The sequence below is a fragment of the Propionispira raffinosivorans DSM 20765 genome (assembly GCF_000381065.1).
Classification (GTDB): domain Bacteria; phylum Bacillota; class Negativicutes; order Selenomonadales; family Selenomonadaceae; genus Propionispira; species Propionispira raffinosivorans.
The window spans coordinates 1-115,343 of the sequence record NZ_KB905842.1; the positions used below are offsets into that span (position 1 = coordinate 1).

Genomic DNA, 115,343 nt, shown 5'->3' on the forward strand with positions numbered 1-115,343 from the left:
TCTGGTAGGCTGTGATATCCAGCATAACCATCGGTATGCAAATATCCTTCGAACTCTTTTAAAAATTCAAGGGGTCGTTTTGCTTTTCGATCAGGCTGGTACTCAAAGAGGATGATAGGAAGCCCTGCAGTTCTACCGGTTCTATATAGCCACATATAGCTTTTGCTTTGCGCCGATTTACCCGGTTCTTTCAGTACTTGCAACACCGTTTCATCGGCGTGAAGCACAGGCTGTACGCAAAGTATCTCTCGTAAGGTATTGTAAATTGGCTCTAGCCAATCTTCTGCACAACGAATAAACCAATTGGACATAGTTTGCCGTGAAAGGCGTATGCCCATACGGTTAAAGTCCTGCTCTTGACGATACAGTGGCAGGCCGTTTGCAAATTTCTGTGTCATAATATGTGCAACAGCCTCAGGCGAGGCAAAACTTTTTTTTATTATAGGTTTACCCATTGGTGCCTTAATGATCGGCACATTATCCCCATTACGCTCGCAATCACGGCAGGCATAAACATAATCGATATGCTCTACAATAATCGCCTTCGCCGGAATAATCTTAAGCTCACGACGGATCTCTTTGCCCATGATGTGCATTTCCGTCCCGCATTCCGGACACTCCTGTTCATCTGCTGGTAAAAAATGTTCGATAATCTCTACAGGTAAGTCGTCAGGCAGTTTATCGTTGCTTTCCCGCATCTTTTTACGATGATAATTCTGTACTTCACTCAATTCAGGTTCGGCTATTCTTTGATCTGTAGTTGCCTCTGCTTCATTAAATAAATTTAATGTATCGTATTTACTCTTTTCACTGGAAGAACCGAACTGCTTCTGTTTTGAAAGACGCATCTGTTCCATCAACCATTGTACTTGTTGGGCCAGTTCCTTGTTTTGCGCCTTTAAAGCTTCATATTCATCACGCGGAATAGAAATCATTTCTTTAGTTGTTGTTGTTGTATTTGACTCCATAATATTTTCCATAAAATAGATTATACTCTATTTTTCAGGACGAGGACACTTTATTTTGCTAAATAATTTGAATTTCATTAACTTTTTTATGTGCTTTCGGTTGATCTATACTTAGACCTTCCATTAACCATCTAAGTTGTTGTTGCGTAATGTTCCTAACGTCATCTTCACTTTTTGGCCATTGGAAACTTCCTTTTTCTAGACGTTTATACAAAAGTACAAAGCCGTCGCCTTCCCAAAAGAGGGCTTTAATTCGGTCTCTTCGCCGTCCACAAAAAAGAAACAGTGTATTAGAAAATGGATTTAGGTGAAAGCTTTGTTGTACGCAAGCCGCAAGACCGTCGATAGATTTTCGCATATCTGTATGACCACAGGCCACATAGATATGCTCTGCACGCGAAATATCGCCGATCATAATTGTCTAAGCGCGGCAAATACAGTTTCTACGGTTGCAGCATCAGCACCAGAATACACATTGACCTGCATAGTATCCCGATGAATACTAACGGCTATATTGCCAGCATTATTTTTAGGTAGGTTGATTTCAGCGAATACGGGGGTTTCGTCACACGGGAACGTAGTATGTATTGATTTTTGAACGTTTTCCAATTCTCGACATGTTTGAAGATATACTTTTCGCTGCCAATAATAGTATCTTTTAATGTCGATGTCATTGTCAGCACACCATTTTTTTATGGTTTTGCCACTGCTGCGGCAAGTTTTTACAATATCGGTCCATTTTTGCAACCGAACTTCATGTGTCACGATTTGTACATCCATGATTAGACTCCCTTCGAGTTTTTTAGCCTCTAAAAGAATCTAAAAAGCTCTAATTTAGATATCCTGAATGTATTTTCTCATGATGCACACTGATTGTACAGGTGATGGTTTAGTTGACGCTTACTTTATAAGGTAGAGTTTGGTATTCTTTATTCTGAAAGAAAGAATTTTGTGGAGGTTGCCAAAATAATGGATTTGATTGTTTTAATTATATGAAGGCAGAAAATACATGAAGTATCAAAAGTGGATTTGATTAAGAAAAAAAGGTTGGTATATATGGAAACAATAAAGAACGAACGTTTGCAGGAATCATATATTGGGCAGAAGATGGCAGAAAATTTAGCGATTGATTATGATGAAAATCAACTTTTGGTAAAGAAGTTTTTTGCGAGTGGAAATCATCAAAGAAAGGAGGTTCTGCCAGATGTCAACTGAAAAAGTTTTTGAAAGCCGGGATGTCATAAATAAGATTATTGTTGATAATTTGCGAGAATATGGCGATATTGAACCACCGGCGCTATACGGCAGACATTATAATAATGGGACGCGAACGAAATATCAGTTTAGTGCGGCAAACTATTTGCGTATTGCTGCAGCACAACGTGAATATAGGTATCAGGATCTTCGATGGCTAAGTGAACAGGAAATTACAGATAAAAACTTTACTATAAAAGATAATGTAAAGCCTGTCGAAATTGAATATTGGGAAGGTATTGATGATGGGCAAAATTATGAAGGAAATCTTCGGAAGTTCTATAATGCAGCAGATATTGTGGAAATGGATGGAACGGAAAAAATTGTTCATGGAAATGAAGAGGCAGATGTGGAATATGCCTTGGATCTTTTGCATGCAAATGGAATAGATATGGATGGAAACGGCAATTCGAATGATCAGTTTTTTTCAACTGTCAAAGAGTATGCGTCAAAAAATGGTGCTGATGAATTTGCTGCGTCGTTAACATCTCAATTGTTTTTGAAAACAAGTTATCTTAGTTATGATTACGTACAACATCCACTTTATACAGAAGAGAAAATTAACAAGCTTGCAGAAAATCCGAAGATTTTATTTCATGCGATGAAAAAAGCGCAGGAATTAGTCAGAACTATGCAGATGGAGGAAGGTAAAGAACTAAAAAGCATGGCAGATAAAATTCGGAAGGAGTGGAATCAACCGTTTAGAGATTTATCGGTTGACTTCTTTTGGAGTGAACGTTGTCTAAAAGATTTGCAGGGTAAAGAGTATCAAGAAGGGCAACATCTTCAAGGGGAAACAGCCTATCAATTTTTGGTACAGCTCAATGCAGCGGATAAAGAGCAGTTCGATAACAAGTTGCAGGGATTTGGCAACTATGATAAAACGAAATTTGCTGTTCGGTATGGAACATATGATCATGGTGAGATGCGTATAGATCTTGGCGATTTAGAATTGTGTAACAAAACTTCAATAACGAATGCCCTGTTGGTGCGTTTCAATGAATATCGAAATTATTTAATGACGGATACGCAGGCGATGGATGCCCATATCGGTTTTCAAAAATCTAAGGGCATGGAAATTAGTAGAGAAAAAGTTCTTGCAGCGTGCGAACGGGAAAATGCACTTTGTGAGCGGGTGATGCAGCGGTTTGCCGAGGAAGAAAAGATATATTTGAGAAAACACCCAGAATTGAAGAAGATCAATGAACGGACAGCCGATGTTTTTTTGTATTATTGTACAGAAAATAATTTTAGTAAAGTGCCAAATGATATAGTATTGGAAGTTCATAAGGCTGATGAATATGATGACCTTGTCTTTGCTCATTGCGATTCTGTGCAGGCGGCAACTCCCGTAATAAGAAAATTTAATAAACCAGAGCAAAATGCTATTGTTTTTGAATCTGCAGTGCCAAATGATACGATAAAAGGGGAATTTCTTGTAAAAGTAGCATTTACTAAAGAGCACCAAGTAGCTATGAAGAATTTAGAGAAATTAACGATAAAATTTAAAAACTACGGTATGGTTATGGAGCCTCTTGAAACGCCTGTTGTTGAGGAATTTAAGGGAGCGCAGGCTATACAGCATTTTATTTATGAAAAAAACGATGAGGCTGATGCTGTGCGTAGTATGAATTATGAACAAAAGATCATACGCCAACCTCGTAAACAAATGATTTTTTCTTATGGCGATAAAGAATTTTATAAATTGAAGTACGAAATTGGTAGTGGAGTGCTCAATCAAAATATTCCCTCGGGATTGCCTTTATATAATGAAGAAAAAGATATAATAAATAAAGAATTGCAGCAGGCCGTTTATACGCAAATGAAATATCAAGGGATTTGTCAGGGAAATGGTATTCGTGATTTGAATCAAAGAAATACAGTAAAGCTGCCAGAAATTGAAGTTGTACGAGCTAAGGTAATGGAAAATAAGCCGGATGTAAGGGATAACAATAGTAAGCAATTTGCGTATTATGCTGAATTGGCTACTTTGGATTTTAAGACGGATACACCGGTTAAGGTTATGGAAGCTGTTCTGCAGGAAATGCAGCAGGATGACCTGAGTCGGCAAAAAATAAGTAATATTGTTAAGACGAGTAAAAACTTCGATTTATCGCTGTTGGAGAATAAAGAAAACGTGCCAATACCGAAAAAACGGAATTTGCAGGTGAAAATGAGAAAGCCGGATAGGCAGGAGCGTGGGATGAGTAGATAGGGATTCAGTGGGAGGCAGATGGTCCGTATGGAAGATGAAATAAAACGTGCAAAAGAATTAGAACGGTATGCAATACTTATCAGTATGCTAAATTTTCTCTATGATAAAGAATGTATGAGTAAAGATGAGCGAATTACCGAAATCGAGTACAATGAGATTCGTAAAAAAATGAAGAATGATTATCATATAATATCTGATGTATATCCTTGAAATTCAACAAAAAATAACATATAATAATAATCATAGTATTTCGTAGATATATTAATGAAGCGCATGTTATGCCAGATGTTAAAATCATAAAAGGAAAGCGTGTATACAACGCGAGTGAAAACAGTGCTTTTCAAGAAATAATTAGAGTTGCTGCTTACTGTAGAGTTACTACGGATGATGAAGAACCGTTAGATAGCTACAACTCTCAGGTGAGACATTATACAGATTTGATTAAAGCGAAGTCGGAATGGGATATTGTTGAGGTTTATGAACCTATTGGGTTTAGGCGATAGAAAAATCAGGGATAGTAAAACTTTTTATGAAGGTAGGCTGAGGTAATGGACAGAGATAATATCAAGCAGCGATGTACAACCTATATTGATGAATGGGAAACAAATCCTGATTATGCATTGATGTTGATAGGAAATTGGGGATGTGGCAAGACATTTTTGAGTAAGGAGATTATAAGGGAACGAAACGCGGCTGCCGAGATAAACCTTGCTTGGTATGTCAGTGCTTTTGGCATTAAGACAGCAGATGATCTAAATGATAAGCTTTTTGAGGCGGCTCATCCTTTGTTGGGAGACTCAAAGAATAAAAAATGGTTGTCTGTGGGGTATGGTATCCTAAAAAGTGCCGCTAAGTATAAGTTTAACGTCGATGTCAACAATGTTATTGATCCTATCAGTAAGATGCTTACTGATAAAGATGAAAACCCAAAGGGTTGTCAAGTTTTGTTTGTTGATGATATTGAGCGTACAGATATGGATATTAAAGAATTATTTGGTTATTTTTTCCCTATTATAGAAGGTGGAACAAGAGTTATCTTCATTGCGAATGAGAAAGAAATTAAAGATGTTGTTTATGATCAGATGAAAGAAAAAATGATTGGTGAGACTTATAGCGTAGAGCCGGAATATGAGAAGAGCATCGAAGTGTTTTGGAATGAGGAACGATTTAGAGAGCTAATTGACACGGGAGCAAGCAAGCAATATTTTACTCAGATTGTAAAGAAATTGGGCGTGGAAAACTTACGTATTCTTCGGCAGACTATTCACCAATGGAAGTTGTTTTTTTATCAGTTACCGGCAATATATGAGCAGGACAAGGAATACCTCCGGGAAATTTTCGAAGCATATGTTGTTCTCATGGTTAGTTGCAAGCTCGGTATCATTAAAACGAGAAAAAATCCTATTTTTGAAAATAACGGAGAAGATTCCAATGGAAAAGCGGCAGGAAATAATACGTTAAGAAAAAAAGAGGTGATAGATGATAACATTGTTAAGCAGTTTCAAGTAGTTTGGGATCAGTACAAGAGAGATAAAAAACCATTGCAGGAAACTATAAATCAGGTAGATAAAGCACAGAGTTTCCTTCAGAATCAGATTGTATATCGTTTACGTTGCGCTGAACTTTGGCCTCAGATTTTACTTGAAGGAAATAATGACAAGGAGTGGCTGATGCAGAATCTTCAAGTGGATTATCAGAACCATAAAGAGCGAGTAGAGCGGCTGAAACTGGCAGACAGAAACATTGAGAAACTGAAAGATTTAGTGTTCCAGAGAAATGATCAATCAGTGTTAAATATTGAGGATTTATTTACTTCCCTTGTGCAGGATTTTGAACAAGGGAAATATACAAGATTTGACGAGATTATGTTGTATATTCAGATATATTGTGCTTTGTTAGCTGAACAGATATTGCCACGGCAATATAGCTTTGATAAATTAGGGGAACAGTTGAAGTCTTTTTTGGAAAAATTCAAAGATAAATTTTCTGGACTACCAGATTTTGAACGCGTATCGGAAGAAAAACTCTTTCAGGTTGGTAACGAAAATGTACAGGACTTGATCCGTAAAATTTTCCAAGCTGCTAGGGAAGTGACTGTGGGACTCGAGGATAAGGTGTTCCATGATAAGAATACGTTTTTGGAGTATATTAACAATGTTGGAAATGGGCTTAATAGTTATCTGAATGTTCCTTTTTTGCAGCAACTGAATATTGATGAGATGTTCGATTGGCTTGGAGATGATATTGTGGCGCATGAACAGCTCTTGCGCTTTCTTGAGTATCGTTACCGGAAGGAGGTCTCTAACTCTACTTTGCAAAGAAATGATTATGATGACTTCGAGTCGGTAAAAAAATTGCATAAGAAATATGTCCAGCGTTGCGAAGAATTAAATCATAAATATCGCTTGGATTTTCGAAATTATCGTTTGTTGGAAGAAAAATATGAAAAGCTTCTTGGTTATATGAAACCTATTATAGATGAAAGTATTAATCCCACAATGTGATGGAGAAAAGCGAGTAAGCAGAAATATTGCAACGGAGTGAACTAAAAAACTCCTGTGAGTTAGCATGATAATGGTATTGCAAGTCAATATTAGAAAATATAGGAGGTTCAAATATATAATAAAATCATAGTGACTCGTAGGCAAGTTAATGGGGTGTATACTATGCCAGATGTTAAAATTATAAAAGGAAAGCGTGGATATAACGCGAGTGAAAACAGTGTTTTTCAAGAAAGAACTAGAGTTGCTGCTTATTGTAGAGTTAGTACGGATGATGAAGAACAGTTAGATAGTTATAACTCTCAGGTGAGATATTATACAGATTTGATTAAATCGAAGCCGGAATGGGATTTTGTTGAGGTTTATGCAGATGAAGCTATAACCGGTACGATGATAGATAAACGTGATAATTTTAAAAAGATGATCAATGATGCAATCAGTGGGAAATTGGATGTTATTCTTACAAAATCTATTTCACGTTTTGCGCGTAATACATTAGATGTTCTGAAATATGTTCGATTGCTAAGAGAACATAGGGTAGCTATTCGCTTTGAAGAAGAGAAAATTGATACTTCAACTATGGATGGAGAGCTGTTATTATCTGTGCTTAGTGCTGTATATCAGCAAGAAGTTGAGAATATATCGGCCAATGTAAAAAAAGGGTTGCGTATGAAAATGCAACGGGGAGAATTAGTTGGTTTCCAAGGGTGTTTAGGATATGATTATTATACTGACACAAAAGAAATCGCAGTTAATGAAGAAGAAGCAAAGATTGTTCGATTTATTTTTAAGCAATATTTGAAGGGCTATGGCTGTACTTCAATAGCTAGGCAATTGGAAGAAAAAGGAATAAAAACAAAGCAAGGTAGTAGTCGATGGACAAATGGGGGAATCATGGGGATTCTCAAAAATGAAAAATATAAGGGTGATCTATTATTAGGGAAAACTTATACCGTGAATCCTATTTCGAAAAAAAGATTGAGGAATTTTGGTGAAGAGGATCGTTTTTTTATTCATCAGCACCATGAACCTATTATTACTGCTATAGAATATGAAAAAGCTCAAGAAATTCGTACAAATCGCAATAGAGGAAAAATTGGTGGAGCATTTTCTCCGGGGGTTCATGTCAGAGTGAGTCAACGATTTACTTTTAGTTGTATGCTAGAATGTGGCTATTGTGGTAAAGTACTTGCTAGGCGTATTTGGCATAGTACTACTCAACATAAAAAAATCATGTGGCATTGTGTTTCTGCAACTAAAAATGGCAAGAAAGTTTGTCCACATAGTAAAGCAATTGCAGAAGAAGCTATAGGAAATGCATTTGTTCAAAGTTTTCAAATGACAATTCAACGAAATAAAGGAACAGTTGATGAACTACTTGATCGTTTGAAAGAAAGCATAGAAAAAAATGCTCAGGTTGATACGACTGGAGAGTTACAAAGAAAAATCAATCGGTTAAATAGTAAAATTAACAAGTTATTAGATTTAAGGCTAGACGGTGGGATTGAGAAAGAAATTTATGAAGAAAAATACAAATCGCTTTCTCGTGAATTAGAAAAGTTAAAAGCTGAAAATGAAAAAGTGGATTTGCAATCGAGTCGACAAAAAGATGTGCAAAAACGATTAGATATATTTCGAAGTGTATTGAAATCAAATGTCGGTATGAAAAAATTTGATCCGGATGTATTTAATAGCATTGTAGAAAAAGTTATCGTTGGTGGATTCGATGAAGATGGCGAATCAGATCCTGATAAATTGATCTTCATTTATAGAACGAATGTAACCGATGAACGAAGTGCTGATGATTTTAAACCACCACGTAGGTCAAGGAGGAAAACGAATAATAATTTAACTGAAAAAAATGGTTCTATAATATCGACGCCTGATACTGGCTATGTAGAAATGGAACCGCTTGCTACTTCTAAAGATTGTCTATCAAGTTCATCCGAGTTAACGGAAACCGCTTCTATTGAGGATGACCGGCACATGTGGAAAGTGTTACCCTGTTAGTCCGCAAATAATAAGGGATTGTTGATGTTGATTAGCTGGAAAATCATCCAGCTGCCAACATATTCCAACGGTAAATTAGTCTAAAATATATAAGCAGCTAATGCAGTACAGAAATGTATGGCATTGGCTGCTTTTTTCGGTTATTCTAACATTTTACAAAGGACTTTTAAAAAAGATAGTGAACGCAGTTGAAATAAAGGTTGAAGTTCTTTACCAAGAAAAACTTGACACATACTAGCGAGTGATATCCATTGATAATTTATCAAGATTTTGTTATAATATAAAAAGAGATAGTTGATGTGGGAAGCGTCGGCTCTCCTCGAATTTAGAATTCTTTGAAGAAGACCGCTCGCAACCGCTAGGCGGTTTTTTTCATGCCGTTATTTACGGGATGAAAGAATGGCTGCGATCAGTATACCGAAACTTATCATTAACGATAAGGCTTCAAAAACTGTCATAAAACCACCCCCTACTTCTAGGAAAAACCGACACCATCAACTATCTTAGACAATATTATAGCACAATGCAGGCAGCTTATGAACAGGCTGCTTTTTTCGGTTATCCTAAGATTTTACACAGACGGTTATGTTATTTAATTTGACAAATGACAAAACTATATATATAATATTTTGTAATTAGTAAAGAGGTGATAGATATGACTATACTGCAAAAATTAGAAGAATTAGGCTCACATCAGGGTGGGATTATTACTACAAAAGATGCAGCGCGCCTAGGAATTTCAAGGGCAATGTTGTCAAATCTATACCTTCATGGTCAATTAGAGAGAATAGCACGTGGCCAGTATATTCTTCCTAACGGTATGGAAGATGAATTGTTGTCTATAGCATTACGATCAAGCAAAATAATATTTTCTCATGAAACGGCGCTCTATTTACATGGCTTATCAGACAGAACACCTTTTGTACATTCTGTAACAGCGCCAAGTAATTGTGTTCCTAATAATAACATTCAGGATATATGTAAAGTATATTATATTAAACCGGATTTATTTGAAATGGGGCGGGTTGTAGAAAAATCTCCTGCTGGAAATTTAATTCCTGTATATGATATCGATCGGACTATTTGTGATGTCGTAAGATCTCGTAATAAACTCGGAACTGAAACATTTCTATTTGCGGTTAAAGCATATGCAAAGTCAAAGAATAAGAATCTCAATACCTTGGGCAATTATGCAAAGCAATTAAGAATTACAAACGTAATTCACAGATATTTGGAGGTCCTGTTGTGATGAACGATACAAGCTTGAAGGCTAAGATAAGAAATATAGCAAGGCAGAAAAAGCTGCCAGCACAGGTTGTGTTGCAGAATTATTTATTTGAACGATTTATGTTTCGGTTATCAAAAATAGAATATAAAGATAAATTCGTAGTAAAAGGCGGTACTCTTATCTCTTCTGTTTTGGGATTATCTAATCGTGCAACAATGGATTTGGATACTACATTAAAGAATTTGCCATTAACTAAAGAGAACATTAAAGAGGCAGTAATCAATATTTGTAGTATTCGTATAAATGATGGTATCGATTTCGAGTTTAAGGGAATAGAACCAATTCGGGATGATGATGTCTATGGAGGCTTCTGTGTTTCTTTTGTAGCTAATTTGGGGAAAATAAAAGCTCCGTTAAGCATGGATGTTTCAACTGGTGATATTATGACGCCAGATGCTGAACTTAGACGATTTTCTATGATGTTTGAAGATGATGGATTTTTCCTATGGAGTTATAATATAGAAACTATATTGGGTGAAAAAATTGAAACGATTTTAAGTAGAGGGATTTTTTCGACGCGTCCTCGTGACTTTTATGATGTTTATGCTATTGTGGCAGCCCTTCCTTATGACAAGAAGATATTAAAAACAGCATTAATTGCAACAGCTGGTCACCGTGGATCTTTGGATAAAATAAAGAATACGGAAGCAATTTTAAAAGATATTTCTGAAAGTCTAGAGTTGAAACGATTATGGAAGAACTATCAAAGTCAGTTTCCCTATGCTTCAACCATCAATTACGATGATGTAATTGAGTTGTTAAGAAAAATAGTTCCGTCGGTTTTAGTGTGAAATGGACACTGAGGGAGGTTTCTTTTCTGACATCTATAGTAATCCAAGAGTTTAGTACATCACCCAGAATCTAAAAAACCCCAACAAAAAAACATGATTTTCGTAATAAAAAAATCATGTTTCATCCTATTTTTACTTGCAATCGTTACGAAGTGTAATATAATTAGAGATAGGTGGAAATTAAAAAAGTCGCCGTGTCCTGAGAGTGTCTCACCACTCACAGGCACGAGCAGGTGAACCAGCACCTACACGTAACAGCTAGCTGTCTACGACGACAATTTATTATACCGTGATTTTCCTTGAGTGACAAGGGAGATGGTTTGTTCGGTATGATGTGATTGTAGTTTTGACAGAGGCTTGCGTCTGCATGCAATTAAGATATAGCAAAGCGCATGTGTAGGTTGAATAAACCCGCGTATGCGCTTTTTTGATTTCCCCTGAAACAAACTGTAGGGTGGGTTCCTTTATTGGATTACAATAGAGAAACCCCTTGCAGAATGAGGATGGGGGATATAAATGATGATGAAAAATGTATTTGATTCGTTGGCTGCCACGAAGGAACAGGAAATTTTGGTTGGCTTAGATTTAAGAAAATATTCTAGTGAATATTTTCATGCCAGCGAAAAAATCCTTACGTATCAGGACAAAATCAAAAATGTTTTGCCCTTGGATTTGCAGGAAACATTGGAACAACTTGATGATGAATATAATTGTATGATGCTGAGCGGAATGGACGTATATTATCGACAAGGTTTTTCCGATGCAGTCCGGTTAATTATGGAGACAATGAGCTGGTCACCAAGACGAAGTTAGAAGGAACGGCGCACCCTAGTGATTTGAAAAAATCGCTGGGGTGTTTCTTTTTGCTTATTTGCTAACCTCTTTGTTTTGGTTAAATTGGGAAACTGCATACAATTACAGGTGATGAGCAAGGGTGTATTCTGTATTTAACATAAATTATTGACTTTTAACTTTTTAAAATGTTATTGCTCTCCGGTTTTGTCTATGCCTTACTCATGATTCTTGCCGAAATCTGCTTGCTGGTTTCGCCACATAAATGATTAAAATTTGGTACCGATTAAAGTACCAAATTTTAATCATTTATGGAAGCTTACTTTCGATAACGAGATGAACCATATGATCGTCAATGAGCTTTTTATTGTGCTACGCGGCACTCAAAGCATGCATGCAAACCTTGTTGATTGCCCTGGCTGCTCCGGTTGAATAGGTATAAATTTCATCCATTGCTTTATCGGTGAAAATGTCGATTGCCCCTTTTGCATAAACCAAATTTCTTCCAATATTATAGAGTCATTTTATTCTGGCGGTTTAGTTATATCGGAAATAGGCTTGTCTAGTTTTTTTGTGATAAGTATTTTTCAAGCATATCAAGATTGAATAAAAAAGGTTTGATCATTTATGAGGGGGAAAAGAAAAAATTTTCCATCGTCAATGAAGTGAATTTCTCTTATTTAGTTACCATTGAGGCAACTAAATAAGAGGTGGTGGTTTTAAACCGCCATAAATAATTTAGGTTTAATATTCTTCCAGAAGCTTTTCTGCGCAAATAGAATCTATAACTAGTACGTTAATATATTCTCCTTTTAAAGCTGCGACTAGTGGCTTTAATTTTTTTTCTGAAGTTATACATGTCATTACAAATCTCTTTTTCTTAAGTTCTTCTAGTTTCACACCCATAGTTCTTCGATCTAAATTTTCATCGCATACATCGCCATTTGTGTTGATGTAATGACAACATATTCTGCCAGCAACTTGTTTATTCATAAGTTGTTCAAGCTTTTTATTATCAATATAACCACCTTTCAGAAGACAATCATTTTCATCTATTGCAGCTATATTAACAATTGCTTTATTGCAATTTTGAGCTTTATCAAAAACCTTCCGAATTCGATTATCATGCAACATTGTGTCTAATATAATTTCATTATCCACCATTGCTGGGCATGGAAACGTATATGCATTTTCAGCATGTAATTTCTGACTTAATATACCGAGAATTTCATCTGCACGGCTGGCTCTATTCACATTATCTAAATTTCCAGAAAGTTGTACCAGTTCTATATTAGGTAAAGTTAGAGTTGGGAAAGCTCGAGCAATTGTGTAAATCGTGTAGCCCCAAGAGACACCAACTATATCTCCTGCTTCCAAAAGATTGACCATAAATTTAGCAGCTTCTTGTGCAGTTATTTGTTGTGCCAAAGATTTATCATCATTAGGAATAGATACAACCCTTACGGCTTTTAAATGATATTTTTGCAAAAGTTGTTCTTGCAACTCTTCTTCGATATCAACCTCATCTGCTATAAAAATTTTTACAATACCAGTTTTTCGAGATTCGGTTAAAAGTCTAGAGACTTTTGGCCGTGATAAACCATAACGGGTTGCAATTTGAGATTGTGTAAAATTGTCTTTGTAATAAAGTTTTGCGATCGTACGTAAAACTTCTATTTCATCGTGTTTTTGTTTTTGCATAATACCTCATCATTTTTTCATTTTTGAAATTAATACAATAATTATATTATATATAAATTTTGAAGGTATAGCAATATAATAAAAGTCTGTATTTAATTAGAAAATTAATAAGAAAAATTAATTTGACATTATTGTTTTTTTATTTATAATAAAATATGAGAACAAAATATTAAAAATGAACATATGTTCAATTTTGATTATGAGGAGGGATTATTGTGAATATAAAAGATAATCTATTAAAGATTTGTTGTGCTAATGCTTGTTTTACCATTGATTTTCATTGTATTCAGTGTGATTTCGAGAAGTATATCGACTCAATAAAAGATTTAGTTGCGTATTCATTTGAAGAAATGGATGCATTGGAAAATGGTGCAATAGCAAATCCAGATGAACAACGGATGGTAGGGCATTATTGGTTAAGAGATACATCAGTTGCACCAACTGAATGGATAACTTGGCAAATAGATTCTTCCCTATTACAAATTACAGATTTTACTGAAAAGATACATACAGGAGAAATTCTTTCTTCAAGTGGGACAAAGTTTAGAAACTTGATTGTAGCTGGCATTGGTGGCTCACAATTAGGTTTCCAATTTATTGCGGATGCTATGAAAAATATGGAATATAAAATGACCCCATATACAATTGATAATAATGACCCCGATGGAATAGAATTGATTCTGCGCAAAATAAATGACCAATTATCGGAAACACTAGTGATTTTTATTTCAAAATCAGGTAGTACCATAGAAATCAGGAATATGATTTTAGAACTACAAGTTGCATTTAACGCGAAAAAAATACCTTTTGAAAAGCATTTTATTGCTGTAACTATGCAAGGTTCACCGATGGAAAAAGTAGCACGTGAAGAAAATTGGCTTAATGTTTTTCCTATATGGGATTGGGTTGGTGGAAGAGTATCTGTTTTTTCCTCAGTCGGCTTACTTCCATTAGCATTATTAGGTATTAGCATAAATGATTTGTTATTTGGTGCAAGAGAAATGGATAAAATAACGCGTAATAAAACAGTGATTAACAATCCCGCAATGTTATTATCTGTTGCATGGAAATATTTTAAAGAAGAAAGAAAAATTACAACTATGGTAACATTGCCATATAAAGATCGATTAAGTTTTTTTAGTAGATATTTACAACAGTTGGTAATGGAATCTTTAGGAAAAAACAAAACTCGACAAGGTGAAAAAACATGTACAGGGCTTACTGTTTATGGAAATAAAGGTTCCACTGACCAGCATGCTTATGTACAACAATTAAGGGAAGGTATCTGTGACTTTTTTACATTGTTTCTTCTTGTAAAGAAAGACCGAGATAATATTGCGCCAATTGTAAATCATTCTACGATAACAACAGGAGATTATTTGTGGGCTTTTTGTTTGGGAACACAAAAAGCTCTTTTTGAAAAAAATCGCGAATCTATATTACTGACTATGGATAAAATATCTCCTACTGTGATCGGTGCATTAATTGCTCTTTTTGAACGTGCTGTAGGATTTTATGCTTATATGCTAAATGTTAATGCATATAATCAACCGGGTGTTGAAGCTGGTAAGATTTGTGCAGAAGATATAATTTCCCTTCAAGAGAAAATAAACATTTTTTTAAGCCAAAAAAAATATATTGAACTTACTGTAGAAGAAATTGCTCAAAGTATTGGTTCAGATGATTTGCGACTAGTTTCTTATCTCGTGGAACATTATCGTGCTAATCATTAAATTCGCAGAAAAAAATTGATTACTAAAAAATGTATTAAAGTCAAAGAAGGTGTTGATTACAATATGCCTATAAGAGAATTAGTGATGGAAAAAGCAGAAAATTTGCATTACATGGTTAATTTAGGGTGCGGCAAAAATATATTGAAAAATTTTATCAATATTGATGTCGTAAAACTTCCTGGAGTAGACATTGTTACATCCCTTGAAAAGGTACATTTACCATTTTTAGACAATTCTGTTCAAATAGTTAAATGTGAGCATATTCTTGAACATATAGAAAATTTGGTTGGCTTAGATTTAAGGAAATATTCTAGTGAATATTATCATGCCAGCGAAAAAGTCCTTGCGTATCAGAACAAAATCAAAAATGCATTGCCCTTGGAGTTGCAGGAGGCCTTGGAACAACTTGATGATGAATATAATTGTATGATGATGAGCGGAATGGACGTATATTATCGACAAGGTTTTTCTGATGCAGTCCGGTTGATTATGGAGACAATGAGTTGGTCCCCAAGACGGAGTTAGAAAGAACGGCGCACCCTAGTGATTTGAAAAAATCACTGGGGTGTTTTTTTGCTTATTTGCTAAGGTCTCTGGTTTGACTGAATTTGGGGATTACAAATAATTACAGGTGATGAGCAAGACTGTATTCTATATTTAACATAAATTATTTCATTCTAACTTTTTAAAAGTTAAAATGAAATAAATAAAGTTAAATACAGGAATGGTGGTATTTATGAGTATTTTGAAAGATGGGTTGGATTTGAAAATTAAATGGTTCTATAATAAATGTTGGAATAAAATGAATAACTCGGTTACAATTAAAGTTACCAGACACTGACCGAAAGGCACTATCACTTAGCTGATACGAAATGTAGTAATATTTATTATGGTCTTATTCATAAAAGTCCAATTTAAGTCCGGCTAAAGAATCGGTATAGATTTCCATGAAATGATAGGAAAAGTGATAGGGCGTCAGAGGAACAGCTATGATGAAGCAAATGAAGCGGAGGTATTTTTATGAACGATTTGATTTTGATTATAGATATGCAAAACGATTTTATTGATGGGAGTTTGGGAACCAAAGAGGCACAGGCAATTGTACCGCGCGTTCAAAAGAAGCTTTTCACTACTGACAGTGTTATTATGTTTACGCAAGATACGCACGGACAGGATTACCTGGATTCGCAAGAAGGAAAGAATCTGCCGATCAAGCATTGTATCAAACCTGAAAAAGGCTGGGAGATTTGTGATACACTCAAGCCATATGTGACGGAAAGCAATGTTTTTGAAAAACCGACCTTTGGCTGTACGAAACTGATTCAGGCCGTAGAACCTTATGAATCTATTACGATTGTCGGACTCTGCACGGATATTTGCATTATTTCCAATGCGCTATTGATCAAGGCATTCTATCCAGAAAAGATGATCAGAGTTGATAGCAAGTGTTGTGCTGGGGTTACACCAGAAAGTCATGAAAATGCATTGAAGGCAATGCGCAGCTGCCAGATAACGATTATATGAGTGGAGGTTGTTTAACTTAATCGGATAACCTGAGTTGCCAAAATTTGTTGATGCTTATATACGTTTAAATTTTTAGAGTAATACTTACAGAGGTGCAAAAAATTGAAAATAGAACGATTAGTTGCGATTCTTTCTATTCTTGCGAATGTAGATCGAATTACAGCGCAAGAACTGGCCGATCGCTTTGACGTGTCAAAAAGGACAATTCTTCGGGATCTGGATACACTCAATGGTGCGGGGATTCCGATTATATCTTATTCTGGTATTGGTGGAGGGGTGCGCCCTTTGGCATAAGTGGGGATTTTTATTGATGTTTAATTCCGTTAGAGCGCATCACTTAACTTTTTTCTTGACATTACAACTCTTATTTTATAAAATAATACTGACCTCGGTCAATTAGCGAGGTTGATACTTTATTAATCAATAGACAATTTGTAGTAATATACATATATAGGAGGTAAAAATTATGATACAAGCTGACAAGGAAAATATAGTTACATTAGAGGTTGTAAATAGAGAAGAATTGACAAATTTTAAGAAAGATCTGCAAGAAGCATTTGCAGTTGCAGTGGTTGAGACATTTGGTTCTAAATTAGATAAGCCGATTCCTTCTGATGAAGATCTAGAAAAATCTTTCAATGCTGATGGAGCTGTTGTTTATCATATTTTCTCAAATGGAAAAAAGACAGGTGGCGTTGTACTTATTATCAATGAAATAACACAACATAACTCGTTAGACTTTTTCTTTATATCAGTAAATGCACACAGTCGTGGCATTGGCTTAAAAGCTTGGAAAGCTATTGAAGAAAAGTACATTGAAACTAAAGTTTGGGAAACTCATACACCGTACTTTGAAAAACGTAATATTCATTTTTATGTAAATAAATGTGGCTTTCAAATCGTAGAATATTTCAATAAACATCACTCTGATCCGCATGCATCAAGTGACGAGGACTTCCCAGGAGGCGAAGATTTCTTTAGATTTGAAAAGGTCATGAAACAATAAATTTTACTTATTTATTGACAGCGTGGTTTGTTAACCATATGATTGACTGAGCTAGTAATGAAGTGATATATGGAAGCAAGTCGTTTTATTTGCAGATTTTACCCAGTTAGGAGGTAATAGACATATGAGAGTTAGAAAAGATCCAAAAGTTCGTCAAGAAGAGCTGATTGATGCGGCTTTAGCATTGTTTAGTTCTGCTGGTTATAAAAAAACAATGATTGTTGATATAGTGAAGCGGGCTGGTGTAGCCAAGGGAACCTTCTTTTACTATTTTTCTACCAAGGAAGCCGTTTTAGAAGCCATATGTTTGCGCTGGGCGATTGATATAGCAGCTTCTTATCAGAGGAAAAGTAAAGCACACACGGCAATAAAAAAGCTACAGAGTTTCATTTCAGAATTAATGCTTCCTAGTCAAGTAGATGAGCTGATTGACAAGCTTTGGGATGAGAAGGAGTTTAATCTAGTTTATACCATTTGGCAGCAACAGGTAGAGAGCATTTTTAACCCGCTTTTGCGTGAAATTATCGAGCAGGGTAATCAAGAGGGCAGCATGCAGGCACCCCATATAAAAGAAACGATTGCTTTTTTCTGGAGTACAGTGGACTGCTTATTTGACGTTGCTTTTTTAAAGGAGCCAGAGGAGGTCTTTCTTATTAAAGTGAAAATTGCTGAATCTGTTTTGGAACGAATTTTGGGAATAGAGGAAGGAAAACTCGAATTTATCATTTCCAAAGTCTAAAATTTTAAGCTGTGTAGAAATGGACATCTTTTTCACCACACAACTGACCAAGGTCATTAATTCGCAGGAGAAATGTATTGTAGTTATGATGATTCGGGCTATTTTTTTGCCTTTTAACTGACCTTGGTCAGTTGTCGCAAAACGGCTTCTTGTTACGACAGTTTGAAAAGAGATTACAGGTTAGAACCTATTCATCATAAATTTTGCTTAAAATTTTGTAATAAAAAATATAGGTAGATAAGCCTCTTAGGTTGTCACTAAAGAGGAGGATACGTGATCGCGGGCAGGTTCGTTACCAGCCTGGTATCGCCACCAATCTGGATGTGATTGATGCACAGGGCGCATTGACCACAGCGAAATTTAACTATATTAATGCCCGCTATGATTACAATAAATATACGGTGCAGTTAACACAAGCTATGGGGACGATTACGGAGGATGATATACATGATAAAAAAGAAGCCGCGCGTTAGAACTTTAATGCTGATATTGATGTTGATACTGTTTATCGGTACGGCTGTTTGTCGGGTTTATAGTGCTCAGCAGCAAGCAGAGGTAGAGATTCAACCTCTTACGGTTACGATGGCAGCAGTAAGCTGGACACAAAAGCCCAATACTCTCAATTTGACTGGTACGGTAGAGGGCATAACCTCAGCTATTATCAGTAGCCGTTTTGCAGGGAAAATCGAAGAAATACGTGTCGAGGACGGTCAGGCAGTTTCAACTGGTACCGAGCTTTTGAGACTAGATACGGTTGAATTAGCGAATGCGGAGCGGATTGCCCAAAATAACATTCGTCAGGCGCAGGCAAACCTCAATACGGCGCAGACGGATTATCAGCGTTACTATAATCTCTATGCACAACAAGCTGTTACCAAACAGCAACTAGAAAGTGCGCAGGCTAAAATGATTACCAGCCAAGTGGAGGTTGATAATGCCTATGCCAATCTGAATAATGCCCAAAAGCAAATCGATGACGGTAGTCTTAGAAGTCCGGTAAATGGTGTAATTGCCAATAAAACAGTCACTGTCGGTCAAGTCGTCTCACCGGGTACTGCCCTTCTGACGGTAGAACAAATCGATCAAGTGTATGTCGTGGTCAACATTGAACAAAAGGATATTGTCACTGCAAAACTGGGAACTGCGGTAACCGTTAAAGTAGATGCATATCCCGAGGCATCTTTTGCTGGCATCATTGCGGTTATCAATCCCGTAGCAGGTAGTGAGAGCCGGATGTTTCGGGTTAAAATTAAGGTTGATAATGCTGGGCAGTTGTTAAAGCCAGGGATGTTTGCCCAAGCTGCCTTAATCTCGGGTCAAACGAAATCTGTTCTGGCGGTATCGCGTGCTGCGATGATGACGCAAAAGGGTTTGCATTATGTCTATGTTGCTGAAAATGGTCAAGCAAAAAAAACATTGGTAGAAACCGGTGATTTAATTGGTGATTTGCTTGAGATTAAAGCGGGCCTCAATGAAGAAATGGCAGTGGTGATTGATAATTTGGATAAAATTAAAGATGGCGATGCCTTAGCGGGTGAAGGAGGGGACCGTCGATGAGCTTACCGGAGATCAGCATCAAGCGTCCTGTCTTTGCTACAGTTACGTTGCTTGCCTTGATTCTATTGGGAATTGTCAGCTATTTCCGTATGAATGTGGATGAAATGCCGGATACAAGCTTCCCTTATGTATCGGTTAGTATTACTTATGAAGGTGCGCAGCCGGAACAAATTGACACGCAGGTTACTAAAAAAGTGGAGGAGGCAGTCGGCGAGGCCAAAGGGGTAAAACATATCCGGTCGGCATCACGTGAAGGTATAGCCGAAATTGGCGTTGAGTTTAATTTGGATATAGATCCAGCGATCGCAACGCAGGAGGTGCGGGACAAAATCAGCGCCATTCGCAGCGAATTGCCTGATAAGATTAAAGAACCCGTAATTGCACGTTTCGATATGAAAGCAGCGCCTGTTGTTGCGATTGCTTTCACCAGCGATAGTGTCAATCTACGGGAATTAAGTGTTTTAGTAGATGATGTGATTAAGCCGCGTCTGCAAAAAATTGCTGGTGTTGGACAGCTGAAAATAACGGGGCTGCAAGAACGCGAGATTCAGTTGCTGCTGGATCGAGATAAAATAAATGCGTTTAGCTTTTCTATACCCGAAATTACCCAGCGCCTGCAGCAGGAAAATCAAGATATTCCCGCAGGTAAACTTACGGAACTAAATCAAAACTTATCTGTACGCACAGCGGGTAACTTCAAAAATCCGCAGGATTTCCTTTCCGCTGTAATCGGCACAAGAAATGGCGTGCCAGTCTATTATCGTCAGATTGGTTCTGTTAAGGATACAATTAAGGAAATCGAAACACTTGCGCGTTATGATAACAAACCAGCCATCGGTCTTGAAATCGGTAAGCAATCCGGTGCCAATGCCGTGAACGTAGCCAAACAAGTAAAAGGTGAACTGGAAAAAATCCAGAAAAATCTACCCGCGGGAATTACCCTGCATATGGTTCGCGATGATGCAGAGCGTATCGAGGAATCTATTCATGAAGTTTGGTTTGACCTTATTATCGGTGGGTTCTTTGCCGTTGTTACAGTGCTATGGTTTTTGGGTGATTGGCGCAGTACCCTCATCAGTGCCTTGGCAATTCCAGCTTCGATTATTGCTACTTTCTTTTTTGTGAAATTAGCCAACTTCTCTATCAACAGTATGTCACTTTTAGGATTGTCGTTGTCAGTCGGACTCTTAATCGATGATGCCATTGTTGTCATTGAAAATATTATTCGTCACCGCCAAATGGGCAAGCTGGCTATTCAAGCGGCTGCTGACGGAACCAAAGAAATCGCCTTAGCGGTTATGGCGACGACCTTTACCGTAGTCGCAGTGTTTTTTTCCGTCGGTTTTATGTCTGGTGCCAGCGGCCAATTCTTCAAGGAATTTGGTTTGTCGATTGCGTTTGCCGTCTTGGTATCTCTTTTCATATCTTTTACCTTGACACCGATGATGGCAGCCTTGTATCTGCCCGTTGGCTTGCAGCATACTGCAGGGCGTCTGGGACAGTGGTGGTTAAAGTGGAATGAATGGTTTGAGCATTTTGCGGATGCTTATGCTGATTTGCTGAAAAAACTGCTCCAGCAATACCGAAAGAAAGTCTTGGCTGGCGCCTTCGCTTTGTTTATGCTCAGCATGATGCTGTTTCAATATCTAGGTTCTTCCTTTATTCCAAACACCGACAATTCACAGTTTAGTGTAAAAATCAAAATGCAGGCGGGTTCAACTGTAGGAGCGCTGGATGAGCATGCGCAAAAGATGCTGGAAGCACTTCGCCCGCTTTCTGAGATTCAGCATATTTATAGTACATCGTCTGGTCAAGAACAGACTTTCTTTATCACCTTAGTGCCCAAAAAAGAACGACAGCGCAGCCAAACTGAGGTTATTGGCGAAGTACGTCAAATCTTAAACAATATTCCAGGAGTTCGGGTGGATATAGAGCAAGGTGACGGTAAGCCTGTTACTGTTTCAATCACAGGTGATTCCGTAGAAAAACTGGAGGAAATCTCCAATGAACTGCAAAAAAGAATGGAAACTGTACCGGGGGTAAAAGATCTTGTGACGAGTCATCGGACTGGTACTCCAAATCTAAATATTGCAATCAAGACAGAACGGGCAAATGATTTAGGCGTTTCCACAGAAGCCATCGGCAGCAGCCTGCAAACGATGCTGGCAGGAACGGTCATCGGTAAATATAGTGACAGCGATGAGCGTGTGGATGTCCGTGTCAGGCTGGCAGAGGTGGATCGCAGCCGCCCCGAAAGCTTGAATACGATTTATGTACCAAGCGAAAAAGCAACAACTGACGGACGAAAAATGCTTATTCCTCTATCGCAAACAGCCGACTGGCAATATGAGACCAGTCCGGCAGAGATTAATCGCTATGACCGGCAAAAAGAAATCCGCCTAACCGCCAATTTAGAGAAAACGACCATTGGTGATTTTAATGATCAATTTTACCCTAGTGTGCAGGATATTCTTTTACCAACAGGCTATCAGATCAATGCTGCAGGGGTATCAGATGACATGGATGAATCCTTCTCTAGTATGGGTATTGCCTTAGCGCTTGCGGTATCTTTCATCTTTATGATATTAGCAGCGCAGTTTGAAAATTATAGTGAACCATTTGCTATTATGCTTTCTCTGCCTTTAGCCATCATTGGTGCGTTGCTCGGACTGTTCTTGGCAGGCAGTGATTTAAGTTTGATTTCAACAATCGGCATTATGATGCTTATGGGGCTGGTTACCAAAAATGCGATTCTTTTAATCGATTTTGCTAAACAGCGAATGCGAGAGCATGTCTCTTGTAATCAAGCCTTAATTGAGGCAGCCCGCATCCGCCTGCGTCCGATACTTATGACTAGTGTTGCCATGATTTTTGGCATGATTCCCATTGCATTAGGTTTTGGACCGGGATCAGAAGCCCGTGCTCCTATGGCACATGCCATTATCGGTGGTCTGATTACCTCAACGCTGCTTAGTTTGGTAGTTGTCCCAGTCTTTTATTCTTTGATTCATGACTGGAAAAATCGTTAAATAAAGCATGTATAAAAAATAAGATGGAATAATTGTAAATTTATCTACTTAATGGGGTAATGGATTGACATAGTTAGATTTAATTTATTATTGCATTATTAGGATAGAAAGTGATCTCAAAAAGCAAAGCAAAACACCGATTGCCATATCGAGAATGCAATCGGTGTTTTATAATTTCATTATTTTATCTCATAACAAAAAAATGCCTGTATATCCAGAACGGCGCACCCTGGTGATTTGAAAAATCACCAAGGTGTTTCTTTTTGCGTATTATATAGATTTTAATAATAAGTCCAAAAACAATTGTTCTTGAACAGAAAAATGTTTGTTTTTAAAAAATCCTAAGGTTAATGTAACAAATGTGTTTGGTTGGCAGGGTAATTCAATTAGTTGGCCAGAATTTAGATAATCTTTAATAAGTAAATTAGGCAAAAAACTAAGACCAATATTATTTAAGACAGCATCTCTTACAGCTTCGGAATTACTACATTCCATTATTATATTAGGAAGTTTAGGGAGTAGGTGTTCATATTTTTTTCGGTAAGTACAGCCTTCTTTAAATGAAATCAATGGATAATCAAATATATTTAAAGATTGATTATGTTGGAGATACAGTGCTTTGCCTACAGTCCAAATCATTTTTTCTTTACTTAATTCAATTTTTGTTATTTTTTCGCTTTTTATATCCGTATGACAAATTATAAAGTCAAATTTATTTTGTACTAATCCATTTAAGGCGCTATCGGTATTTGAGCAAATTTCTAAAGAGATATTTTTGAACTCATTTTGTGGTGATAAAATTGGAGTAACTAGATATGATGCGCAAAGCGTAGAGACACCTATATTAATCAATGAGAAATTTTTTTTGCTTGATAAATATATGTCTTTTTTTAATGAATTATATTCAAGTAGTATATTATTTGCATGTCGCATAAATATTTTTCCGTTTGGTGTCAAATATATTTTGCCTCCAATTCGTTCAAATAAGGCGGCGTGCATTTCTTTTTCTATTAGTTTTATTTGAGCGGTAATAGCTGGTTGCGTGAAGTTTAAAATTTCTGCAGCGTGAGTTATATTTTTACAATTTGCAACAGTAAGAAAAGTTTTAAATAAATTTATATCCATAAGCGACCTTCTTTAAAAATAATAAATCACGAAACATGATATTCATATCGAACGGATATATTATACCATAATTCATAAAAATTTTTTTTTAAAATCAAAAAAAATGGTGATTTTTAAAATGGCGTGATTTGCAATATAATAAACGATGTAGGTAGTAAGATATAGAATAATAAATAGGGGAATTGCTTAATAAAAGCTGGCTTTGTAGAGTGGATTGCTTAAAAAAATATATTTATTATGTAGGAGAAAATTATATGAATGTTTTCTTTTTAGGATTTTTAAATGGAATTAAAATGATGATAAGTTTATCAAAAATTTTGGTTCCAGCAATTTTAATTGTTAAGATATTAGAATATACTTCTGCTTATAATTATGTATCAAAATTATTTGTCCCGCTTTGTGATGTAGTAGGGTTGCCAGGAACTGCAGCAATTCCTTTTTTTATGGGAATAGTGAGTAATATTTATGGCGGCTTAGGTGGAATGTTAGCATTAAATTTAGATTACAAAGAGATGACAATTTTAGGTACTATGATAGCTATTTCTCATGGAGGAATAATAGAAAATAGTATTGCATTAAAAGCAGATATTAGTATGGGATTGATTTTTTTTGTTAGACTACTAGTAGCAATCCTTTCTGGAATGATATTGAAATTGGTTTTATGAAAGGATGGTGAGGGTATATAGAAAATATATATTTTTTTATTTGTTCAGCTATAAAAGACTGTATTTTGCAAGTACTACAATTAGCAATTGTTATTATTCCAATATCAATATTGGTTGAAATATTTAATAGATTTGGAATAATAGATAAAATATCTTTAAAAACAGAGAAAATAACAAAATTATTGAGTTTACCAAAAGAAGCAGCAATAACATGTTTTGCAGGTATCTTTTTGGGGATATTGTCAGGTAGCGGTATTATTTTAGCTACAATAAAAGAAAAAGGGTTGGAAAAACATGAAGTAGAAACAATTTTTATCTTAGTAGGTATCTGCCATTCAATAATCGAAGAAAATATTATTTTTATAGGCTCTGGTGCTAATGTCCTGATTATAGCTCTTGTCAGGTTTTTTGCAGGCGTATTAAGTGCATATGTATGGCAACTTATTTTTATAAAAAAACATAGCCTTTTATTGGTGAAAAAATAATTTAAAAACCATGATTTTCGTTGCAATTCGCGGCGAGAAAAAAATTATACAATATTATAATCGTTATATTAATTGCTTGGTATCAGCCTGTTAAAAAAAGCATAAGTATAAAAAAATGAACTGCCTTTGGTTTTTTATACCAGAGGCAGTTCATTTAAATAATTCAAGTAATATAGTATTGATAGAAAAAGTTTTAGGCCAGATTTAAACGATGACTTAGAATATAATTTGTGATGATGAAAAAAATGCCACAGAGGAGTAATGAGGTGACATAGTAGTTTGCACCAAGTATAAAAGAAAATATCTGCCCGAAAATGAAAAGCCCGAAAAAAGCAGCGAAAGCACAGAAGATACTATGCTCACGGGAGAGGTGACCGATGGACACCGAAGCGTAGATGATAAGTATCGCTGTGGCATCATACATAAGTGTTCCGTAGATAAAAGCAGCAAAGTGTGTCGTGAGGTTAAGCATATCATCCGGTGTGATGGTACTGAAAGGAAACTGGACTCCCGCAAGAATATCCGGGTTTATGGTGACAAATAGGAAAAAAACGGTAGCGAATGTTAGCAGCATACCAGTGAAAGCAAAGAGAAGTGCTGCGATGAGCTTACTTATAATGAGCTCCCAAGTCTTTACGGGCAACGTGAAGGTCAGATAGCCTTCATTGGAAAAAAAGTTACTGTAAAAGCGGCGCGTGATGACAACCAGCGTAAAAACCATGACCGCGGCAATGATGAGAACATGGAAAAGAGCCGTAAAGGACATGATTGTCGGCATCTGCATTATATAGAAAACTTTTTCAAGCAAAGCAAATAGAATAAGCGCAGCATAGAACGGAAGTAGTTGACGAAATATAGATTTTATTTCATATTTAAAAAGATGGATTAACATTTAAATTCCTCCCTAAATAGTGCATCAAGTGATACACCTTTCTTTTCACGGATTTCATCGACAGAGTCATGGAGAATCAAATTGCCCTGTTTGATCAGAATGGCTTCATCAAGTATGGATTCAATTTCAGAGATAAGATGTGTCGAGAGGATGATGGAGGCCTTCTCTTGATAGTTCGTAAGGATGGTTTTTATTATATAGTCACGAGCGGCCGGATCAACACCACCGATTGGTTCATCGAGCAGATAAAGGTCAGCTTCGCGGCTCATGACAAGGATGAGCTGGACTTTTTCTTTTGTACCCTTTGACATGTTTTTAAGTTTATCGTCAAGGCCAATCTGCAGATTTTGCAGCATATCGCGTGCCTTATCTATATTGAAGTCTTTATAGAAGTCACTGAAGAATTCAAGTATTTCTTTAACGTGCATCCAGTTGTTGATGTAAGTGTGTTCCGGTAGATAGGAGACGATTTTTTTTGTTTCTGTGCCGATCGGGTGACCGCCGATCGTCAGTGTGCCGCTTGTCGGAACAAGCAGGCCCGTGCAAAGTTTGATGAAGGTCGTTTTACCGCTGCCGTTCGGGCCTAGTAGTCCGATAATGCGTCCACGGGGAATATCAAGCGTGAGATCGTTCAGGCCGCAGGTGCTGCCGTAGTGTTTCGTGAGGTTTTGACATTGTAAGATAGAATCCATATTATTCACCGTCTTTCGTAAGTGTTGTTAATAATTGAAGAGTTGCTTTTCGATCGTAACCAATCGCAGCCATTTTCTCAAGAAAATCGTTCATTTGCAAGCGTGCGGTTTCTTTTTTTTGTTTATCCAGCATCGTTTTATCCTCCGTAATGAAACGCCCGTTTGTGCGTTCTGCATAAATAATCTCTTCCTGCTCGAGTTGTGCGAGGGCACGCTGCATCGTGTTTGGATTGACGCCGGCCTCCATAGCAAGATCACGTACGGGTGGTAGTCTGTCACCAAGATTTCGTTTGCCGACAAATATTTGATTCTTGATTTGTTCGGCGATCTGGGTGTAGATCGGTCGATCTTTTGTAAAATCCCAAGCCATAGTGAATGCTCCTTTACACTGTATTATTGTATTAATTACATAATACAATAATACAGTGAGAATGTCAAGCAGTATTTATAAATTCGGTAGTAAAAGGCATTATCTTTGAAATTACTAATGAGAATAGATCATGACGTGATTGGAAAATAAGACAGTCGAGCTGTTTTTTTTCGCTACATTGTTTGAAGAAATTTTTTTAACTTTGTATTAATTTGGCAGGAACTTTGATTTTGCGTGAGGAATAAAATTAGTAAATCGTATTTTATCCAAGTTAGTCATGTCCTATTTGTTTGTTATGAAGAGAATAGGCAGTACGGTCACACGCTATAGGTTTGACAGTATAAAAAACTCAACTAAGGGGATGTCAATATTTTGCGTAGATTAATTGGTTTAGTATTTGCTATGACTGTTTTATTTGTTTTCATACCGGGAAAATCATATTGCCATACGGCTCCAGCTAAGGTAGAAATAGATTCGGACTACTTGACGCATGTAAGTTTCAAAAATCGCTATATTAATACGGTATCAATACATATACTCGAAAATATTTCAGAAAAACATAATAGATCTTTATATAGGGGCATTACAATTACTCGACCATATGGGCACATAATAAATGATAATGACCAGACTAAAGATAGTTCGGCAGTTGGTATCGGACCTGTATACATGATTCGTAATGAAAAAAAACTTTCAAGAAAGTTATATGAAGCGTTAGATATGAGCGGTGGATTTATTCTATATGATAAAGCATTTCCGACAGACGGAAGATATTATAATTTTATGTGGCGGATTGGCCCCCGATTGGTTTATAAAACGGGTGAAAACTCTTCGATAAATATTGGGTATACGTTCATGCATGTTTCTAATGGTTTTAGGACTCATAATCCTGGATATAATGGGCAAGGTCTTTCAGTTAGTTTCGAACAAAAATTTTGAATTAGCAAATTGAACGTGAGCGTACCATAAAATAGTAGGTATTAAATTCTTGTTTGTGATTATGATGAGAGTGCAGTGCGTTTTATTAAATACAGGATCAAAATATCTTGAAAATCATAAAAGCAAACTATAAAAATGAAGTCTATAGCCTAGAATGATTACCAATTTCTAGATTATAGGCTTCATTTTATTCAGGGCAAATATTAAGCTAAGGTATTTCACTTTTATAAAAAACAGAATACTTCTATCGGTGTGTTGGATAGCAGTATTCATGGGGAGAAGTTCTTTTATGAATGGCAATTTACTTATAGTTTTTTTCTGAATTGATTTTTATGGGGATTAATACAAATTTTGATCAGTTATTGTTTTTTTCACAATTTTATATAAATAGCCTATTGAAATTAAGAAGTAAAGAAAGTAAAATATAGTTGAGCTAGTCATATATTTACCGTATCATCTAAATGAAGACAATAAGGAGAAATTTATGTTAGACAACTGTATTTATGTTTCGGGAGCAAGAGAACGAAACCTTAAAAATATTCATATAAAAATACCTAAAAAAAGAATTACTGTTTTTACTGGCGTATCTGGTTCGGGAAAATCGTCATTAGTGTTTGATACAATAGCTGCGGAATCTCAAAGACAGTTAAATGAAACATACAATAGTTTTATTCGTCATCGTATGCCTCATTATGGTAAACCTGATGTAGATCGTATCGAAAATTTATCTGTCGCCTTTGTTATGAATCAAAAACGGTTAGGGGGCAATGCAAGGTCAACAGTAGGGACAGTAACGGATATATATTCTTTATTGCGTCTTTTGTTTTCACGAATTGGAAAACCATTTGTTGGATATTCTGATGTATTTTCATTCAATAATCCGGTAGGGATGTGTAATACATGTCAAGGATTAGGTAAAATCGAAACAATCGATATCGAACGTCTCTTAGATAAAAACAGGTCATTGAGCGAAGGGGCTATCCGTTTTCCAACTTTTGAACCGGGTGGTTGGAGGCTGACTCGTTATATTTATTCCGGATTCTTCGATAATGATAAAAAAATTCAGGATTACTCCAATGAAGCATTGGAATTACTGCTTTACGCTGATAAAATTAAAGTAAAAAATCCCACTACTGAATGGCATAAAACTTCATTGTATGAAGGGCTGATTCCGCGTATTCAAAGAAGTTTCTTGAAAAAAGAAGATGGAGAAAAAGTCAAATACAGTAAAGATATTAAGAACTTTGTTATAAAACAAAGTTGTCCCCTTTGTCATGGGGCACGTCTAAATGATAAAGTACTGTCTTGCAAAGTACATGAGAAAAATATAGTTGAATGTACCGACATGCAGGTGGTCAATCTTTTAGAATTTGTTCAAACAATTCATGTTCCTGTAGCCGCTACAATTATTTCCGAGCTTATTAATCGATTACAACATATGGTTACGATTGGATTAGGTTATTTAAGTTTAAACCGAGAAACCGATACTCTTTCAGGTGGAGAATCACAAAGAATTAAAATGGTAAGACAACTGGGAAACAGCTTAACCGACCTTACTTATATTTTTGATGAGCCGAGTATAGGGCTACATCCATACGATATTAGTAAAATAAATACTTTGATGAAACTTTTGCGGGACAAAGGCAATACGGTGCTTATTGTAGAACATGATCCAGATATAATAAAAATTGCTGATCATATAGTCGACATGGGGCCAGGCGCAGGAACGCAAGGCGGACAAATCTTATATGAGGGCGATCTGAAAGGTTTAGAAGAAGCGAATACATTGACTGGACGTTATTTGTCATATCAACCGAAATTAAAACAAAGTGTGCGCATGCCAAAGGGCTGGCTTTCCATTCAAAATGCAAAATTACATAATTTGAAAAATATTTCAGTAGAAATACCAAAAGGAGTAATGACGGTAGTAACTGGAGTAGCTGGTTCAGGTAAGAGTACATTGATCAATCAAGTGTTGCCACAATTTTACCCTGAAATTATTTTCATTGATCAAAATGGAGTACCAGCATCAAAGCGTTCTAATATTGCAACATATACAGGTATTTTTGATATAATTAGAAAGCTATTTGCAACGCAAAATGGTGTTAATGCATCTTTATTTAGTTTTAATTCAAAAGGGGCTTGTCCTGCTTGTAAAGGATTGGGTGTTACCTATACGGATTTAGCTTTTATGGATACAATCGTTACAATGTGCGAGGAATGCAATGGAAATCGTTTTAATGACGAAGTTCTTCAATATAAATTAAGAGGGAAAAATATAAGTGAAGTTCTAAAAATGACTGTAGGTGAGGCTTTGAACTTTTTTTATGAAAAAGCCATTAGCAAGGTTATAAAACGACTCTCGGATATTGGAATTGATTATATTTCTTTGGGGCAGCCGTTGAACACTCTTTCAGGAGGAGAACTACAAAGAATAAAACTCGCATCCGAACTTGAAAATGACGGACAGATTTATGTATTGGATGAACCATCAACGGGGATGCACATGGCTGATATAAAACAGTTGATAGGCGTACTAGACCATCTTGTTGAACAAAATTCTACTCTTATTGTAATTGAACACAATTTAACTGTTATTTGTCAAGCCGACTGGATTATTGATTTAGGGCCTAATGCTGGGGGAAATGGTGGCAGAATTATGTTTAGCGGCCTGCCAAAAGATTTAATTGAAAATCAAGAATCACTTACAGGTCGTTGTTTGGCACAATATGTTAAGGAGGAGTGCAAATGTCCAAAAAAGAATTAGAAAAAAATTATTTGCCTTTTCAATGTTTGATTATTGCTTGTTCTAATCGCTTTAATGTCGAGGGTGTATCAACAGCACAATACTATATACTTGATGTTTTAGACAAGCAAGGATCAAAGACCACAAAAGAAATGGCTGAACTAAAGGGAATATCACAATCGGGCATTTCAAAATTAACAAAACGATTGTTGGAAAAAAAATATATAGATCAAGAACGACAAGAAAAGGATCGGCGTTCTTATAAAATTGTAATTACACAAGAAGGAAAAGATTTTTTAAATCGTGTAGAGGATTTTGGCAAGGAAATAATGGACTTGATTGAAAAAGCCTTAACGTCAGAAGAAGTAAAGGGATTTTCTGAAATGTGCAAAAAAATTACGAATTTACATGCTGAAAAAGAAAGAAAAGGTATAAAATTATGGAGGGATGAAGATGTATAAACTCATAGCCATAGATATGGATGGAACGCTTTTAACAGAAGACAAGAAAATTACGACGAAAACGAAAGATGCGATAAAAATGGCCAGTAATTTAGGTGTAAAAATCGTTTTGACAACAGGGCGGCCGATTCAAGGGATAAAACAATATTTAGAGGAATTAAACCTTACAAATAAAGATGACTATGTGATTGCTTTGAATGGGGCATTCATATGCAGAAACGATGATTATTCCATACTAAGCAGTAATGAGACATTAACAGGGAAAGACTTAAAATATATTTATAATAAAGTAAAAGCACTTAAAACATATTTTCATGCATTTACCAAAGACGAGGATTTGGTGGATAAAAAAAGCAAGTTTTCCGTAGCGGAAGAAAAGCGGATTAATCTTAAAGTACGGGTAGTCAATTTTCTTGGAGAAATTAAGGATGATGATGAAATACTGAAGGTGGTGCTGGAGGAAGAAAAAAATGTGCTCGATGAGATTACTGACAAAATACCCAAAGAACTGTTTGAAAAATATACTGTGATTAGAAGCGTAGACTTCATGCTGGAATTCATGAAGAAAGGGTGCAATAAGGCTTCTGGAATAGAAAAATTGGCTCAGTATTTGGGTATCCGTCGAGAAGAAATTATTGCTATTGGTGATGCGGGCAATGACAAAGAAATGATCCAATATGCGGGGCTTGGCGTGGCAATGGAAAATGCTGAAGATGAGATCAAGAACATGGCAGATTTTATAACAAAAAGCAATGAGGAAGATGGCGTTTCTTACGTAATTGACAAATTTATATTAGCAAAGAGAAGTAATGAAGCAAAATTGAAGGTGAAAAGTTAGTGAATGAGAATGATTTAAGAAGATTATGTGCTGAAAAAGCAATGGAATATGTAAAAAATAATACAGTGATTGGTTTAGGCGCAGGACGCAATATCGCTTGTTTAATTGAACTGATTCATAAAGCTGCAGAACAGGATGGTTTGAAAATTAAGGCTGTAACTCCATCGGCGGCAACAAGAAAGCTTTGTTTTAAATATGGAATCGAAGTGATACCGACGTGTTTTGTAGAAGAGGTAGCAGTTGCTTTTGATGGTTGCGGCGAAGCGGATGAAAATTTATATGCGTCAAAAGGTGGGGGCGGCGTATTTACAAAGGAAAAAATAATTGGAGCGCTAGCCAAGTTGTATATATTACTAATTGATGAACGAAAACTACATATTCAATTGAATCCGCAACATGTTGTATCAATAGAAATCGTGAAAGCTTCTTTGGGATATGTAAGTAAAATGGTTAGAAATTTGGGTGGCGATCCCGCTGTTAGAACTACCAACAGCAAGGATGGTAATTTGATTACGGATGATGGGAATTTTATATTGGATATAAAATTTGCGAATATACAGGATTTTAAGCAATTAAATGATGACATAAATGATATTGCTGGCGTGATAGGTACGTCTTTGTTTATAAAAGAGGTCAACAAATTGATTGTTGCAGGAGACCAGTGTGTAAGGGTTATATCAAGGGGATAGGACTTTTAATGCAGGTGTTTCGTTTTGATCGATGAAAAGAGAGTAGGGATTTATATGAAATTAGGTATTATTGGTTCCGGTATGATCGTGAAGGAACTTTTGTCAATTACAGAACTTTTAAAGAATGTAGAATTGGAAGCTATTTGCGGTACAGTAAGAAGCAAAGAGAAAGTTGATGGACTGAAAAATGAGTATGTATGATTGCAAATAATCAGTTGGGAAAATGCTATGAAAGGTTAGAACATAGTTTGACTGGTTCTGAAGTACAAACCATTGCAAGAAAAAAAGCAAATATTGTATTTCCATCAGATTTTGATAGAATGTAAGGATATGTTAAACAGAATAGGGGGCAGGAGTTCTATCATAAGGGAGAACTCCATGGTAAACAGCAATAGATGAGAGAGGATAAAAAGATGGAAAATAAAACGTTGATGACGGATTTTTATGAATTGACCATGGCGCAGACCTATTTTGACCAGGGGGAAAAAGATAAGAAAGCATATTTTGATGTTTTTTTTAGGGAAAGTCCTTTTCATGGAGGTTATGCCATAGCCGGAGGCCTGGATGGGCTGGTTGAATATATTAAAAATTTTTATATTTCTGAGGAAGATATAGGCTATTTAAGGAGTCTGGGGAATTTTACAGAAGATTTTCTTTCCTACTTAAAAGAATTAAAATTTCGAGGGGATATCTATTCCGTCGAAGATGGAACACCGGTATTTCCGAATGAGCCGGTTATTACAGTGCGGGCAAATGTGATAGAAGCACAACTCATTGAGACGGCTTTACTTGCTAATTTTAATCATGCAACTTTAGTTACAACAGCAGCGAAAAGAATTACCACGGCAGCAAATGAAATCCCAGTTATGGAATTTGGTGCCAGAAGAGCACGGGGAATTGATTCAGCCATTGAAGCTAGCAAATATTCTTATGTTGGGGGATGCATTGGAACAAGCAATGTGCTTGCAGCAAAAATGTATGATATCCCAGTCTTGGGAACCATGGCACACAGCATGATTTGCGATGCTGACAATGAGTATGAAGCATTTCTTGCTTATGCAAAAAGTAATCCCAATAACTGTGTGTTTCTCGTAGATACATTTGACACTTTAAAAAGTGGAATTCCCAATGCTATAAAAGTGGCAAATGACTATCTGATTCCGAATAAATATCCGTTTAAGGGGATACGGATTGACAGCGGAGACTTAGCCTATCTGTCAAAGCAAGCAAGAAAATTATTGGACGATGCAGGCTATAAAGATGCAGGTATCTGTTTATCCAACGGTCTTAATGAAAATACGATTAAATCTCTCATTGATCAAGGAGCCTATATCAATTCTATTGGTTGTGGGGATAATATTGCAGCTTCACTGGAACGAATTGGTGGTGTATATAAATTGGTAGCAGTAGAAAAAGAAGCTAAGCTGATTCCGAAGATTAAGGTCACGAACGATATCATGAAAACAATTAATCCAGGATATAAAAAAGTATATCGGTTTTATGATAAAAAAACAGGCTATGCCTTGGGAGATATATTGGCACTGGCAGATGAAGTGATTCCAGAAGATGGATATACATTAATAAGCCCAACGGAAGAATGGAAAAAAACTTATATATCCGATTATGAAGTCAAAAATCTTCAAGTTCTTGTTTTCAAAAATGGCAAGCAGGTTTATGAAGTACCGAGTATTCAAGAAAGAAAAGCTTACTGTGAAGAACAGTTTAGAACAATTTATCCAGAAATTAAGAGAAGTGTAAATCCCCATGAATATTATGTGGATTTAACCGAAAAATTGCTGGACTTAAAAAAGAAGTTAATTAGAAATTCAATGAATGTCCATTCATGAATTTGAATATTTATAGTGCCGTCTTTTCTAAAGACCACTCTAATCGTTTGTCGCCTACAACTATATAGCGTTTCACTATAAAAAAGAATAGCCCCGCAAAATATGCGAGGCTATTCTTTATGTTTAAATTCTATATGTTTTATTTTTGTTTTTAGGTCAATCTTTTTTATTCCAAATTTTGTTTGTAATCTGTGCCCCATGCTTCCAGCGATTTGATAATAGGACGCATTGTTTCGCCTACCTCACTTAAAGAATATTCTACACGAGGCGGAACTTCTGGATGAATGGTACGGGTAATAATACCGTCAGACTCCATTGAGCGTAAACTATCCGTCAATACTTTTTGACTAATACCAGAGAGTGTTTTTCGTAATTCATTGAATCTCCATGGGCGCTCAAGTAAATTCTGTATAATCAAAAGTTTCCATTTACTTCCAATCAGTTGGACGGTAGTTGCTACCGGACATTCAGGCAATTCTGCTTTTGTCAGCATGTGGATACCTCTTTTCATAAGTTTATAATCGAATATTGTATTCAAATTATAATATAGGATACTTCTTTTTACAAGTAGTTATAAAAAAGTAACTAAGCAACAGCTTTGTGCGTATTTTTTTGTGTGTAGTCACTGAATTAAAATCTAAACAGGAAACGGAAAGTTTCAAATACCACCAATTTTCAAATGAAATATGACGAGAATAGAAAATTATCTTTAATATCATTAAAAGAGAAAATACATAGTATAATGTATAGTATAAAAATATTATACTATGTATTTTCGTCGTTAAGTACAGTTTGTTTATTTGCTATATACATTATGTTAATGCAATCGAAAGAAAAAATTATTATTATGGATGGGAGATTACGATGAATTATAATCGTCTTGGGAAAACAGTTTTGAATTATCGGAAAAAAGGAATGACAATTTGTGAGTTTTTAGATTTTGCAGGAATAAGTACATTTCTCATAAGCCAGATTGAGAGGGGGCAGTAAAGTGGAAAAAAATATAATCAGACTTGTACAAGAAGCAGATACCGAAGAAATTTTGAACATATATGAGCCTTATGTAAAAGAAACAGCGATAACTTTTGAATGTGAAACTCCTTCGATTGATGAATTCAGAAATCGTATTAAGGAAATATCAGAGGACTATCCTTATATAGTTTACTTGTCAAACGGAAAAATTATTGGATATGCATATGCACATAAACAAATGGAACGAGCAGCATACCAGTGGAATGCTGAGTTGTCGGTTTATATTGATCAATCTCACCTGCGTTGTGGAATTGGCAAAACACTGTACAGTGTCCTTATCGAAATATTGAAGTTACAAAATGTCAGAAATATTTATGGTGGAGTTACATTTCCGAATGAAAACAGTGAAAGATTGCATCAATATTTCGGGTTTAGCAAATTAGGCGTATATCATAATACGGGATACAAATGTGAAGAATGGCATGATGTTATGTGGTTTGAAAAGACGATTGGAGATTATAATCTCGAACCTGGGCCGTTCATGTCAATTAAAGAAATTGACACGAACATAATTACGAAAATTTTACGGTTATAATAACATGTTTCAATATATTTAACTGCCAAAATAAACCACCGGCTTAGCCGGCGGAATCGACGGTTTTAATCAGACATTCGTTTTTACATAGGATAATGGTTTGCAATTTTGAATGAAGTGGGAGTAATGTCCGTAAGATGTATCGTTGGTAATGGCATCCGTCTTTTTATTAGAAAAAACAAAATATATATTCTGCTTTTATATAGATTTGATGATAAATTGTGATATACTGAATGACAGTTGTATAGAATCGTATTATATTTTTTGCTGTAACGCATTTTTTTACGTTACGGCTTTTATTTTTAGGTGATATTAATTTTAAGGGGATTTTTATGAGTAAACGAGGAATTTTTATAGTAACAATGGGACTCTTATTATCAAATGCTATGGCAGGTTTGGATGGAACAATAATCAATACAGCTTTGCCATCAATTATAAGTGATTTACATGGTATTCAATATATCGGTTGGATTATAGCTGCTTTTTTGTTAGGAATGGCAGTGGCAACTCCTCTTTGGAGTAAACTTGGTGAACGAATTGGGAATAAAAAAGCCTATCAGATAGCCACCTTATTATTTGTTCTTGGGTCAATATTTCAAGCATTGTCCAATGACATTACTTTTTTTGTAATTGCAAGGGCCATTATGGGAATCGGTGCAGGTGGAATGAATGCGCTACCATTTATTATTTATGCAGATTTATACACAAACTTAAGAAAACGAAGTGAAGTCATTGGGTATGCTACGGCAAGCTTTAGTGCAGCGTCAATCATTGGCCCATTGCTAGGAGGCTGGATCGTAGATTCTTTTAGCTGGCACTGGGTGTTTTATATTAATATTCCTATCGCATTGTTTTCAATTTTGAGTATTCAAATTTTTTTCAAAGAACCCGTACGCATTGCTACAGGTAAAAAAATAGATTCTTTAGGCGCTTTTTTGATGATATCCGCGTTGGTTTCACTTTTAACTGGAATTCAAATGATTGGGACAGGTTCACCTGTGCTTGTTGTTGCATTGATGCTTACTGGTCTGCTTTTGTTGGTCGTGTTATTAAAAGTTGAAAAGGAAGCTGCAGATCCTATAATTCCTAACAGACTTTTTAAAAATGTCCCATTAGTAATTGATTTTTTAATGTTTGCTCTTCTATGGGGGGCCTTTATTGCTTTTAACATCTATATACCAATGTGGGCACAAGGGCTATTGGGACTTAGTGCTTTAATAGGGGGAGTAACTCAAATTCCCGGTGCTATTACAAATTTTATAGGTTCTGTGATCGGGGCCAGAATACAAGGGCAGTTAGGTAAATACCGTATGGTTACTTCTGGAACCTTAGCTTTTTTAATTTCTTTTTTTTGCATGGTATTCGCTGGGGCTGATATACCATTTTGGTTTCTATTGATAGTTGGCGCATTTGAAGGTCTTGGATTAGGTTTATGTTTTAATATTTTGCAAATTAGTGTGCAGCAAGATGCTGAAAAAAGAGATATTCCTATTGCAACGTCATTTGCATTTTTATTACGGATTTTAAGTCAAACGTTTATGTCCGCTATCTATGGAGTGGTTTTAAATCATGCCTTAATGAGAGGTGTTGCAGAATCTAATGGAGAAATTTCTATTGCTATGTTGAATAAGTTGAGCAATTCGCAGAATATGACAGAATTGCCTGCAGCTTTGTTACCTGAAATGAGACAAATTATGTATGGCGGGTTGCATCATATTATGTTGATTGCACTGATTTTATTGATTATAGCCTTTATCTTTAACCTTGGAATGCAATCTAAAATGAAGCAAAGGAGAACAATTTAATGACTTTATACATCGCGTATTTTTTATGCGAGTAAAAAATAGTGGATAACATGGACAGCTTGAAACAGAATCTTTTGAGCTAAAGTAAAATTAAAATTTTATAGTAAATATATTTCTTGACCTGAAGTGTACTCCGTAGAGTAGGATAAAGTATTAGAAAAATCTTATTTTGATGGGGAGTTGGGTTATCATCTATAGGTCTTGGCTGTACGGGATTGAACAAACCACGCCCATTGCTGTTCATTGCTGGCAAAGAAGCTCATTCATTGGAATTTAGCGAAGATGCATATGCAAAAGCAGCTGAACCGAAAGAGCTGTACAGTATTCCGAATGCAGGACACGCAGATCTCTATGATCGTACGGATCTCATTCCGTTTGCTAAACTCACAGATTTTTTCAGTAAATACTTGAAATAAAAGCAGCATGAGGTTATTGTAGTACCTTGTTATTTTTGTGACACTATAACTTAATCGTCATTCTTCTGTATTGTAAATACGGTAGAGTGACGATTTTTTTATGTAGAAAATTTTTGTGCCAGCAAAAGACCTTCTATCATTTTGTGGTAGGAGGTCTTTTTGTGTTTAAATTTAAAAAAATTCAAGTGGTTGATTTTTTTTGTAAATTTTGTAATTTTTCGATAATAGTTGTTGTGTTTTTATTTGTTTTAACAATGACGAAAATAGTGTTGTTGCCAGCTAGTGTTCCAATGATTTCGGGCCATTCGACATAGTCAATCAAACAAGCAACTGCTTCTGCTGCACCGGGAATTGTGTGGATAACGATGATGTTTTCGCTAAAGTTCATGGATAAAATGGAATCTTGAAATATACGCAGTCTTCCTTTGACATAGGCATTATGGGCTGGATCTGGTTTGCTTACATAACGATATCGTCCATCGCCGAGAGGGACTTTCATAATCATCAAACGATTGATATCACGAGAAATAGTAGCTTGGGTTACATCGAATCCTTCTTGATGCAGTGCATCTAACAGTTCATCTTGCGTATTGATTTCTTGCGTGGCAATAATTTGTTTAATTTTTTCAAGCCGTACATTTTTCATAAAATCACGCTCTTTCTGTTCTGCAAAAGTTGATATAAATTAAACGGAATTTCTTCTAATCATATATCCAATATTATATATTCGTCAATAAAATTATATACCATCTAAGGTATATAATACTATAGTAGTTTATCTGAATATTAAAAATAAATAAAATGAATATTTAGAAATTATATTTTAGATAAATACTAATAATTAATATAACCATTGGTTTTAAAGTGAATATTATGCAATGATACATTGATTTTTATTCTTTTGTATTATTTTACTGCTCAAAAATATTGATTTTTTATTTGACAAAACCCTTTCTGTTTAATATACTTCAATTGTAGTCACTACCTTGGTGGTTACCTATTACGGTGAACCATTAATAGCAAAGTGGCAGGAGTAAAAAATTTTATGAAAGGGAGTGTTTTTGGTGGTTTAAATAAACATTATCGATTTTTATTAGAGATCCTAAGTTGTTTGGGACGATAGCTTGCCACTGGTTCATAGTTTAGCGTTTCTTTTTTGGCTGGCTGTAAAGAAAATTCAAAATGTTCCAAACTGCTAGGCATTAGAGGAGGGGCAAACTATGGAAAATGCACTTTTGAAAAAAACTTTAAATGAATCACCAGCAGCATATGCAGTACATAACGTATTGAATGTTACATCTGAAATCGGGCAATTAAAGACGGTTTTGCTGCATAGACCGGGTCAGGAAATTGAAAATTTAACACCGGAACTTTTAGAAAGATTATTGTTTGACGATATTCCTTATCTAAAAGTGGCACGTGAAGAACATGATTATTTTGCAAATGTTTTAAGAGAAAATGGAGTGAAGGTTCTTTATCTTGAAACACTTGCGGCAGAAGCTATTAAAGATCAAGGCGTAAAGACACAATTTATTAGCCAGTTTATTGATGAGGCTTCAGTTGAGAGTGAAAGTTTAAAAGAAGCATTGACAGAATATTTTAACAGCTTTTCCAATCAAGATTTAATTAATAAGATGATGGCGGGCATTCGGCGTGAAGAGTTGAGAGATTTTCATCGCATATCGCTTTATGACCAAGTTAATAATTTATATCCGTTTATTTGTGATCCAATGCCAAACTTGTATTTTACGCGGGATCCATTCGCTACTGTTGGAAATGGTATTACGATGAATCATATGCGAACACAAACAAGGAATCGTGAGACTATTTTTGCCAAATATATCTTTAAAAATCATTTGCAATTCAAAGATGCTCAAATTCCATTTTGGTTTGACCGTGAGGAAGATACTTCATTAGAAGGCGGCGATGTCTTAGTTTTAAGTGATACGACCCTGGCAATTGGAATTTCGCAGCGAACCGATGCGGCTTCGGTAGAGAAGGTTTGCCGAAGGTTGTTTCAAAATAATTCTAAGTTTGAAACAGTACTTGCTTTCCATATTCCATCGTCTAGAGCTTTTATGCATTTGGATACAGTGTTTACGATGGTTGATTACGATAAATTTACAATACACTCTGAAATTGAAGGACCGTTAACAGTTTATGAAATGACAAAACATAATGGTAAAAATGGACTAAAAATTAAGATAGAAAAACAAGATATGAAATTAGAAGATATTCTTAAAAAACATTTAGGCAGAGATATTACTCTTATTCGCTGTGGTAATGGCGATAAAATTGCTGGAGCAAGAGAACAGTGGAATGATGGGGCCAATACACTTGCAATTGCCCCTGGTGAAGTGGTTGTTTATTCGAGAAATCATGTTACGAATAAAGTACTTTCCGAAGAATATGGTGTCAAACTTCACATTATTCCTTCATCTGAATTATCTAGAGGCAGAGGCGGTCCAAGATGCATGAGCATGCCGCTTTATCGTGAAAATTTGTAAATTATTTTAATAAAAGGAGATCCTAAAAATGAGCTTTAATTTAAGAAATCGCAGCTTTTTAACACTAATGGACTTTACACCAAAAGAAATTCAATACATGCTTGATTTGGCAAGAGACTTAAAGAGAGCAAAATATGCGGGAATAGAACAACAAAAATTACAAGGTAAAAAAATTGTTATTCTCTTTGAAAAAGATTCAACGCGTACAAGATGTTCTTTTGAAGTAGGGGCTTATGATCAAGGTGCATTACTTACGTACCTAGGGCCGACCGGCAGTCAAATTGGCAAAAAAGAATCCATTGCAGATACAGCTCGTGTTTTAGGACGTATGTATGATGGTATTGAATATCGAGGCTTTGATCAATCAATTGTTGAAGATCTAGCTAAATATTCAGGTGTACCAGTATGGAATGGTTTAACTGATGCAGATCATCCAACACAAGTTTTAGCAGATTTCTTAACGGCTCAGGAACATCTAAATAAACCATATGAAAAAATGGTATTTGCTTTTCTTGGAGATGGCAGAAATAATGTTGCGAATGCGTTGATGATTGGTTCCGCTAAAATGGGATTGGATTTCCGTATTGTTGCACCGAAAGAATTATGGCCAGATGAAGCTTTGCTTACAAAATGCAATGAAGTAGCTGCCGAAACAGGCGCTAAAATTACAGTGACTTCTGATATTGCTGCCGGTGTTAAAAATGCAGATGTTTTATATACGGATGTTTGGGTATCCATGGGGGAACCTGATGAGGTATGGGGGGCGCGAATTAAGCTTCTTGAACCATATAGAATTACAGCACAAATGATCAAAATGACAAAAAATGACAAAGTTATATTTGAACATTGTCTGCCAGCTTTCCATAATACAAAAACAAAAGTTGGTAAACAGATTTTTGAAAAATTCGGCTTAACTGAAATGGAAGTTACGGATGAAGTATTTGAAGGTAAACATTCGGTTGTGTTTGATGAAGCGGAAAATAGAATGCATACGATTAAGGCAATTATGGTTGCTACATTAGGCGCATAAGATTCCGTACTTTATTTAAAACTCAGTCATGCAACTACGGCATGACTGAGTAAATCATATATGAATCTCACAGTGGTATTCGCTAGGCTAAGAGCAATTTATGATCCATTATGAATTACATCAACAGTTTTTTAGAGACATTCCGTTGATTTTGTTGTTTATTATGGTAGATAAATTCATAAGACAAATGAAACAGTAGAGCTGTTTTCACTTTGGCAATTAATTTCTTGTGAGGTTCATCTCATCATAAATATAACAAAATAAAATGATAAGGGAGATGCTCTCTTTGGCAAAAGATAATAAATTAGGTATATTCGCGTTAGGTGCAATGGTTGTAGGTTCAATGATCGGTGGCGGTGCGTTTGCGCTGCCAGCGGATATGGCAAAAGGTGCCGATGCAGGTGCAATTCTGATCGGTTGGTTAATTACAGGTATTGGAATGATTGCGTTAGCACTTGTGTATCAGACGCTTTCGTTAAGAAAACCTGAATTGAGCGGTGGAATTTATAGTTATGCCAAAGCAGGTTTTGGTGATTATGTAGGTTTTATTTCAGCATGGGGTTATTGGTTCAGTGGATTGCTTGGTAACGTATCCTACGCAGTTATGTTATTTGGTGCTCTCGGCTATTTCTTTCCGATTTTTGGTTCAGGAAATAATATCGTTTCGATTATTTGTGCATCCGCTCTTATTTGGGGATTGCAGATTTTAATTTTGCGAGGGGTTAAAGAAGCAGCATTTATTAATGTGCTTACAACTATTGCGAAATTAGTACCGATTTTTCTATTTATTATTGTTTGCATTGTATTTTTTAAAGTCGACACGTTTTCTTTTGATATTTGGGGTGCAGCGACTCCGACTTTGGGCGGTGTTGTTGATCAGGTCAAAAGTACAATGCTTGTCACCTTATGGGTGTTCATTGGTATAGAAGGTGCCGTTGTTTTTTCGGGACGGGCGCGGAATAAACAAGATGTTGGCAAAGCAACGGTCATCGGTTTGATTGGAACGTTATTGATATATGTTTTAATCTCAGTTCTTTCATTGGGGGTTATGACACAAGGGGAACTCGCACAGCAGGCGACACCATCGATGGCATATGTCCTTGAAGCTCTTGTTGGTGAAGTGGGCGCGGCTATCATCAATGCAGGTCTTGTAGTTTCTCTATTTGGGGCACTTTTAGGCTGGTCCCTATTATCAGCCGAAGTACCGTTTGTTGCTGCTAAAGACGGCGTGTTTCCCAAAATGTTTGCTAAAGAAAATAAAAATGGAGCCCCAATTGTTTCTTTAACGATCACGAATATTTTAGTGCAGATCTCACTGCTCTTAACTTTGTTTGCCAGTAGTACGTATCAGGCCCTTTATTCTATTGCTAGTTCAGCTATTTTGGTACCTTATTTATTAAGTGCTTTATATGGTCTTAAACTGGCAATTACGAAAGAGACATATGATGTGAATCCTCAAGGACATACAAAAGATTTGTTTTTAGGTACATTATCTACTATTTATGCAACTTGGCTGGTATATGCGGCAGGCTTACAATATCTTTTACTCATTACGATCCTTTACGCAGTCGGGGTTATTGTTTTTGTAAAAGCAAAAAAAGAAAAAGAACAGAAAATTTTCAAGGAATATGAAGCGGTACTGGCACTGCTATTTGTGGTTTTTGGTGTTGTTGCACTAGGGTTAATGTCTACTGGTTCATTGGGATAGTAGAAAAAGTGTTTATATTCAGGAAATTAATATACCGAAAAAGGAGGCAGATAATTATGCGAGCAATTATAGCACTGGGGGGAAATGCTTTGCAAGCGAAAGGATTTCCGGCTACAGCAGAATGTCAATTACAAACTATCAAAGATACAGCAATTTATTTAGCTAATATGATTGAAAGTGATGTCCAGATTGTGATTGTACATGGGAATGGTCCACAAGTAGGTCGACTGGTTGTGCAAAATGAATGTGCAAAAAATTTAACGCCGGCTATGCCCTTCGATGTTTGCGGTGCAATGAGTCAGGGCATGATAGGATATCATATTCAACAGGCATTAGGTGAAGAATTGCATAAGCGCCATATTGATAAATCGGTAATTACACTTATTACACAAACTATTGTTGATAAAAATGATGAAGGTTTTCAAAATCCAACCAAACCAATCGGTCCATATTATAATGAAACGGAAGCGAATACCTTACGGGAAGAAAAAGGGTATTCGATGATGGAAGATTCTGGACGTGGCTATCGACGTGTAGTGGCTTCGCCAAATCCTTTGAAAATTGTTGAAATTGATACAATTAAAAAATTGGTGAATGATGGTGCAATCGTAATTTCCACTGGTGGGGGTGGAATTCCTGTTATTGAATTAGCAGATGAAACTTTAGAAGGTGTGACGGCAGTTATTGATAAAGACTTGGCTTCAGCAAAGCTGGCTGACGAACTGCAAGCCGATCAACTTGTTATATTAACAGCTGTTGATAATGTTGCCATTAATTTTGGTAAATCAAATCAAAAAAACTTGGATAGTTTGACAGTAAAAGAAGCACAACAATATATGAAAGAAGGCCAGTTCGGAACAGGCAGTATGCTTCCAAAAATACAGGCAGCAATCAATTTTGTTACAGCTAATCCAGGGAAAAAAGCAGTAGTTGCATCATTGAAAAATGCAAAAGATGCATTACGTGGCTGCTCTGGTACGGTTATTGTAGCTTGAGTAAAAAGTCGAAGTTTGAATGACTATACTGTTTAAAACCAAATATATATTATATAATGAAGTAACTCGGTATTTTATCTGATACCGAGTTACTTTTTTTGTTGTGCACCGACATGCGTGAAAATCAGTTGTTTATACGTAATTCACGTTAGGTTGTCTCACGAATTCAGATGTTTCTAGATTTTTTTATGTAGGCATTATTTTTGATTATGATCATCTTTTGCAATTACTAATATTTATACATTATGGCGCACGTTTTACTGTACCTGATCAAAACAGATATCATCATTGCTATGCTGAATTTACGGATTTGTATAATGTCAGGTATTATATCGTATAGTGAGGTATATGTAAAAGCATTTCGCTTTTTAATATATGTAATATTTATACGCTTTTAATTGCATTTTTTTTCAGAAAATCATATAATTATATAATATATAACACGTGTGTTGATTATCCCCCAATAATGACACACTAGGTACTATTTATATAAAGTCGTAAATTTACGGATTACGAAAGCAAGAACATTCACATAATTACGTAGTATATGCAATCTTTTTGTTAAGAATCTACAGCTATAATGAATGTATTCTTTTGAAGCAGCTATAAATACTTTGATGGTAAAATATAGTTACTCAACAAGCGTGAATATATATGTTATATTTTGGTGTTGTATTTATAAAATCAAAATAGAACGGTTAATGAGCTTGTTAATTTTAATACAGAGAGAAGTTTTAGGATGAATGATAAACAAATAAATGTGGTTAACGAATTAATGAAAGTTGGTCTTACAAAGTATGAGGCTACGGTATATGTGACATTGTTAGAAAATCCAAGCATTACTGCATATGAAATTAGTAAAAGATCTAATGTTCCACAGTCGAAAATTTATTCTACAGTAAAGGCGCTTATGGGCAAAAATTTCATTAATTTAATTGATCAAATGTCACCAAAAAAGTATGTTGCTATTCCGTTAGAGGATCTTTTGGAAAATTATAAAAAAGAAACAGATTCGCGAATTAAATATATCAAAGAAAATGCAAAAAATATGAATACGGGCAGAGAGTATGATTATTTTTTACATTTTTATGGTACGGATAAGATTTTTGCTAAACTTCGCGAAATGATTCAAAATGCTGAGAAAAGCATCTATTTAGATATTTGGGCAGAAGATTATGAACTGCTTTATAGTGATCTGGAAGCTGCTGAGAAACGTGGCGTTACTATTGTTTGTGTTGCTTATGGTCCAGTGCATAAAGAATTGGGGAAAATGTATTATCATGAGATGCCAGGAATGGAAGAAGATGCCTCGAAAAATGGGCGCTGGCTATCACTGGTGGTAGACTATTCACAGTGTTTGTTCGCTATTTTAAAGAGTTTGGATAGTTGTGGAGTCTGGACACAGAACAAGGCATTTATGCTTGTTACAGAATGTTTTATTACACATGATATTTTAATTGCAGAAATTTACGGGAAATTTAGACCAATGCTAAATGAAGCCTTTGGACCTAATCTTGAAAAAATAAGAGAAAACCTGCATATTGGATGATATTTGTATTTTTAATGCCGTCCCGACTGACTTGTGTCAAGGTGACGGCATTTTTGATGTGATTTTTAGGTGCTATTTAATTTTTTTATGTTGACTTTGACACAGGAGTTTAGGATTGTCAATAGAATAACAAGGCTATGGTGTCAAATTACACTATAAAAAAAGGGAGTGAAACTATAATGGATTTGGGATTGAGTGACAAACCGGTTTTAGTCATGGGTTCAAGTGCTGGTTTAGGTAAGGCGGCTGCCTTGGAATTTTGTAAAGAAGGCGCAAAGGTTATGTTGTTTAGTACCAGTGAAGAAAAACTAAAAGCTGCTCAACTAGACATAAAAAAAGTAACCGGTTGCGAGCCAGCTTATACTGTAGGTGATATAACGGTTGCAGCGGATATTAAAAGAGTGGTTAAAAATACAGTTGAACAATTTGGACCTATTTATGCACTCGTGAATAACGCGGGCGGGCCACCTGCTGGTACGTTTGACAATTTTACAGACGACATGTGGCAGAAGGCGTATGAGTTGAATCTCTTATCGTATATTCGTACAATCCGTGAAGTCTTGCCGATTATGCGTAAAGCAGGGCGTGGACGCATAATCAATTATACGTCCTCATCAGTAAAGCAGGTTTTGGATAATTTAATTCTTTCGAATACCTTTCGTATGGGCGTTTTGGGGCTTACGAAAACTTTGTCACAAGAGCTTGGTGGTGAAAATATTTTGATTAATGTTATGGGACCAGGAAGAATTAAAACGGAACGGATTGAAAAGCTTGATACTATTCAGGCGCAAAAAGCAAAGATTACACTGGAAGAAGTTTATAATAAATCTATTAAAACGATTCCATTGAGACGCTACGGTCAGCCGGAAGAATATGCAAAAATGACAGTATTCCTGTGTTCAGCGGCAAATACTTACATTACAGGTCAAACAGTTCTCGTGGATGGCGGATTAACCAAAACATATTAATCTAGTAAATAAATGAACAGATCAAATGAAGACTTTAAAGTCTGGAAACGTAGGGAAGGTAGTGATTAAATCGGCAGAATTATTGAAGAATGTGTATAATGAAAATTTTTTATTGGACTTTGGTAGTAAGATTCAATCGGTTTATAGTAGTTTTGACACTAGGAGATTTATTGCGTCTGTGATGGACGAAAGCTGGGCGGAGCTTTCACTAAAAGCCCGAATGCGACGGATTTCTCAAACTTTGGGGGAGTATTTGCCTAGTCGATATGAAACTGCATTGGATATTTTGTTTGCAATTAACGATACCTGCACAGGTCTTCCCTATTTAATTTTTCCAGACTTTATAAAAATATATGGTCAGGCAGAAAATCATTGGACCCTTTCAATGAAAGCACTCGAGAACTTTACCCAGCAATCATCATCCGAATTTGCTATACGGTCTTTTATCTCGGCTGATCCGGAACGAGCAATGCAGCAAATGACAATATGGGCGCAGCATCCCAATGAGCATGTGCGGCGATTAGCCAGTGAAGGCTGTCGCCCGCGGCTTCCTTGGGGAGAAGCTCTAACTATATTTAAGAAAAAACCGCAACCAGTATTATCTGTTTTAGAACTTTTAAAGGCAGATCCAGTGCTTTATGTACGCAAAAGTGTAGCGAATAATCTCAACGATATTGTCAAAGACAATCCTGAACTTGTACTCGAAACCGTAAGGCGTTGGCAGGGGAAAAATACCGATACGGACTGGATTATACGACAGGGATGTCGTACCTTAATTAAACAAGCCAATGCCGAGGCTATGGAGTTATTTGGTTACACGAAGTTCACAAATGAAAGTGGATTTATCACAGATGCATCTTTGTCGATAGCAAGATCTGTAATAGCAGTAGGTGAAAGTTGCGAACTTCAATATAGACTGAACATAAGGGCAGGGGCGGTTGTGCATATTCGTCTTGGGTATGGGATTGATTTCGTTAAGGCAAAGGGACAAACATCTCGCAAAATATTTTTTTTGTCTGATAAAATAGTACTTGGTGGTACGCATATTACGGGAAAACGGAAACATAACTGGTCTGATCTGACGACTCGCCGACACTATACAGGAGACCATCGGATTGTCCTTTTGGTGAATGGGCAAGAAGTTGCTCATTCTGTAATTAAACTTGTAATGTGACAAACTAAAATTAAAAAAGGGTTGACGTTCTGATAAAGAATTGTTAACATGTTAGTTAGCAATAACTAACATGGCTGGGGGTTACTATACAAATGGAAAACGTGTCCACTAGGGAAAAAATTCTTGCCGCTGCAACGGCATTGATTGCAGATAAAGGTTTCAAAGAAACAACAACCAGGGATATTGCAGCGGCAAGCAGTGTGAGTGAGATGTCTGTTTTTCGGCACTTTGGTTCTAAAAAAGCGATTCTTCTGGCGATTATCCAGCATTATTCTTTTGAATATCCTATCGAAAATGGACTTAAAGAGCAGCTGACCTGGGAAGTGGAGCATGATATACTATTGCTCGCAAAAATGCAGTATGAATTCAATCTGAAAAATGAAAAAGCAATTTTAATTCGTTTCAAGGAAAGTCGCAAGCTGGTTGAGTATGGCATTGACGTAAAGGAAAATCCGACTCGGCTTAAGAATTTTTTAATAGAGTATTTCGACGAAATGTGTCGACGTGGTAAAATCATCAAAGAGGATAACGAAAAGCTTGCTATTCATTTCATGAGCTTCAATTTTGGACTGTTCTGTAATAAAATGATGGATGTATATGGCCCCATTACTTCGGTGTCGAAGGAAGAAGAAATCTACTTTGGCGCCCAGTGTTTTGCACGTGGGATTGCACTATTGTCTTGATCTTTGTGTGCAGTCCATGTTTGTTATTGTTAAATCATATTTTAGGGGGATATCATTTTTATGACAGTTAAAGATAGAAAAAGTCAGTTAGTACTGACGGTTTTCTTAGGGGTTTTGGCAGCACTTGCGCCGCTTTCAATAGATATGTATCTACCAAGTCTGCCGCTTATGCCGGAAGAATTTGGAGTTACTACATCCGTTATTCAGCTTACACTTACGATGACCATGGCTGGTATGGCGATTGGACAGATTTTTGCTGGTCCTATAAGCGATATGAAGGGACGCCGGATACCTTTGGTTTTCGGTATGATTATATTTGTACTTTCAACGGTTGTCTGTGTATTTGCAACGACCATTGATATCTTTCTTGTATTTCGCTTCATACAAGGGCTGTCTGGTGCCGTAGGCATCGTTATAGCTCGCGCGATTGCACGAGACCTGTACGAGGGACCACAGTTAACAAAGCTTTTTTCCATGCTTATGCTGGTAAATGGTCTGGCACCCATTCTCGCACCCGTGATTGGCGGGGAAATTCTTGTATTCGCCTCTTGGCGTGGCATTTTCGTGCTGCTCATGCTCATCGGTCTTGTGCTTACTGGGGCGGCACTGCTTTTCAAAGAGAGTCTGCGTTCAGAAGACCGTGTTAGAGGATGGGGCTCGACTTTCAAAAGCTTCCGTGCTCTGCTTACAAATAAATATTTTTTTGGTCACTGTCTTATGCAGTGCTTTTCTTTTGCTGCATTTTTTGCCTATATATCTGGGTCTTCTTTTATATTCCAGAATATCTATGGCGTTTCTGCACAAGAATATAGCTTGATTTTTGGTGGTATTGGACTTGCGATTGCTATAACCGGTGTGATTCCGATGCGCTTGGCGGGCCGTGTCGCGGACGAAAAACTTTTGCGCTGGTCGCTTGTACAGTCTTTTGTAGGGAGTTTGCTGATTTTTACCGCTTGTTGGTTTAATGCACCGCTCGCATTGCTCATATTGTCGTTGCTCGTCGTGATTCCGATGATTGCTATCATGGGGGCTACGAGCTTTTCACTTGCGATGCGTGCCCATGGCAAAAATGCAGGCAGTGCCTCAGCGCTTATCGGCTTTTTTTCGATGATTTCAGGAAGCATCATGGCTCCGCTTGTCGGCATTGCGGGCAGTGCGAACGCCATGCCGATGGCTGTTATAATGCTTATTGGTGAGGCAGGAGCGCTTTTGTTTTTTTATGTGATGATTATGCCGTCACATAGGAAGGTGACGGCATGAAATAGTAGGGAATATTAAAGTATATATAATATAGGGGACATTAGAATTTCAAATGATAACAGGAAGCATAAAATATTAATGGAGTTAAAATATTATGGAAAACATGTTTTTTATCAAAGGCGTAATCCTTGGATTTTCTATTGCAGCACCTGTTGGTCCTATCGGTGTACTTTGCATTCGACGCACATTGTCTAATGGTTTATTAAATGGATTTATTTCAGGACTTGGTACGGCAACCGCCGATGCCTTATATGGTTGTATCGCCGTTTTTGGGTTAACCGTTGTATCCACTTTTTTAATAAATAGTCAATTTTATTTACATTTAACAGGAGGATTATTCTTACTTTATCTCGGATATAAAACTTTTCAATCCGTTCCAGCCGAAATTGCGGCAAAAGCAAATGGAAAGGGGCTTTTTGGATCGTATACGTCGGCGTTTTTTCTAACATTGACCAATCCTCTGACGATCATGTCATTTGCTGCTGTTTTTGCTGGACTGGGAATAGGAACGGCGGGTGGAGAATTTGCATCTGGTTTACTTGTTTTAGGTGTTTTTATCGGTTCGATGCTTTGGTGGTTATTTTTGAGCGGAACGGTTAATTTACTTCGGAAACGCTTTGACCAAAAAAGACTTCATTGGGTTAATCAGATTTCCGGAGTTGTGATAACTGTCTTTGGAATTTTAAGCCTGTCAACTATTTAAATTAAAATTCATTATTTTATCAAACCTCAATATAGGAAAACAAATAGTAGCTGCCAATGTATATTCATTAAATGAAGTACATATTGGCAGCTACTATTTTTCTATGTTGGGCTATTTTGTAAGTTTACAATATACGTAAGTTTAGTGGCATCATAAGATGTTTCATCATAATATTATAGGCAGCATCTCCATTACCATCGTTTAGATAAGCTACGTATTGTTTATGTTCATCCAAGGTGCTGTCAATACGACCTGGGATGCCGAGGGCATTAGATGTAGTTAGATGGACGAGATACATTAATTGCTGAAAAGCCTTGTTGAATTCGGTATTATTTACATAGGAAACAATCGCAATGTGAAATTTGTGGTCGGCATCTATAAAAGTGTCATTCGCAGTTTTTGTATTTCTTGATTTTGTCATGGTTTCGATTAAGATATCGAGATCTTTTAGTAACTTTATGGCCTTTTTGCTATGTATTTCATTGGCAACGATGTGTGTGCAAAAACCTTCAATGGCACAGCGCATCTGTATGGTTTCTAACATGTCTTTTTCTGTGAGTTGGCGTAATATAAAACCCTTGCTGGGCATAATCGTAATATAGCCTTCCTGTGACAAGCGGCGTAGAGATTCGCGCATAGGAGTTCTTGAAATGCCAAGCTCAGCAGCTAATTTTGTTTCAGAATATAAAACATCAGCAGCTAATTTTTTATTTAGTATCTGCTCTTTTATGGTGTCATAAGCATGAATCTGCAATGAGCTTTTGTCGGTAATAGGTGACATTGGGGCACACAACCTTCCTCTTTTATTTATCATATAATAAAAAACAATTCCAGTCAATAAAAAACACTTGACAGTATACCGGGATACCGGTATAGTAATAATCAAACAATACTAAAGATACTAAATTTTTAGATTATTAAGGAGGAAGTTATGAAAATTGTCGTAATTGGTGCTGGGGCAATGGGATCAATCTATGGGAGTCATTTATCAAAACATAATGAAGTATATTTGATTGATATGAATCCTGATATTGTTAAAACAATCAATACAAAGGGACTAAAACTTCAGGAAAATGGGGAGGATGTCCTTTATCGCCCCAATGCAGTTTGTTCTTCAAAAGAGATAGGAAAAGCAGATTTGGTTATTCTTTTTGTAAAAGCGTTATATTCAGCTGCAGCTCTCGAAAACAATAAAAATATTATTGGAAAAGATACGTATCTGATGACTTTACAGAACGGGTCAGGTCATGAAGACATTATGGTAAAAGCAGCCTCACTAGATCATATTATTATTGGAACAACAGAAGATAATGGTGCGATTCTTGAAGCTGGATATGTCCGACACGGCGGTACAGGTAGAACGAACATTGGTATGTTAGCAGAAGATAAAACAGGAATGCTGGCAAAAGTGAAAACAATATTTGATGCTTGTGGTTTTGATACGGTGATACGCAGTAATATACAACAATTGATTTGGGATAAGTTGCTGACGAATGTTTCATTAAGTGTTGTGACAGGCGTATTACAGGTGAAGATGGGTTTTATTGCCGAAGATCCTAGTGCCTGGGATTTAACAAAAGCATTATTAACAGAAGCATTGTCTGTAGCAACGGCAATGGGACTTAATTTTAATGAAGAAGAGGTCACGGAACGTCTTAGAAAAACATCGAAAAATAATCCGGAGGGATGTACTTCTATTTATATGGATTTAATGAATGGTAGACGAACAGAGGTAGATACAATCAGTGGATCTGTTGTGCGGTCAGCAGAAAAATATGGTGTAAAAGTACCAACACATAAAGCTATGGTAAATATCGTTCATGCCATGGAAAAAAGAAATAAATAAAATTTAAAGTAAAACATAAAATCAGAGAAATGGAAGGAAGATTATTATGATATTTTCATCAATTTATGCAAAAGACGATTGCAATATATATCCGAAAGCAATTCAAACAGCAATTAACTATTTGAAAGAAAATGATTTTGTGGCTATGAAGCCGGGAGTGTATGAGATTCAGGGGAAGGATATTTATGCACAGGTATTTGATGCACAGACTGGGGTGATAACAGAAAAAAAACCAGAAGTACATGAAAAATATATCGATGTTCAGTTTCTTGCGACAGGAAAAGAACGGTTGGGCTTTACACCAGATACAGGAAGTTATAAAGTTACGGAAAAATTTGTTGAAAGAGATTTGATTTTTTATGAAAAGGTTGAAAATGAAGGGGTTATTGAAGCCAGGCCAGGTTGTTATTCAATATTTTTCCCGAGTGATGTACATCGTCCGGCATTACAGTCAGGCGAAGCAATGAATGTAAGAAAAGTCGTTGTTAAAGTTAAAGTGGATTTACTATAGTCGTATTCTCGTAAAATATGAAATGAGGTGCTGAAGATGGATAAAAGAGTTAATGAAATACCAAAAGGTAGGTGGCTACATATTTTGCCACCGATTATGATTATCTGCATTATTTCTTATATGGATCGTGTGAATATTGGTTTTGCTATGGCTGGTGGCATGAGTGATACTCTGGGGATGACGGCAAGCGTAGCAGGTTTGGCAGCAGGCATTTTCTTTATAGGGTATTTATTTTTGCAGGTTCCAGGTGGACAATTTGCGGCAAAGCATAGTGGGAAAAAGTTCATTACATACTCTATTTTAGTCTGGGCGGTTATTTCTGTTTTAACAGGTTTAGCAGAGACCATTAATCAGTTGTTGATTCTACGTTTTGCCTTAGGTGTTGCAGAAGGTGGTATGTTGCCGGTAGCTTTGACGATGGTGAGTAACTGGTTTCCAAATGAAGAACGTGGTAGGGCAAATGCATTTGTTATTTTGTTTGTGCCAGTTGCAGCAATTATCACAGGGCCTTTATCGGGTTATATTCTTGCAGTTTCAGATTGGCATTGGTTATTTATCATTGAAGGAATTGGTTCACTAGCAGTCTTGATTCCGTGGCTTCTAATGGTAAGTGATCGTCCGGAAGGTGCAAGCTGGATTAGTAAAGAGGAAAAAGAGTATATCATCGGAAAAATTCGGGACGAGGAAGAAGAGCTCCGTAATACAAGTGTAAAACAAGCATCTTTGAAGGATATTTTACCCAATGTGACGATGTGGAAGCTCATAGCCCTTAATTTTTGTTACCAATCCGGCATTTATGGATTTGGTCTGTGGTTGCCGACTTTACTAAAAAATCTAACGCATTCAGGAATGACGGAGATTGGCTGGTTATCAGCACTTCCTTATGTTGGTTGTGCAATTGGAATGCTGACGATTTCGAATATTTCTGATCGAACTGGTCGCCGAAAAGAATTCGTTGTTATTCCGCTTGTTGGTTTTGCACTTTGCTTGTTGTTTTCCGTCAAGACAGAAGAATACATCTGGGTATCGTATGCTTTTCTTGTTGGTTGTGGATTTTTTTTACAAGCAGCAGCCGGTGTGTTTTGGACGATTCCACCACGTTTATTTAGTCCGGCGGTGGCTGGCGGCGCAAGAGGAATTATAAACGCAATCGGTAATCTTGGTGGATTTGTTGGTCCTTATGCTGTTGGTGTTTTAATTCAAATGTATAGTTATGATATGGGGGTTTATAGTCTAGTAGCTTTGCTGTTTATTGGTGCAGCGATTACATTGACATTACCTGCTTCTGTGGAAGATAAGAAAAAACCGCAAGAATCCATAGAATCTTTGAAAGTATAGATCACTATCTTAAATATTAAAAGGGGCGTTCAAAATGAGAAGAATTTTGCCATCAATGCATTTTTTAGAAAATTTCATGCCGATTATGTCAAATGAAAAATTTGCGGTAGACGTTTTAGGTCAAGCGGCCGATATAGAATTTTACGAAGCCGTAGAGTTGGGATTTATCAAAGATACTGCCTGTCGTCATGCCATACGTAATATTGTCGAAAATCGTGGCTGGCAATTAACACAGTGGTGTTCACCAGTCATTGCGGACAAAGGGTTGTCTCTTTCAAGTCTTGATCCCAAAGAACGGAAAAAAGCTATTGCTTGTGCGAAAGAACTTTTGGCGGGAATTGCTGAAACCGGCGCAAAACGTTGTGGCTTGCAATCTGGTCCTGATCCAAAAACGGATGAGCTTAGGGTAGAAGCAAAAAAAGCACTGTTTGAATCTTGTATAGAACTTTCAGAAACGGCAAAACAGTATGATGGTATGTATCTTCTGTTTGAACCATTGGATCGGTTTGTGCATAAAAAACAATTATTGGGACCCATCAAAGAAGTTACGGAATGGTTTGCCAACTTGAAAAAAGAATGTAGTAATTTTTATATTCATTGGGATAGTGCACATGAAGTATTGGGCGGAGCTGATTTAAAGGAATCTGTTACATTAGCCGCACCTTATCTAGCACAACTTCATATCTGTAATTGTATAAATGATCCCCAACATCCGTATTATGGTGATCATCATATGGATATCGGACAGGCTCCGGATTATAAAACATGGGGTTATCTTACACCAAAAGTTGGTTCTGAAATCCTGAAAACAGTTGCGGCGTTTGAACCTTGTGACGGGGTAGAGATTACCTATTGTGCATTGGAAGTACGGGCACATTTAGCGGATGATCTTTGGGCAAAAGAACGCCTAATTCGTACGTTTCTCACAGAAGCATTTGATCTCGCTGGTATTGCACATAAATAAAGAATATTGTTAAAAGGAATATGAAGACGATGAAATATTTATTGGGAATTGATAATGGTGGGACATTTTCCAAGGCAGCGCTGTTTACGGAAGATGGTAAGCAGATTGCTGTGGCTAGTGAGGCAACACAGTCGATTATGCCGTTGCCAGGTTATATGGAAAGAGATATGGAGGAGTTATGGGAAGTCAATGCACGCGTGATTCGTAAGGTTATCGAGCTAAGCGGTATTGCGTCGTCTCTTATTGTGGGAGTATCTTTTTCTGGTCATGGCAAGGGTTTGTATCTTGTTGATAAAGCAGGAAAACCAGCCTATAAAGGGATATTGTCAACTGATACACGTGCATGGGAATATGTGAAAAAATGGAATATGAATGGAACGCTGGCAAAAACGTATGAGAAAACCTGCCAAAAAATTCTTGCCTGTCAGCCGGTAAGTCTTTTGGCCTGGCTTAAAGACAACAAACCAGAGGTGTTTCAGAAAAGCAGATATATTTTTGCTGTGAAGGATTATATACGCTTTATGCTTACGGGCGAAGCGTATGCTGAATATACAGATTTTACTGGAGCGAATCTTGTGAATTTTATGACAAAACAATATGATCAAGAACTTCTGACACTGTTCGGAATTAAAGAAGTATATGACAAATTGCCGCCGTTGCGTCATGCAGCAGATATTTGTGGTTTTATTACCAAGGCTGCCAGTGAAAAAACTGGTTTGTTACAAGGGACACCTGTTGCTGCGGGAATGTTTGATGTGGATGCCTGTGGAATAGCAACGGGGCTCTCGGATACGGAAAAACTTTGTATGATTGCAGGAACTTGGAGTATTAATGAATTTATTGCAAAAAAACCAGTTTTGAATAGTAGTGTGGATTTAAATTCAATGTTCTGCATACCGGGATATTATCTTATTGAAGAAAGCAGCCCAACATCTGCAGGCAATTTGGAATGGTTTATCCATAATTTTATGGATAAAGAAAAAGAACAGGTAAAAGCGGAGGGGGGCTCAATATATAATTTGACGAATCAGTGGGTAGCTGAGATTGAGCCAGCAGATACAGAGATTGTTTTCTTGCCGTTTTTGCATGGATCCAATGAAAATCCTTTAGCTAGAGGCACTTTTATTGGTCTTACTGCCTATCATACTAAAAAGCATATGTTACGTGCTGTTTATGAAGGAATAGTTTTTTCACATCTAACACATGTGAAAAAACTATTGAAAAATCGCGAAAAACCTACGTGCATACAGCTTTCGGGTGGAGCGGCGAACTCACTGATCTGGGTACAGATTTTTGCGGATGCATTGCAAATTCCGATTGAGACGGTTGCTGGTAAAGAGCTAGGAGCACAAGGTGCTGCTATGGCAGCTGGTATTGCAGCGGGCGTTTATGAGGATTTCCCCGATGCCATAAAAAAAACGGTTAAGATTAACGGGGTAACGCAACCACGGCTAGCGTATAAAAAAATCTATGAGATAAAATATGCACGTTATTGCCGTGTAATTGAAGCATTGCATGGTATTTGGGAAGATCTTTAAACAATGATTTGAAATGTGATCTCGTTAGCATTGGAGTTGATAAAAATGAAAATAGAAAAAAAAACCTTAACAGAACTTTATCGTTGCTATGCAGCGAGCAGTACGACAATTGATGGCGAAAAAAAAGTTATTTTTGCAACAGAAGATCATGGAGCGGCATATTTATATTCTTTGCCTGAACTGAAAAAAACAAAGCTTTGGGATGGACCCGGCGGGACAATGTCGATTGTTTCGATTCCTAGTGAAAATGGAGATTTTTTGGCAGTACAAAATTTTTTTCCTGGATTTTATTCAGAAAAGGCGGAGATTGTTTGGGCACAGCCGCAGCCGGATGGTAAATGGAAGATAAAAACGGTTTTACAGCTGCCCTATGTTCATCGGTTTGACATTCTTACGGCGAATGGGGTGAATTATTTTATTGGTTGTACGCTTTGTACGAGTAAAAAAGATACAGATGACTGGTCAGATCCGGGGAAAATTTATGTCGGGGAATTGCCAAAAGACCTCATGCTGCCGATAAAAATTTCTGCTATAAAGGAAGAACTGCTTAAAAATCATGGCTATAGCCGCACTGTATGGAAAGGCAAAATGACAGGTATGGTTACGTGTGAAAGCGGAGTGCTTGCGGTTACGCCACCACAGGTACGCGGAGAGGCATGGACAATTGAAACAATACTGGAGCGTCCTGTAAGTGATGTTGCCGTAAGTGATATTGACGGTGATGGTCAGGACGAGCTCATCACAATCGAGCCGTTTCACGGCAATCAATTTGTTATTAACCATAAGACAACAAATGGCTACGAAAAGGTCTATGAATATCCGGATGCCATGGAATTTGGTCATGTTGTTTGGGCTGGAAAACTTCGAGGTATTTCAACCATTATTGGTGGACAGCGCGGGGCGGCGCAAGAACTCTTTTATATCCAATATAAAGAAGGAAAATATGTAAAGACAACGATTGAAGCTCATATCGGTCCAAGCAATATCTCTGTAATTAATGATAAGGAACAGGATATTATTATTTCTGCGAATCGTGAAATAGGAGAAGCAGTACTTTATATTGTGACCGACTAAAAAGGAGGCTCTTGTTATGTTAGAAGAATTAAAGCAGCAGGTGTATGAGGCCAATATGCTGTTGCCACAGTATAGTCTTGTTACATTTACATGGGGAAATGTATCTGGTATAGATCGAAAAAAAGGATTGTTCGTCATAAAACCATCCGGTGTGGATTATGACAAAATGCAGCCGGAAAATATGGTTGTTCTTGATCTTAACGGCAACAAAATCGAAGGTGATTTAAATCCGTCGTCGGATACGGAAACTCATCGCAAGCTGTATCTTGATTTTGAAAATATTGGCGGCATTGTTCATACCCATTCGCGCTGGGCAACGACTTTTGCACAGGCCGGTCAGGGGATTCGTGCATACGGTACGACGCAGGCGGACTATTTCTATGGTGAAATTCCTTGTACGAGGGATATGACGGTAGAAGAAATTGAAATGAATTATGAATATAATACAGGTGCTGTAATTGTTGAGCGGTTTGAGTCACTTCAGCCAGATACTATACCAGGAGTTCTTGTTAAAAATCATGGACCGTTTACATGGGGGATGAATGCTTTTGATGCGGTACACAATGCTGTGGTTTTGGAAGAAGTTGCTATGATGGATTTTCATACGCAGCTTTTGATGGGGCATCGTAAGTCTATGCCACACATTCTATTGGATAAGCATTTTATGCGCAAGCATGGTTCCAAGGCTTATTATGGACAGAAAAAATAAATGGACATACAAGCCGTACCATAAATGATTTGGTATGGCTTGTTTTTATGAAAGTGGTGTCAAAATGAAAAATTATGTATTGGGAGTATATGAAAAATCAATGCCATCAACGCTTTGCTGGGTAGAAAAACTTCGTGCAGCGAAAAAAAGTGGTTTTGATTTCATTGAAATGAGTATTGATGAAACCGATGAGAAACTTGTCCGGTTGGATATGGGTAAAGAAGAACGCATAGAGATTCGGGCAGCAATGATTGATGCGGATCTGCCGATTCGTTCGATTTGCTTGAGTGGTCATCGCAAATATTCGCTCGGTCATCCAGATATAGCCATTCGTAAACGCAGTCTTGAAATCATGCAGAAGGCAGTTTGGCTTGCAGCCGATCTTGGTATACGGATAATCCAATTGGCAGGATATGATGTCTACTATGAACAAGGTACAGCAGAAACGAAAGCTTTTTTTATAAAAAATCTTCTCATTTGTACTGAAATGGCAGCAAAAGAAGGTATCTTCTTGGGATTTGAGACGATGGAAACCCCGTTTATAGATACTGTAACAAAGGCGATGGAATACGTTGAATTAGTAAATTCACCGTATCTGGGGGTTTATCCGGATTCTGGAAATCTAACAAATGCATCATTATTGTATAGGAAGGACGTTGTACAGGATATTAAAAATGGTGCAGGTCATATTATTGCCTTTCATTTAAAAGAAACAATACCAGGGAAATATCGGGAGATACCTTTTGGAACGGGGCATGTAGATTTTAGTAAAATTATACAGACTGCTTGGCGTATGGGGGTAAGGCGTTACGTAGCTGAATTTTGGTATATCGGACAGAAAAACTGGCAGGAAGATCTTGTCTATGCAAATCAGTTCCAACGTAAATTTTTTTCTAAAATCGAAACATCTTAAATATAATAATCAAAATGTGCCCGATAGATGATACTTTTTAGTACTTATTTACTAGGGGGTAGTTTATTATTCGTTGTGGAAGATTATTTTGAAATTCTTTTCAGTTTCTCTTGACACAATTTACCTCCACAGCTATTATATGTGTATACATATAATAGCTGTGGAGGTGTTTATAATGATGAAGTTGCCAGATATGCAATGTTGTGTTTGCGGTAATTTAAGAAAAACGACACGTGTGATTACGCAATTTTACGATCAGCACTTACAATCAACGGGTCTCCGCACCACACAATGTGCATTGCTTCGTAGTATTTCATTGCATAAAAACATTGCGGTTGGTGAACTGGCTGCTATACTGCTGATGGACCAAAGTACGGTTACGAGAAATATTGAAATATTGAATAAGCATGGATACATTCAGATTGTGCCTGAACATCAGGATGCTCGGAAAAAATTAATTTCAATTACGCCAGATGGTGAAAAAAAACTCGAAGAAGCTATACCCTTATGGGAAGAGGCACAAAGAAAAATCGAACAAGTACTGGGAAAACAATTTAATGGCTTTTTAGAAACACTGGAATCTATTAATAAAATTGGTAAATAAAAATTTTAACAAAATACATGTATATACATATATTGAAATAGTTTATGAACATGAAATAAAACGGCAAAATAATTGAGTATGTAAAATGGGGGTTCAAGACGGATGAGACTAACATTATTTAACGGAAGCCCAAGGAAAAATTGGAATACTGAAATTCTCTTGCAACATGTAATGAAAGGTGCAGCATCAAATGGCGCAGAAACGGAACTCATCCATCTTTATGATTTAAATTATAAAGGCTGTAGAAGCTGCTACGCCTGTAAACGAGTGGGCGGAAAAAGTTATGGTCATTGTGCGATTCAGGATGATTTAACCGCGATATTTAAAAAAGTCGAAGAATCGGATGCCTTGATTTTTGGTTCGCCTATCTATTACGGAAATGTTACCGGTGAGATGCGATCTTTTTGGGAAAGACTCCTGTTTCCATACTCCGTATTCGATATGGAACGGTCATCTCTGTTTAAAAAGAAAATACGAACAGGAATCATTTATACCATGGCAGCAAATGAGATTCAGATGAAGACAATGGGGTATGAGCAAAATCTTCATCTCATGGAAACGTTTATAGAGAAAATTTTTGGAGAAACAGAATCACTATTTGCTATTGATACCTGCCATTTTGAGGACTATACGCAATATGTTTCAACTTTTTTTAATGCCGAGGCAAAGCAAAAATGGCGGCAGGAAGAATTCCCCAAGGATTGTCAGAAAGCTTGGGAAATGGGGAAAAGAATTATTCAGCCAATTTATATTTAAAGGAGAGTGGTGTAAGTATGGGGAAAATATTATGTTTTATTTACGAAGAAATGGTTGATTTTGAAATGACATTAGCATGCCATTTGCTTAACCGAGAAATTGTTTGTATTGCCTATGAAAAGCAAGTGATAAAAAGTAAATCTGGGATAGGGTATTATCCTATGGCTACAGTAAAAGATGCACTGGATTTTACCGATGTGGAGGCTTTAATTATACCAGGAGGTTTTAATGATGAGCAGCGACCGGAATTAATGGAACTTATTCAAAATTTAAATAACAAAGGCATCTTATTAGCTGCAATTTGTGCTGGTACGCAGTATTTAGCGAAGGCTGGAGTTTTACAAGGGAAAATGTATACAACGGTATTAACCAAAGAGAAGCTTAGAGAGTTTTTTCCAATGACATTAGATGACCCGTTTCCTCGGGAAAGTTATGTTAATAAAAATGTGGTAAAAGATCAAAATATAATCACGGCTTTGGGAAATGCATTTGTGGATTTTGCAGTGGAAATACTTGATTATTTTAAACTGTTTAAAGAAGAAAAGGACAAGCAGGCTATGAGTAATCATTATAAGTGCATAATTAGTTTTTCTCCATCAGTAAATGCTCTTAAGGATAATTCCTCAGATATTGCAAAATTAGAATCATGAGTTCCACAGCAATGAATACTATCCGTTAAATCCCAACCATAAAGTGCAAATACATTATTAATAAAATTAATATCATCTGCACCTATTTTAGGATCTGCACCCCCTTGAGCAAATATCGTTATTACCTTTTTACCTGGATGTCTTGGTACAAAATCTCCAAGCCCTCCAATCATTGGAAATGTACGGTCTAACCAAACTTTTGCTTGACCTGTAATTTGGTGATAATAGATTGGCGAACCAAATATAATAGCATCTGCTTCATTAATAGCCTCATACATTGGTTGTAGATAATCTTGAATAGCACAACCATCATGTGCACGGCAATAATAACATCCTTGACAACCACGAATTCCAGAATCATTCAAATCAAATTCAATAATTTCGGCACCTTTTGATTTGGCTCCATTGACCACTTGTTCTAACAATTTTGCAGTATATCCATTTTTTCGTGGACTACCATTAAAAATAACAACCTTTGACATTTAATATCGCTCCCTTTTAGTAGTTTTATTTTAGATGTTGCTTGTGCATTGATTATAATATGAATGTTGTTATAATTGAAGTACGCACTTTATGGTTAGATACTCAATAAAAGGAGAGTGATTTTATGAAAGATGGACCTATTGATCCTTTGGTCTGTCCCATTTCATATACAGTATCTATTGTCAGTGGTAAATGGCAATGGGTAATATTATGGCTGTTATACAACGAAAAAGTACAAAGGTATGGAGAACTAAAGAAAAGACTGGCAACTATTTCTCATAAAATGTTAAGTCAACAATTAGATTCACTTGAATTTGAGCAATTAATCCATCGTGAAGAATATCCACAAATACCTCCTAAAGTGGAATATTCTTTAACTGAGAAGGGCGAGACATTAATCCCTATATTGAAGCTTATGGCGGTATGGGGAGTAAAGAACGGATTACAAGCACATATGGAGTAAATTGTATATATTATTTCTATTCATAAGCATACAATTTTAGGTGAATACTAGAACCTATCGACATAAATTTAATTCAAGTAATGGAGCATTGGAATTAAATAGTAGATATCGAAATGCATCAAATGACAAATAATAATATTTGTCATTTGATGCATTTCGTGTTATTATAACTTTAAGGAGATGAAACATATTTTATGGGGGATTTTTTAGGAGCACTAACGAAAGAGCAGATACTTGTGGCAACAGAAGAAGCGCTCCGACGTTTTGGAGTAGCAAAAACTTCTGTTATAGATGTGGCTCGCATCTTGAATGTAAGTCATGGAACGATTTATCGACACTTCAAAAGCAAGAATGAGCTTCTTGAAGGCGTTACAGAGAAGTGGCTTGACGAAAAAATCATTAAACCGTTAACCGATGTTTGTAACGACACTTCAATGGAAGGGCCTCAATATTTACAGTCATATCTTCGGACACTCATTGAATTAAAACACCACTATGCTCGTGAAGATGAAGAGATGTTTAAAATGTATGCGAAAGTAACCGATGAAGCTGCTGACTTAATTTATAAACACGTTAATCATATTACAGATCAAATGGGTGAAATCATTACCCGTAGTCACATAAAATCTGAGGAACCTTCTCGATTAGCCCGAACTATTTTCTATGCTACGATACGATTCCATCACCCAGCCCATGCATATGAATGGAAAAGTCCAACGATTTATAAGGAGTTTTTAGATGTGTGGACTTTACTGGAAAAAGGTTTTATATCTGAAACGTGAAATACGGGGAAGCGGATGAATTTCACAATTTTAGTAACAGGTGCAAAAATAAAGTAGAAGGAAGGTTGAATGAAAATGAAAATTTTAGAAGGAAAAGTAGCAATCATAACAGGGTCTTCGAGAGGCATTGGACGTGTTGTTGCTGAACAACTGGCTGATTTAGGTGCTAACGTGGTGATTAATTATTCCAGCAATCGCCAAAAAGCAGATGATGTGGTGGAAGGTATTCTTAAAAAAGGAAGCAAAGCGGTAGCACTTCATGCTGATCTAAGTAAGTTAAGTGATGTTAAAGAATTGTTTACAAAAACAATTGAAGCGTTCGGTAAAGTGGATATTCTGATTAATAATGCAGGGCTGATGATAACCAAACCTCTTTCGGATGTAACGGAAGACGATTTTGATAAACAATTTGCTGTAAATGTAAAAGGTACTTTCTTTGCTTGTCAGCAAGCCTTGAAACATATGGAAAACAACGGAAGGATCGTGAACTTCTCGACGTCTGTAGCCGGGCAAATGTTTCCGACGTACAGTGTATATGCTGGTACAAAAGGTGCAGTTGAACAATTCACTCGTCAACTTGCAAAAGAATTTGGTTCTAAGCAAATTACAATTAATGCAGTGGCTCCTGGACCTGTAAACACTGAGCTTTTTAAATTGGGAAAAACAGAGCAGCAAATTGACGCTATGAAAAAGATGAATGCTTTTGGCCGAATTGGTGAACCAGAAGATATTGCAAATGTTATTGAATTTTTAGTAAGTGATAAATCACAATGGGTAACAGGTCAAACCCTGCGCGTAAATGGTGGGTTTATTTAAACAAGTTACTCGTAAAAAGACTTAATTCTATGCACTTTATTGATTATAGGGGGCACTGCTAGTGAAGGATTTTCCAGAATTTATGAAAAATGAGAAAAATCATATTGATAGCAATCAACAAAATACAAAAGATATTGATGGATACTTTTTTACAGGTAATGACGGTAGTCAGATGGCTTTTTGGACATGTTATGCTGATAGAATCTCTAAAGAACATAAGCATCCATTCGATGAATATATGGTATGTATTTCTGGGAAATATATTGTTAACATGAATGGACAAAAAATCATTTTAAATCCCGGCGATGAACTTTTTATTCCAAAAGGAACGGCACAAGGTGGGAGTTGTATTGCGGGGACAAGGACAATCCACGTTTTTGGTGGAAAGAGAATCATATAATAAAAGAGAATTTGCGAACAATTCAAAGGATAAGTAGTGCAATTGGTTTATTTAGATTGTGGTAATGCCAAATATATCTTGACCAATAGGCAAATATATTGACTTTGATTTTTCTGGTATATATAATGATTATATAAATTGCAACATATCATTTTATACATGTTTCAATTTTGTCAATTTACAGAGGTGAATTAAAGGGAGTGGGGTTTTATATGAATTTAAAAAAAGCCATAACAATGATGACCTTGAGCGGAGTACTGTTGAGTTTAGGGGGCGTGGTTACGGCTTCGGCCGAAACCGTTCATGCTGATGACAGCAAAGTACTTAATGTACAGGTAAAAAAAACGCCGGTTGACTTGATCTCCGATGTTGTTTATGAGCAAGTGTCAACTATGGGGTATGAAAATGTCGCTATGAAGATGGATGTGCTCAAGCCCGAGAAAAAAGAAAAAATGCCGGCAGTTATCTTTGTTACGGGGGGCGGGTTTATCCATGCCAATAAAGATAAATATATACAACAGCGCCTGCAAATTGCTGATGCTGGCTACGTTGTTGCCAGCATTCAATATCGTGTGGCACCGACAGGAAAGTTTCCAGAACCAGTTGAAGATGTAAAGGCAGCGATCCGTTATATAAAAGCCAATGCAGAAAAATTTAACATTGATCCGAATAATGTCGCTGTTATGGGAGATTCGGCCGGTGGATATTTGTCTGCTATGGTCGGCACGAGTAACGGCACGAAGAAATTCGATAAAGGCGAAAATCTCGATCAAAGCAGCGATGTAAAAGCGGCTGTCGATATCTATGGTCTGTCTGATTTGACGCGTGTTGGCTCTGATTTTTCCGAAACTGTACAGAAAAAACATAAATCTGCCGGAGCATCCGAAGCTCTTTGGGTAAATGGCTGTCCGACTTTCGGCGGTGAAGATGGCGGGATTCTGGCAGATCCGGCTAGTGCGGCAGCGGCAAATCCGATTCATTATATTTCCGATAAAACGGCACCATTTCTTCTGATGCATGGAACGGCTGATCAACTCGTATCACCGAGTCAGACGGAAATACTGCACCAAGCGCTGCAATCTCATGGAATAAAATCCACACGTTATGAAGTTACCGGTGCTGCTCATGGTGGTGTGTACTGGGTACAGCCAGAAGTTATGCAAGTCGTTATCGATTTCTTAAATCAATACTTAAAAACAAAATAAATTATTTCATCATAAAATATTGAAACACAAATAGAGGGTGCACCATTTTGGTACACCCTCTATTTTGCTGTATAGTTTTACACTTCATAGGGCTTATTTATTTCTCCCCAACTTGACATAAGCTGCAGTATGGGAATGAGGGTTGCCCCTTTTTCTGTTAAGGAATATTCAACTTTAGGTGGAACTTGATGATATTCGTTTCGATAGATCAAATTTTCGGATTCTAGTTCTTTAAGCTGCTGGCTTAACATCTTATGTGTAATTAATGGTATCGTTCGTTTCAACTCGCCGTAGCGTTGTACTCCATTTTCAAATAATTTATAAAGTATAAGCCATTTCCATTTACCTCCGACAACGGACAGTGTATATGTAATAGAACATTTACATTCATTCGGTGACCATTTTTGCATTATTACTCTCCTTTTCGATAGTATCTATCATAAAAGTGCATACTTTTCTTTTTGATAATATCATATACAATTAGAAGCAAGAAAGCAATTGATAAAAGAAAGGTGACTTTACATTATGAAAAAAGTAATAGCTATTAATGGCAGTCCAAGGAAAAAATGGAATACGGCTACTTTATTGAATAAAGCACTCGAAGGAGCGGCTTCACAGGGAGCAGAGACAGAGCTCATCCATCTTTATGATTTAAAATATAAAGGCTGTATAAGTTGTTTTGCCTGCAAACTAAAAGATGGGAAAAGTTATGGAAAATGTGCCTGTAACGATGATTTGACACCAATTTTAAAAAAAATTGAACAAGCGGATGCGCTAATTTTAGGATCTCCTATTTATTTAGGCGTAGCTACTGGCGAAATGAGATCCTTTATCGAACGTTTAATTTTCCCTTATTTTGTGTATGATGAGAACTATTCCTCGCTTTTTGATAAAAAGATACCCACTGGTTTTGTTTATACGATGAATGTAAATGAGCAGCAGATGAAAGATAGTGGATATAATTCCAATCTACAAATAACGGAATGGGCTTTGAAGAATGTTTTTGGTGCATCAGAATCGTTGATTGTCACCGATACCTATCAGTTTCAAGATTATTCCAAATATGTTGCACCGAAATTCAATGTCGAGGAAAAAGCCAAACGACGCGAAGAAGAATTTCCTAAGGATTGTGAAAAAGCCTTTGCAATGGGGGCTAAATTTGCGGCAGGAGTGAATATAGATGGAATTAATTGAAATAAATCAAGAAAAATGTATTAAATGTGGAATTTGCATCGATGAATGCCCAACCAGAGTTTTAGTTATGGGAGCAGATGGTCCGGTGGCAGGGCAGCCGCAGAACTGTAATGAGTGCGGGCATTGTGTTGCCATATGTCCACGGGAGGCAATTGATAATCAAAAAGCCCCTTTCGTGAATCAACCTACTTTAAAAGAATTTCCGGTTTTAAATGAAAAAACTGCGCAACAATTTCTTAGGTCTCGCCGATCAATACGCTGTTATAAAAATACTGCTGTTCCAAGAGACACATTATTAAAATTAGTTGAAATTGCTCGCTTTGCACCTACTGCTAGTAATCGGCAGGGTGTGTCTTATCTTATTATCGAAGATAAGGAAATTCTTAAAAAGGTTACTGAGACAACAATAGAGTGGATGGAAGCAGAAGTTTTAAAGGATGCACCATCGCATTGGAGTTTTCCTATTCACATTCGTGCTTATCGAAAAAATGGGTTGGATAATATTTTGCATGATGCACCTCATTTGATTTTAGCCATGGCATCAAATGATTTATCAAATGGAAGAGAAAACACGATTTTTTCGCTTGCTTACCTTGAACTTTTTGCAACGTCACTTGGATTGGGTTCTTGCTGGGCAGGACTTATTGAAATGTGTGTATTTGCCAAGTATGGTCCATTGCTGGAATTATTCAAAATTCCCAATGGTAAAGTGATAACCGGAGCAGTTATGCTTGGTTATCCTAAATATAAGTTTAAAAGACTGGTTGATCGTAATCCATTAGATGTGACTTGGTTATAATAGCTTCATTGTTTACAAAGAGCAACGGCGATTTATAAGTGATGACGAAAAAAGCAGTATAGTTGAGCTAATCAAAGGAATTTATTTAATTTAGTACTTTTACACTAAATGATGGCTTTAAATGTTGATTTATAAGAAAATTCTTACATTGCAAAACAATACGTTTATAGTAAACTTATTGTAGACATGGATGCGAAAGGAAGCGGGATGCAATGGTTGTTTCTGGAAAAATTAACACTCGTGGGAAAATTTCTACTCTTACCCCAGCACATCAAGATACTAAATTTATAAATACCGGGAAAACAACGAAAGGTTCTGGAGTTGCGGCAGTTTTTCGAAAGAGTACTTTAGCGGATTATAACGATAAAGAATTAAGTCAGCTGCAAAAAAGTATGCTGAATTTACAAGACCAAATAGGGAAAATTCAAGATAATGACGATATTGACAGTAAGACCAAAAAAGAATTATTAGAAAACCTGAACAGTCAATTGGAAGAAGTAAAGGCTGAATTGGAGAAGGCCTCAGCTGCTACAACAAGTAAAACGAATGACGACAACAATAAACAGTCGACTGCGAAAGATTCGAAGCCGACGGAACAATCATCGCAAGATGATATAATATCAATGGGATCAGATTTTAAGCAAGTCAAGGCAGCCAGCACTACCTCTGTGAAACTTAAAACGGAAGCTAAATTGGAGAAAAATGAACTTAAGCGTGCTATTAATGATCCAAATGAACATTTACGGCTCGAAGCTGCTGATATAATTGATAAGCGTCAAGGCGAAATAAATCGTAAAAATGATTCTGTGGAAACGTTAAATTCGCTTATTCAAGATGTAGAAAAAAACTCGAAAACAAAAGTTAATAATACTAAAAAAGATCCTAAAATAGGGGGTAGTAATACGGAAATAGTTTCTGCGTCTGATAATGGGAATTCAGATGAAAACGCTAAAAAAATGTTGCTGTAGTGCGTAAAGTAACAGATCTGATTCTATGAAATAAAAAATAGCCGTTGATTTATATTCATATTATGGATGTAAAGCAACGGCTATTCTTTTATATATAGACTTTGTTATTGTGAGAGGGATTCAGGTCAGTGTTGGCGAAGTGGTATGTAAAGATTTTGTGTTTGAAATGATATATATTAAATGAATAGGTAAAGCTTTGCAATACAATATTTTGGGAGGGTATGAAATGACGAATAAATCAGGGTCATTATTTTTAGCTCCAGGAATCAAAGTAATGCAGCGTTTAGAGTTTTTGCATAAAATACTAGTTTTGCTTGTAATTTTATTGATCCCTATTCTTTTGTTATCATATGCATTTCATGGGGAAATTCGCAAAGTAACGGATTTTGCAGCCAATGAACGGCACGGACTAAAATATGTTTTGCCGTTATCAGAACTGTTGATAGAGGTAAGTCAGGATACAGCGGACACTTTCAATTTGAATAATAGTGTGGAACTAATTAGTCGCATCGATCAAAATGATGCAGAATTTGGCAAACAATTAAAAACAACAGATCGTTGGCTTGAACTTAAAGCGATGCTCGAACACAAAAGTGTTACAACACGGCAGCAAGTTATGGATAAAACTACAGATTTGATTGCGATCGTTGGTGATTCATCGGGGTTAGTCCTTGATCCAGATATTGATAGTTATTATATAATGGATACAGCTATCGTGAAATATCCAGAGTTATTAAAAAAGACCAATCAAGCAGCAACGGCAGCGATAAAAGATTTATCAAAAACAAATAAAACAATGGATGAGCAAATAGAAATACCAATGCTTGCCGGATCTATTCAATCGACAATTGAAGGTGCGGAAATAGGTGTTAACAATGCTGTCAAAGCAAACACATCCTTAACAAGCGGGTTAGAAGCTTTTGCTGCATCGAAGCGTGCAACAATGAGTTTATTGGAAGAAGTAAATCATACATTATTGAAAAGTAGTGAAGCAAAAGGTACGTATGCAAATCGACAATTGATACAAAGTCAGTTAAAACAAGTAAATGGTCAAAGCGCAGCAGCGTATCGTTTATATTTAAATCAGCTTGATACATTGCTTTTAAAGCGTATCGATACGATTACAACCCATGAAAAATCAATTTTATGGGGGATCCTTTTTGTTTTTATTATTGCGTTTTATTTGTTATTGGCATTGTATTATTCCTTAAAACAGTCCATTATGTCAATTTTCGATGGGACACACAATTTTTCGCAGGGAGATTGGCGTAATTCGATTCAAATTGTATCAAATGATGAGTTTGCAGAAATTACGGATTCATTAAATAAAGTTCGTGAAGGCATACGACCGATGATTCAGAGCATTTTGAATTCAACACAGCAATTAACATCCTTGGCTGGTGAGCTTACGACGATATCGACACATTTAGAACATGTAGCAGATATCATGGTACAATCTGTTTCTTTGGTTGATGGGGGCGGAAAACAGCAGATGGGGGCAGTTCATAAAAGTTTACAGGCCATCGAAAAGATGTCGACTAATATTGAACAAATTACGAATAATACAGTCGTTGCCAAGACTTCTTCGGAACAGACGGCGGATGCTGCTCAAAAAGGAACTGTTTCTATTGAACTGGTAGTGGAACAGATGTCACATATTGAGAGAACTGTTCTTGATTCAGCAAATATTGTAAAAACTTTAGGTGAGCATTCACAAAAAGTTGGACAAATTATTGATACGATTTCAGCAATTGCCGATCAGACGAATTTATTAGCTCTGAATGCTGCCATTGAAGCGGCTAGAGCCGGGGAGAATGGTCGAGGTTTTGCCGTTGTTGCCGAAGAAGTTCGGAAATTAGCGGAACAATCGCAAGATGCGACAAAAGAAATTTCTCAAATCATACAAGAAATTCAACAAGAAACTTGGAAAGCAGTGGATGCTATGCAAGCAGGCACTGGCGTTGTAAAAAATGGGTCCGAGGTAGTGAACACTGCCGGAAAATCTTTTACAGAAATAGCAGATTTGGTCTATCATGTTTCAGGAACCATTCATCAGATTGCTGATACGGTTCAAATTATATCTCAGGCAAATCAAGAAATTATAGTGACTGTTGATGAAATAAAAGATATTAGCAATGAATCGGTTCTTCAAACTAAGAATGTTTCGGAAGCTACGGGAGAACAAACACTTTCGATGAAAGAGATTATCGTATCAAGTCAGACTCTATCAAAAATAGCGGATGAATTGCAGGGAACGGTGAAGTTTTTCAAAATATGATTATTGTCATTTGTCACACAAGCGATAATTTCTTTAATCTCTGGAACTGCATTTCCCATTCTGGCGGAAAGATCGAGAAATATTGAAACTTCAATAGTGGAACTGGAATGAGAAAAATATATTTAAAAATTTTGCTGAATTGGATTTGGTGAATGATATCTATTGTAGGACTACATTATCAAATTACTGTCGATGGTGCGTGGACAATCATTAAAGATTATGGTATGATAAAAAACATGTAAAAGCCATAAAAACTGGCAATGAAACCGGATGCTCATGTTTTCAATGAAAAAATTTGTAAATATGTGTCATCCGGTTTTTTTTTGCTGAAAATTCATTTAATTCAGGAGGAAAAAAATCTATGTTAGAAGAAAAGAAAAAAAAATCAGGCGATATGCTTAGTAAGCTTGGTAACTGGATCATTGTTGCCACAGTTCTAGGGGCAGTTGTTGGGCTTGTCATGGGCAAACCAGCACATATGTTTGCACCTATAGGCGATCTTTTTATGCAGCTCATCAAAATGGTCATTATCCCCATGGTTTTTTTCTCACTTGTCAGTGGCGCAGCAGCGCTGGGAAAATCGAGCAGTGCCGGCAAAATTGGTCTTGTAACTTTTATTTATTATGGGCTGACGACTGTAGTATCCGTGGTGCTGGGAATCGTTTTTGCTGAAGTCTTCAAACCGGGTGTTGGTATCAACATGCATGCTCTTTCAAGTGCAGCTGTCGATGTTGGTAATCTTGCTGAGAAGGCTGCAATGCCAGGATTTTGGGATACAATCATTGGTTTCATTCCAGCAAATCCGTTTAAGGCTCTGGTTGACGGTAATATTTTGCAGATTATTACATTTGCATTATTTGTAGGCTTTGCACTTGCAATGATGTCAAAGGAAAAGAAAGAGTTCATGCTGAAGATTTTTGATTATTTCACGGAAATATTCATTAAAATTATGCTCGCTATCATGTATATTGCGCCAATCGGCGTATTTTGTCTTATGGCAGATGCCACTGGAACCTTTGGTTATGATGTGCTCGTTAAAATTGTGTATCTCATCGTTCTTTATGTCATCGTACTTGCTATTGTCACTTATGTTATGGTCGGCGGTACGGTCGCGGCTTTTTCGAAATGCACAACCTACAAAAACTTTTTCAAGAGTATGTGGAAAGTACAGATTTTTGCATTTTCGACCGCTTCATCAATGGCCACACTGCCGCTCAATATGCGGACAACGATCGATGAATTGCATGTTTCTCGAGAAACTACATCATTTGCCCTGCCACTCGGGGCTACGATCAACATGAATGGGAATGCGGCCTACTATGCAATGGCGGCTTGTTTTCTTGCCCAAATGTATGGCATAGACCTTTCATTGTCGCAGTACATTGCGATCGTTGTTACAGCCTCTCTTGGTGCTGTTGGACAGGCGGGTGTTCCGGGACCAACACTGCTTGTTGTTGCAGTGCTTGCTGCAGCGAATATTCCAATGGATGCTTTACCTATCCTGTTTGGCGTTGACCGTATCTTTGATATGCTGCGTACTGCAGTAAATATCACAGGCGATGCAGCCTGTGCAACAATTGTTGATCAGTTTCGCAAAGAAGACTGAAAAATTTAAAAATTAATAAATTTTATATTTGAAGCATCCTTCGGGGTGCTTTTTTTTGTCGGGAAATATGTAAAGCTGATGGGTGTGTATGTATGTTTACTTTACATTTTCATAACACAGACGTAACAACCAGTAGCGTTCCTTTTGTTAAAATGAAAATAAAATATGAAAATGAGGAGGAACTGCTCTGAAACAAATTTATTTTTCGTCAACTCTAATGTGGAATGCATCTGTTCAAGAAATATTTTCCCTGGCGCAAGCCTATGAAGTTGGTGGTATTGAGTTTTGGGCAGAGCAGGCGGAGCTTTTTCATTACAATACGCGTGATATTCGAGTTTTGGCACAAAAATATGACATGAAAGTTGTTGTTCATAGTAAAAGCTGGGATCTCAATTTTGCTTCTATAAATAAGAGTATCCAAAATGCATCGCTACGCTCGATAAAAAAATCAATTTATTTTGCAAAATTGATTGGTGCCACTGAAGTGACGATTCATCCACCACGCCGGACGCTGCCAATTGAAGGCTCTTTTTATATAAAGAAAACACAAACTGGATTGGAAAAACTTCTCAACTATAGTGTGAAACAGGGGGTGCACCTTTCCTTAGAAATCATGGAAAAATTACCAAACGAAATTATTACTACTCCTGAAACATTAAAAACGATTTTAGGTACATTGTATGAATCTTTTTTTTACACGATAGATACGGCACATTGTATCGATAAGAAAGAGCTTTTTGCGATTTTGGCGAGTATAGCTCCTGTATCGAAAATTCATATTAGCAATAAAAAAGGTAAGCAGCTCCATACGCCTCTGGAGGATGGGGATTTTGATTTTCGGCAGATATTGCCTCACTTGAAAGAATATAATGTCCCATTTGTGATCGAAGGGTTAGAAGTGGAGGCTACCCATCAAGTGCTAAAAAAAAATATTGAGTATGTACAAAATATTTTAAAAGAAGCAGTATTGCAATCATAAAAGGAGATAAAATAGCATGGGATTTTTTCAAAATTGAAAAACCATAAGAACAGCCCTCTAATTTGATGTCTTTATTTCACACCAAATTAGAGGGCTGTATATAGTTTATGATTGTATTAATTAGGCAAGATCAAAGCGATCTGCATTCATTACTTTATCCCAAGCTGATATGAAATCCCGTAAAAACTTCTCCTGAGAATCAACAGATGCGTATACTTCTGCAATAGCTCGAAGTTGTGAATTTGAACCGAAGATAAGATCTACACGAGTGCCTGTCCACTTAAGTTCACCCGTAATCCGATCACGACCCTCAAATACATTTTCATCTTCAGCTGTCGGATTCCATACCGTACCCATATCGAGCAGATTTACAAAAAAGTCATTGGTAAGAGTTTCAGGCCTATTTGTGAAAACGCCGTGTTTTAATTGACCAAAGTTGGTATTCAAAACGCGCATTCCACCAATGAGAATCGTCATTTCTGGAGCAGTCAATGTCATCAGCTGTGCACGATCCACCAGCAGAGCTTCTGCTGGTATGGAATATTTGCTTTTAAGATAGTTGCGGAATCCATCCGCTTTCGGTTCCAACACTGCGAAAGACGGAATGTCGGTTTGTTCCTGAATTGCATCCATACGGCCTGGAATGAATGGAACAGATATATTATTATAGCCTGCATCCTTTGCTGCTTTTTCAATTCCTGCGTTTCCACCTAAGATGATTAGGTCGGCAAGTGAAACCTTTTTTGTACCCTTCTGTGCGGCATTAAAGTTTGCCTGGATTTTTCCAAGGGTATCAAGAATTACATTCAGTTGAGCCGGTTGGTTCACTTCCCAATCTTTTTGTGGGGCCAAACGGATACGCGCCCCATTTGCTCCTCCACGCTTATCTGATCCCCGAAAAGTTGATGCAGAGGCCCATGCTGTTGAGACTAGTTGAGAGACAGTTAATCCAGAGGATAAGATAATTCCCTTGATATATAATATATCTTGCTCGTCAATTAAGTCACAATTGATTTTAGGAATAGGATCCTGCCAAATTAGTTCCTCTTCAGGAACCTCTGGTCCAAGATAACGGGATCGTGGACCCATATCGCGGTGTGTTAGCTTAAACCAGCCTCGTGCAAAAGCATCCTGAAAATCTTCAGGATTTTGCAAGTACCTCCTCGCAATAGGTTCATAGATGGGATCAAAGCGAAGAGAAAGATCTGCCGTAGTCATCATTGGGCGGTGCTTTTTCGATGAATCATGCGCATCAACCACCATATCTTCTTCATCCACGTCCTTGGCCAGCCACTGATTAGCTCCGGCTGGGCTTTTGACTAATTCCCATTCGTATTTGAATAACACTTTCAAATAACCCATATCCCATTTAGTCGGATTCGGTTTCCAAGCGCCCTCAATACCGCTGCCAATCGCATCGCCGCCTTTACCACTACCGAAACTGCTCTTCCAACCAAGCCCCTGTTCCTCAATACCAGCAGACTCGGGTTCAGGACCCACAGAAGTTGCCGGCCCTGCGCCGTGACATTTGCCAAAGGTATGACCACCTGCGACAAGCGCAACGGTCTCTTCGTCATTCATAGCCATACGGGCAAAAGTTTCGCGAACGTCTTGGCCGGATGCGATTGGATCTGGATTGCCATTAGGACCTTCGGGGTTTACATAAATTAAGCCCATCTGCACAGCAGCGAGCGGGTTTTCCAAATCTCGATCACCAGAATAACGTTTGTCACCAAGCCATTTGTCTTCAGAACCCCAATAAATATCCTCTTCAGGTTCCCAAACATCCTCACGTCCACCTGCAAAGCCAAATGTCTTAACTCCCATTGATTCCAACGCACAAGTTCCAGCAAGAATCATTAGATCGGCCCAAGAAATTTTTAGTCCGTATTTTTGCTTCACTGGCCATAGTAGTCTGCGAGCCTTGTCTAGGTTAACATTGTCAGGCCAACTGTTGAGTGGAGCCAATCTTTGCGATCCAGACCCTGCACCGCCACGCCCATCATTGATGCGATAGGTACCAGCACTGTGCCATGCCATCCGAATGAATAATGATCCGTAATGACCATAATCAGCAGGCCACCATTCTTGTGAAGTTGTCATTAGTGTATAAAGATCTTTTTTCAAGGCTTTTAAATCCAGACTTTTAAATTCTTTCGCATAAGTAAAAGAATGATCCATCGGGTTGGAAAGAGATGAATGTTGATGCAATATTTTCAAGTTCAGTTGATTCGGCCACCAATCTCGATTTGAGGTTCCTCCTCCGGCAATCGCTTTTTGAGACATACCTGTTACGGGACATTTGTCATATTCACTCATAAAATATTCTCCTTTCATCAACTACGTATAATAGTTGTTTAAATGGAATAATTATTATATGTTTAAATATTCTTTCTATATCTACAAAACCCTTTTTTGCATAGAGAAAAGGATTTTTCTTGCAAATATTTTCATAAACTTATCTTTGGCAGGACGTTTATAAGGCAGTTGAAGGCTAACTGGTATGTCTTTTTATTATATTTTCTCCATTATGCAGAGAAGTACCCTATAGAGGTTTGACTCTTTTTTCATTGTCTACTCTATAGGGTACATTTTAGAATTTCATGGGGGTAGTTTATATGGTCAACGCTTTTTTGATTGCGGTACTTACACCTGAATTATTATTATCATTTGTCACAAAAGAGGCAATTGCTTTAATTTCCGGAACGGCATTTCCCATTCCGGCGGAGTGGTCGGGGAATTCTTCAAACATTGTAATATCATTTAAACCATCACCAATGACCATAACCTCATCTCTTTCAATCCCAGCATCTTTTGCAATACGTTTAAGTATCGCTCCTTTGGTTGCTGCTGCATCATTGATTTCAATATTTGTTGCAAAACTTGCCGATACGGCTATACCATTAATCGTTTCCATTTGTTTTCGAAAAGCCGACATTTCCGAGGCGTTATCACCAAAACTAACAAATTTAGCGATTTTAATATCACTAGCCAGAAAAGCATCTATATCTTTAATATACTGCATACGACGAAAATGAGAGTTGTGGAGAAGGTATAGAAAAATCTGCAGCATAGTAAAATTTGCATGATAGATACGTGCCCGTTTAATCATACTACAGAATAGTTGGAACTTTGTACCAGATGTATAACAACCCTTATTTGTATAAATTTCAATGGCGGACTTTTTCGTTTGCTGCATCATAGAAAATATTTTACGAGCTTTTTCCTTTTCAATATAAATACCAGCAATGCAATCTCCGGCAGTATTGAAGTATTCAGCACCATTCATTGTAATACATTCACATTCTAATCCATATTTATCAAGAAGCAGCTTCACATCATCGTAAAGACGTCCCGTGGCAATGGCAAAGCGTATATTTTGTTGCTGTGCTTTTTTTATCATATGGCAATTTTCCGCGGAAATTTCATGACGGCTGTTTATTAATGTTCCATCCATATCGGCTGCAATAAATTTAATCATTATTCAAATCCTCCTGACAAAATAATAGTAAATAATATAATAAGCGTATACCAAATTGCAACAATTGTAAATTTAATCCTAAAAAAGCTCACCGGTATGCACGTATGCTTACTTTACATTTTCATAACACAGACGTAACAACCAGTAGCATTCCTTTTGTTAGAATGAAAATAAAGTATGGAAATGAGGAGGAACTGCTCTGAAACAAATTTATTTTTCGTCAAATCTAATGTGGCATTCATCTGTTCAAAATATTTTAAAAGAAGCAGTATTGCAATCATAAAAGGAGCTAAAATGGTATGGGATTTTTGAAAAAACGAGTTTTGACAGGTCTGCTTGCTTTCTTTACGGCAGCTGTACTTTTAACAGGCTGCGGCAGTCAGAACGTAAGTGAAACTTCACCCGGTAAACTAAGTGGCAGTATTACAGTTTATACGTCACAACCAGAAGAAGATATTCAAAAACTGATTGAAAAGTTTAATGAAAAGCAGCCAGATATTAAGGTAACTGTTTTCCGGAGTGGGACTGAGGAAGTTGTCAGTAAAGTGTTGGCGGAAAAAGAAACTGGAAATGTACAGGCCGATGTTCTTTTGGTAGCGGATGCAGCGACTTTTGAAGAACTCAAAGGAAAAGATTTGTTGATGCGTTACCAATCACCTGAACTTAAAGGCATTAGTAAAGAATACTATGATGCTGATTATACTTATACGGGTACCAAAATTATATCGACAGGGATTATTTATAATAAAAACATGATTAAAATAGCACCAACTTCATATAAAGATTTAACAAAAGCAGAGTTTAAAAATAATGTTATTATGCCAAGTCCGCTGTATTCCGGTGCAGCTGCTTATAATTTGAGTGTGCTTACACGTACAAATGGTATCGGATGGGAATATTATCAAGCCTTAAAAGACAAGGGAGCTAAAGTTGATAAAGGTAATGGCACAGTACAAAAAGCGGTGATTGATGGTCGTGTCGGCAGTGGTATTATTGTTGACTATATGGCATTGAGAAGTAAGCAAAAAGGTGCACCCGTTGAATTTGTTTACCCAAGTGAGGGATCTTTAACTGTTACAGAACCTGTTGGAATTTTAAAAGCTACAACACATGCAGAACTTGCTAAAGCTTTTGTTGATTTTATCTTATCGGAAGCAGGACAAAAGGTAACTGCTGAAATTGGCTATACCCCGATTAAATCTGGAGTAAAGGCACCGGAAGGATTCAAATCTGTTGATGAAATTAAAAATATTACCTACGATTTAGCGACCCTTGTCAAAGCACGGCAGGATGATAAGGAAAAATTCAGCAGAATTTTCAATTAAAATATAGGAATCACTTTAAGACTGTGGCCTATCCACAGTCTTTTTTATAGGAGATTATTATGCGTAAAATTGTAAAAGACCGTCTTACAAAATCATTCCTTTATTTTGCAATATTTTTTGTGTTTCTTATGCCGCTTCTCAAATTATTTTTCATGAGTCTTATTGGGATGGATGGTATTGGCATAGAAAATTATGCCTTGTTACTTCATGATAATCGGACCCATGAGGCAATATATAATACCATGTTTATTGCTGTTTTTTCTACAGTGTTATCCCTTTTTTTAGGGGGAATATTTGCTTTTTTTATTGCCTATACTAATATACGAAAAAAACGGTTGATTGAACTTATGGTATTGGCTCCATTTATCATTCCGTCGTATATTATTGCCCTTTCTTGGAGTGGCTTACTAGATACTGGAGGTGTACTCCAGCTGAGTTTTACTAATTTACATATGCCAGTCCCTAATATGTATAGTGTAGGTGGTATCGTTTTCGTCATGGGCCTTTGTCATATGCCGATTGTTTATTTGTCTGTGCTTAGTACCCTGCGTAAAATTCCGAAAGATTTGGAGTGGGCAGCTAGAACGTCTGGTTACACTACGTCACAGACGCTTATGAAAATTAATCTTCCGCTTGCAATGCCAGCATTTATGAGTGGTGGCATTTTGGCATTTCTAGCAGCAATTGATAATTTTGCGATTCCAGCTTTTTTAGGAATTTCGGCTAATATACCAGTCCTTAGCACTTCTATTTATGAAAAAGTCATTAGCTTTGGACCAAGTTCTTTTAATATGGCTGCCGCACTGTCTGTAATATTATCCATTATCGCAATCGGTGGTATTACATTGCAAAATCTTTTGATTAGAGGAAGTTCTAATCAAGACAGTATGCAGGAAGATTTTTCGGCACGAATTTTTCTAAGTGAGTCACGAAGGCGAAATCTGCAGTGGGGATGTATTATTTTTTTAGGTAGTATCGATATGGTTCCCTTGCTTCATATGTTATTGACAGCTTTTCAAAAAAACTATGGAATACCGCTTGCGATAGACAATCTTTCTTTGTATAATTTTTCCTTTTTAGCAAACAATCATGGTGTGTATCAGGCAATCTACAACAGTGCAATATTATCAATACTTACTTGTGCTATTTGCATTATTATAGGGACAGCCTGTGCCTATGCTAAGGTACGTTACCAAAATCGTGCGGCTATGGTCTTAGAATCTGCAGCATCATTGACTTATGCGATTCCGGGAATTGTAATTGCTTTGGCCATGATTTTTCACTGGGGCAAGATTCCACATGTTTATGGATCGATCGGAATTCTTATTTTGGCGTATAGTACAAGATATTTAATTTTACAAATAAAAAACAGTACAACAGCGATTCTAGCAATTCATCCTGCCCTCGAAGAAGCAGGGAAAATATTTGGTGCCAATGAGTTGCGAATTTGGAAAACAATAGTCAGTCCTTTACTTTTACGACCAATTTTAACAGGGGCTTTTCTGATTTTTATTTCTGCACTAACCGAATTGAGCCTTTCCTCGATGCTCGCTTCTGCTGGAACAAAAACGGTAGGACTTTTTATTTTTAATCTTCAACAAGGGGGCGACTATAATTTATCCGCCGCTTTGTCAGTACTGATTGTCCTTATTGTTTTGCTAGCTTATGGTATAGGTGAACATTTAAATCGTCAAAAAACTTGTTAAGTAATAGAAGGAACTTTATGATTATCAATTTAATAGGAGGTGAATTTAATAATTATGAGTTTAAGAATAGAACATATTACCAAAAAATTTGATGCGGCCACGGTTCTTTCAGATATTGATCTAGAAATTCGAGATGGAGAATTTATCTCTATTTTAGGTCCTTCTGGTTGTGGCAAAACGACATTATTACGTATTATTGCTGGATTTTTAACACCGACAAGCGGTGAAATTAAGTTTCACGACAGGTTGTATGCAAGCAACAGATATTCTGTTCCTGTTGAAAAACGCAATCTGGGGATGGTTTTTCAATCGTTTGCACTTTGGCCGCATATGACGGTGAAAGAACATTTGGCATTTCCCTTACAAAGCCAAAAAGTGCAGCAGAGTAAAGACGTAGAAAATAGGATTATTGAAAAAATTCTTGCGGTAACTGGGCTAGAAAAATTATCTGGCAGCCTTCCTGGAGAATTATCCGGTGGGCAGCAGCAAAGAGTTGCTCTTGCCAGGGCTATGATAAATAAGCCGAAGCTTTTGCTTATGGATGAACCACTTAGTGCATTAGATGCGGACTTGAAACTCAGTATGCGACAAGAAATACAGAATATACATAAAATCACGGGTGCAACTATCCTTTATGTTACCCATGACCAAAGTGAAGCACTGGCTATGTCAAATCGCATTGTCGTCATGAAAGATGGGAATGTTGAACAATTTGGTACGCCAGAAGAAATCTACGGAAAACCACAAACTCTTTTTGTAGCAGCTTTTGTTGGTAGACATAATATGATTTCAGGAAAATGGGAGGGCGAGCAGTTTATTTGTAAAAACGGTACTGTTTTTCCGGCGGTGCCGCCAGCAGCATGCTTCATAGAGCAAGGAATTTGTCCGCTTCGCCCCGAAGAACTTGAAGTCAATCAAGATGATATTGGAATTTGTGTTGAAATTGTCAGCAAACAATACAATGGGCGGGAGTTTCTCTATACTGCAGTTGATGTCGATAAAAAAACTTATCATTTCTATGCAACCGTCACAACGCTTTTTTCCGCTGGACAAAAAATACATTTAACAAAGAAATTTATTTAATGTTAGCTTTGGCAATTTTAGATTCACTGCGAAGAATCAAAATTTGAAAATCGTAAGAAAAACCCTCTAATTTGATGAATCTATTTCACAGCAAATTAGAGGGTTATATATAATTTTGGATCATATCAGCAGGAAAGATCAAAGAACCCTGCATTCATCCGGACTAAAAATTCATTCTGTAATACTTGTGTAAGCCTCCAATGTTAGGTAAAATAAAACTAATATTTAGAGGTCTTTGCTATGACAAATAAAAAATAGAGTGGACTGTATGAGTCAAATGCTTTTAAAAGAATTGAATCTGAATTGACGAAACGTTGCTGTGGATTTTACTCAAAGAGGTGGACAGAATGATTGGACCGAATAAAAACATGCTGTATCCTAATGAAAATATCAAGACAATTTGTTATATTAGCAATTTGCCGAAACGAGTTAATGTTGAGATTGGAGATTATACTTACTATAGCGATAATAAAAAGTCACCAGAGAATTTCTACGATAATATAGAACATCATTATGAATTTTTAGGCGATAAATTGATTATTGGAAAGTTCTGTGCGATTGCGGAAGGCATCACATTTATCATGAATGGTGCGAATCATAGAATGGACGGTTTTACTACATATCCATTTTATATTTTTAGTGATGGCTGGGAAAAGGTTACACCTCAACTTGAACAGCTGCCTTTTCGTGGTAATACGGTCATTGGCAATGATGTATGGATTGGTCAATATGTGACGATTATGCCGGGAGTAAAAGTGGGGGATGGTACAATTATCGCAGCAAATTCAACCGTTGTAAAAGATGTGGAACCTTATTCAATTGTTGGCGGCAATCCGGCTGTAACTATCAAAAAACGTTTTTCTGATGAGATCATCGAACTACTGCTGAAACTTCAATGGTGGAACTGGGATGAGAAAAAGATATTTAAAAACCTTGATGCATTAGTTTCGGCACATGACATTGCTACTCTTAAAAATTTAGTTACATAAAAAGAAGCTCCTATCTCAGACATTACTTGAGATAGGAGCTTTTTGTATTATGATTGAATCAATTTTTATAGAACATAAAGGCAGTCAATTATTTTAACTGGGCTGATTATATGTATTTTATACTTTAAAGAATGCAATCGCATCGTGCAAGGTTCTTGCCGTAGCTGCCAATTCCTGACTGGCTGCTAATATTTCTTCGATGGAAGCGGAATGTTCTTCTGTTGCAGCTGATACAGTCTGTGTTTTTCCAGCGGCTTGTTTCCCAGCGGTTTCTATTTCTTTAACGGCTGAGGAAATTTGTTGACTACCGGTTCTCATTTCTTCAATGGCGGATGTTATTTCATTGCTCTGTAATGAAACATTATTAACCAGTAGAGAAATGTCTTTGAAATTCTGCCCGGCATCTTCAACGACTTGTGCACCACGTTTTACTTCTTGGCTGCCTTGATTCATTGCTGACACGGCTTTTTCTGTTTCCGTTTGGATATCACGAATCATATTACCAATTTGATCAGCAGCTTCTTTGGACTGTTCTGCTAGTTTACGGACTTCTTCTGCTACCACGGCGAATCCTTTTCCGTTTTCTCCAGCTCGGGCAGCTTCAATTGCTGCATTGAGTGCTAATAAATTTGTTTGTCCGGCTATGCCTGAGATTGTATCGATGATTTGACCAATTTCGCTTGAACGTGCACCTAATTTTTCAACTGCTTGTGCTGATGATGCAACGGTCGATTCTATGCTATTCATTTGTTGGTGAACCGACTCGGCTGATTGTGATCCGGTGGTAGCGGCAGTGACCGTTTTGGCAACAGAATCCGTGACCGTGGCAGAGCTTGCGGCAATTTGCGTTATAGAGACTGCTAACTGTTCCACGTTCCGTGACGTTTTATCAATAACGGCGGATTGGTTTTCTGCATTTTGTGCTACTTCCTCAACGGCTGTAGCAATTTGTCCAGTGACGTTGGTGGCATCTTCAGCACCTCGTGTTAAATCCTTTGAAGAAGAGGCGACTTGTGCCGAGGCTGCGGCAATATTTTTAACCAATGATTGCAGCTGATTTGCCATAAGGTCAAATTCTTTTGTTAGTTGACCAACCTCATCTTTATAATATACTTCATGAACCTTGCGGCTTTTAAGATCTCCCTGTGCTAATCTATGTACTTCTTCTAATAAGCCTGCCAATGGTGTGGAAATAAATCGGCTGATTATCCAGCCAAAGCCGGCGGAAAGCAAGACTGCTAAGAGTGTTATTGTCATGCTGATTCGATCATTGTATATGGCTATTTCTTCACTTGCTTTCTCGTCTTCTTCTGCTTTTTGTTGATTATATTCGACAAGGTCATCAAGCAGTTTATTGATTGTTTCTAAATGATTGAAAGCATTTTTGAGAAAATAAGCATGGCCGGCTTCATTGTTTCCAGCTATAGCCATATCTAAAGATTTTTGCCATTCGTTGCGATAAATTTGTGTTTCATCTAAAAGTTGAGCAAATGTTTGCTGCTCGGTTGAATCAAGCTTTCCTTGCTGATATTGATTCAGCAGGGAAATGTATTGTTTTTTATGTGTATCAAGTGTTTGTAAAAGAGTCTGCTGCTGTGATTTGTCTTTGCTTAAAAATATGGATAGCGTTAGAGCTTCATTTCTACGACTTTCTGTTCGGCTTGCATTGAGCCATTCAATTGGCTGCAGTCGGTTTTGATACATATTGGTCATTTTTTCTGCTAAAGTTCCAGCTGCATAATGTCCAACATAGCCAACAATAGCTAAGAAAAAAGACATGAACAAAATTAGCAATATAATTTTCCCCATGGTTTTGATATTACGTAAATGCATCATAGTTTATATCTCCTTACAGGATACTTGGGTAGAATTAAAATAGTATAAATTCAATGCGATAGCAAAGAAAACTAAAAAAAATAGCACCCCAAAGTCCTGTTTTTACTTACTGCTATTTATTATAATACAAACATAGTCAGTGTACAATAATGATTTTGAAAATCATTATCTTGTTTATGATGAAAAAACTATAATATTTGCGGTAATGTAGTTTCAGTGGCAAATATTTTGATTTAAAAGAGATGGAAAAAAATTCCACTGTTTTTTCTCATGAACACACGTTATTATCAAGAATAATGGAGAATTTGCAATGTAAAGGTGCGTGTTAGCAATGGCGGAGAATATAACCTACTGACTTTATAACAAGATAAATCAAGTATACAGATTTAAAAATGTTGCGAACGAAATAACGGCTGCTAATACACAGTTGGGGGTTGAGCTTATGATAAAAAAATATTGTCTATAATATTTTTTGAAAAGCGAATTACTGAAACGCATTGTTTTCATTTTTTGCCTGTGCGCCGATGCAAGGATTGATGGTTTTTTATTTAATAGGTATAAGTTATAATAATTTTAAAGACAAAGCAGTCTGTTTATGCGAATTTACAGATGGCTTTGTCTTTTTTGTAGCTATAATTGTTGTATCTTTATCAGAAAAGACTTTATTTGCCTGTTTTTTGAGGCAAACAATGCGTGTTTTAAATTTATTGTTTTACTACTATAATAAGTATAGAAAATTACAATAATTGTGATAATTTACATAGAGAGGAGAATGGAAAATGCTTACGGTTCGTTGCTGTAAAATAATGAATGATTTATTGACTGCATCCTATCCGATCAGCAAGAAGGCACTAATGGAAAAATATCATGTAAGTGATCGCAGTATTAAATATGATATTAATAACTTGCGTGGTTGGTTAGAAGATGAAGCATCAAATATTTTGGTGCAATATATACAAAAATGTGGTTTCAAACTTTCTGGCAGTGCAAAGGATATTTGTGAGTTGCAGCAATTGTTTAGCAAAGAAAAAGAAAAGACCAGAATTTTTTCTACTGAACGTACTCGATATATTATACTGATGCTTTTGACAAGTAGTGAATTTATTACAATACAGGATTTTTCATCAAAGTTAAACGTGAGTAAAAATACAGTAACGAGAGATATCGATACAATCTCAGATATGCTGGCGATCTGGGATCTTTATCTGGACAGAAAAGCCCATTGGGGGTTTAAGATAAATACTACAGAAACTAAAAGACGGCAGGCTATCGAGTATTTTATTTTATCTATGTTTGATGTAAGATCGATTGAAGAAATTTTACAGGGGTTACGGCAATGCTTTTTGCCAGAATTTTTTCAAAAAGTCATGTGCCAGTATCTAATAGAAGAACAGGATGTGGAAAATTTATGTAAATTATGTAAACAGCTTTTAGAGGATATTTACAAGATGACAGATGTACTCGACGATAAAGGGAGTATTGAAGTGTTCATTCGGATTTGTGTTGCATTACATCAAATTCGGCATAAATCTGGCATTGGATATTTAGTAAAATTTTCTGCAATATCAAATGACACAGATCACTTTTTCCGTATTGAGTTAAAAAAAATGTTTGGACATTTTAATATAGATATAGAGGAAGCTGAACTCAATTGGTTGTTGTTGCCTTTTACAAAAGATAATTCCATTAAAACGACAATTGATATTGAAAAAATAACTTTACAGATTATACAAAAGACAAGTCATAGTACCAAAATACCTTTTTCAGCAGATTGCGAATTGTATGAAAATCTTCTTATGCATATAAAAAGAGCTTTTGTAAAAAAGCAGTATCATATGGTTAATGTTAATCCGTTACTGGATGATATACTGCATCATTTCGGTCAATTATTTAATGTTGTAAAGCAGATTTGCTATGATGTTTTTGGCAGATACAATATATATCTTCGTGATGAAGAGATTTCTTATATAGTCTTATATTTTCAATTGAGTTATGAAACATTGTTTGGTAAAGAAAGAATACGAACGATTGTTGTTTGCAGCACGGGAATATCTTCGGCCAAACTTTTAATGGTCCAGCTTAAAAACAAATTTGATGTATTGCAGATCGTTGGCTGTTGTTCTATTTTGCATGCGGAAACATTTATTGCCCATAATCCAATTGATCTCATCATAAGCGTATTGCCAATGCAGACAGAAACGCCTTGCATTGTAGTCAATGCTTTCTTGCAAAAGGATGATATAAAAAAGATACAAAGTGTATTAGACAATTTCAAATTAATACCGTCGGTTACGAGAAATTTAAAAAAAGCAGAGCCTAAAATTGCTAGCAACTGGCATGGTGCTGATTTTAGTGATATGGCAAAGATTGAAAAGTTTACACAGGAAGTGATTAGCAAAGGGTTTAACTTGACGATGGCACTAAAGGAAAGTTTTGGAAAGTATTTAACAAGACAAAGTGAAACTGGGTTGATGTTTCATTGTTTATTGATGGCAAATCGCTTTGCCTGTGGAGCACCTTATGCCAATATCGTGGATGCAGGCAATGATACGGTCAATATCGTAAAAGTTAAAGAAAAAATAAGAGAGGCTGTCAGTAACTACTACGAAGATGTACCAGCGAGTGAGATAATTGCTATTTTGAATTATTTCACACTAAATCAAAAATTTCATAAAAAGGAGTAATGGCTTTAAATGAATATGAAATCGCTAGATTTGCTTATCGTAAATGGTCTTCTTATGGACCCTTTTACCGGAGCTGAAGGAAGATATTCTATTGGTGTTCAAAATGGAAAAATTGCAGGTGTTTACCCTGAGCAAGCAATACTTCCACGTTATAATCATTTACTTGATTTGGCGGGGGCTTATATAACGCCAGGCTGGATTGATTTGCACACGCATGTAGCTTATAAAGAAGCAGTGATCGGCATTGAAGCCGATTGTATTGGTATTCAGCAGGGTGTAACAACGGTGGTTGATGCTGGCAGCAGTGGAAGTAAAAACTTTTTACAATTTGAAAAAAACATTATAAAAAAAGCAAAAACAAGAGTTCTTTCTTGGCTGAATATTTCTGCAGCAGGCTTATATGAAGGCAGGTCTGAACTAGAAGATCTTGCATCGATTGATGTGGAAGCTACAAAAAAACTTATTAGCAGTAAAACGGAAATTCGCGGTATAAAAGTAAGGATGAGTCATTCTGTAGTAAAAGAAACCAATACCGGGGGGTTGAAAATAGCAAAAAAACTGGCGTCTCAATTGCATGTGCCTTTATTTGTTCATGTTGGGAACTGTCCGCCAGTTCTCGGGGATATACTCAACCTTTTGGAGCAGGGAGATATTGTTACCCATATATTTCACGGGAAAGCAGGTGGTTGTCTTGATGCAGAAGGGGACATTCTTCCCGAATTAAAAGCGGCAATAGACCGTGGCGTTTATCTTGACCTGGGGCATGGAACGGAAAGTTGTTCTTTTTTCCGCTTTAAGAATGCCAGAGAAAAAGGCATTTGCATTGATAGTATAAGTACGGATTTATATAGTCAAAATTATTCCGGACCGGTATATAGTTTAAAACATACAATGGAGAAATGTATGGCACTGGGCATGTCTTTTCGCGAGGTTATTACTGCAGTAACGCTTAAACCGGCAATTATGCTCAATATGCCCGAACTTGGGCGGATTAAGGCAGGAGCATTGGCTGATATGACTTTTTTTGAGAAAGTTGAAGGTGAGCAAACCTATATAGATGCAGATGGTAACGAGATTACTGGAACTCAGCAATTGCAGGTTAAAGGGGTTGTACGTGAAGGGAAGGTAATCTGGAGATGAAAACAAAAGTCTTGCAGCAAATTTTACGAGATGCATCACTTGACGAAGCAGGAAATGTTTTACTAAAAAAAACACTTGGCGATATTGAAGATTTACTGATTGATACGAGGAAGTGTATTCCGGATGAACGGTATTTGGCCGTGGGACATCATATGGCAGAAGTGATAAAGCGAGCTCAGCGGGGGGAAGGGTTAGCAAAAATTGATCAGGAGACAGAAGATCAGATTGAAGCCTCTTACAAAGAAAAAAGTAGGAATATTCTTACTTCATTGAAAAGCTTGGGAAATACGACGTCGAGTTCTTCAGAAATAATTCTTTTGGCAATTCATTTGCAGTGTGCCTCAAATGGTTTTTAAATAAAGGAGAGTGATTTATTATGGAAAAAATAAAAGTAGTAATTGGAGATCGCCTTGGTAAAGGCAAAAGAGTCGCTGCTGGCGTTGAGGCAGCAGGTGCAGAAGCTATATTAATTCCAGGTGTTGGCGCGGACATGAAAGTCGGAGACTATATGAATCAAAATAAAGCAGATTTTGGTATTTCTTTTTGTGGTAGCGGCGGTGCTGGCGCAATTACGGCAAAGTCAAAATATGGTTATTCAGCTGAGTTTGGACTTCGATCTATTGAGGCAGGAATTACTGCAATAAAAAATGGTGCACAGGTTGTAGGTTTTGGTTTTATGGATCTTGAAGAACTAGGACAAAGATTAGCCGAAGCCTTTATTAAAAAAAGTAAAGTGTGACATTGTAAGGAGGTGGAAGTAATATGTTGGTTGTTCATGAGGAAGTTTTGCAAATAGAAGGTACAGGTGAGACTGAGAAAGAATCTTTTCAAGACATTTTTAGTCGTATTAAACCAGAATTGGAAAAAAAGTATCCAGGAATATTGCTGCAGATAGAACCAAAGAAAATGGACATAAAAGATGCAGTGATTTCGGTTCATACAGAACGATTTTTAGGTATGCTGTTTCCACGTAAACGTAAATTATACAAGATAACAGTGGAAATTACGGTAAAACTCAGTGCTTTTTTGACAGATACAATAAAATATCGTCACGAAGAGGAAAAATTATCGGTAGTTCAACATATATTGGAAATGAGATAGGACGCATAGGAAAGGGGTTAAAATATGGACTTTATAGAAATTCTGATGAAATCTGTTATTATTGGTGCCTGTATGGGTTTTGCTGTAGGCGCAGGCGCTGCTCGAATGTTTCATGCGCCGCAGGCACAGGGCATGGGAGCTTTTCGCACCTTGGGAGAATTGAACGCTTGCGAAGGTGATCCCATTGCACATTTTTCGTTTGGTTTGGGTTTTTTGTTTAATTCATGGGCATCTATTGTTGGAACAGGAGCCTTTACTCAGGATGTAGTTCATCGCATTATACCGAACTGGTCCGCCGCTATTCTTTTGATGCGTAACAAGAATGTAGCGGAAACTCTACATAACCCGGCAAAAATGGCAGTGACGGGAGCTGTTATAGGTGCAGTAGTCATTGGTCTTATGAATTCGACGGCAGTTGCTATACCACCAGCTTTGCAGCTTATTGCAACAAAAGTGCTTGTACCGGCAGCAAATTGGCTTATTAACCTTGTAATGCCGATTGTATTTTGGATGGCAGCTCTTGATGCTGGAAGAAGAACCGGAGTTTGGGGCACGGTACTAGGGGGGCTGTCGCACCTTGTTATGGGAAACGCTGTACCGGGGATTGTCTTGGGCATTCTGATTGGTAAAGGCGTTGATGATGGTGGCTGGAACCACATTACCAGAATTTTAGTAGTAGCAGTGGTTTTGCTATTTGTTTTAAGCGGATTTTTCCGGGAATTTGATATAAAACTTCTTACGGAATTTTATGTTGATGTTCCAGACGGACTTAAAGCATTTCATGCATTATTTAAAGCAGGGGCGTGATGATAGTGGATAATAATGAAGATTTACAGACAGGGTTTTGGTTATCGGAGTGGGCATTTCCTATCTTTACAGCATTTTTGGCAGCTGGTGTATTTGCTGGTACACATATGTATTACGTATATCATATCGGTGCATTCAATGAAATTGCAATTGTGGCTATGCTCGAAGCAGGGCTTAAGGGTGGAAGTTTCGGAGCTGCAGCGGCTTTTGGTGCAAGCTTTCTCTTTGCCCGTATTTTGGAAGGTCCGCTAGTAGGAATATTGGATATTGGCGGCTCTATTATGACAGGAGTAGGTATCGGTGTTCCGGCAATCTTTTTGAGTATGGGAATTACAGGACCTTTAGAGTCTTTTCCGTTGGCACTTTTGACGGGAGCGGTTATTGGACTTGTCATAGGCTGTATTATTATTATCATTCGAAAATACACAGTTGCTTCCAATGAATCTACTTTTGGTGCGGATGTCATGATGGGAGCTGGTAATGCTTCAGGCCGATATTTGGGGCCGATGATCGTTATTGCGGCGGCAATGGCGTCCATTCCAGTGGGAATTGGGGCAACCATTGGTGCTGCTGCGTTTTATGCATGGAAAAAACCAATTGCCGGTGGGGCTATTATCGGAGCTATGATTTTAGGGGCGCTTTTTCCAATTATGACAAAATAAGAAGGAGATAAAAAGATGAGTGTTTTTGAACAGTATGGTCCACGTAAAGTTATAAATGGCTGTGGAAAAATGACGGTTTTAGGTGCTAGTGCGGTTGATAAGGATGTTGCAGATGCCATGGCACAGGCTGCCATGGACTATGTTGAAATTGCAGAACTTTTACCGTCAGCTGGAAAGTTTATTGCACAAGCAACGGGGGCGGAAGATGGCTGTCCAACTTGTGGTGCGGCTGCGGGCATTGCCATCAGTACAGCTGCTGTAATTAGTGGTATCAATCTTGATATTATAGAAAATCTGCCAGATAGTGAAGGCCTTAAAAATGAAATTATCCTGCAAAAAGGGCATGCCGTCAACTTTGGAGCCCGTGTGACTCAGATGATGAAGCTGGGAGGCGGGAAACCGATAGAAGTGGGAACGGCTAATCTCGTTGTTGCACAAAACATTGAAAATGCCATAAATGAAAAAACAGCAGCTCTCTTTTATATTAAGTCACATCATGCTGTACAAAAAGGTATGGTATCAATTGAAACGATGCTGGATATCGCACATCGGTATAAATTGCCGCTCATTATTGATGCAGCTGCTGAGGAGGATTTACACAAATATATAAAATTGGGAGCCGATCTTGTTATATATAGTGGAGGTAAAGCACTGGAAGGACCGACTTCCGGTTTTATTTGCGGGCGCAGTGAGCTTTGTCAGGCCTGCCGTATGCAGTATCAGGGAATAGGTCGTCCTATGAAAACCGGCAAAGAAAGCATTATTGGACTACTTACTGCACTGGATAAATATGCGGCAAAAAAACCAAATGCAGAGCAGCAAAAAAAACGTATGAAACTGCTTTTAGCTGAATTGAAAAATATTCCGGGGATTACAGGAAGTATTGCACAGGATGAAGCTGGCAGAGAAATTTATCGGGCAAGACTTGATATTGATGCCAAGATCACAGGGATAAGTGCAACTGTGATTGCTCAAAAATTAGAAACAGGAAATCCAGCCATTCATACGAGAAATTATTGCCTGTCACAGGGACAGATCTTTATAGATCCGAGGCCTTTGCTGGAAGGACAGGAAAATATTATAGCAGATCGTTTTAAAGAAATTTTAGCACAAGCAAAGGGGAATAAATAAAAATGGTAACGATAAAAATAAATGTACTGGCAGCAGATGCACAAAATGCGAAAGAAATAGTGGAAGCCACCAATGGAAATGTTTATATTGGTGTGATGGTAAAACCTTTTCCAACGGCAGAAGCAGCAGCGGATGCGGTTAGAGAAATGCAGCGCTTAGGTATACCCGTGTCGGTTGGGCTTGGGGGAGCAGATCCGTTGATGTGGCATAAGGTTGTAGAAACAGCTGTTTTGACAAAACCAGCACATGTAAATCAGGTCTATCCTGGAGCTGGCTATACGCTTGCCGCACTTAAAGCTGCAGGAAGTGAAGATACCATTGTCAATGCCTTAATCAAGCCAAGCGGTATAGTGGGAAAAGTATCTATTCTTACGGGACCGGAAAGTCAGGTTTTTAATGAATACATTAGTTGTGAGGCTGCTGCAGCAGCATTGAAAGAGTTACATATTCCTTCGGTAAAATTTTATCCAATAGGCGGAGCCAAACATCTCGATGAAGTTGCTGCCATGGTAAAGGCGGCTGTAAATGCTGGTATTACTATGTTTGAACCAACGGGCGGGATTGATGCTCAATCTATAGAAGCTGTTGTCAAAGTTTGTTTGGAAAACGGCGCACAAACCATAGTTCCTCATGTTTATACTGCTTTTGTCGACAAAAACACAGGAAAAACAGAACCGTCTCAAGTAAAAGATTCACTGGAAAAGCTTTTAAAGTTACGCTGAGATGAACTTTAAAAAATGCGATATAAAATCGATGATAAAAACACTAGTATTGAGGTGCTTTTATCATACAAAACAAGAAGTTATGTAGAAAAGAATCAATGGAGTTTTGTTTGTAATGCAGGGTCAACTGGCCCTGCATTATTTTAATTTGTTCTCCAAAGAAAATCAAAAGGTAAGATATTATGTTAATAAAAATATGAACTTATGTCACTTTTTATTTTTGCAAATTTTTGTTTTGCCCAGGCACCCGTTTGTTTTCTATAATTAGATGATGCATACTCTATAGCCTGTATGATGCTATCCAGCCTGATGAGATGTTTATGATAGAAATTCACCAACTTCTAAATGTTTAATAAATTGATAATTCGATAATTTTATCATCCTTTATACTGAAATGGAAATCCAGTAGCAAAGGATCCGGTAAACCATTTTTATTGTAGTTTCCATCTAATTTAAAAGTAATAATTATTTCATTCGAATCCTGTTTAATCTGCTTGGGCTCCAGCCTTACGTCTAACGCAAACTGATTTTCGTCGCTCCATTTTTTTATAGCAGATTTTCCGTATTTTTTTTGACCTTCATCAAGAACTATTGCATCCTCAGCAAAACAATCTAAATATGCGTCCGCATCAGGTTTGTTAGTAGCCGTGATAAAACTGTTAATCACTTGCGGTATTTCATTTAAATTCATATTTTTAGACTCCTTATTAAAGTGCTAGATCGTGCGGATGATTCCGCCGTCAATGATATGCTCACTACCTGTGATATAGGAAGCTCTGTCTGATACGAGAAAGGCAACAAGTTCCGCAATTTCTTCTGGTTTTGCCGGGCGTCCCAGTGGTATACCGCCGAGAACATCCATTAACTCTTGTCGGGCTGAATTATAATCACTTTTTGAGTTTTCGGCCATCCTTTCAATCAGGTGTTCTGCTGTCTTCGTCTCCGTAAATCCGGGAGCGACAGTATTTATGCGAATGCCTTCTGAACCAAACTGAGTTGCAAGATTTTTACTGTAATTAGTCAGAGCAGCCTTGGCTGCGGAATATGCCATTGTCATTTTTCCGGGAAGTCTGCGCTGAATAGATGTTATATGAATAATAACTCCCTTATGTTGTTCGAGCATAGATGGTAAAAAACCTCGATCCAAACGTACAGATGAAAAAAGATTCCCATTAAAATTTGTCAGCCAGTCTTCGTCACTTAGTGCTAAAGCTCCTGCAGTAGAGGTTGACGAACCGCCTGCATTATTAATCAAAATATCTAATCCTTTAAGATTTTTCAAGGTTTCCTTAATTATTTTTTCAGTACCTTCAGGTGTTTTAACGTCAGATTGAATGAATCCTACGGATTTTGGTAAGTTGTCAGGAATTGTTCGTGCTGTAGTTATTATGGTTGCTCCCGATTTTAGCAAACGATTAACAATAGCCTGACCAATCCCTTTGGTTCCACCCGTAACAAGTATCCGTTTGCCTTCGAGTTCCTTGCTGAAATCTAATAAATTTTGATTTTCCAAAATGTATTCCTCCCTTCAATTGAGTTACATGTCTAGTATATCCAATAAAACTTGACTACAGTACGTCAGGTTATGGGTGAATATTTATTTGCCATGTTTTTAATGCGAGTTTTCATCTCTAAACGTATACTCGGAGGTTCTATAACTTCAAGCAGCGGCCCAAAAGAAAAAAGGTAATTGAAAATCCATTCACCACTCGGCATAGAAGCATTGACAGTATAGGAGCCGTCTTCATTTTTTATAATATCTTTTTCAGAGAAATCATCATATACCCGGTAAGCTCCCTTTGCTGATATTTTAAGTTTAAGGGAAATGGCAGCAGGAGCAGCATCATTTGATGAGACTGTCGCAGTCTGTTCCTGTGAAGCGACATGGCTGCAAGGGTCGCCTGTAGGTTGAACATCTGACATACGTGTTATTTTAAAAGTTCGACAGGACATTCGTTGTAGGCAGTATCCTTTCAGATACCATGATTTATCCTTGAAAAGCAGCTTTATAGGTTCAACACGGCGATCACTTTTTTCACCAGCAACATTGAAATAGGAAAACGCAATGACTTGCTGTTTCAGTATGGCGTTTTTGAGCAGACTGAATACCTCTTTTTGCTTTTGATCACTTCCCCAGGACGAAAATTCTACTTCTATCCAGTTAACTTTGCTTTTTAAAAATAAGTTGCTTAATTTTAATAATATATCATCGAATTCTGGATATCTGACAGCGGCTAAGCTCTGTAAAGCAATCAAAATTTCATCCTGCTCTTTTTCAGAAAGAAGAGACTTATTGAGGATAAACTTTTCAGTTAGAGAAATTCCACCGCCTTTGCCCTGGTTTGCATAAATGGGAATTCCAGCTTGGCTTAATGCATCAACATCTCTATAGATCGTCCGAACAGATACTTCAAAACGTTTGGCTAGCTCGGGGGCCGTTACTATGCCTTTTTCAAGAATGATATATATAATTTGAAAGAGTCTGCTAATTTTCATTTTATCACCTCCATTTAAGTATAAAACATATAACTTGACAATAGTATGTCGAGTTACCTGGTCTTGCGAAAAGGGATCAAACGGCCGAGAGATTCTTATTTTTTGCGCGCCGAGAGCTTTTACAACGTAGCAACGAATATTGAAGAATTAGGCGTAGGATATGGATACGGCGATAAGTCTTTACATCACCAGTCGCATGGCGAATCCTTTATGTCGTTATTTTTGCATCGTTTTTTAGGCAAAGGGCTCTATATCCTTGACGAACCAGAAGCGGCGTTATCTCCGATGCGACAATTAAGTTTGATTAGCCGAATTCATGAATTAGCTTCAAATAATTCGCAATTCATTATAGCGACACATTCGCCAATGCTGTTATCGTATCCTAACTCTTATATTTATAACATCGATAATAATGGGATAAATCGGATTAAATATGAAGACACAGATCATTTTACTATAACTAAAAATTTTTTTAATCATTATAAGATGATGCTTAATGAACTTATGAAGTTGGATGAATAATAAATCAAAATTCAATTACAAGAAAAGTATATTAATGAATTGACCCCTATCCAATGGACAGGGGTCAATTCATGTGGAGATGGGTGCTTTTTTGCCATTCAATTCTATTGGGAAAATTCATGCCATTTGAACTGAAACGTTAATAACGGATGTTATAGTGCTGGATACAATGTGAATATTTAGCAAAAAATGACAAAAAAGAAGCATTTCTGCTGGTGCTTTTAGAGGACAACCGTATATAATAAAGCGTTATAAAAGCTGGCACTGCCAATCTTTAAAAGATCGAACCGTACGATCTTTTATTTCATCAGTGGGTCCAATTTCGCCAAATAAAAGTGGTGAGCTTGGATTATGAATTGCAAAATTTTTTGTTACGGTGCTGTTGTTATAGTTTGCATAGCAATATAAGCAGCCATTTTTACAAGTATTATAAGTTCCAATATCAATACTGGAACTACAACCGCATTCAGGTCTTTGATTTTTGTCTTTTGCAATGTCTAGTTTATAGTTTCCTATTTGTTCAAATCGATTTTTGTCAATACAATGGGCATGAGCAATGCCAAAGACATCAAGGTTAAGTTTTTCGGCACATGTATCCAGCTTAATTCCAAACTCTTTTGCTATTTTTGCAAAACGCTGCATTATTTCAATTTGCTGTTGCTGCGTTTCGGGATTTATATTGAGGCATTGCATATTATGGTGAGTGTTTCTATATAAATCAAGAAAACTCACGGTGCATTTTTCGGTATAATTGTGGAGCTTTTCTGCAAGGCTTTTAAAATATTTACAGTGATATTCCATTGTGTACGTTTTATTAAAAAAAACAGGGTCGTACCGCCATATGATTTTATCTTTGCCAATCAAAGAAGAAAGCTTTTGAAAAGAAGGTATAATAACATGGCTTTTTGATGGAACATTTGGTTCTACATCTTTTCCATACGCAGTAAGAGTGAATTGGAAATAATACGTGTAGGCATCTAAGTCTGAAAGTCGACTAAGCAGCGGAATCGGGTTTTTTGTCCAAAATACAATTCCATCGACAACGTTCGGAAGCAAATTTATTTTGCTGATCTGATGAAAATTCATGGGGTTTCGAACAAGAACATACCCTTCTTTGATTCGATTAAAAAACCATTCGGAATAGTACGTTGGAATGTCTGTCCGACGGCTGGCACTGATAATCATAGGAGACCTCCTTTGTAATTTAGCTATTTTAATTATAAACGCTGCAGTGTAAGAAGTACCGTTTTTGATGTGGATCGGAGTGTGTTATTATGAAATATTTGAAAAACATCTTTGTATGTGACAAATTTGATGGAAATGACAAAAACAAAACTTCCCAATTGTATTCAAGATACCTTTTGGTATACAGATGCATATAAGACTAGGCGATAATTTTCAAAGAGCAGCGGGGCGGGGATCTTGTCTCACATAATTCTAAGAACGAAAAAGGGATTTTCGAGCTATAGTGGCATCGAAAATCCTTTTTTCGTAGCAGTTGTTATAAATCATAACCGAAGCAAATACAACAGGTGTATTTCATTCAGTTTTTGGTTTATTCCCCTTTAAAATTGGCAGGCCGTTTTTCTAAAAAAGCAGTGATTGCTTCTTCATAATCATGGCTGTCATAAACTTTTCTACGCAAGCCTTGCACCCGTTCAAAAGCAGACGGCGTAATTGCATATGCTTTTGATAATACACGAAATTGTTCTTTGATTACTTCTATAGACAAATGTGATCGCGTACTAATTGTCGCAGCTAATTTTAGCGTAAAAGAAAATAATTCGGATTCTTCGACTAAATGATTGATGATTCCTACACTTAAGGCCCTGTCAGCATCCATCAATTCAGCCGTGAAAAACATTTCTTTAGCGATATTAATCGGAAGACGATTAATAAAATGCAAGATGCCTGTCGAATTATACGGAACACCAAGTTTTGCTGGAGTCATGGCAAATTTGGCAGTTTTATCGGCAATTACCATATCACAAGTCATGATCAGATCACAGGCACCGCCCCAAACACTACCATGTATCATAGCAATTACCGGGCCTGGGTATTCTTCAACAGAACGTAACAGTATTTCAAGAGAATCATAGTAGCTTAATGGATCTCTCATTTTCAATGGCAATTCTTTTACATCATGTCCGGCTGACCAAACTTTCGTATTCTCTGGGGCACGCAAAATAACGATGCGAATTTTTTCTTTTTGCAATCTATCAAGAGCTTCAACAATTTCACTGACAAGTTCAGCGCTTAATGCATTTAATTTTTTTGAATTATTCAATGTAATAATTCCTATTTTCTTTTCTGTTTCAATTTGTATTAATGACATAACAATTTCTCCCCTGATATACTTTAAATTAAGCATATATAATTATTTTTGTTATATATTTTTAAAACATCTAACGGTTTTTTATTATAGCACTATACAAAAAATCAATGAAATATCGAATAGTTATAATCTTTATTTCTAAAAAGAATTGTTTGGTAATGTTGTTTCGTAAATTGCTGAATATAATTTATGCAAACTGCTGATTGAAATTGATGTAAACTGCTGAATAGAGTGAAATTGGGATAGAAATATGAAATAGAAGATAACCGATGAAGGGCTGTATGGTTGAACAGTCAATGGTATATGTTAAAAGCAAAAAGTCGGTAGAACGAGTCATGGCGGGTTTATATCTGATCCGATTGTTATTATTCAAGAGGTCACGGACAGTAAGAATCCTTTCGACAATTAACTATGTAACCGTTTTTATAAGGCGACTGAATGGCTCGATAGTATGGTTTCAGTCGTCTATTTTTGCGCCATGAAAGATCTAAATATTTAACAAAATACGATAAAAAATAAGTATGTTGAGAACGCTAACTGTATTAATAAATTTTATATTATCTACCACTATTCTACCTGTATTGTGGTAGAACGGTGGTGGATAACTAGTAGAATATGTGGAAAATTATGACCATCTCATCTTTGAAGCAGGAAAGCAGTTGATCGATATGGTTTATTTAAAAAAAATTTTTGAAATGAAATAAAATAATTAAGATATATGTAAATATTTACCGGGAGGCAAAATAAAAATGGATGTTTTACGCGAGTTTTTTACGGCACAGGATATTATTGATTTTTTAAATGAAAAAAATATTTCTTTTGAATTTTATCAACATGCGCCAGCCTATAGCATTGATGATTTAGAAGCATTGGCTATTCCGAATAAAGAGGATATTGTAAAAAATCTTTTTTTGCGTGATGATAAGAAGAAAAACTATTATTTGGTGACACTTCCAGGACACAAAAAGATAGATTTGAAAGATCTTAGTGAAAAAATCCCCAGTCGCAGGTTGAGTTTTGCTCGTGAAGATATGTTATATGAAAAGCTGCTTTTGAAAAAAGGAAATGTGACACCACTTGGGGTGATGAATAACAAAGAAAAAAATGTCATCGTAGTATTCGATAAAAATTTACAAGGTAAAACGATAGGGGTTCATCCAATGGACAACAGTAAAACAGTTTTTTTGCGTTTTGAAGCACTTATTGAATTGATTAAAAATAATGGAAATCCCATTATCCTATGTGATATTTGAGGTGAAATCCGTTGTAATAAACAAGCTTTACTATATCTTAAGATTTTTATAAGACGACGGAACGGCTGGATAGTATGGTTTCAGTCGTCTGTTTTTGCGTTGTAAAAGAAAGTGCAACGCTTCTAGTACGATGTTTTAGGTTTAGTATTATGTGTTTCTTAGATATTTGTACTCTCTAGTTATTTTCATAAGTTCAGAATATAATAAATATGGTTTTAATATATTCTGAGTATTATGAAAGAAGAGATATACAATATGAAATTTGAAAAAAGCTTTTGGACTATCTTAATTTTATTGAATTCTTTCAAAAGAAAGATGAAAAAAATCTTTCAGCATAAGTTATATAAATTTATTTTTTTCTTTATTTTTTTGTATTATTGTTATTATGCCTTTTTATAAAAAAAATTATATTCAGCAGGAATTTTTCAACTGGAAAAGAATTAAATATAGAATATAGTAAATAGTTGTGTACTATTTACTATAGGAAACATGCGGGATTGTATGTATCTCTACATTATAAAAATGGTTTTAACTATTATGGTACAATTCGTGTTCTAGTTTGAGAAGGTGTTTAGTTTGGAAAATAAAAGCAAAATGGATCTTTATCAATGTATTAAAATTCATTTACAGAGGTATTCAGGTAAACGTGTATCGGCTTTTGAGTGGCAGGGTCATAAAATTTGGATAAAGCAGGCAGAAAAAGTGAAGTATTCCATTTGGCTTCGGGTTGCTAAATGGTTATCTAGATTAATCAAAAATCCTTTAATTTCGCCTACTCTTGAAATAGATGGTTTGAAAGCTTTGAAAATAGAAGCGAAACGATTGAAATTTCTTTGTACACAAGGTGTTTTTGTACCGCAACTATTGGCACAGGGAAAAGATTGGATAGCTATAAGTGATACAGGGAAGCCTGTCAGAGAGTTACTTCAAAGTAATAAAGTAAAAATAAATACAAAAATGCATATTTTGCAAAGTACCTCAAGAGCACTTGCAGAAATGCATTTAAAAAATTTATATCATGGACGTCCGGCTTTAAAAGATTTTACTTGGGATGGGGAAAAAGTCGGCTTTTTAGATTTTGAAGAAAATTCTGGGAGTATCCTCTCGATTCAACAGTGTATGGTTCGTGACGTGCTGATTTATATACATAGTTTGTTTCGAGAAGTAGGGAGTGTACGACTAATTTATTTAGCGATACTTTCTTATCGCAAGTATGCGTCTCAGCTAATCTGGAAATGTGTTTTGCAAGAGGCGGCAGATCTGAAATTTTTATATTTTTTACTGAGATATACATATCCTTATATGGGAACTGATGCAAAAAACATATATCGTACATTGCATGCTCTTTATTGTTTGATTCTTATGGAAAGAAGAAAGTCCGCAACCATTCGATAACATAATGCTTTTGGCTTGCTCTCAATTTTTTGAAACATAATAAAACCCTATTCCATTCGACTTGCATACACCAAAAGGCTTACTTGTCTTGCGTGAATAGGTTTCCTATCGATTTTACATAAGAAGCTCATACGAACTGATTTCGTGAAACAACCTTTATTTATTCAAGTCAGCATCTATAACGGTGATCCTATTACGTCCATTTTTTTTAGATTCATACATAGCCATATCTGCTTTATTGACAAAATCTATACAATTAAGGGTGTTAGTAGGAATCATAGATATTATGCCTGTACTCACCGTTACATAAGTGTTGGTTTTTGACATTACATGTGGGATTTTCAGATTGGCAATATTATTATTTATATGTTGAGCTATCTTAACGGCTCCTGGTACATTCGTATCCGGTAAAATCACAGTAAATTCTTCACCACCATGGCGTGCAGCCATATCATTTGGGCGATGAATCGATTTTTTTAATGCATTTGCAACTTGCTGTAAGCAATGATCACCTTCTAAATGTCCATAAAAATCATTATAAGCTTTAAAAAAATCAATGTCGATAAAAAGTAATGACAAATACCCATGCTTTCTTAATGCATGGTTCCACGCTTGATTTAATGCCTTATTAAAATATCGCCGATTTGCTATATTCGTAAGTTCATCAACAAGAGCGGATCGTTCTAATTTGTCATTGCGTTTTTTTAATTCCAAATAATTTTTTATTTTGGCTTTTAAAATTGGTTCAACCACAGGTTTCACGATATAATCAATAGCACCCAACTCAAAACCATTGAGTTGATCATCAATTGCATCTTTAACTGAAATGAAAATCACAGGGATGTTTTTCGTTTTATCATTATTTTTTAACTGCTTGCAGACATCATACCCACTTAGATCCGGCAATAAAAGGTCAAGTAAAATCAGGTCTACATTTTTTAGTTCTAAAAAGTGCAATGCTTCTTGTCCTGACGAAACACTTACAACAGTGTAATCATCTTGCAACATTTTTTTTAATTTAGTTATAATAAATGGTGAATCATCAACAACCAAAATACAAGCCTTAGAAAAATCCATACTAGAGCACCTCATAAGTTATTTTTATTTTCAGAGAAGTTTGTCTTGCAATGTTTTATTCCCAGTAATATTTCTTGCGTGAATCATTAAAATTCTAAATGAAGATATTCACCCCATACAAAATCTGATTGAAATTCCCACGGATTTATTTAAGTCTATATCTTTTCATCGTGTTTTTTACAAAAAAATACTGCCAGTACATAGGATATCGGTATATTTTATACACGATTCGCTTATGCAACCTGGCAGTCATAGAATATTTCTTTAGACCCATAGTTTTGCGCCCTTGTTTTTCAACAAGTTTGCCAATAATATCATAAAAAATTTTTTAAGAAAAGATATTTAATAGTTTTAACAATTTTTCACTAATTCATAATATAGTATTTTTCGCTAAATTGCAATTAAATTAATATAAGATCATAGCTAAATTAGCCAGATATGGTACATGAAAATACATATCTGTCATTGATCTAACTGGTAAAAAGGATAAGATTTTATCAAATACAATCATTCATTCTTCGGAGTGGATTTTTTATTGGGCCGGATAAAATAGTATTACAATTGTTCTTAGATAACTTTAGGTCTAGGTGATGTTTATCTTAACCTCTATTTTTATCTTGCAATCATGGGATGAAAGTTTTAAAATTATACAGTAATTGAATATTTTTGAATAAATTTAAAATGTAAGTTTTGTTGGTTTTTATGTCGATTTCAATAAGTCTTGTAACGCTTGAAGTATGGAATTGTTCGATTTTTATAAGTCGACTGAACGGTTCGATAGTATGGTTTCAGTCGTCTGTATTTGCGTTGTGGGAAATGCAAACATTTAGAAAAAGATGACAAAAAACAAACGATCTCATTGTTTCTCAATAAAAATTGATATCTAAAATGCCTATTTAATTAGGTTTGTTTAGTACGGATTTTTCTGGAGCTGTTTTCAGAATAACATTCCCATTGACGTTTAGCAAAATAAATAATGAAGAGGTGTTTTCTATATGGAAATGACTAATATATATCTATTTATTTCTGTATCGTTTCTTCTCCTTATATCACCTGGACCAAATACAATATACGTTGTTACGAAGGGAATGAATGAGGGGCGTAAATCCGCATTTAAGGCAGTGATGGGAGCATCAACCGGAGATTTGGTTCAAGTATTAGCAGCATCTCTAGGTTTGGCAGCATTATTACAAGTATCTGCGTTGATGTTTTTTATCGTCAAAATGTTTGGTGCTAGTTATTTATTTTATGTCGGAATACAGTGTTTTCTAAATAAACAGCGGATGCTGGTAAACCCATCAGAGAAACCAACTAAAGGTAAAAAACTGTTTTTCACTGGATTCTTAACCTCCGCATTAAATCCGAAGACGACATTATTTTTTGTGAGTTTCTTACCTCAATTTATTGATAATCAAAGTGTTTATGCCCAACAGCAAATGATTTTGCTTGGTTCAAGCTTTGTTATTATGGGCTTTTTTGTAATGAGCATGTATGCTGTCTTAGCTGAAAAGTTACGCTTTTGGATTGGAAAAAATGATAGAATACAGGCATATTTCAATTGGGTAACAGGGGCAATTTTTATAGGTTTTGGATTGCGGGTGGCTTTTTCGGAACGGAAATAGTCATAACTAAATTATAATAGGTATCAATAAACTATATTCAAGAGAAAGTTGTGTGTCTTAAATATAGTTTATTGAGAAAAGATACTAAAAATAATATGAGAAGCATTTTTTCTTGTGCTCAATTGAAATCATAGGACAAAAAGTTTATAATTGTATAAAAATTAATCCTTTTGAATAAAGTCAAAATGTAAGTTTTGTTGATTTTTATGTCGACATCAAGAATTCTTGTAACGCTTGAAGTATGGAACTGTTTGTTTTTTGTAAGAAAATGCATGGCAATCGATACGAAAAGAAGTGGCAAAATGGCAGATGCTTGGCAAATGGGTGAAATCCGTTGGATAACAAGAGTTACTATATTGTAAGATTTTTATAAGGCGACTGAATGGCTAACTAGTATGGCTTCAGTCGTCTGTTTTTGCGTTGGGGTGAAATGTAAATGTTTAGAAAAAGATGACAACCCCCCATTGTTTTTGATAAAGAATCCACTTTAATGCTATAAAATGTAGGATCTACCTCTTTTTTTATTTTAAGAGAAAAAAGTTAATTCTAAATTATAATAATATTTAGAATTTTTTTACAATATTAAAAGGATTTTCCAATAAAGTACAGAATGTTTTTTAATAAAGTGAATAATAATTGTTAAATAATAATTATCGTAAAATTATTCAAAGGACTTTTCATCTTAGAGAGCCTTGGTGTAATTAACGAATATAATTATATTATTGAATTAACATTGTTTGATTTGGTTGTATATTGCTTATAGTATGAAATACTTTATCTATAAAATTATACAAGGAGTGATGTAAGATGAAATGGTTTAACAATTTAAAAGTTAAGCAAAAACTTAGTATTTTGATCATTGTTTTTAGTTTTGCTGTTGTTTTGGTGGGTTCTATTGGATATATTAATTTGAAGCAAAGCAGTGAATACACGGATAAGATATACGAGAACAATTTAACAGAAATGCAATTATCATATGAAAGCCAACTTTATGTACGAAAAGTTCGAACCGATGTATTAGATCTCATAATTACGACAGATGCGAATGAAAATAAGAAATTATCCGGTCAAATAACAGATTCTAGAAAATTATTAGGAGAAACTTTAGCAAAATATGATTCATTACCATTATCACAAGAACAAAAAAATAATGTCAAGGAGTTACAAAATAATATAACGCAATACCGTGACGGTAATAATATGGTTGTTGATTTAGCATCGAAAAATAAAAATAAAGAAGCATATACATTATATAAGACAACCGTAGAGCCTTTGGCTGATATAACATCTAAGACATTGCAAACGATTATAGATGTATCAAAGAAAAATGCAGAGCAGATGAATCAGGCATCAAAAGACAATTTTGTTAAAGCGAGTATGATGTTTATACTTATTACAATTTTTGCTATTATTGTGGGCGCCGGTCTAGGAATTTTGATTATAAAGCAAATTATGAAACGTTTAGGCGAATCAGTAAATTTCTTAGGCGGAATTGCCGCGGGCGATTTTTCACAAAATGTTGAAGAAAGCAATATGCAAGATAAAAGTGAATTTGGTGTCTTGTCAAAAGCCGTTGACCGAATGAACCGGAATATTCGGGCGTTAATTAAGCAATTACTAAATACATCCGAACAATTGGCGGCAGCATCAGAGGAATTAACCGCTAGTGCAGAACAATCAGCACAGGCATCTAATCAAGTTGCAGAGACAATTACAGAAGTCGCCAAAGGTGCGGAAAAACAGTTGGAAATGGCTGTTAAGACAAATCACATTGTCGAAGAGATGGCAAAGGGGATTCACCAGGTGACCGAAAATACCATTGAAGTGGCTCGGTCGACAGATAAGACATCAACGGCTGCTATAGAAGGTAGTAGGGCTATAGAAAAAACTGTTTTACAGATGGGAACCATTGAAAAACGAACGGATGACACGGCTGATGTCATTGGTGAATTAGAGGGGAAATCAAAACAAATTGATACCATTGTCGGATTAATTTCAAATATTGCAGCGCAAACGAATTTATTATCTTTAAATGCGGCTATTGAAGCAGCTAGAGCTGGTGACGCTGGCAGGGGATTTTCAGTAGTTGCGGACGAAGTCAGAAAACTGGCTGAACAATCAGCACGTGCGACAAAAGATATCACGGAACTAATTGTTGATGTACAGGCCAAAACAAAAACCGCCGTCAACTATATGAATGAAAGTAAACGTGAAGTCAAAATGGGATCGGAACTTGTTGATTTGGCGGGTAAGAATTTCAATGAAATATTGTCGATGATTAAGGGCGTGGCTGATGAAATCAATGAAATATCGGCAGCGACCGAAGAATTGACGAGTGGAACTGAAGATGTTGTTGCTGCGGCAAATAGTATTAGTGGAGAAACGAAAAAAACAGCTGATGCTACGCAGACTGTTTCAGCTGCAACAGAAGAACAATCCGCTTCAATGCAGGAAATAGCATCAGCAAGTACGCACTTGTCAAAAATGGCAGCAGATTTACAAACTGAAATACAAAAGTTTAGAGTGTGATTAGACTTACTAACTTAATGATAGAATAAGTTAAAACTTTGCTGTTGTTTTTGGCTTTAACGTAATTTTTGCAATAGATCATAATAAAATAGTATATAAGAAAGAGGCCCTATGATGAAATAAATATCCATCATGGGACCTCTTTTTACTGAAACAAAAAAACCTGTCCTTGATAAAAAAAGAATCTCTAGGCTCAATCATAGAGAGAATAAAGACAATCTTCAGTGAATCAACATCTTGAGTATAGCACATTTACCAATAAAAGGGGTAAATGAAATTTATTCTATATATTAAAGGTGAAATTATGCCCATAGTTACAACTCCATTATGAAAAAAACTATCCTAATGCCACTTATTTTTATGCGATCTAACGTTGACACTAATACAGGGAAAACCAAGTGTGGTATTATTGATGGAAAGCAACGCTTACAAACTATAACGGGAGTCAAGGAGGCTTTTTTATGCCAAGATTATTAGGGAAAAACATTATGCTGCGTGAGTACCAAGCGGAAGATTTATCTTTTATGCGGGCATGGGTAAATGATGCAAAGATAACGGATAATTTGTCCGATCTATTTTTACAACCACATTCTCAAAAAGATACGGAGCGTTATTTGAATTCTATTTTGAATCATGAATACTCTGATCAAATCCATTTTGTGATTTCTGAAAAAGAACCAGATAAATATTTGGGGCAAATTGATATTATGCACATTGATTGGAAAAATCGATTCGCTGAGTTTGGAATCGTAATTCCTGCTGAATCAAATCAAAATAAGGGAATTGGGTCAGAAGCTATTCATCTTTTACAAGATTATGTTTTTAGCAAGTTAAACTTAAATCGGCTTCAGTTAAATTTGCACGAGTATAATCTGCGAGCATATAATTGCTATAAAAAATGTGGTTTCATAGAAGAAGGCCGGCTGCGAAAACATTTTTTTACGAACGGTCAATATTGGGATACTATATCGATGAGTATTTTAAAAGATGAATATTTGCAATTACAGTTCAACGATTAATACTACAGCACTTTAAAGGTGGAGAAAATACTCTTTTTGTGTTCTACTTGAAATCATAGGACAAAAAGGTTTATAATTGTATAAAAATTAATTATTTTGAATAAATTTAAAAATGTAAGTTTTGTTGATTTTAATGTCGACATCAGGAATTTTTGTAACGCTTGATGTATGGAACTGTTCGGTTTTTGTAATAAAATGCATGGCAATCGATACGAAAAGAAGTGACGAAATGAAAGATGCTTGGCAAATAAATAAAATTCGTTGGAATCAACAAAATTTACTATATCGTAAAACTTTTATAAGGCGATTGAACGGCTAGTTGGTATGGCTTCAGTCGCCTGTTTTTGCGTTATGGGAGAGTGCAAATGTTTAGAAAAAATAACGGAAAAGAAACGTCCCCGCTGGCGTTTAAATCGTTATTAATATCAGATGAAAAATGGTGTTTGCAATCTAAGAATGTTGTTGTTTGAACAGTATATTCAAATCTAATAGTTGTGGAGGAGAAAACATGTCTATAAGTTATGATATTGGTTCTGAATGGAGAAAATGGGATTTACATTTACACACACCATCATCATATGATTATAAAGATAAGAGTGTTACGAACCAAGATATTATTGATAAATTAGTAGAAAATGAAATAAGTGTAGCAGCTGTGACTGATCATCACGTCATGAATATTCAGCAGATAAAGGAGTTGCAAGAACTTGGATCGGGTAAAGTTACTATTCTTCCAGGCATCGAATTTTTATCAGATGCGCAAGGCAAGGATCCCGTCCATTTCATTGCTGTTTTCCCTGAAGATAGCAATATAGAATATATATGGGGGCAAATTAAAAATAAAACAAATATAAATCAAATTGAAGGAAAAGGAAAAAAAATCAATGAGGTATATTGCGATCTATTGGATACTATTGCACTTGTACATGAATTAGGGGGGATCACTACTATTCATTCAGGACAAAAAAGCAATAGCATAGATAAATTACCGGATTCTGTTAATCATATATTTGCTCAAAAGAAAGATATAGCTGAAAAAATTGATCTATTTGAAATTGGCGTAGAAAAGGATCAAGATGTATATAAAAAATACGCTTTTCCTGTGTTTGGTAAACCTGTGCCGATGATAATTTGCTCCGATAATCATAAAATTTCAGAATATGTTTTAAAAGCTTATTGTTGGATAAAGGCAGATCCTACTTTTAATGGACTAAAGCAAGCTATTTATGAACCGAAAACAAGAATTTATATTGGTATAATACCGCCTAAGGTGAATGAATTTAATAATAATAAGTCTAAATATTTGCGGAGTATAAAAATAGTTCGTTCCGATGAAGATTATCCTATTGAATGGTTTTCTGCTGAATTGCCTTTAAATTCTGGTCTTATTGCAATTATTGGGAATAAGGGAAGTGGAAAAAGTGCATTAGGAGATATTATTGCTCTTGTCGGAAAGAGTAAACAAGAAGAAAATTTTTCTTTTTTACATAAAGAGAGGTTTAGAAAAGCTCCAGAAAGAAAAGCTCAAAATTTTTCTGCTACTCTTACATGGTCTGACGGGAGAGTTATAAGCAAAAATTTGAATGACAATGTAGCTCTTACTGATATAGAAGAAGTACAGTATTTACCTCAAAAATTTATTGAAACTGTATGTAATGGTCTTGATGATGAGTTTAAAACGGAGATAAATAGAATTGTTTTTTCGTATTTACCAGAAGAAAAACGCTTACAAAAAAGATCATTTGATGAATTAATTGAACATAGATGCAATGCTATTAATAGCCGTATTCAAACTGAGACTGTTAAGCTCAAGGAAAGTAATACGAAAATAATTAAGCTTGAAAAAATGGCTGTTCCGGACTATAAAGAAAACATTGAAAAACAACTTAAATTAAAAAAAGAAACACGAGAAGCTATAGAAAAAAATAAACCGAAGGACGTAATAAAACCCGTTGAAAGTATTGGGATATCAGATCAAATTCAAAGTTTAGCGGATCAGATAAAAGCAATACAACAACAAATTAATGAAAAACAAAATATTTTAAATAGGATAGTGCTGCAAATTAGCGCTATCGATAATGTTATAGAAAAAGTTGTGGCTTTTAAAACTAATATACAAGACGAGAAAAATAAATTGCAAGAGGAATTATCTAAAGCTGACATTCACATTTCGATAGTATTAGATCTTATCATTGACACAGATTCACTAAACAACTACAAAGAAACTTTATACAAACAAAAGGAAAAGTTGGATATTTTCTTAAATAAAGATGGAATCGATAGGAGTTCTTTGTTTTTTCAAGAACAAGAGCTAGAAAAACAAAAATCTGCCATTACTCAGAAAATGTCAACTGAGCAACAGACCTATCACAAGTATGTAGAAGAGTTAGCAAGTTGGAAAAAGCAATGTGATAATTTTATAGTTGAAGAAAAAGAACTCCAAAGTAATTTAGATTATTTGAATGCAAAATTAGGAGTTGACTTAAAAATAGCTCGGGCGAATAGATTAGAAAGTGTAAAGCGTATATATCAAGGAAAGCAGGAAGAAGCACAGATATACCAAGAAATTTATGAGCCTGTTTTAGAATATATAAATCTTGAAAATTCTCCTCAGAATGCCACAGATGAGATTTTGAATTTCACTGTAACTAAAAAATTGAAGAAAAGTTTTGTAGACGAATTTTTGGGATATATAAAACAATCTGTATTAAGTGATTTTAAAGGAGTACAAGAAGGTCGCCAAAAAGTAAAAGATATAATAGAAAATTACGATTTTAATAAAGAAGATGGTGTGATTAATTTTATTGATGAATTTTATCAGAGTATTACTCAGGATTTAACTAGAACAGATATTATTGTAAAAAATCGATCTGAATTATATAATTTTTTATTTGGCCTCAATTATTTAGATGTCTCATATGAATTGAAATTAGGTGCGGCGCATTTAGAACAGTTATCGCCTGGGGAAAAAGGAGCACTTTTACTTATTTTTTATTTATTCTTAGATAAAAGTAAATTACCACTAATTATCGATCAACCAGAAGATAATTTAGATAATTATTCCGTTTTTAATCATTTAGTACCATACATTCGTAAAGCAAAAGAACGGCGACAAGTAATTATTATTACACATAATCCTAATTTAGCTGTAGCATGTGATACTGAACAAATTATCTATGCGAAAATGGATAAACAAAACTCACAAATTTTTTATGAAAGTGGCAGCATTGAGAATCCAGATATTAATAAGCATATTGTCGATGTATTAGAAGGCACAATGCCCGCATTTACTCTTCGGCGAATAAAATATTTTAACTGAAATATAAAAAATAAAATTTTGCTTTTGAATTAGACGCTTGGCCTATAATAGTATTCTTTTATTTTATTATAGGTCCCATCCCTGATACATCTTATCTTCGGCGAATTTTGCCTTGTCTTTAACTTCAGATTCGTTATGCAAAGGGCATCCAAATGAATGTCTTTTTCCTCTGAAATAAGTTTTTCAGCGAGTGCAGAAATATGAGATGAAATTGCTTGCTTCTGCTCACTGCGGGCAGCCTGTAAAATAGGATGAGAATGCCTTACTAAATTATTTTGTAAAATTGCATTTTTCTGCTGTGATTCATGAAGAGTATAGAGTCGGACAATTTCAGGTGTAGAATCATTTTTGATTGGAATGTAAGCACTTTGAATTTTCCACTTATCGTTGTTGTTCGTCATCAACTGAACTTCATATTTGGGGACCGTGCCACGGCTTATATTGTCGCCAAGTTTTACGGCAGTAACTGTATAACTATTATCTATATTTTTAGATGGATTTACTGTAGGCGGAATCTGTTCAAAAAGGGCATAGGAATCACCCTTATAAACCAAAATTTTTAGCTTGAAAATTGGCTGGTTACCGTCAATTTTACATTTGCGATTTAATGTTGCAGGGAGCTTGTCCGTGAAAAGTATAATATTCATATTTGCTGTGCTAATTTTTTGTGTAACTTCACTGTAGTTGGCAAGTTGCTTTTTGAATGAAAGATATTCTGCATAAAACTGTTTACTTTGGTGCTGGTTTTTATCATTTTCCTGCTGTAAAACTTTGAAAATATCATCAATCTTTTCTTTGCTTTCACCATCTATTGCACGGCGATAATTATTGAGCTGCTTACCAAGAAGGTTCCTTTCTTCAGTAAGCAACTTTATTTTTTTGCTGCATTCGGCCAGCTCATGCGTTTTATCAGGAATACCATAACGGGCAGTAGTCAGTTCTTTTATACGTTGCAGTTCCTTGGCTGTTTTTGCATAGTAAGCGTCTTATAAGGTAGTGGATAGCAACACTCTAGCTGGAATGAGATAATATACCAAAGTAAAGTTTTTTAAGTTTTTATAGTTTACTTGGAAAACTTGGAGGAAGTATATTTTCTTGGATACAAAACGAGTTGTTCGCCAATATCGTCTAAAAAAATGGTCTGCACTTATCACGGAACGGCAGACCAGCGGTTTAAATGTTCGTGAATTTTGTAAGGACCGAAATATTAAGGAACTATTATTACTACTGGCTAAAACGTATTCATGAAGCTGCTTGTAACAGTTTGTATGAAAAGTTTATTGACATAAATAGTGAAAGTGATATTATAAGTACTGGTTATTAAATCATTTTTATAATATATAAGGAGATGTTTTTTTATGCCAGATGATAAAACTAAAAAGAGACCGTTAGATTCATCGAGAATTAATATTCATGAGCCTTATGAAGTAAACTACTGGTGCGACGTTTTAGGGTGTAATAAAGCAAAATTAGAAGAAGCTGTTAAAGCTGTAAAGACATCGGTGGCAGATGTAAAAAAATATTTAAATAAATAAGTGGGTCAAGATTTTATTTAAATTAATAGGTGAATAGCCGTCAATTGTTAAAAATCAAAAGAGGATATAGATTGGGCAAAAACATGCTCAATCTATATCCTCTTTTGATTTTTATATCCAATAAAAAATTATAAGAAAAACAGCTAATATTTGATGTGACCCCAATAGGAAAGCGTCTACTTTTCTTTTTGCTTTTGATGGTCATCTTGCATAGATTCGAATTTACGCTGTTTATGGCATAATGAAATAGGACAACGTTGCAAATAAAAATCCCCACTTATGCAAAACAGAATTCCTCAAAAATGCAAAAAGCCATTGCAACAAGAACCAAATACTACCCTTCTTAGGTGACAAAACACTAACGGGGGGGGACTGGAGGATGCTCACAATGACCCAAATTGATTATATCAGATATCAGAAAAGCGTTCTTTGAGAAAGGTCTCAATATTTCACAAATAGTAAAAACCTTTTCTTGTGATCGCAAAACGGTGCGCAAGTATTTGGCAATCAACCATTTCCCAAAGCAAAACGCGTAACTTTCAAATAATTGGGCAGAAAACAGCATCCGACTTTTTATAATCAGACGCAAAAATTGGCTGTTTAGTGGCAGTCCTAAAGGTGCCACAGCAAGTGCAGTCATCTATAGCCTTATAGAAACGTGCAAGGCTAATAAAATAAACGAGTACAAATATTTGAAGTATCTGTTTGAAACGCTTCCCAATATCCCGTTTCTGAGAGAGCCGCAACTTTTAGAAGAGCATCTTCCGTGGAGTGAAAAAATACAGCAAATCTGTAAATAAGCATAGCAGTCGTTCGCTTGATATTCATATTCTGAGTATACATCGACGGCTGCTATTTTTATATACACGTTTGGTTGTATGCTTACTATAAACTAATTGTAGTATTATCCTTAAATCAATATGTGCCCATCTCCTGAGAAAATGGACCGTCATTTGATTTTTCTAAACATACTTTAATTTGCCATACGATTATTCTTGCTCGTGTTTGAAATTCCTGAATATGCACTGGCAATGCCTAACGCCAAAAGCAATTGTCCCATTATAGTTTCTAAACAGACAAGAAACTTGGCTAAACCTGACTGTGGTATAATATCCCCATACCCTACTGAGGCTATGGTAATCGTACTAAAATATAGACAATCTGTATATATAGATATCTTATTATCAGGTAAATATCTTACAATTTTAGGCTCCGGATATTCGATTCCTTTAAAAATAAAATCAACCGGAAGTGGTTCAGATATTTCATTAAATAGTTCAGAATTCCATAGCTGGAGTTGTTCCTTAGTATCAACTCCAGACCATAGCTTATCTTTTATTCCAAAAAGAGCATTTGAATTTGATACACGAAGTTCTTTTTGAATCATCAACTCTTTAGTTTCTTTATTTTGGGATAACTTATAATAATTTTGGAATTTATACAGTGCATCACCTCCATCGCCCACATAGCTGACTAAAAAATAGGTATTGGCAAAGCCAATAATCATATACATATATGTAACTATAATTAATATCAGCTTCCTTTTCCCCTGATGTTTTTGAAACATCGTATATCGAATAAGTCCATAAATTCCGTAAAAGGATGTCCAACAACTAAAAATAAGAATTAACATCATACTAAATAGTTGAACATACTCATAAAAATCGATTTTTTTGGTTTGCTCAATGCTAGGAAAATCCGGCATACTTCGTTCAATCATTCCAGCTGTTAAATCTGGTAAATAATATGCAACAAGAATTGATAAGAAAGCAATAAATAATGGTTTTGCAACATAATGGCTACCAGCCATTGATAAGCCTCTTTTGATATATGAAATAAACATAATAGTTTCCCTTCTGAATCTTCTTCAAATCCTCATGATTAAAATAATGATTACCTCTCTATAATCTCTCTTTAGTACTATTTTCCAGAAACATACAAAACTCCTGCAACGATCCACGCTAGAATCCTTACAGGAGTTTTTTCGCTATTATAAATGATACGGTTCTGCGTAACAGATCAAACAACGAAATTTATTTTAAATCATTAAGTGTGTAAAGTAAGCGTCTCATAGGGTAAAAGAGTAACCGGAGCAAAGACTGGTGCTGAAACTGTTGGCATGTTGTTGCAAGCCGCTTCGCAAATATGTTTTAACCAATAGTAATAAATGCGTTCCTTAATATTTCGTTCCCTGTAAAATTCACGAACATTTAAACCGCTGGTCTGTCGCTCCGTGATAAGTGCAGACCATTTTTCCAGACGATATTGACGAGCAACTTGCTTTGTGTCCAAGGAAATATACCTCCTCCAAGTTTTCCAGTAAACTATAAAAACTTGAGAAACTTTACTTTGGTATATTATCTCATCCCAGATAACGTTCTGCTATCCACTGCCTTATAATATGATTATTTTGATTTGGATAGAGTGCAATTAAGTTCGGTATCCTTCACCCGTGAAAAAGCGATATAAATTAGGCACTCACAAGCCTAGTTTATATCGCTTTTTTTGTATAGCTTATTTTGGAGGCATTCCTTTATAATTGATATAGGATTCAATTTCTTTGCGGTTTTCATCGGATAATTTATTGATTTTATCTAATAGTTCGATGTCGGGTTTTGAAATTTCTAATGCAGTACTTACGAGATTAGTTCTATTAAGTAAGAAATCGGTGCTGACTTCAAAATAATCAGCGATAATAATTAAGGTTTCTAAGGTAGGTTGTTTTTTACCCGATTCGTAATAAGCAATTGTACTTTGTGTGACATTTAAAAGTTTGCCGAGAGCTTCTTGCGTCATATCGTGACGGTCTCTTAATTTACGAATATTTTCTCCAAATTTTTTCACGAATATCACCTCTTGAAAATTATTATAATATGACTAAAAGTAATATTGAATTATTAATAACTAAATGTCATAAAAATATTGACATATGACCAAAAGACATATATAATAAAATCATAAAATGATTTTTAGTTATATATGTAGGTGAATTGGAATGAAATACAATCGGCTTATTCAAAAAAGAGAAGAATTGGACTTTACACAAAAGCAAGTTGCGGAAATGATTCATATTTCGCAATCTATGTTATGTAGAGTAGAAGTTGGTAACAGGTCTCTTGATGATGATAATAAGATAAAATTAGCAAAACTCTATAATGTTACAGTAGAATGGCTTTTTTTTGAAAAATATTATGACTAAAAGTTATAATATTTCCAAATTGATAAAGAACAGAGTTCTATTCCAAAATACTGAGGCGGCGTAAGGCGGAGCTGTCGTAAACTAATGGCTTTAATTCAGTATAACAACAATAGGAATGAGATACAGCTTTTACGAATGAAAATAACCATTTTATTTAGAGCTTTATGAAAAGTAATTGTCATAAGGAAAATTAAAACATCGAGGTGAGGAACCGTGATACGGGACTTGGTACTTTATATCAAACAGGAACGTATAGCACAAAATCTTACCATGAGCG

The 115,343-nt window shown here is 36.2% G+C and carries 116 protein-coding genes, 1 pseudogene and 1 riboswitch (1 of these 118 running past the window's edge); of the genes and pseudogenes, 89 read left to right on the forward strand and 28 right to left on the reverse strand.

What is annotated here, in order from left to right:
• The 3 genes from tnpC to tnpA (F606_RS20520) all read right to left on the reverse strand — a co-directional run.
• A partial coding sequence (gene tnpC, locus F606_RS0103950) for an IS66 family transposase (protein WP_019552574.1) occupies positions 1-980 on the reverse strand: 980 nt, incomplete at its 3' end.
• 46 nt (positions 981-1,026) lie between these two features.
• The gene (tnpB, locus tag F606_RS0103955; RefSeq protein ID WP_026329237.1) at positions 1,027-1,383 is read right to left on the reverse strand and encodes an IS66 family insertion sequence element accessory protein TnpB; all 357 of its coding nucleotides are present in this window, start codon (positions 1,381-1,383) and stop codon (positions 1,027-1,029) included.
• A complete protein-coding gene (gene tnpA / locus F606_RS20520; protein ID WP_019552576.1) occupies positions 1,380-1,748 on the reverse strand; it encodes an IS66 family insertion sequence element accessory protein TnpA in 369 nt (122 codons plus the stop codon). Before tnpA (F606_RS20520) ends, tnpB begins: the two co-directional genes overlap by 4 nt.
• A 276-nt stretch (positions 1,749-2,024) precedes the next feature.
• Here tnpA (F606_RS20520) and F606_RS20525 point away from each other — a divergent pair, with 276 nt between their 5' ends.
• The 6 genes from F606_RS20525 to F606_RS0103990 all read left to right on the forward strand — a co-directional run bounded on the left by F606_RS20525 (position 2,025) and on the right by F606_RS0103990 (position 8,948).
• Positions 2,025-2,183 carry a hypothetical protein gene (locus F606_RS20525; RefSeq protein ID WP_154651094.1) on the forward strand — a complete coding sequence of 53 codons (159 nt, stop codon included), beginning with the start codon at positions 2,025-2,027 and terminating at the stop codon, positions 2,181-2,183.
• Positions 2,173-4,437 (forward strand): hypothetical protein, encoded by a 2,265-nt coding sequence (locus F606_RS0103970; protein ID WP_019552578.1) that lies wholly within the window; start codon positions 2,173-2,175, stop codon positions 4,435-4,437. The genes F606_RS20525 and F606_RS0103970 overlap by 11 nt, the downstream gene beginning before the upstream one ends.
• A 27-nt stretch (positions 4,438-4,464) precedes the next feature.
• Positions 4,465-4,647, forward strand: a complete 183-nt coding sequence (locus F606_RS0103975; protein ID WP_019552579.1) for a hypothetical protein — start codon at positions 4,465-4,467, stop codon at positions 4,645-4,647.
• A 68-nt stretch (positions 4,648-4,715) separates the two neighbouring features.
• Positions 4,716-4,940 (forward strand): recombinase family protein, encoded by a 225-nt coding sequence (locus tag F606_RS0103980; RefSeq protein WP_019552580.1) that lies wholly within the window; start codon positions 4,716-4,718, stop codon positions 4,938-4,940.
• A gap of 45 nt (positions 4,941-4,985) precedes the next feature.
• Positions 4,986-6,941, forward strand: a complete 1,956-nt coding sequence (locus F606_RS0103985) for a P-loop NTPase fold protein (RefSeq protein WP_019552581.1) — start codon at positions 4,986-4,988, stop codon at positions 6,939-6,941.
• A 162-nt stretch (positions 6,942-7,103) separates the two neighbouring features.
• Positions 7,104-8,948: a recombinase family protein gene (locus F606_RS0103990; protein ID WP_019552582.1), complete on the forward strand. Its 1,845-nt coding sequence runs from the start codon at positions 7,104-7,106 to the stop codon at positions 8,946-8,948.
• A 380-nt stretch (positions 8,949-9,328) separates the two neighbouring features.
• On the opposite strand, the gene F606_RS23935 is transcribed toward F606_RS0103990, so the two are convergent.
• Positions 9,329-9,406 carry a putative holin-like toxin gene (locus F606_RS23935; protein ID WP_407635971.1) on the reverse strand — a complete coding sequence of 26 codons (78 nt, stop codon included), beginning with the start codon at positions 9,404-9,406 and terminating at the stop codon, positions 9,329-9,331.
• 197 nt (positions 9,407-9,603) lie between these two features.
• On the opposite strand from F606_RS23935, the gene F606_RS0103995 reads away from it, so the two are divergent.
• From F606_RS0103995 to F606_RS0104005, 3 genes are all read left to right on the forward strand, one after another.
• Entirely contained in the window at positions 9,604-10,197 is a 594-nt protein-coding gene (locus F606_RS0103995) for a type IV toxin-antitoxin system AbiEi family antitoxin domain-containing protein (protein ID WP_019552583.1), read from the forward strand.
• Positions 10,197-11,027: a nucleotidyl transferase AbiEii/AbiGii toxin family protein gene (locus F606_RS0104000; RefSeq protein ID WP_019552584.1), complete on the forward strand. Its 831-nt coding sequence runs from the start codon at positions 10,197-10,199 to the stop codon at positions 11,025-11,027. Before F606_RS0103995 ends, F606_RS0104000 begins: the two co-directional genes overlap by 1 nt.
• A 516-nt stretch (positions 11,028-11,543) precedes the next feature.
• Positions 11,544-11,840, forward strand: coding sequence for a hypothetical protein (locus F606_RS0104005; RefSeq protein WP_019552585.1), 297 nt, complete (start codon positions 11,544-11,546; stop codon positions 11,838-11,840).
• 351 nt (positions 11,841-12,191) lie between these two features.
• Here F606_RS0104005 and F606_RS23795 read toward each other — a convergent pair whose 3' ends face one another.
• Positions 12,192-12,317 carry a hypothetical protein gene (locus F606_RS23795; protein WP_019552586.1) on the reverse strand — a complete coding sequence of 42 codons (126 nt, stop codon included), beginning with the start codon at positions 12,315-12,317 and terminating at the stop codon, positions 12,192-12,194.
• A 246-nt stretch (positions 12,318-12,563) separates the two neighbouring features.
• Positions 12,564-13,520 carry a sugar-binding transcriptional regulator gene (locus tag F606_RS0104015; RefSeq protein ID WP_019552587.1) on the reverse strand — a complete coding sequence of 319 codons (957 nt, stop codon included), beginning with the start codon at positions 13,518-13,520 and terminating at the stop codon, positions 12,564-12,566.
• 215 nt (positions 13,521-13,735) lie between these two features.
• On the opposite strand from F606_RS0104015, the gene F606_RS20530 reads away from it, so the two are divergent.
• The 9 genes from F606_RS20530 (at position 13,736) to F606_RS0104065 (ending at position 23,108) form a co-directional block, all read left to right on the forward strand.
• Entirely contained in the window at positions 13,736-15,253 is a 1,518-nt protein-coding gene (locus F606_RS20530) for a phosphoglucose isomerase-related protein (RefSeq protein WP_019552588.1), read from the forward strand.
• Positions 15,254-15,316: 63 nt separating this feature from the next.
• The gene (locus F606_RS23615; protein WP_245542081.1) at positions 15,317-15,778 is read left to right on the forward strand and encodes a class I SAM-dependent methyltransferase; all 462 of its coding nucleotides are present in this window, start codon (positions 15,317-15,319) and stop codon (positions 15,776-15,778) included.
• Positions 15,779-16,273: 495 nt separating this feature from the next.
• The gene (locus F606_RS0104035) at positions 16,274-16,777 is read left to right on the forward strand and encodes a cysteine hydrolase family protein (protein ID WP_019552590.1); all 504 of its coding nucleotides are present in this window, start codon (positions 16,274-16,276) and stop codon (positions 16,775-16,777) included.
• A gap of 102 nt (positions 16,778-16,879) precedes the next feature.
• Positions 16,880-17,071, forward strand: coding sequence for a helix-turn-helix transcriptional regulator (locus F606_RS0104040; RefSeq protein WP_019552591.1), 192 nt, complete (start codon positions 16,880-16,882; stop codon positions 17,069-17,071).
• 172 nt (positions 17,072-17,243) lie between these two features.
• On the forward strand, positions 17,244-17,783 hold the full coding sequence (locus tag F606_RS0104045) for a GNAT family N-acetyltransferase (RefSeq protein ID WP_019552592.1): 540 nt from the start codon (positions 17,244-17,246) through the stop codon (positions 17,781-17,783).
• Between the two features lie 124 nt (positions 17,784-17,907).
• Complete coding sequence (locus F606_RS0104050; protein ID WP_019552593.1) at positions 17,908-18,522, forward strand: TetR/AcrR family transcriptional regulator; 615 nt, start codon at positions 17,908-17,910, stop codon at positions 18,520-18,522.
• 251 nt (positions 18,523-18,773) lie between these two features.
• Entirely contained in the window at positions 18,774-18,995 is a 222-nt protein-coding gene (locus tag F606_RS0104055) for a TolC family protein (protein WP_019552594.1), read from the forward strand.
• Entirely contained in the window at positions 18,970-20,079 is a 1,110-nt protein-coding gene (locus F606_RS0104060) for an efflux RND transporter periplasmic adaptor subunit (protein ID WP_019552595.1), read from the forward strand. The genes F606_RS0104055 and F606_RS0104060 overlap by 26 nt, the downstream gene beginning before the upstream one ends.
• Positions 20,076-23,108 (forward strand): efflux RND transporter permease subunit, encoded by a 3,033-nt coding sequence (locus tag F606_RS0104065; protein WP_019552596.1) that lies wholly within the window; start codon positions 20,076-20,078, stop codon positions 23,106-23,108. The genes F606_RS0104060 and F606_RS0104065 overlap by 4 nt, the downstream gene beginning before the upstream one ends.
• A 270-nt stretch (positions 23,109-23,378) precedes the next feature.
• On the opposite strand, the gene F606_RS0104070 is transcribed toward F606_RS0104065, so the two are convergent.
• Positions 23,379-24,233: a LysR family transcriptional regulator gene (locus F606_RS0104070; protein ID WP_019552597.1), complete on the reverse strand. Its 855-nt coding sequence runs from the start codon at positions 24,231-24,233 to the stop codon at positions 23,379-23,381.
• A 254-nt stretch (positions 24,234-24,487) separates the two neighbouring features.
• Here F606_RS0104070 and F606_RS0104075 point away from each other — a divergent pair, with 254 nt between their 5' ends.
• Together F606_RS0104075 and F606_RS0104080 are read left to right on the forward strand one after the other, a co-directional pair.
• Positions 24,488-24,898, forward strand: coding sequence for a nucleoside recognition domain-containing protein (locus tag F606_RS0104075; protein ID WP_019552598.1), 411 nt, complete (start codon positions 24,488-24,490; stop codon positions 24,896-24,898).
• A 65-nt stretch (positions 24,899-24,963) separates the two neighbouring features.
• Complete coding sequence (locus F606_RS0104080; RefSeq protein ID WP_019552599.1) at positions 24,964-25,383, forward strand: nucleoside recognition domain-containing protein; 420 nt, start codon at positions 24,964-24,966, stop codon at positions 25,381-25,383.
• Positions 25,384-25,576: 193 nt separating this feature from the next.
• Here the strand turns inward: F606_RS0104080 and F606_RS0104085 are convergent, their stop codons facing one another.
• The 3 genes from F606_RS0104085 to F606_RS0104095 are packed head-to-tail and all read right to left on the reverse strand — an operon-like array spanning position 25,577 to position 27,337.
• A complete protein-coding gene (locus F606_RS0104085) occupies positions 25,577-26,275 on the reverse strand; it encodes a hypothetical protein (RefSeq protein ID WP_019552600.1) in 699 nt (232 codons plus the stop codon).
• Positions 26,269-26,967 (reverse strand): ABC transporter ATP-binding protein, encoded by a 699-nt coding sequence (locus F606_RS0104090; protein ID WP_019552601.1) that lies wholly within the window; start codon positions 26,965-26,967, stop codon positions 26,269-26,271. The genes F606_RS0104085 and F606_RS0104090 overlap by 7 nt, the downstream gene beginning before the upstream one ends.
• 1 nt (position 26,968) lies before the next feature.
• Positions 26,969-27,337, reverse strand: coding sequence for a GntR family transcriptional regulator (locus F606_RS0104095; protein WP_019552602.1), 369 nt, complete (start codon positions 27,335-27,337; stop codon positions 26,969-26,971).
• 372 nt (positions 27,338-27,709) lie between these two features.
• Between F606_RS0104095 and F606_RS0104100 the strand changes: the two genes are divergently transcribed.
• The 8 genes from F606_RS0104100 to F606_RS0104135 all read left to right on the forward strand — a co-directional run bounded on the left by F606_RS0104100 (position 27,710) and on the right by F606_RS0104135 (position 34,857).
• Positions 27,710-28,276 carry an acyloxyacyl hydrolase gene (locus F606_RS0104100; RefSeq protein ID WP_019552603.1) on the forward strand — a complete coding sequence of 189 codons (567 nt, stop codon included), beginning with the start codon at positions 27,710-27,712 and terminating at the stop codon, positions 28,274-28,276.
• A gap of 610 nt (positions 28,277-28,886) precedes the next feature.
• Positions 28,887-31,043 (forward strand): ATP-binding cassette domain-containing protein, encoded by a 2,157-nt coding sequence (locus tag F606_RS0104105; RefSeq protein WP_245542082.1) that lies wholly within the window; start codon positions 28,887-28,889, stop codon positions 31,041-31,043.
• On the forward strand, positions 31,025-31,483 hold the full coding sequence (locus F606_RS0104110) for a MarR family winged helix-turn-helix transcriptional regulator (protein ID WP_019552605.1): 459 nt from the start codon (positions 31,025-31,027) through the stop codon (positions 31,481-31,483). The genes F606_RS0104105 and F606_RS0104110 overlap by 19 nt, the downstream gene beginning before the upstream one ends.
• Positions 31,476-32,321, forward strand: coding sequence for a Cof-type HAD-IIB family hydrolase (locus F606_RS20540; RefSeq protein WP_019552606.1), 846 nt, complete (start codon positions 31,476-31,478; stop codon positions 32,319-32,321). Before F606_RS0104110 ends, F606_RS20540 begins: the two co-directional genes overlap by 8 nt.
• On the forward strand, positions 32,321-33,010 hold the full coding sequence (gene rpiA / locus F606_RS0104120; RefSeq protein WP_019552607.1) for a ribose 5-phosphate isomerase A: 690 nt from the start codon (positions 32,321-32,323) through the stop codon (positions 33,008-33,010). The genes F606_RS20540 and rpiA overlap by 1 nt, the downstream gene beginning before the upstream one ends.
• Before the next feature lie 24 nt (positions 33,011-33,034).
• A complete protein-coding gene (locus F606_RS23100; protein WP_019552608.1) occupies positions 33,035-33,211 on the forward strand; it encodes a hypothetical protein in 177 nt (58 codons plus the stop codon).
• On the forward strand, positions 33,208-33,336 hold the full coding sequence (locus F606_RS23800) for a hypothetical protein (protein ID WP_019552609.1): 129 nt from the start codon (positions 33,208-33,210) through the stop codon (positions 33,334-33,336). The genes F606_RS23100 and F606_RS23800 overlap by 4 nt, the downstream gene beginning before the upstream one ends.
• Positions 33,337-33,423: 87 nt before the next feature.
• The gene (locus tag F606_RS0104135; RefSeq protein WP_019552610.1) at positions 33,424-34,857 is read left to right on the forward strand and encodes a nicotinate phosphoribosyltransferase; all 1,434 of its coding nucleotides are present in this window, start codon (positions 33,424-33,426) and stop codon (positions 34,855-34,857) included.
• Positions 34,858-35,023: 166 nt separating this feature from the next.
• Here F606_RS0104135 and F606_RS0104140 read toward each other — a convergent pair whose 3' ends face one another.
• On the reverse strand, positions 35,024-35,350 hold the full coding sequence (locus F606_RS0104140) for a winged helix-turn-helix transcriptional regulator (RefSeq protein ID WP_019552611.1): 327 nt from the start codon (positions 35,348-35,350) through the stop codon (positions 35,024-35,026).
• A gap of 498 nt (positions 35,351-35,848) precedes the next feature.
• Here F606_RS0104140 and F606_RS0104150 point away from each other — a divergent pair, with 498 nt between their 5' ends.
• The 3 genes from F606_RS0104150 to F606_RS20545 all read left to right on the forward strand — a co-directional run bounded on the left by F606_RS0104150 (position 35,849) and on the right by F606_RS20545 (position 38,645).
• A complete protein-coding gene (locus F606_RS0104150) occupies positions 35,849-36,424 on the forward strand; it encodes a GNAT family N-acetyltransferase (protein ID WP_019552613.1) in 576 nt (191 codons plus the stop codon).
• 332 nt (positions 36,425-36,756) lie between these two features.
• Positions 36,757-38,229, forward strand: coding sequence for an MFS transporter (locus F606_RS0104155; RefSeq protein WP_019552614.1), 1,473 nt, complete (start codon positions 36,757-36,759; stop codon positions 38,227-38,229).
• 215 nt (positions 38,230-38,444) lie between these two features.
• Positions 38,445-38,645 (forward strand): alpha/beta hydrolase, encoded by a 201-nt coding sequence (locus F606_RS20545; RefSeq protein ID WP_019552615.1) that lies wholly within the window; start codon positions 38,445-38,447, stop codon positions 38,643-38,645.
• Between the two features lie 181 nt (positions 38,646-38,826).
• Here F606_RS20545 and argR read toward each other — a convergent pair whose 3' ends face one another.
• Entirely contained in the window at positions 38,827-39,291 is a 465-nt protein-coding gene (gene argR / locus F606_RS0104165) for an arginine repressor (protein ID WP_019552616.1), read from the reverse strand.
• Positions 39,292-39,865: 574 nt separating this feature from the next.
• Here argR and arcA point away from each other — a divergent pair.
• From arcA to F606_RS0104215, 10 genes are all read left to right on the forward strand, one after another.
• The gene (arcA, locus tag F606_RS0104170; protein ID WP_019552617.1) at positions 39,866-41,152 is read left to right on the forward strand and encodes an arginine deiminase; all 1,287 of its coding nucleotides are present in this window, start codon (positions 39,866-39,868) and stop codon (positions 41,150-41,152) included.
• Between the two features lie 28 nt (positions 41,153-41,180).
• On the forward strand, positions 41,181-42,182 hold the full coding sequence (gene argF / locus F606_RS0104175) for an ornithine carbamoyltransferase (RefSeq protein ID WP_019552618.1): 1,002 nt from the start codon (positions 41,181-41,183) through the stop codon (positions 42,180-42,182).
• A 277-nt stretch (positions 42,183-42,459) separates the two neighbouring features.
• Positions 42,460-43,890, forward strand: coding sequence for an arginine-ornithine antiporter (gene arcD, locus F606_RS0104180; RefSeq protein WP_211210032.1), 1,431 nt, complete (start codon positions 42,460-42,462; stop codon positions 43,888-43,890).
• A 56-nt stretch (positions 43,891-43,946) separates the two neighbouring features.
• Positions 43,947-44,885 (forward strand): carbamate kinase, encoded by a 939-nt coding sequence (arcC, locus tag F606_RS0104185; RefSeq protein WP_019552620.1) that lies wholly within the window; start codon positions 43,947-43,949, stop codon positions 44,883-44,885.
• Between the two features lie 739 nt (positions 44,886-45,624).
• Positions 45,625-46,434 carry a TrmB family transcriptional regulator gene (locus F606_RS0104190; protein WP_019552621.1) on the forward strand — a complete coding sequence of 270 codons (810 nt, stop codon included), beginning with the start codon at positions 45,625-45,627 and terminating at the stop codon, positions 46,432-46,434.
• A 179-nt stretch (positions 46,435-46,613) separates the two neighbouring features.
• A complete protein-coding gene (locus tag F606_RS0104195; protein ID WP_019552622.1) occupies positions 46,614-47,402 on the forward strand; it encodes an SDR family oxidoreductase in 789 nt (262 codons plus the stop codon).
• 25 nt (positions 47,403-47,427) lie between these two features.
• Positions 47,428-48,576 carry a DNA alkylation repair protein gene (locus F606_RS0104200; RefSeq protein ID WP_051083317.1) on the forward strand — a complete coding sequence of 383 codons (1,149 nt, stop codon included), beginning with the start codon at positions 47,428-47,430 and terminating at the stop codon, positions 48,574-48,576.
• Positions 48,577-48,668: 92 nt separating this feature from the next.
• Positions 48,669-49,259, forward strand: a complete 591-nt coding sequence (locus F606_RS0104205) for a TetR/AcrR family transcriptional regulator (protein WP_019552624.1) — start codon at positions 48,669-48,671, stop codon at positions 49,257-49,259.
• A gap of 60 nt (positions 49,260-49,319) precedes the next feature.
• Entirely contained in the window at positions 49,320-50,519 is a 1,200-nt protein-coding gene (locus tag F606_RS0104210) for a multidrug effflux MFS transporter (RefSeq protein WP_019552625.1), read from the forward strand.
• A gap of 94 nt (positions 50,520-50,613) precedes the next feature.
• Positions 50,614-51,222 carry a LysE family translocator gene (locus F606_RS0104215; protein WP_019552626.1) on the forward strand — a complete coding sequence of 203 codons (609 nt, stop codon included), beginning with the start codon at positions 50,614-50,616 and terminating at the stop codon, positions 51,220-51,222.
• A gap of 124 nt (positions 51,223-51,346) precedes the next feature.
• On the opposite strand, the gene F606_RS0104220 is transcribed toward F606_RS0104215, so the two are convergent.
• Entirely contained in the window at positions 51,347-52,003 is a 657-nt protein-coding gene (locus tag F606_RS0104220; RefSeq protein WP_019552627.1) for a GntR family transcriptional regulator, read from the reverse strand.
• 150 nt (positions 52,004-52,153) lie between these two features.
• Between F606_RS0104220 and F606_RS0104225 the strand changes: the two genes are divergently transcribed.
• The 11 genes from F606_RS0104225 (at position 52,154) to F606_RS20550 (ending at position 62,125) form a co-directional block, all read left to right on the forward strand.
• Positions 52,154-53,068, forward strand: a complete 915-nt coding sequence (locus tag F606_RS0104225) for a ketopantoate reductase family protein (RefSeq protein ID WP_019552628.1) — start codon at positions 52,154-52,156, stop codon at positions 53,066-53,068.
• 46 nt (positions 53,069-53,114) lie between these two features.
• Positions 53,115-53,579 carry a NanQ anomerase/TabA/YiaL family protein gene (locus F606_RS0104230; RefSeq protein ID WP_019552629.1) on the forward strand — a complete coding sequence of 155 codons (465 nt, stop codon included), beginning with the start codon at positions 53,115-53,117 and terminating at the stop codon, positions 53,577-53,579.
• 36 nt (positions 53,580-53,615) lie between these two features.
• Positions 53,616-54,917 (forward strand): MFS transporter, encoded by a 1,302-nt coding sequence (locus F606_RS0104235; protein ID WP_019552630.1) that lies wholly within the window; start codon positions 53,616-53,618, stop codon positions 54,915-54,917.
• A 34-nt stretch (positions 54,918-54,951) separates the two neighbouring features.
• A complete protein-coding gene (locus F606_RS0104240) occupies positions 54,952-55,881 on the forward strand; it encodes a sugar phosphate isomerase/epimerase family protein (RefSeq protein WP_019552631.1) in 930 nt (309 codons plus the stop codon).
• 20 nt (positions 55,882-55,901) lie between these two features.
• Positions 55,902-57,419, forward strand: a complete 1,518-nt coding sequence (locus F606_RS0104245) for an FGGY-family carbohydrate kinase (RefSeq protein WP_211210024.1) — start codon at positions 55,902-55,904, stop codon at positions 57,417-57,419.
• Positions 57,420-57,464: 45 nt separating this feature from the next.
• Complete coding sequence (locus F606_RS0104250) at positions 57,465-58,493, forward strand: hypothetical protein (protein WP_019552633.1); 1,029 nt, start codon at positions 57,465-57,467, stop codon at positions 58,491-58,493.
• 16 nt (positions 58,494-58,509) lie between these two features.
• Positions 58,510-59,202, forward strand: coding sequence for an L-ribulose-5-phosphate 4-epimerase (locus tag F606_RS0104255; protein WP_019552634.1), 693 nt, complete (start codon positions 58,510-58,512; stop codon positions 59,200-59,202).
• 34 nt (positions 59,203-59,236) lie between these two features.
• On the forward strand, positions 59,237-60,115 hold the full coding sequence (locus tag F606_RS0104260; RefSeq protein WP_211210025.1) for an L-ribulose-5-phosphate 3-epimerase: 879 nt from the start codon (positions 59,237-59,239) through the stop codon (positions 60,113-60,115).
• A gap of 175 nt (positions 60,116-60,290) precedes the next feature.
• Positions 60,291-60,719 carry a MarR family winged helix-turn-helix transcriptional regulator gene (locus F606_RS0104265; RefSeq protein WP_019552636.1) on the forward strand — a complete coding sequence of 143 codons (429 nt, stop codon included), beginning with the start codon at positions 60,291-60,293 and terminating at the stop codon, positions 60,717-60,719.
• A gap of 102 nt (positions 60,720-60,821) precedes the next feature.
• Positions 60,822-61,475, forward strand: coding sequence for a flavodoxin family protein (locus F606_RS0104270; RefSeq protein WP_019552637.1), 654 nt, complete (start codon positions 60,822-60,824; stop codon positions 61,473-61,475).
• A gap of 17 nt (positions 61,476-61,492) precedes the next feature.
• Positions 61,493-62,125 carry a DJ-1/PfpI family protein gene (locus tag F606_RS20550; protein WP_019552638.1) on the forward strand — a complete coding sequence of 211 codons (633 nt, stop codon included), beginning with the start codon at positions 61,493-61,495 and terminating at the stop codon, positions 62,123-62,125.
• On the opposite strand, the gene F606_RS0104280 is transcribed toward F606_RS20550, so the two are convergent.
• The gene (locus tag F606_RS0104280; RefSeq protein ID WP_019552639.1) at positions 62,044-62,607 is read right to left on the reverse strand and encodes a flavodoxin family protein; all 564 of its coding nucleotides are present in this window, start codon (positions 62,605-62,607) and stop codon (positions 62,044-62,046) included. The two genes, F606_RS20550 and F606_RS0104280, sit on opposite strands and share 82 nt — an antisense overlap.
• 125 nt (positions 62,608-62,732) lie before the next feature.
• Here F606_RS0104280 and F606_RS0104285 point away from each other — a divergent pair, with 125 nt between their 5' ends.
• The 5 genes from F606_RS0104285 (at position 62,733) to F606_RS0104305 (ending at position 66,274) form a co-directional block, all read left to right on the forward strand.
• Entirely contained in the window at positions 62,733-63,071 is a 339-nt protein-coding gene (locus F606_RS0104285; protein WP_019552640.1) for a winged helix-turn-helix transcriptional regulator, read from the forward strand.
• Positions 63,072-63,265: 194 nt separating this feature from the next.
• On the forward strand, positions 63,266-63,853 hold the full coding sequence (locus tag F606_RS0104290) for a TetR/AcrR family transcriptional regulator (RefSeq protein WP_019552641.1): 588 nt from the start codon (positions 63,266-63,268) through the stop codon (positions 63,851-63,853).
• Between the two features lie 69 nt (positions 63,854-63,922).
• Positions 63,923-64,669 (forward strand): SDR family oxidoreductase, encoded by a 747-nt coding sequence (locus F606_RS0104295; protein ID WP_019552642.1) that lies wholly within the window; start codon positions 63,923-63,925, stop codon positions 64,667-64,669.
• Positions 64,670-64,751: 82 nt separating this feature from the next.
• A complete protein-coding gene (locus F606_RS0104300) occupies positions 64,752-65,069 on the forward strand; it encodes a cupin domain-containing protein (protein ID WP_211210027.1) in 318 nt (105 codons plus the stop codon).
• Between the two features lie 212 nt (positions 65,070-65,281).
• Positions 65,282-66,274: an alpha/beta hydrolase gene (locus tag F606_RS0104305; RefSeq protein ID WP_019552644.1), complete on the forward strand. Its 993-nt coding sequence runs from the start codon at positions 65,282-65,284 to the stop codon at positions 66,272-66,274.
• A gap of 77 nt (positions 66,275-66,351) precedes the next feature.
• Here the strand turns inward: F606_RS0104305 and F606_RS0104310 are convergent, their stop codons facing one another.
• The gene (locus tag F606_RS0104310) at positions 66,352-66,684 is read right to left on the reverse strand and encodes a winged helix-turn-helix transcriptional regulator (protein ID WP_019552645.1); all 333 of its coding nucleotides are present in this window, start codon (positions 66,682-66,684) and stop codon (positions 66,352-66,354) included.
• Between the two features lie 115 nt (positions 66,685-66,799).
• On the opposite strand from F606_RS0104310, the gene F606_RS0104315 reads away from it, so the two are divergent.
• The 6 genes from F606_RS0104315 to F606_RS0104340 all read left to right on the forward strand — a co-directional run bounded on the left by F606_RS0104315 (position 66,800) and on the right by F606_RS0104340 (position 74,098).
• The gene (locus F606_RS0104315; RefSeq protein WP_019552646.1) at positions 66,800-67,468 is read left to right on the forward strand and encodes a flavodoxin family protein; all 669 of its coding nucleotides are present in this window, start codon (positions 66,800-66,802) and stop codon (positions 67,466-67,468) included.
• Positions 67,455-68,267, forward strand: coding sequence for a nitroreductase family protein (locus tag F606_RS0104320; protein ID WP_019552647.1), 813 nt, complete (start codon positions 67,455-67,457; stop codon positions 68,265-68,267). Before F606_RS0104315 ends, F606_RS0104320 begins: the two co-directional genes overlap by 14 nt.
• A 212-nt stretch (positions 68,268-68,479) precedes the next feature.
• The gene (locus F606_RS0104325; RefSeq protein WP_019552648.1) at positions 68,480-69,235 is read left to right on the forward strand and encodes a hypothetical protein; all 756 of its coding nucleotides are present in this window, start codon (positions 68,480-68,482) and stop codon (positions 69,233-69,235) included.
• A 226-nt stretch (positions 69,236-69,461) separates the two neighbouring features.
• A complete protein-coding gene (locus tag F606_RS22185; protein WP_019552649.1) occupies positions 69,462-71,513 on the forward strand; it encodes a methyl-accepting chemotaxis protein in 2,052 nt (683 codons plus the stop codon).
• 361 nt (positions 71,514-71,874) lie between these two features.
• Positions 71,875-73,119 carry a dicarboxylate/amino acid:cation symporter gene (locus F606_RS0104335; protein ID WP_019552650.1) on the forward strand — a complete coding sequence of 415 codons (1,245 nt, stop codon included), beginning with the start codon at positions 71,875-71,877 and terminating at the stop codon, positions 73,117-73,119.
• Positions 73,120-73,336: 217 nt separating this feature from the next.
• Positions 73,337-74,098, forward strand: a complete 762-nt coding sequence (locus F606_RS0104340; protein WP_019552651.1) for a sugar phosphate isomerase/epimerase family protein — start codon at positions 73,337-73,339, stop codon at positions 74,096-74,098.
• Positions 74,099-74,218: 120 nt separating this feature from the next.
• On the opposite strand, the gene katG is transcribed toward F606_RS0104340, so the two are convergent.
• On the reverse strand, positions 74,219-76,417 hold the full coding sequence (gene katG / locus F606_RS0104345; RefSeq protein ID WP_019552652.1) for a catalase/peroxidase HPI: 2,199 nt from the start codon (positions 76,415-76,417) through the stop codon (positions 74,219-74,221).
• 295 nt (positions 76,418-76,712) lie between these two features.
• A complete protein-coding gene (locus tag F606_RS0104350; protein ID WP_019552653.1) occupies positions 76,713-77,579 on the reverse strand; it encodes a Cof-type HAD-IIB family hydrolase in 867 nt (288 codons plus the stop codon).
• A gap of 299 nt (positions 77,580-77,878) precedes the next feature.
• On the opposite strand from F606_RS0104350, the gene F606_RS0104355 reads away from it, so the two are divergent.
• From F606_RS0104355 to F606_RS0104370, 4 genes are all read left to right on the forward strand, one after another.
• Positions 77,879-78,904, forward strand: coding sequence for an ABC transporter substrate-binding protein (locus tag F606_RS0104355; RefSeq protein ID WP_019552654.1), 1,026 nt, complete (start codon positions 77,879-77,881; stop codon positions 78,902-78,904).
• Between the two features lie 59 nt (positions 78,905-78,963).
• Positions 78,964-80,610, forward strand: a complete 1,647-nt coding sequence (locus tag F606_RS0104360) for an ABC transporter permease (protein WP_019552655.1) — start codon at positions 78,964-78,966, stop codon at positions 80,608-80,610.
• Positions 80,611-80,664: 54 nt separating this feature from the next.
• Positions 80,665-81,693: an ABC transporter ATP-binding protein gene (locus tag F606_RS0104365; protein WP_019552656.1), complete on the forward strand. Its 1,029-nt coding sequence runs from the start codon at positions 80,665-80,667 to the stop codon at positions 81,691-81,693.
• 347 nt (positions 81,694-82,040) lie between these two features.
• On the forward strand, positions 82,041-82,682 hold the full coding sequence (locus F606_RS0104370) for a Vat family streptogramin A O-acetyltransferase (protein ID WP_019552657.1): 642 nt from the start codon (positions 82,041-82,043) through the stop codon (positions 82,680-82,682).
• A gap of 117 nt (positions 82,683-82,799) precedes the next feature.
• Here the strand turns inward: F606_RS0104370 and F606_RS0104375 are convergent, their stop codons facing one another.
• Entirely contained in the window at positions 82,800-84,518 is a 1,719-nt protein-coding gene (locus tag F606_RS0104375; RefSeq protein ID WP_019552658.1) for a methyl-accepting chemotaxis protein, read from the reverse strand.
• 779 nt (positions 84,519-85,297) lie between these two features.
• Between F606_RS0104375 and F606_RS0104380 the strand changes: the two genes are divergently transcribed.
• Genes F606_RS0104380 through F606_RS0104420 form a run of 9 tightly spaced genes read left to right on the forward strand, consistent with a single transcriptional unit; the run spans position 85,298 to position 92,765 of the window.
• Positions 85,298-87,202 (forward strand): BglG family transcription antiterminator, encoded by a 1,905-nt coding sequence (locus tag F606_RS0104380; RefSeq protein WP_019552659.1) that lies wholly within the window; start codon positions 85,298-85,300, stop codon positions 87,200-87,202.
• A 9-nt stretch (positions 87,203-87,211) separates the two neighbouring features.
• Positions 87,212-88,342, forward strand: coding sequence for an amidohydrolase/deacetylase family metallohydrolase (locus F606_RS0104385; protein WP_019552660.1), 1,131 nt, complete (start codon positions 87,212-87,214; stop codon positions 88,340-88,342).
• Positions 88,339-88,698, forward strand: coding sequence for a PRD domain-containing protein (locus F606_RS0104390; protein ID WP_019552661.1), 360 nt, complete (start codon positions 88,339-88,341; stop codon positions 88,696-88,698). The genes F606_RS0104385 and F606_RS0104390 overlap by 4 nt, the downstream gene beginning before the upstream one ends.
• Before the next feature lie 20 nt (positions 88,699-88,718).
• Positions 88,719-89,081, forward strand: a complete 363-nt coding sequence (locus F606_RS0104395) for an SFCGS family glycine-rich protein (RefSeq protein ID WP_019552662.1) — start codon at positions 88,719-88,721, stop codon at positions 89,079-89,081.
• A 23-nt stretch (positions 89,082-89,104) separates the two neighbouring features.
• Positions 89,105-89,443: a DUF4312 family protein gene (locus F606_RS0104400; RefSeq protein ID WP_019552663.1), complete on the forward strand. Its 339-nt coding sequence runs from the start codon at positions 89,105-89,107 to the stop codon at positions 89,441-89,443.
• Between the two features lie 24 nt (positions 89,444-89,467).
• The gene (locus F606_RS0104405; protein ID WP_019552664.1) at positions 89,468-90,250 is read left to right on the forward strand and encodes a DUF4311 domain-containing protein; all 783 of its coding nucleotides are present in this window, start codon (positions 89,468-89,470) and stop codon (positions 90,248-90,250) included.
• Positions 90,250-90,912, forward strand: a complete 663-nt coding sequence (locus F606_RS0104410; protein ID WP_019552665.1) for an EF_0833/AHA_3914 family membrane protein — start codon at positions 90,250-90,252, stop codon at positions 90,910-90,912. The genes F606_RS0104405 and F606_RS0104410 overlap by 1 nt, the downstream gene beginning before the upstream one ends.
• 15 nt (positions 90,913-90,927) lie before the next feature.
• On the forward strand, positions 90,928-92,043 hold the full coding sequence (locus tag F606_RS0104415) for a DgaE family pyridoxal phosphate-dependent ammonia lyase (RefSeq protein WP_019552666.1): 1,116 nt from the start codon (positions 90,928-90,930) through the stop codon (positions 92,041-92,043).
• A 2-nt stretch (positions 92,044-92,045) separates the two neighbouring features.
• Complete coding sequence (locus F606_RS0104420; RefSeq protein ID WP_019552667.1) at positions 92,046-92,765, forward strand: EF_0839/AHA_3917 family putative aldolase; 720 nt, start codon at positions 92,046-92,048, stop codon at positions 92,763-92,765.
• Positions 92,766-93,114: 349 nt separating this feature from the next.
• Here F606_RS0104420 and F606_RS0104425 read toward each other — a convergent pair whose 3' ends face one another.
• The 3 genes from F606_RS0104425 to F606_RS0104435 all read right to left on the reverse strand — a co-directional run bounded on the left by F606_RS0104425 (position 93,115) and on the right by F606_RS0104435 (position 95,261).
• Complete coding sequence (locus tag F606_RS0104425) at positions 93,115-93,456, reverse strand: nuclear transport factor 2 family protein (protein ID WP_019552668.1); 342 nt, start codon at positions 93,454-93,456, stop codon at positions 93,115-93,117.
• Between the two features lie 24 nt (positions 93,457-93,480).
• Positions 93,481-94,278, reverse strand: a complete 798-nt coding sequence (locus F606_RS0104430) for an SDR family oxidoreductase (protein ID WP_019552669.1) — start codon at positions 94,276-94,278, stop codon at positions 93,481-93,483.
• 65 nt (positions 94,279-94,343) lie between these two features.
• Positions 94,344-95,261 carry a helix-turn-helix transcriptional regulator gene (locus F606_RS0104435; RefSeq protein WP_019552670.1) on the reverse strand — a complete coding sequence of 306 codons (918 nt, stop codon included), beginning with the start codon at positions 95,259-95,261 and terminating at the stop codon, positions 94,344-94,346.
• 102 nt (positions 95,262-95,363) lie between these two features.
• Here F606_RS0104435 and F606_RS20560 point away from each other — a divergent pair, with 102 nt between their 5' ends.
• Positions 95,364-95,783, forward strand: a complete 420-nt coding sequence (locus F606_RS20560) for an AAA family ATPase (protein WP_019552671.1) — start codon at positions 95,364-95,366, stop codon at positions 95,781-95,783.
• A 249-nt stretch (positions 95,784-96,032) separates the two neighbouring features.
• Here F606_RS20560 and F606_RS0104445 read toward each other — a convergent pair whose 3' ends face one another.
• Entirely contained in the window at positions 96,033-96,968 is a 936-nt protein-coding gene (locus F606_RS0104445) for a DUF1848 domain-containing protein (protein ID WP_019552672.1), read from the reverse strand.
• A gap of 370 nt (positions 96,969-97,338) precedes the next feature.
• A complete protein-coding gene (gene scpB / locus F606_RS0104450; RefSeq protein ID WP_019552673.1) occupies positions 97,339-98,118 on the reverse strand; it encodes a methylmalonyl-CoA decarboxylase in 780 nt (259 codons plus the stop codon).
• Positions 98,119-98,867: 749 nt separating this feature from the next.
• Here scpB and F606_RS0104460 point away from each other — a divergent pair.
• The gene (locus F606_RS0104460; RefSeq protein ID WP_019552674.1) at positions 98,868-99,371 is read left to right on the forward strand and encodes a prolyl-tRNA synthetase associated domain-containing protein; all 504 of its coding nucleotides are present in this window, start codon (positions 98,868-98,870) and stop codon (positions 99,369-99,371) included.
• 576 nt (positions 99,372-99,947) lie between these two features.
• A complete protein-coding gene (locus F606_RS0104470) occupies positions 99,948-100,766 on the forward strand; it encodes a BUD32 family EKC/KEOPS complex subunit (RefSeq protein ID WP_019552676.1) in 819 nt (272 codons plus the stop codon).
• Between the two features lie 156 nt (positions 100,767-100,922).
• Here F606_RS0104470 and F606_RS0104475 read toward each other — a convergent pair whose 3' ends face one another.
• Positions 100,923-101,843: a diguanylate cyclase domain-containing protein gene (locus F606_RS0104475; protein ID WP_019552677.1), complete on the reverse strand. Its 921-nt coding sequence runs from the start codon at positions 101,841-101,843 to the stop codon at positions 100,923-100,925.
• 233 nt (positions 101,844-102,076) lie between these two features.
• Positions 102,077-102,160, reverse strand: a riboswitch (cyclic di-GMP riboswitch).
• A gap of 678 nt (positions 102,161-102,838) precedes the next feature.
• Here F606_RS0104475 and F606_RS0104480 point away from each other — a divergent pair.
• From F606_RS0104480 to F606_RS0104495, 5 genes are all read left to right on the forward strand, one after another.
• Complete coding sequence (locus F606_RS0104480; RefSeq protein ID WP_019552678.1) at positions 102,839-103,465, forward strand: LysE family translocator; 627 nt, start codon at positions 102,839-102,841, stop codon at positions 103,463-103,465.
• Between the two features lie 206 nt (positions 103,466-103,671).
• A complete protein-coding gene (locus F606_RS23440; protein ID WP_211210028.1) occupies positions 103,672-103,827 on the forward strand; it encodes a hypothetical protein in 156 nt (51 codons plus the stop codon).
• Between the two features lie 445 nt (positions 103,828-104,272).
• Positions 104,273-105,994, forward strand: a complete 1,722-nt coding sequence (locus tag F606_RS0104485) for a methyl-accepting chemotaxis protein (RefSeq protein WP_019552679.1) — start codon at positions 104,273-104,275, stop codon at positions 105,992-105,994.
• Between the two features lie 461 nt (positions 105,995-106,455).
• Positions 106,456-107,013 (forward strand): GNAT family N-acetyltransferase, encoded by a 558-nt coding sequence (locus tag F606_RS0104490; RefSeq protein ID WP_019552681.1) that lies wholly within the window; start codon positions 106,456-106,458, stop codon positions 107,011-107,013.
• Between the two features lie 508 nt (positions 107,014-107,521).
• Positions 107,522-110,332: a TrlF family AAA-like ATPase gene (locus F606_RS0104495; RefSeq protein ID WP_019552682.1), complete on the forward strand. Its 2,811-nt coding sequence runs from the start codon at positions 107,522-107,524 to the stop codon at positions 110,330-110,332.
• 29 nt (positions 110,333-110,361) lie between these two features.
• Here F606_RS0104495 and F606_RS0104500 read toward each other — a convergent pair whose 3' ends face one another.
• Positions 110,362-111,201 (reverse strand): hypothetical protein, encoded by an 840-nt coding sequence (locus F606_RS0104500; RefSeq protein ID WP_019552683.1) that lies wholly within the window; start codon positions 111,199-111,201, stop codon positions 110,362-110,364.
• 226 nt (positions 111,202-111,427) lie between these two features.
• Here F606_RS0104500 and F606_RS23105 point away from each other — a divergent pair, with 226 nt between their 5' ends.
• The 3 genes and pseudogenes from F606_RS23105 to F606_RS22630 all read left to right on the forward strand — a co-directional run.
• Positions 111,428-111,580: a hypothetical protein gene (locus F606_RS23105; protein ID WP_154651097.1), complete on the forward strand. Its 153-nt coding sequence runs from the start codon at positions 111,428-111,430 to the stop codon at positions 111,578-111,580.
• Between the two features lie 110 nt (positions 111,581-111,690).
• On the forward strand, positions 111,691-111,867 hold the full coding sequence (locus tag F606_RS22625) for a DUF3606 domain-containing protein (RefSeq protein ID WP_019552684.1): 177 nt from the start codon (positions 111,691-111,693) through the stop codon (positions 111,865-111,867).
• Positions 111,868-112,403: 536 nt separating this feature from the next.
• Positions 112,404-112,667: pseudogene (locus F606_RS22630) on the forward strand (transposase domain-containing protein); the annotation flags it as partial.
• Positions 112,668-112,840: 173 nt separating this feature from the next.
• Here the strand turns inward: F606_RS22630 and F606_RS0104515 are convergent.
• The 3 genes from F606_RS0104515 to F606_RS0104525 form a co-directional block, all read right to left on the reverse strand.
• Positions 112,841-113,677, reverse strand: a complete 837-nt coding sequence (locus F606_RS0104515) for a potassium channel family protein (RefSeq protein WP_169558418.1) — start codon at positions 113,675-113,677, stop codon at positions 112,841-112,843.
• 236 nt (positions 113,678-113,913) lie between these two features.
• Complete coding sequence (gene tnpA, locus F606_RS20570) at positions 113,914-114,159, reverse strand: IS66 family insertion sequence element accessory protein TnpA (protein WP_019552686.1); 246 nt, start codon at positions 114,157-114,159, stop codon at positions 113,914-113,916.
• A gap of 222 nt (positions 114,160-114,381) precedes the next feature.
• Positions 114,382-114,711, reverse strand: a complete 330-nt coding sequence (locus F606_RS0104525; protein ID WP_019552687.1) for a helix-turn-helix domain-containing protein — start codon at positions 114,709-114,711, stop codon at positions 114,382-114,384.
• A 151-nt stretch (positions 114,712-114,862) separates the two neighbouring features.
• Here F606_RS0104525 and F606_RS0104530 point away from each other — a divergent pair, with 151 nt between their 5' ends.
• Complete coding sequence (locus F606_RS0104530; protein ID WP_019552688.1) at positions 114,863-115,066, forward strand: helix-turn-helix transcriptional regulator; 204 nt, start codon at positions 114,863-114,865, stop codon at positions 115,064-115,066.
• A 213-nt stretch (positions 115,067-115,279) separates the two neighbouring features.
• A protein-coding gene (locus tag F606_RS0104535; protein ID WP_019552689.1) for a type II toxin-antitoxin system RelB family anti-toxin crosses the window boundary here: on the forward strand, positions 115,280-115,343 show its 5' portion. Its footprint extends 146 nt past the window's final position; only the first 64 of its 210 coding nucleotides appear in the window; the start codon lies at positions 115,280-115,282; the stop codon falls past the right edge of the window.

Bases quoted from the DNA above. Each gene is read 5' to 3' on its own strand.
- F606_RS0104225 (WP_019552628.1), top strand. From the start codon at position 52,154: ATGAAAATTGTCGTAATTGGTGCTGGGGCAATGGGATCAATCTATGGG.
- F606_RS0104355 (WP_019552654.1), top strand. From the start codon at position 77,879: ATGGGATTTTTGAAAAAACGAGTTTTGACAGGTCTGCTTGCTTTCTTT.
- F606_RS0104480 (WP_019552678.1), top strand. From the start codon at position 102,839: ATGGAAATGACTAATATATATCTATTTATTTCTGTATCGTTTCTTCTC.
- F606_RS20525 (WP_154651094.1), top strand. From the start codon at position 2,025: ATGGAAACAATAAAGAACGAACGTTTGCAGGAATCATATATTGGGCAG.
- F606_RS0104315 (WP_019552646.1), top strand. From the start codon at position 66,800: ATGAAAAAAGTAATAGCTATTAATGGCAGTCCAAGGAAAAAATGGAAT.
- F606_RS0104295 (WP_019552642.1), top strand. From the start codon at position 63,923: ATGAAAATGAAAATTTTAGAAGGAAAAGTAGCAATCATAACAGGGTCT.
- F606_RS0104190 (WP_019552621.1), top strand. From the start codon at position 45,625: ATGAATGATAAACAAATAAATGTGGTTAACGAATTAATGAAAGTTGGT.
- F606_RS0104530 (WP_019552688.1), top strand. From the start codon at position 114,863: ATGAAATACAATCGGCTTATTCAAAAAAGAGAAGAATTGGACTTTACA.
- F606_RS0104230 (WP_019552629.1), top strand. From the start codon at position 53,115: ATGATATTTTCATCAATTTATGCAAAAGACGATTGCAATATATATCCG.
- tnpA (WP_019552576.1), bottom strand. From the start codon at position 1,748: ATGGATGTACAAATCGTGACACATGAAGTTCGGTTGCAAAAATGGACC.
- F606_RS20540 (WP_019552606.1), top strand. From the start codon at position 31,476: ATGTATAAACTCATAGCCATAGATATGGATGGAACGCTTTTAACAGAA.
- F606_RS0104350 (WP_019552653.1), bottom strand. From the start codon at position 77,579: ATGATTAAATTTATTGCAGCCGATATGGATGGAACATTAATAAACAGC.
- F606_RS23615 (WP_245542081.1), top strand. From the start codon at position 15,317: ATGCCTATAAGAGAATTAGTGATGGAAAAAGCAGAAAATTTGCATTAC.
- F606_RS0104135 (WP_019552610.1), top strand. From the start codon at position 33,424: ATGGAAAATAAAACGTTGATGACGGATTTTTATGAATTGACCATGGCG.
- F606_RS0103970 (WP_019552578.1), top strand. From the start codon at position 2,173: ATGTCAACTGAAAAAGTTTTTGAAAGCCGGGATGTCATAAATAAGATT.
- katG (WP_019552652.1), bottom strand. From the start codon at position 76,417: ATGAGTGAATATGACAAATGTCCCGTAACAGGTATGTCTCAAAAAGCG.
- F606_RS0104235 (WP_019552630.1), top strand. From the start codon at position 53,616: ATGGATAAAAGAGTTAATGAAATACCAAAAGGTAGGTGGCTACATATT.
- F606_RS0104045 (WP_019552592.1), top strand. From the start codon at position 17,244: ATGATACAAGCTGACAAGGAAAATATAGTTACATTAGAGGTTGTAAAT.
- F606_RS0104385 (WP_019552660.1), top strand. From the start codon at position 87,212: ATGAATATGAAATCGCTAGATTTGCTTATCGTAAATGGTCTTCTTATG.
- F606_RS0104240 (WP_019552631.1), top strand. From the start codon at position 54,952: ATGAGAAGAATTTTGCCATCAATGCATTTTTTAGAAAATTTCATGCCG.
- F606_RS0104335 (WP_019552650.1), top strand. From the start codon at position 71,875: ATGTTAGAAGAAAAGAAAAAAAAATCAGGCGATATGCTTAGTAAGCTT.
- arcD (WP_211210032.1), top strand. From the start codon at position 42,460: ATGCTCTCTTTGGCAAAAGATAATAAATTAGGTATATTCGCGTTAGGT.
- F606_RS0104360 (WP_019552655.1), top strand. From the start codon at position 78,964: ATGCGTAAAATTGTAAAAGACCGTCTTACAAAATCATTCCTTTATTTT.
- F606_RS0104300 (WP_211210027.1), top strand. From the start codon at position 64,752: ATGAAAAATGAGAAAAATCATATTGATAGCAATCAACAAAATACAAAA.
- F606_RS0104395 (WP_019552662.1), top strand. From the start codon at position 88,719: ATGGAAAAAATAAAAGTAGTAATTGGAGATCGCCTTGGTAAAGGCAAA.
- F606_RS20550 (WP_019552638.1), top strand. From the start codon at position 61,493: ATGGGGAAAATATTATGTTTTATTTACGAAGAAATGGTTGATTTTGAA.
- F606_RS22625 (WP_019552684.1), top strand. From the start codon at position 111,691: ATGCCAGATGATAAAACTAAAAAGAGACCGTTAGATTCATCGAGAATT.
- F606_RS0103975 (WP_019552579.1), top strand. From the start codon at position 4,465: ATGGAAGATGAAATAAAACGTGCAAAAGAATTAGAACGGTATGCAATA.
- F606_RS0104320 (WP_019552647.1), top strand. From the start codon at position 67,455: ATGGAATTAATTGAAATAAATCAAGAAAAATGTATTAAATGTGGAATT.
- F606_RS0104365 (WP_019552656.1), top strand. From the start codon at position 80,665: ATGAGTTTAAGAATAGAACATATTACCAAAAAATTTGATGCGGCCACG.
- F606_RS0104205 (WP_019552624.1), top strand. From the start codon at position 48,669: ATGGAAAACGTGTCCACTAGGGAAAAAATTCTTGCCGCTGCAACGGCA.
- F606_RS0104070 (WP_019552597.1), bottom strand. From the start codon at position 24,233: ATGGATATAAATTTATTTAAAACTTTTCTTACTGTTGCAAATTGTAAA.
- F606_RS0104370 (WP_019552657.1), top strand. From the start codon at position 82,041: ATGATTGGACCGAATAAAAACATGCTGTATCCTAATGAAAATATCAAG.
- F606_RS0104035 (WP_019552590.1), top strand. From the start codon at position 16,274: ATGAACGATTTGATTTTGATTATAGATATGCAAAACGATTTTATTGAT.
- F606_RS0104265 (WP_019552636.1), top strand. From the start codon at position 60,291: ATGATGAAGTTGCCAGATATGCAATGTTGTGTTTGCGGTAATTTAAGA.
- F606_RS0104375 (WP_019552658.1), bottom strand. From the start codon at position 84,518: ATGATGCATTTACGTAATATCAAAACCATGGGGAAAATTATATTGCTA.
- F606_RS23935 (WP_407635971.1), bottom strand. From the start codon at position 9,406: ATGACAGTTTTTGAAGCCTTATCGTTAATGATAAGTTTCGGTATACTG.
- F606_RS0104060 (WP_019552595.1), top strand. From the start codon at position 18,970: ATGATAAAAAAGAAGCCGCGCGTTAGAACTTTAATGCTGATATTGATG.
- F606_RS0104015 (WP_019552587.1), bottom strand. From the start codon at position 13,520: ATGCAAAAACAAAAACACGATGAAATAGAAGTTTTACGTACGATCGCA.
- F606_RS0104435 (WP_019552670.1), bottom strand. From the start codon at position 95,261: ATGAAAATTAGCAGACTCTTTCAAATTATATATATCATTCTTGAAAAA.
- F606_RS0104415 (WP_019552666.1), top strand. From the start codon at position 90,928: ATGAGTGTTTTTGAACAGTATGGTCCACGTAAAGTTATAAATGGCTGT.
- argR (WP_019552616.1), bottom strand. From the start codon at position 39,291: ATGAAAAATGTACGGCTTGAAAAAATTAAACAAATTATTGCCACGCAA.
- F606_RS0104065 (WP_019552596.1), top strand. From the start codon at position 20,076: ATGAGCTTACCGGAGATCAGCATCAAGCGTCCTGTCTTTGCTACAGTT.
- F606_RS0104140 (WP_019552611.1), bottom strand. From the start codon at position 35,350: ATGCTGACAAAAGCAGAATTGCCTGAATGTCCGGTAGCAACTACCGTC.
- F606_RS0104405 (WP_019552664.1), top strand. From the start codon at position 89,468: ATGGACTTTATAGAAATTCTGATGAAATCTGTTATTATTGGTGCCTGT.
- F606_RS0104485 (WP_019552679.1), top strand. From the start codon at position 104,273: ATGAAATGGTTTAACAATTTAAAAGTTAAGCAAAAACTTAGTATTTTG.
- F606_RS0104270 (WP_019552637.1), top strand. From the start codon at position 60,822: ATGAGACTAACATTATTTAACGGAAGCCCAAGGAAAAATTGGAATACT.
- F606_RS0104495 (WP_019552682.1), top strand. From the start codon at position 107,522: ATGTCTATAAGTTATGATATTGGTTCTGAATGGAGAAAATGGGATTTA.
- F606_RS0103995 (WP_019552583.1), top strand. From the start codon at position 9,604: ATGACTATACTGCAAAAATTAGAAGAATTAGGCTCACATCAGGGTGGG.
- F606_RS0104005 (WP_019552585.1), top strand. From the start codon at position 11,544: ATGATGATGAAAAATGTATTTGATTCGTTGGCTGCCACGAAGGAACAG.
- F606_RS0104285 (WP_019552640.1), top strand. From the start codon at position 62,733: ATGAAAGATGGACCTATTGATCCTTTGGTCTGTCCCATTTCATATACA.
- F606_RS0104400 (WP_019552663.1), top strand. From the start codon at position 89,105: ATGTTGGTTGTTCATGAGGAAGTTTTGCAAATAGAAGGTACAGGTGAG.
- F606_RS0104445 (WP_019552672.1), bottom strand. From the start codon at position 96,968: ATGATTATCAGTGCCAGCCGTCGGACAGACATTCCAACGTACTATTCC.
- F606_RS0104390 (WP_019552661.1), top strand. From the start codon at position 88,339: ATGAAAACAAAAGTCTTGCAGCAAATTTTACGAGATGCATCACTTGAC.
- F606_RS23800 (WP_019552609.1), top strand. From the start codon at position 33,208: ATGATTGCAAATAATCAGTTGGGAAAATGCTATGAAAGGTTAGAACAT.
- F606_RS23440 (WP_211210028.1), top strand. From the start codon at position 103,672: ATGTCGACATCAAGAATTCTTGTAACGCTTGAAGTATGGAACTGTTTG.
- F606_RS0104255 (WP_019552634.1), top strand. From the start codon at position 58,510: ATGTTAGAAGAATTAAAGCAGCAGGTGTATGAGGCCAATATGCTGTTG.
- F606_RS0103985 (WP_019552581.1), top strand. From the start codon at position 4,986: ATGGACAGAGATAATATCAAGCAGCGATGTACAACCTATATTGATGAA.
- F606_RS0104200 (WP_051083317.1), top strand. From the start codon at position 47,428: ATGAAGACTTTAAAGTCTGGAAACGTAGGGAAGGTAGTGATTAAATCG.
- F606_RS0104210 (WP_019552625.1), top strand. From the start codon at position 49,320: ATGACAGTTAAAGATAGAAAAAGTCAGTTAGTACTGACGGTTTTCTTA.
- F606_RS0104490 (WP_019552681.1), top strand. From the start codon at position 106,456: ATGCCAAGATTATTAGGGAAAAACATTATGCTGCGTGAGTACCAAGCG.
- F606_RS0104215 (WP_019552626.1), top strand. From the start codon at position 50,614: ATGGAAAACATGTTTTTTATCAAAGGCGTAATCCTTGGATTTTCTATT.
- F606_RS0104095 (WP_019552602.1), bottom strand. From the start codon at position 27,337: ATGGCTTGGGATTTTACAAAAGATCGACCGATCTACACCCAGATCGCC.
- arcC (WP_019552620.1), top strand. From the start codon at position 43,947: ATGCGAGCAATTATAGCACTGGGGGGAAATGCTTTGCAAGCGAAAGGA.
- scpB (WP_019552673.1), bottom strand. From the start codon at position 98,118: ATGTCATTAATACAAATTGAAACAGAAAAGAAAATAGGAATTATTACA.
- F606_RS0104340 (WP_019552651.1), top strand. From the start codon at position 73,337: ATGTGGAATGCATCTGTTCAAGAAATATTTTCCCTGGCGCAAGCCTAT.
- F606_RS0104280 (WP_019552639.1), bottom strand. From the start codon at position 62,607: ATGTCAAAGGTTGTTATTTTTAATGGTAGTCCACGAAAAAATGGATAT.
- F606_RS0104305 (WP_019552644.1), top strand. From the start codon at position 65,282: ATGAATTTAAAAAAAGCCATAACAATGATGACCTTGAGCGGAGTACTG.
- F606_RS22185 (WP_019552649.1), top strand. From the start codon at position 69,462: ATGACGAATAAATCAGGGTCATTATTTTTAGCTCCAGGAATCAAAGTA.
- F606_RS0104515 (WP_169558418.1), bottom strand. From the start codon at position 113,677: ATGGCTGGTAGCCATTATGTTGCAAAACCATTATTTATTGCTTTCTTA.
- F606_RS0103990 (WP_019552582.1), top strand. From the start codon at position 7,104: ATGCCAGATGTTAAAATTATAAAAGGAAAGCGTGGATATAACGCGAGT.
- F606_RS0103980 (WP_019552580.1), top strand. From the start codon at position 4,716: ATGCCAGATGTTAAAATCATAAAAGGAAAGCGTGTATACAACGCGAGT.
- F606_RS0104220 (WP_019552627.1), bottom strand. From the start codon at position 52,003: ATGTCACCTATTACCGACAAAAGCTCATTGCAGATTCATGCTTATGAC.
- F606_RS0104310 (WP_019552645.1), bottom strand. From the start codon at position 66,684: ATGCAAAAATGGTCACCGAATGAATGTAAATGTTCTATTACATATACA.
- F606_RS0104325 (WP_019552648.1), top strand. From the start codon at position 68,480: ATGGTTGTTTCTGGAAAAATTAACACTCGTGGGAAAATTTCTACTCTT.
- F606_RS0104110 (WP_019552605.1), top strand. From the start codon at position 31,025: ATGTCCAAAAAAGAATTAGAAAAAAATTATTTGCCTTTTCAATGTTTG.
- F606_RS0104420 (WP_019552667.1), top strand. From the start codon at position 92,046: ATGGTAACGATAAAAATAAATGTACTGGCAGCAGATGCACAAAATGCG.
- F606_RS0104085 (WP_019552600.1), bottom strand. From the start codon at position 26,275: ATGTTAATCCATCTTTTTAAATATGAAATAAAATCTATATTTCGTCAA.
- F606_RS0104050 (WP_019552593.1), top strand. From the start codon at position 17,908: ATGAGAGTTAGAAAAGATCCAAAAGTTCGTCAAGAAGAGCTGATTGAT.
- arcA (WP_019552617.1), top strand. From the start codon at position 39,866: ATGGAAAATGCACTTTTGAAAAAAACTTTAAATGAATCACCAGCAGCA.
- F606_RS0104000 (WP_019552584.1), top strand. From the start codon at position 10,197: ATGAACGATACAAGCTTGAAGGCTAAGATAAGAAATATAGCAAGGCAG.
- F606_RS0104260 (WP_211210025.1), top strand. From the start codon at position 59,237: ATGGCTTGTTTTTATGAAAGTGGTGTCAAAATGAAAAATTATGTATTG.
- tnpB (WP_026329237.1), bottom strand. From the start codon at position 1,383: ATGATCGGCGATATTTCGCGTGCAGAGCATATCTATGTGGCCTGTGGT.
- F606_RS0104425 (WP_019552668.1), bottom strand. From the start codon at position 93,456: ATGAATTTAAATGAAATACCGCAAGTGATTAACAGTTTTATCACGGCT.
- F606_RS0104245 (WP_211210024.1), top strand. From the start codon at position 55,902: ATGAAGACGATGAAATATTTATTGGGAATTGATAATGGTGGGACATTT.
- argF (WP_019552618.1), top strand. From the start codon at position 41,181: ATGAGCTTTAATTTAAGAAATCGCAGCTTTTTAACACTAATGGACTTT.
- F606_RS0104195 (WP_019552622.1), top strand. From the start codon at position 46,614: ATGGATTTGGGATTGAGTGACAAACCGGTTTTAGTCATGGGTTCAAGT.
- F606_RS0104460 (WP_019552674.1), top strand. From the start codon at position 98,868: ATGGATGTTTTACGCGAGTTTTTTACGGCACAGGATATTATTGATTTT.
- F606_RS0104410 (WP_019552665.1), top strand. From the start codon at position 90,250: ATGATAGTGGATAATAATGAAGATTTACAGACAGGGTTTTGGTTATCG.
- F606_RS0104380 (WP_019552659.1), top strand. From the start codon at position 85,298: ATGCTTACGGTTCGTTGCTGTAAAATAATGAATGATTTATTGACTGCA.
- F606_RS0104075 (WP_019552598.1), top strand. From the start codon at position 24,488: ATGAATGTTTTCTTTTTAGGATTTTTAAATGGAATTAAAATGATGATA.
- F606_RS0104250 (WP_019552633.1), top strand. From the start codon at position 57,465: ATGAAAATAGAAAAAAAAACCTTAACAGAACTTTATCGTTGCTATGCA.
- F606_RS0104155 (WP_019552614.1), top strand. From the start codon at position 36,757: ATGAGTAAACGAGGAATTTTTATAGTAACAATGGGACTCTTATTATCA.
- F606_RS0104090 (WP_019552601.1), bottom strand. From the start codon at position 26,967: ATGGATTCTATCTTACAATGTCAAAACCTCACGAAACACTACGGCAGC.
- F606_RS0104475 (WP_019552677.1), bottom strand. From the start codon at position 101,843: ATGGATTTTTCTAAGGCTTGTATTTTGGTTGTTGATGATTCACCATTT.
- F606_RS0104290 (WP_019552641.1), top strand. From the start codon at position 63,266: ATGGGGGATTTTTTAGGAGCACTAACGAAAGAGCAGATACTTGTGGCA.